Here is a 115,343-nt window from a genome sequence, read left to right as displayed (position 1 = left end):
CGCCGGCCGTCGGCGGTGACGTCCAGGTCGCGTCGTTCAACGTCTACAACTACTTCACCACGCTGAAGAGCGAGAACTCGAACGCGCGCGGCGCGGCGACTGCCGAGCAGTTCGCGATCCAGAAGTCGAAGATCGTGTCGGCCATCAACGGGCTCGACGCCGACATCGTGTCGCTGATGGAGATCGAGAACTCGATCAAGCTCGGCGGCACCGTCGACGAGGCTCTCGCCGATCTGGTCGCCGGTCTCAACGAGGATGCGGGCAGCGAGGTCTGGGCCTACGTGCCGACTCCCGTCGCTCTGCACGACGCGTCCACGACCGACTACATCACCAGCGCGATCATCTACCGGAAGGCGGCCGTCTCGCGCGTGGGCGACAGCATGACCGTCACCGACGAGACCGTCTGGGGCAACGCGCGCGAGCCGATCGCCCAGGCCTTCGACGTCGACGGCCGCGTCGTGACCGTCGTCGCGAACCACTTCAAGTCGAAGTCCGCTCCCGAGGGCGGCGGCACGGAGCCGGCTGACGGCCAGGGCTTCTTCAACGCCGACCGCGTGAAGCAGGCCAACTCGGTTCTGGCGTTCACGCAGACGATCGAGGAGACCACCGGGAGCAGCGACATCCTGCTGATCGGCGACTTCAACGCCTACGCGAAGGAGGACCCGATCGAGGTCTTCACGACCGCGGGCTGGAGCGATGTCGCCCGGGAGAAGGCACCCGAGCAGCACACATACACGTTCGACGGCGAGCTCGGCTCGCTCGACCACGTGATCGCCTCGCCCTCCCTGGCCCCGTCGATCACCGGCGCGGGCGTGTGGAGCATCAACTCCCCGGAGTGGAGCGATCGCGGATTCGCGTTCGGCGCCGCCGAGGCGGGCACCCCGTTCCGCTCCAGCGACCACGACCCGATCATCGTCGGCGTCTCCTCGGAGATCCCGCCCGTGAGCATCGACGTCGTCACGATGAACGACTTCCACGGTCGCATCGAGGCCGACGGCGCCGCCGCCGGCGCTGCGGTGATGGCCGGCGCGGTTCAGCAGTTCCGCGCTGCGAACCCGAACACGATCTTCGCCGCCGCGGGCGACCTGATCGGCGCATCGACGTTCACCTCGTTCATCAACGACGACAACCCCACGATCGACGCGCTCAACGCCGCCGGGCTGGACGTCAGTGCGGCGGGCAACCACGAGTTCGACCAGGGCTGGGCCGACCTCCGAGACCGTGTGCAGGACCGGGCCGACTGGGAGTACATCTCGTCGAACGTGTTCGTCACCGAGTCCGGCGACCCGGCGCTCGCCCCGGCGTGGGTGAAGGAGCTCGACGGGGTGCGCGTCGGCTTCGTCGGCGCCGTCACCGAGGACCTGCCGACGCTGGTCTCGCCTGACGGCATCGCCGAGCTCGAGGTGCGCAGCATCGCCGAGTCCGTGAACGCCGTGGCCGACGACCTGCGTGACGGCGACGCCTCCAACGGCGAGGCGGATGTCGTCATCCTCCTCGTGCACGAGGGCGCGACCACCGTGGACGTCTCCAGCATCACGCCGGACTCGGCGCTCGGCGAGATCGTCTACGGGGTCGACCAGGACGTCGACGCCATCGTCTCCGCGCACACCCACCTCGCGTACAACCACGTCATCGACGGCCGTCCGGTCGTCTCGGCTGGCCAGTACGGCGAGAACCTCGGCCTCATGAACATCCAGGTCGACGCGAAGACGAAGGACCTGATCTCGATCACCAACGAGATCAAGCCGCTCACGTCCGCCGGCAAGCCGCTCTACCCGGCGGTGCAGACGGTCGCCGACATCGTCGCGAAGGCGAAGGCGGATGCCGATGTGCTGGGTGCCGTCAAGGTCGGCGACATCACCGCCGACTTCAACCGCGCTCGCCAGACCAACGGGTCGGAGAACCGCGGCGGGGAGTCCACGATCGGCAACTTCGTCGCCGACGTGCAGAAGTGGGCGACGGATGCGGACATCGCGTTCATGAACCCGGGCGGCATCCGCGCCAACCTGACCCACGCGCCGGGCGCGGCGGGACCGGAAGCCGACCCTGCAGGCAACGTCACCTATCGCGAGGCGGCGACGGTGCAGCCGTTCGCCAACACGCTCGTCACGCTCACCCTCACCGGTGCGCAGCTGAAGGGCGTGCTGGAGGAGCAGTGGCAGCCCGCGGGCGCGGCCCGTCCGTTCCTCAAGCTCGGCGTCTCGAAGGGCCTGGTGTACACCTACGACCCGACGGCGGCGCAGGGCTCCCGGATCACGTCGATCACGCTCGACGGCGTGGCGATCGACCCGGCGGCGAACTACACGGTGGCGGCGAACTCGTTCCTCGCGGCGGGTGGGGACAACTTCTCCACCTTCAAGCAGGGAGCGGGCAAGCGCGACACCGGCAAGATCGACCTGCAGTCGATGGTCGACTGGTTCGACGCCAACAAGACGGCGAGCCCGGACTACGCTCAGCGCGCCGTCGGCGTCGCGGTCAGCGCTCCGGATGCCGACGGCTACAGCGCCGGCGACCAGGTGACGATCTCGCTCTCCTCGCTGGCGTTCAGCGCGGGCGAGCCGGCACCGGGCGAGGTGACGCTCTCGCTGGGCGACGCGCAGCTGGCGGCCGGCGCGATCGACACCGCCATCGTCGACACCACCGACGAGGTCGGCCGCGCTGCGCTCACCTTCACCGTCCCGGACGGGGTGTACGGCGAGCAGTCGCTCACCGTCGCCGTGGCCGGCACGGGGACCACGGTGCAGGTGCCCTTCACCATCGCCGGTGAGGCTCCGTTCGCCGGCAGCATCGAACTGAGCTCCTCGACGGTGACTGCCGGCAAGGCGCTCACCATCACCGGCTCCGGGTACGTGGCGGGCGAGACGGTGACCGTCGAACTCCGCGGCGGCAAGGGCGGGCCGGTCTCGCTCGGCGAAGTCGTCGTGGGTGACGATGGCGGCTTCAGCCAGTCGGTGGTCGTGCCGAAGAGCACGAAGAAGGGCGCCTACACGATCGCCGTCGCTCAGGCCGACGGCGACGAGGCGACCGCCGACGTGACCGTGAAGAGCGGCAACGGCAACGGAGGCGTGAAGGGCATCGTCGACTGGATCTGGGACCTGATCAAGGGATGGTTCTGAGTCCGGCTGACGGATGACGCAGGCGAAGGCCGCCGGGAGTGATCCCGGCGGCCTTCGTCGTCCGCACCTGTTCCGCGTCAGGTGTTCGCGGCGGCGGTGACGGGCTCCCACGCGAAGCCGTCGGCGTCGACGACGGCGCCGATCGCCCCGTGCACGGTGATCCGGTGCGAGCCGCTGCCGTCGGGGGAGACTCCGGCGGACTTCGCGAGGGCTGCGCGCTTGTACAGCCCCAGTCCGATGGAGCCGGCGGGCGTCTCGAAGTCGACGTAGCTGCCGAAGCTCTTCCGCACGCGGAAGCCGCGATCGGCGTAGAACGCGCGGCTCGCACGCACGTCGTCGACGCCGAGGAGCAGCACGACGTGGTCGAAGGCCTTCGCGACAGGGGCCGTGTCCTTCTTCGCGGAGGTGGCGATGTTCCACAGGGCGCCGTCCGGAGCCTGCACGACCCCGCCCACGCCCCACAGCGACTTCGAGACGGGCTTGACGACCGTGGCGCCGGCAGTGACCGCTGCGTCGAACAGGGCCCGCACGTTCCCCGGCTGCGAGGCGACGAGGGAGAGCGTGTACCCGCGGAAGCCGGAGGTGCCGGCATCCGCGAGCCGGAAGCGGAGCCGCTCGCTGAGGCCGAAGGCGGTCTCGTAGAACGTCTGCGCGGCGGCGACGTCCGTGACGTCGAGGGTGAAGGAGTCGATGGTGTTGTTCATGTCCTCGACGCTACGGAGGCCGCCGGAGGCGTGCTTCTCGATTCCTGACCGATGCCTCAGTGTGCCTCAGGGAGTGATTACCTCGACGTCCGCCTGCGTGAGGGCAGCGGCGATGGTGCTCGGTGGTGGTGCATCGGTGACGATGTGGTCGGCTCGATCGAGGGGAGCGACCTGCGCGAAGAGCCGGCGACCGAACTTCGTGGAGTCTGCGAGGATCGCCGTGCGCTCGGCCCGCTGGATCATCTCGGACATCATCGCTGCGTCCCCGAGATTCGATGTCGAGTACCCCGCTTCGTCGACGGCGCCGACGGCGATCAGGGCGAGGTCGCAGCGGATGTCCACCTCGGGACCTCCGGGGGTCATCGTGAAGGCGACAGGACCCGTGGTGGCCTGCGTGATCGCCCGGACCGCCCCGCCGAAGACGTAGAGGTCGCGGAACGCCGAGGGGGAGATCTCCGCAGGGATCCGCAGATTGTTCGTCGCAATCGTGAGGTCGCGGTGATTGCGCAGCGCGCGCGCGAGGGCGAGGGTCGTCGTCCCCGCATTGAGCATCACGACCGCGCCGTCGTCGATCAGCCCCGCGGCGAGCCGGGCGATCTTCTCCTTCTCCTCCGTCTGCATACGGAGCCGGACATCGAGTGCGCGGTCCTTGAGTTGACCGTCCGCCGCGCTCACCGCTCCGCCATGGGTGCGGATCACGACGCCCTCGCGGTCGAGCTGGTCCAGATCGCGGCGGATGGTGTCGATGGAGACGCCGAAGTGCTCCGCGAGGTCGCCGACGGTCACCTCGCCCGCCTGCTCGACGTATGCGGCGAGGTCGGCTTTACGCCCCGCGGGGAGGCGCCGTCTGGGGGAAGGCCCGGTTGCGTCCATGCAGTCATCTTTAGCACATGCATGCAACAAATGCGGCAGACTTCGGCAGAAACCAGCAGGAGGGGTCGGTCCGCGATTGCCCCGGGTCTGCCGCGTGGTGCGCGCCATTCGACCGCGTGTGCACGGGATTCGACTCCTTGTCGCCGGGAATCCGGCCGGCCGGGATTCACTCCATGCTTGACGTTCTTGCAAATAACTGCGTAACATTGCTCAAAACCGCATGAACTAGCACTCGAAGCGCGTATGCGGCACGATCTCGAAGAGGAGAAGTGATGATCACAGTGGGGCGAGGGCGACGCGTTCTGAAGGTCGCCGGCGCAGCGGCAGCAGCCGTGACAGTACTCGGCGCGGCGGGCTGTGCCGCGGGCGACAGCGGAGCCGAGGGAGGCGACGAGGGGGACGTCACCATCGAGTTCGCACAATGGTGGGAGCCGGAGCTCCCCGACGGCGAGTTCCGGGCGCTCATCGACGAGTTCGAGGACGCCAACCCCGGTGTCACCGTCGAACTCGTGAGCGGTCCTTACGCGTCGACCAAGGAACAGCTGTTCGCCGGTGCAGCATCCGGCACGATGCCCGACGTGGTCGGGCTCGACGGCGCCTGGGTCAACGACTTCGCCTCTCAGGGCGTCATCGCCGACCTGAGCGCGTTGATGGAGGAGTTCGGCTACGACGACGGCGAGCTCGCCAGTCAGATCCAGGTCGACGGCAGCACCTACATGATCCCGGTCGTGAACTTCGTCTACCCGATGTTCACGAATGACACGCTCCTCGCCGAGGCCGGCGTCACTGCTCCGCCGGCGACCCGCAGCGAGTTCGCGGATGCGGCCTCGAAGGTCTCCGCCCTGGGCGGCGATGTCTCGGGCTGGGTGCTTCCGCTCTCGCTCGAGGCGCCTAACGGCGTGCAGAACGACGTCATGTCATGGGTGTGGGCGTCGGGCGGATCGATGCTGAAGGACGGTCAGCCGGATCTCACAAACGACGACGTGACGTCGGCGGTCGACTTCATCGGCGGAATGTGGGATGACGGCTCTATCGCCTCCGGTTCCTTCACGATGAAGGAGCAGGACAAGGTCGAGGAGTTCACGAACGGCCGCGTCGGCATGATGATCGACTCACTCGCGCACATCAACCTGATCCGCGAGACCAACCCCGACCTGACGTTCTCGATCTCAGCGCTGCCCGCCGAGGACGGCTACGACGGCGAGCGGGGCATCCCCTACGCGTCGTGGGGCATCGGCGTCGCCGAGAACTCCGAGCACAAGGAAGCCGCCTTCAAGCTCGTCGAGTTCCTCATGAGCCAGGAGACGAACTCCGAGCTGTCGACCATGGCCAAGGCGTTCCCGGGCAACTCGGAGTCCGTTCCGGATTTCGTCAACGACGACGAGCTGTTCAAGAAGGCATTCGAGATCTACCAGGCCGGATACCCGGCGAACGAGTTCACGGGCCTCCCCGTGGCGGAGGATCTGATGCGTCAACTCGGCGAGCAGCTGCAAGCCGCGTTCGACGGGCAGCAGTCGATCGACGAGGCCCTGAAGAAGGCCCAGGAGTCGTGGATGAAAGAGTTCTGAAGCTCCTTCGGCTTCCCACCTGAACGGGGTGCCGCATCGCGGATGCGGTGCGGCACCCGACCAACCTAGGAGCATCGGTTCACATGAGCCTGAAACTGTCCGACGACACCGAGGTGATCGTCACGGGCGTCGCCCCCTCGCGTCGCCGTCGGCAGCTGCGCAAAACGGCCGAGTCGTACGCCTTCCTCTCTCCGACGGTCATCCTGCTGTTCGTCCTGATGATCGTCCCGATCGTGATGGTGATCGGCTACTCGTTCCAGGACAACGTGATCCTGAACAAGTCGCCCGAGTTCGTCGGCATCGGCAACTATGTCCAGATCCTCACTGACCCAGGGTTCTGGAAGGCGACGGGCAATACGGTGCTCTTCACGGTGACGAGCGTCGCGGCGCACCTCGTGCTGGGTCTCGCGTTCGCGATGATGCTCAACAGCCCGTTGCTGGGGCGTTTCTCGCGTTCGATCTTCCGGGCGCTCTACGTACTGCCCTGGCTGTTCACGGTGGCGGTGATCGCGGTCCTGTGGCGCATGCTCCTGGCCCCCAACGGCGTCGTCAACTTCCTGCTCAACACGGACATCGAGTGGCTGGCCTCCCCGCAGCTGGCACTGGGCACGATCATCTTCATCAACATCTGGGCGGGGTACCCGTTCTTCATGGTGAGCCTGCTAGCCGGGCTTCAGGGCGTTCCCGTCGAACTGCACGAGGCGGCGACCGTCGACGGCGCGAACGCCGTGCAGCGTTTCTGGAACGTGACGATCCCGCAGCTGCGGCCGATCATCGTCAGCCTGGTGCTGCTCGACCTGATCTGGACCTCGCAGCAGTTCGCCCTGATCTGGATGACCACGGGCGGCGGTCCGATCGACGTGACCGAGGTGCTCAGCACATTCACCTACAAGCTGGCCTTCGCCAAGTACGACTTCTCCCTCGCCGCGACCTCTGCGGTGCTGGTGCTGCTGATGTCGATGGTGCTCGCCGTCTTCTACGTCCGCCATCAGAAAGCGAGGGACTGATCATGGCTCTCACCGTCGATTCCCGGCGACGCGTCGCGAAGTCCGCCCTCATCGTCGGCCTGATCATCGGCGCGGTGTTCGCCGCAGGCCCCGTGGCCTGGATGCTGTCGAGCTCGTTCAAATCCAACACGCAGATCTTCGAGCTGCCGCCCCGGCTGCTCACCGACACGTTCTCGTTCGACGCGTACACGGCGATCTTCACGAATCCCGAGACGATGCGGTTCTTCCTGAACAGCTACGTCGTCGCCGGCTCCGTGACGATCCTGACGCTGCTCGTCGCGATCCAGGCCGCCTACGCGTTCAGCCGGTTCGACTTCCGCGGCAAGCGCATCCTCAACGTGGTGATCGTGAGCGTGCAGGCCGTGCCTCCGATCACGCTGCTCATCCCGTATTTCGGGCTCATGGTGGCACTCGGCCTCTACAACTCCTATGCGGGGCTGATCCTCACATACATGGTGTTCACGCTGCCCTACGCGATCATCATGATGACCGGCTACTTCAACACCCTGCCGAAAGAGCTGGACGAAGCCGTCCGCGTCGACGGCGCCGGGTCGATGACGGCGCTGTGGCGCATCCTCGTCCCGATCTCGATCCCCGGCATCGTCTCGGTCGGCATCTACACGTTCATGATCGCGTGGAACGAGTACCTGTTCGCGCTCACGCTTACGCGCACCATCGACATGCGCACGGTGCCGATCGGCATCCAGCTCCTCATGGGCCAGCACTCCTACGAATGGAACCAGATCATGGCCATGAGCGTGCTCGGATCCATCCCGGTGCTGATCCTCTTCCTCTTCTTCCAGAGGTACTTCATCAGCGGTCTCACGGCAGGGTCCGTGAAGAGCTGAGCCGTGTCCTCGGAACCACGACCATCACGAAACAGGAGAAACAAGTGCTCTACACCGGCAGATCCATCCTCGATGTCGCCAACGCGAACAACTTCGCCATCCCGGCATTCAACATCAGCGACTGGGCGATGTTCAACGGAATCATGGACATCAGCGAGGAGAAGGCCGCCCCGGTCATCATCGCGATCCACCCTGACGAGGTCTCGCACATCACGACCGACCTGATCCCCGCGATGCACTCGCGCGCCCACCGTTCGAGCGTGCCGGTCGCGATTCACTGGGATCACGGCGGCAGCTATGAGCAGATCATCAGGGCGATCCACTCCGGGTTCACCTCGGTCATGATCGACGCGTCCCTCGAGCCGTTCGAGCAGAACGTCGCACTGACCAGCAAGGTCGTCGAGGCGGCGCACGCTGCGGGGATCCAGGTCGAGGGTGAGCTCGGCACGATCGGCGCGAACGACAGCTACGGCGAGTCCGGCGCGGCCGAGATCATCTACACCAACCCGGCCGACGCCGTGCGCTTCGTGGAGGAGACCGGCGTCGACAGCCTCGCCATCGCGATCGGCACGTCGCACGGCCTGTACCCGAGCGACAAGAACCCTGAACTGCGTCACGACCTTCTCCAGGAGATCAAAGCCGCGATCGGCATCCCGCTCGTGCTGCACGGCGGCTCCTCCAACCCGGATGCCGAGCTGCGCCGCGCGGTCGAGCTCGGCGTCAACAAGATCAACATCTCCAGCGACATCAAGGTCTCGTATCACGACCGCATGCGCGAGGTGCTCGGCACGGATCGCCGCCTGCGCGAGCCGAATGCGATCCAGCCCGAGGCGCTCGCGGCGATGAAGGTCACGGCCGCAGAGAAGATCTCGCTGTTCCAGGCAGACGGCAAGGCGTCGCTGTACTGAGCTGCGGACTCGGAGAATGATCGGCGACGTGGACAGGAAGCTCGTGCTCGGACTCGGCGGCACCGTCGACTACGAGCTGTCATGGGACTCGGCCGTGCTCGATCGTCTCGCGCATGCACACGGAGTGAGACGGCACGAGCTCACCACCACGGCGCCGATCATCGACGAACGGTCGCTGCTCGTCGCGATCGTGTCGTTCCTCGCGTCTGGAGCGGGAGCGGAGCGGTTCGTAGCCTCATCGGCCGTGATCCAGTCGTTCGTGTCGCACTTCGATTACGCGATCACCCTCGGCGGGACGGGCGTTCGGGCGGGGCTCGTCCTGGATGCCCTCGGCATCCCGAGCACCCAGCATCTCGTGAGCATCGACGACAACGTGCGCCGGCTTTTGCCCGACTCGATCTCCTACGTGACAGCGGCGCGCGAGGACACGCTCGATCCGCATCTCATTGTGCAGTATCCGGCGGGCGCGATGGTCCGGCTGACCGACGGCGACGTGCTCGCGCCCGCGCCGAATCGGCTGATCTTCGCGAACGACCCGCCGAACAGATCGATGCCGCTCGCCGCCGACCTCGCCCAGGAGCTCGCCCAGGCTGACGCCTTCCTCGTCTCCGGGTTCAACACCATGCAGGACCATGACCTGCTCGAACGCCGGCTCGTGGAGCTGGCGCGGGCGATGCGAGCGCTGCCCCGCGGTGCACTTGTGTACTACGAGGACGCCGGCTTCTACAGCCTGGAGTTCGCCGAAACCGTGCGGGCGCGACTGCTCGGCCGGATCGACGTGTACGGGATGAACGAGGACGAGCTGCAGGAGTACATCGGTCGGTCGGTGAACCTCCTCGATGCGCACGACGTGCGGCGAGCGCTCAACGAGGTCCGGTCTATCATCCCCGCCGTGGCGCTGGTGGTGCACACGCGCTACTGGGCGATCGCGGTCGGGGAGGGCGCCCGGCGCCACCACGCGGCGATCGAGAGCGCGGTCAGAGTGGCTGCGACGCGTTACCGCGTCGGCGATCGGCTCACGGCAGCCGACGTCGCGGAGACCGACGAGATGCCACGGCACGCAGCGGGCGCGGCGCTGATCGAAGCAGTCGTGGCGGAACTCGGCGATGCGGTGGGGGTGGCGGCGTTCGCGCTCGACGTCGCGCACCCCACCACCGTCGGCCTGGGGGACACCTTCGTCGGCGGCTTCCTCGCCGGATCCTTCGGCGAAGCGGAGAGCGGATGAAGCCGCTGGTCCTGCCGTCGAACCGGCCGCCGGAGCGCTTCTACCGCGGTGGTTCGCGCATCAGCGCGTTCCGCGGCGAGTCCGCAGATGCGCCCCGCGAGCCCGAGGACTGGGTGGGCTCGACCACCACGATCAACGGAGAGGCGGACTCCGGCCTCACCCGGCTGCCGGACGGCCGTCTGCTCCGGGAGGCTGTCGAGGCGGACCCGGTCGCATGGCTGGGCGAGGAGCACGCCGGACGCTGGGGCTCGGATGTGAGGCTTCTCGTGAAGCTCCTCGACGCCGGGCAGCGGCTGCCCGTGCACGCGCATCCGCACGACGACTTCGCAGCGGCCCACCTGAACACCGCGCACGGTAAGGCTGAGGCCTGGTACATCCTGCAGGGCGGCACCGTCCATGTGGGGTTGCGGCGGGACACGGACACTGTCGAGCTGGCTGGCCTCGTCGCGCGGCAGGACGCACCGAGGCTCCTGGGGCTCCTCCACGAGTGCGAGGTGAAGCCCGGGGACGCGGTCTGGGTGCCGCCGGGAGAGCTGCATGCGATCGGGGCGGGCGTTCTGCTCCTCGAGCTCCAGCAACCCGAGGACCTGTCGATCCTGCTGGAGTGGAAGGGGTTCGCGATCGACGGCGCAGCTGTCGGGCACCTGGGCCTCGGCTTCGATGTCGCGCTCGCCGGGGTGAACACGCGTGGACGGGCGGCCGACGAGATGGGGGCGCTGGTGCGCGCGGCACCCGCCTCGGGGTCGGCCTTCCCCGAGGCTGCCGATGAGTACTTCCGGCTCGACCGTTTGCCGGTCGACGGCGAGGCCAGGATCGACGCAGGTTTCGCGATCGTCGTCGTGATTCGCGGCGAGGTGACGATCGGCGGCGAACGCGTCAGCGCGGGGACGACGCTGCTGGTGCCGCACGCGGCGGGGGCACTGTCGGTCAGCGGCGCGGGGGAGGTGCTTGTGGCGAGGCCGCCCGCCCCGTGACGCCGGAGAGGCGCCCGTCCGCCGGCGACTAGACTGGGGACATGCCCGAACCGAAAGTCGCCAGCTTTCCGGCGATCCGCGGTGCGCTGAAGTTCTACCAGGTCGCGTCGATCATCACCGGAGTCATGCTGCTCCTCCTGGTCGCGGAGATGGTGCTGAAGTACACGCCGATCCACCTCGAGCTCTTCGCAGGCGGTTCCGGCGGGCCGCTCTGGTTCGCCCCGGTCGTCGAAGGGCCCGAGGGCCTCGAATCCACCGGTGACGGCATCAACCTGTCGCTCGCGATCCTCGTCGCGCACGGCTGGTTCTACGTCGTCTACCTCTTCGCGTGCTTCCGGATGTGGAGCCTCATGCGCTGGCCGTTCCTGCGCTTCATCCTGCTCGCACTCGGCGGCGTCATCCCGCTGCTGTCGTTCTTCATGGAGGCCGTCGTCGCCCGCGACGTCAAGGCCTACCTCGCCACACGAGAGGCCGCCGAGGTCTCCGCTCCCGCCACGGAAGGTGTCCGTTGACCGAACAAACAGAGACTCAGCAGCGTCCGGCGCTCGTCGTCGACTTCGGCGCGCAGTACGCGCAGCTGATCGCCCGGCGCGTGCGCGAGGCCGGCGTGTACAGCGAGATCGTGCCGCACACCGCCACGGCCGAGGAGATCGCGGCGAAGAACCCGGTGGCGCTGATCCTCTCCGGCGGTCCCTCCTCGGTGTACGAGGACGGCGCCCCGAAGCTGGACCCGGCCGTCTTCGACCTCGGCGTGCCGACCCTCGGCATCTGCTACGGCTTCCAGTACATGGCGCAGACGCTGGGCGGCGAGGTCGCGAACACCGGGCTGCGCGAGTACGGTGCGACCGACGCGCACATCCCCGACAACCAGAGCTCGCTGCTCGCCGGACAGCCGGTGGAGCAGAACGTGTGGATGAGCCACGGCGACCAGGTCGCGAAGGCCCCGGAGGGCTTCGAGGTGCTCGCCACCACCGACGCCACGAAGGTCGCCGCCTTCGCGAACGAGGAGCGCAGGCTCTACGGCGTGCAGTGGCACCCCGAGGTGAAGCACTCCGACCACGGCCAGGCGATCATCGAGAACTTCCTGCACCGCGGTGCAGGCCTCGCCTCCGACTGGAACAGCGGCAACGTGATCGCCGAGCAGATCGAGCGCATCCGCGAGCAGGTCGGCGACGCGCGCGTCATCTCCGCCCTATCCGGCGGCGTCGACTCCGCCGTCTCCACCGCACTCGTGCACCGTGCCATCGGCGATCAGCTCACCGCGGTCTTCGTCGACCACGGACTCCTCCGCAAGGGCGAGCGCGAGCAGGTCGAGAAGGATTACGTCGAGTCCACCGGCGTCCGTCTCATCACGGTCGACGCCGCAGACACGTTCCTCGGGCACCTCAAGGGGGTCACCGACCCTGAGGAGAAGCGCAAGATTATCGGCCGCGAGTTCATCCGCGCGTTCGAGAAGGTGCAGCGCGACCTCGTCGAGGAGGCGAAGGCCACGGGCGGCGCCCCGGTCAAGTTCCTCGTGCAGGGCACCCTGTACCCCGACGTCGTCGAGTCCGGCGGCGGCGCGGGCACCGCGAACATCAAGTCGCACCACAACGTCGGCGGTCTGCCCGACGACCTCGACTTCGAGCTCGTCGAGCCGCTGCGCGCCCTGTTCAAGGACGAGGTCCGTGCGATCGGCCGCGAGCTCGGCATCCCCGAGGCGATCGTCGGCCGCCAGCCGTTCCCCGGCCCCGGCCTCGGCATCCGCATCATCGGAGAGGTGACCCGCGACCGGCTGGAGATCCTCCGCGAAGCCGACGCCATCGCCCGTGAGGAGCTCACCAAGGCCGGCCTCGACCAGGAGATCTGGCAGTGCCCGGTCGTGCTGCTCGCCGATGTCCGCTCGGTCGGCGTCCAGGGCGACGGCCGCACCTACGGCCACCCGATCGTGCTGCGTCCCGTGTCCAGCGAGGACGCGATGACCGCCGACTGGACGCGCCTGCCCTACGACGTGCTCTCGAAGATCTCGAACCGCATCACCAACGGGGTGCGCGACGTCAACCGCGTCGTCCTGGACGTGACCTCCAAGCCGCCGGGGACCATCGAGTGGGAGTGACGCGTCTGACGCGCTGACACCCCGGCTGTCGCCGAGACCCCGTCGTACCTGCGCAGGTACGACGGGGTCTCGACGTCAAGACGGGGTCTCGGCGGGTCAGGAGAGGTGCTTGAGCGCTTCCCGGCGGGAGAGCCCGCTGAGATCGGGGTGCGCGGCGACGAAGGCGCGGACCCATTCGGCATCCGTCTTCGCGTACTCGCGCAGCGCCCAGCCGATCGCCTTGCGGATGAAGAACTCCGTGTCCTCGATGTTCGACTCGATCGCGATCGTCAGCAGCTCGAGATCGGTCGCCTCCTTTTGCTTCAGCTGCGAGATGATGCTCGACCGGCGGATCCAGAGATCATCGTCGGCGGTCCACCTCAGCATCAGCTGCGTGACCTCCACGGGGTGGTTCCGCAGCACCTCGGTGATCCGCGCCGACACCTCGTCGACGTGGTCCCACCAGGCGCCGGTGCGGATGAACTCCTCGTGCAGGTTGAGCAGGTCGAGCCGGCCGCGCAGCGGCTTCAGCGCCAGCAGCGCCGTGGCCGCATAGCGCTCCTCACGGTGCGTCGCCTCCCGCCAGAGCATCGTCGCGGCCTCGCGCAGCACGTCGGCATCCGTCACGCCCCTCGTGAGCGGCCGCAGCGCCGCCCGCAGCACCGGCAGCTTCACGCCGAGGTACGGCATCGTCGACTTCATGTACGTCTGCTGCGCCGGGGCGAGTGACGGATCCGCGATCTCACGGAGGGCCAGGCGGATGCTGTCGGCGAGTTCGGCGGCGGTCACGGAGCGAGTCTAGGGGCGGCTCGCGAAGAATCCTCCGAAGTTTTTTTCTGCGCGCATGTCGATCCCGGACGTTCCCGTTCGACGTCTTCAATGAGAGGGTCGAGAGACGGCCTTCACCACCAAGGAGACACACCATGAAGTACATGCTGATCATGCGCTCGAACGACGAGGCCGTCGAGGCCTACAAGGAGATGCCGTTCGAGGAGGTCATCGCCGCCATGGGCGCGTACAACGAGTCCATGATGAAGGCCGGCGTCCTTCTCGCCGGCGAGGGCCTCACGGATGCCGCCGAGGGCTTCGTCGTCGACTTCAGTGCCGAGAAGCCGCTGATCACCGACGGCCCCTACGGGGAGACCAAGGAGCTGTTCAACGGCTTCTGGATCATCGAGGTGTCCACGCGCGAGGAGGCCGCGGAGTGGGCGAGCCGCGCCCCGCTCGGACCCGGTTCCTACCTCGAGGTCCGCCGAGTGACGGGACCGGAGGACTTCCCGGCCGACAACGAGTGGATCCAGAAGGAAGAGGGCTGGCGCGAGGAGCAGGCGCAGCGCGCCCAGCAGTGAGATGAGCGACATCCTCCCGAGCGAGACGGCGCGCTCCGCCCCCGGCAGGGGAGCGGCGGAGCGCGCCGTCGCCGCCGTGTGGCGCATCGAGTCCGCCAAGATCGTCGCGACGCTCACCCGGATGGTCGGCGACTTCGGACTCGCCGAGGACCTCGCCCAGGAGGCCCTCGTCGACGCCCTCTCCCAGTGGCCGGTGGAGGGCGTGCCGCGCAACGGCGCGGCGTGGCTCACGGCCGTGGCCAAGCGCAAGGCGATCGACGGCTGGCGACGGCGGGAGCGCCTGGACGACCGCATCGCCGTGCTCGCGCACGACCTCGAGCGCGAGCAGGCCGAGCAGGCCGAGGCGACGCCCTGGGACCCGGATGCCGTCGACGACGACGTGCTGCGGCTGATCTTCATCTCCTGCCACCCCGTGCTCTCCAGAGAGGCGCAGGTGGCGCTGACCCTGCGGGTCGTCGGAGGCCTCTCCAGCGAGGAGATCGCCCGCGCCTTCCTCGTGCCGACCGCGACCGTGCAGCAGCGCATCGTGCGCGCCAAGAAGACGCTCGCAGCCGCGAACGTGCCGTTCGAGATGCCTCCGCGCGAGGAGCACGGCGAACGCCTCGGCGCGATCCTCGGCGTGCTCTACCTGATCTTCAACGAGGGGCATGCGGCGTCGAGCGGTCCGGACTGGATGCGCCCGGAACTCAGCCTCGAGGCCATCAGGCTCACGCGCGTGCTGGCGGCGCTCATGCCGCGAGAGCGAGACGTGCACAGCCTGCTCGCTCTCATGGAGCTCACGGCGGCGCGCTTCGCCGCCCGCGTGGACGCGAACGGCGACCCGGTGCTGCTCGGCGATCAGGACCGCCGTCGCTGGGATCGCAGCCGGATCGCGCGCGGGCGCGCCGCCCTCGCCAGGGCGGATGCGCTCGGCACGGGCCGGGGCTCCTACGGGCTCCAGGCGGCGATCGCCGAGTGCCATGCCGTGGCGGCATCCGTGGAGGAGACGGACTGGGAGCGCATCGTCCTGCTCTACGAGGCGCTGGGGCGCATCGCGCCGTCACCGGTGATCGAGCTGAACCGCGCCGTGGCTGTGGCGATGGCGACCGGCCCTGCATCCGCCCTGCGCATCATCGACCGCCTCGCGGAATCCGGGGCGCTCCGCGGTTATCACCTGCTGCCGGCGACCCGCGGAGAGATGCTTCTGCGTCTGGGGCGCACGGAGGAGGCGCGGAGCGAGTTCGCGGCCGCGGCCGCGCTCGCCGGGAACGACCGCGAACGAGCGCTTCTCGAGGCCAAGGCCGCCGGACGCTGAAACGGGCCCGTCCCCTTCGGAACCGGAGGGCGCCGAAGGGGACGGACGTGTGCGGTCTCTGCGCGAGCGGTCAGCTGCGGACCCGGTCGCCACGGCCGACGATCAGGCCGTAGATCAGGAGGACGACGATCGAGCCGCCGATCGCGAGGAGCCAGGTCTGCAGGCTCCAGAACTCCTGGAGGTTCGCGCCGAAGATCACGCTGCCGAGCCAGCCGCCGAGCAGTGCGCCGACGACGCCGAGGAGCAGAGTGACGAACCAGCCTCCGCCCTGGCGTCCCGGGAGGATCAGCTTGGCGATGGCTCCGGCGATGAGGCCGAGCAGAAGGAAGGCGAGGAAACTCATGAGTCAGCTCCTTTGTGTCAGGAGCCCCGCGGTGGCAGGGCTTCGTGTGTGCCACTCTGGCGGTTCCCGTTCCTGAAGCACAGGCCCTTGCGCTGAGGCCCGCGAGTATGGCAAAGGCCCGCCTCCACGAGGGAGGCGGGCCTTGTGCGGTGCTGCTCGGGGTCAGTCGTTGCCGCGGAGGATCGCGATGATCCGCAGGATCTCGACGTACAGCCAGACGACCGTGACCATGATGCCGAAGGCGCCGAGCCAGCCGTAGACGCGGGGAGCGCCGTTGCGCACGCCCTGCTGGACCTGGTCGAAGTCGAGGACCAGCGAGTAGGCGGCCATGAGCACCACGAGGATGCCGATGATCAGGCCGAGCGGGATGCCCATGATCTCCGCGCTGTACAGGCCGAACGCCTGACCCTGCGGCAGGACGCCCGTCCACATCAGGACGAGGTTCAGCAGCGAGAAGACCAGGTAGCCGACCATCGCGATCATGAAGATCTTCGTGGCCTTCGCCGAGGCGCGGATCTTGCCGTTCGCGAAGAGGGCCAGGGTGACGGCCACGACCGAGACGGTGGCCAGCGTCGCCTGGATGACGATGCCGGGCCAGAGCATCTCGAAGAACGCCGAGATCCCGCCGACGAAGAGTCCCTCGAAGGCCGCGTAGGCGAAGATCAGCACCGGGCGCACCTTCTTGCGCGAGGTGAACGAGACGACCATCGCCAGCACGAAGCTGCCGAGGGCGCCGATGATCCACGGCAGCATCGAGACGCCCTGGTACGGGTTCACGCTCAGTCCGCCGAGGGTCCACACCCAGCCGATCGCCGCGGTGACGAGGAGGATGCCGAACAGGCCTGCGGTCTTCCAGACCGTGTCCTCGACCGTCATCCGGTCGGTCTCGATCGCGCCGGCCGGGGGAGCGGCGTACATGCCCTCCAGCTGCGCGTTGACGGCGGCGTCCATGCCCGCGTGCTGGAACGAGGCGGTCTGCGCACCCTGAGCCGCCTGCGGTCCGCCCGGGTAGGTCGCGACGTTGCGCGGGTCCTGCTGCTGGAACGCCGGATTGTTGAATGCGAAGTTGCTCATGGTGGGCCTCACTCCAAAGAGGGTCGAAGTCGCTTTCCTCCACGATACCCGCGCGGTGCGGACGCGGGGGTGTTCTACGCTGTGAGCGTGCCCAGGAAATCCCCGCTCGTGATCGGGCACCGCGGTGCCCCCGGCTATCGGCCGGAGCACAGTCGCTCCTCCTACGAACTCGCGCTCGCGATGGGGGTTGATGCCGTCGAGCCCGATGTCGTGGCGACGAAGGACGGCGTCCTCGTCGTGCGGCACGAGAACGAGATCTCCGGCACGACGGATGTGGCCGAGCATCCGGAGTTCGCCGACCGCAAGACGACCAAGCGGGTCGACGGCCAGGCGCTGACCGGCTGGTTCACCGAGGACTTCACGTGGGCGGAGCTGTCGACCCTGCGCAGCCGCGAGCGGCTGCCGGAGGTGCGCCTCTCCAGCGCGAGCTTCGACGGCGCTCAGGCCATCCTGCGCCTCGTCGACGTCCTCGACATCGTGCGGGCGGGCTCGCACGAGCACGGCAGGGAGATCGGCGTGGTCCTCGAGGTGAAGCATGCGACGTACTTCGCGAGCATCGGCCTGGACCTCGCGCCCCTCATCGAACGGGACCTCCGCGCGGCGGGCTGGGCGGACGGAGAGCTGCCCCTCATCGTCGAGTGCTTCGAGTCGAGCATCCTCGGCGATCTGAAGGCCCGCGGCATCGTCGCGTCGTACATCTACCTCATCGAGGCATCGGGTCGCCCCTACGACCTCCTCGTCGCACAGGGCAAGCAGGCGCTCTCGTACAAGGCGACGGTGACGCCGAAGGGTCTGGACGGCCTCGTCGGCAAGGTCGACGGCATCAGCGTGAACAAGCGGATGCTGCTCGCGAAGGGCAACACGATCGTCGCGGACGCGCACGCCAGGGGGCTCAAGGTGTTCACCTGGACGGCGCGCCCCGAGAACGCCTTCCTCTCCGCGGAGTTCCGCGGGGCCGGGGGCAAGGGCGCCTACGGCGACTACGAGGCCGAGTGGGGCGTGATCGCCCGCACCGGCGTCGACGGCGTCTTCGTCGACCATCCCGATCTCGGCGTCGGGTTCTTCCGCGGCTGACGCGCTTCGATCGCGGTTCCGGTCGCACTTCGTGCGGGTGTTCCGCCGCCGGACCGTGCCGAACTGCGACCGGAGCCGGATCAGAGCGGTCCGAGGGCGTCCTGGACCGCGCCCGCGAGGGTGAGTGCTCGCAGCGGGGCGAGGATCTCGCGCTCCTCGAAGCGGAAATGCGACTCCATGATCGCGCCGACCCCGTCGAGGTGGCGCTCGATCGAGTCCCGGCTCTCGCCGCTCTCCACGGCGTGACGGAGTCCGCCGAGCAGGTGTGAGAGCATCGAGTGATCCTGCATGAGCTTGTCGATCACCCCGCCGAGCTCCGGATGCTCCGTCCGCAGCGCCGGGAAGAGCGCACGGTCCTCGCTGCGGTGATGGCCGTCGAGGGCGGAGCAGAAGCCGATGCAGAACAGCAGCAGGTCCGAGGCGGCCTGCGGTGCGTCCGTGCCGGAGGCGAGCGCCTCACGGGTGGTCTCCAGCGCAGCCCGCAGCCGGGTGTGCGCTCTGCGCAGCTCGTCGTCCCAGGCGATCAGGCGGTCGGCATCCATCCGCGCCAGTCTAGGCGCGGCTCAGAGCGAGCGGTCGAACGCGCCCTCGCGGGTGGACACGATCTCCTTGCCCAGCGGCATCAGCGACACCGGCACGAGCTTGAAGTCGGCGATGCCCATCGGGATGCCGATGATGGTGATGCACAGCGCGATGCCGGAGACGATGTGCCCGATCGCGAGCCACCACCCGGCGAGGATCACCCAGAGCACGTTGCCGAGGAAGGAGCCGACGCCCGCGGTCGGCTTGCTGACGATCTCCCGCCCGAACGGCCAGAGCGAGTAGCGGGCGATCCGGAACGAGGCGATGGCCCAGGGGATGGTCACGATCGGGATGCAGAGCAGGACGCCGGCGAGGACATAGCCGAGGAACAGCCCGAAGCCGGCGAAGATCAGCCAGATGACGTTGAGGATCGTGCGCACGGCTCGATTCTCGCACCTCCGACCTGCGAGCCTGCGTGTCGGCTGAGCATCCGCGTCCGCCTGCGCGGAAACGCGGCGCCCCGGTGCGAGACTGACCGCATGACCGGAATCGTCGTCGAGAACGTCAGCAGGTCCTTCGGGGCCGTCCAGGCCGTGCGCTCGGCGACGCTGCGCGCCGCACCGGGCCGGGTCACGGGCCTGGTCGGGCCGAACGGCGCAGGCAAGACCACGCTGCTGCTGATGCTCGCCTCCCTGCTCGCTCCCGACGAGGGCTCGATCAGCATCGGCGGCGTCGACCCCGTGAACGACCCGCTCTCCGCACGCCGGCTGCTCGGCTGGATGCCGGACGCGCTCGGGGCGTGGCCCTCGCTCACCGCCCGCGAGACCATGGCGACGACGGCACGGCTGTACGGCATCCCGCGGGCGGACGCCGCGGCGCGGGCCGAGGAGCTGCTCCGCGTCGTCGGACTCGCCGAGCTCGCCGACGCGCCGGCAAAGGTCCTCTCCCGCGGTCAGAAGCAGAAGCTGGGTCTCGCCCGGGCGCTCGTGCACGACCCGCAGGTGCTGCTGCTCGACGAGCCGGCCTCCGGCCTCGACCCCGAGGCGCGCATCCAGCTGCGCGTGCTGCTGCGGCGCTTCGCCGCGGAGGGGCGGACGGTGCTCATCTCCAGCCACATCCTCTCCGAGCTCGAGGAGGTCGTCGACGATGCGGTCTTCCTCGTCGCCGGCGCCGTCGTCGACACCGCCCCGGCGCAGGCGATGATGCGCGCATGGCGGATCCGGCTGGTCGGGGCGGATGCCGCGCGGCAGAGCGCGGACGCCTGGCAGGTCGCCTCAGCTCTCGGCGTCCCGCCCGAGGCGCTCGGCGCCGACCGCGGGGCGGTGCTGGTCGGCTTCGAGAGCGAGGCCGCGGCATCCGGGGGACTGCAGGCCCTCGTCGCCGCGGGGCTCGCCGTCTCCGAGTTCGCCCCCGCGCAGAGCGCGCTCGAGCACACGTTCCTCAACCTGCATCCGTCGGCGGTCGCACCGCCGCAGGCGGCGGCCTCCCCGCCACCGCCACCTGAGGCCCCGAGCGGGACGGAGGCCGGAGCATGAGCATCTCCAGCATCGGGATCATCGCCCGCCTCGAGCTGACCCAGCGCCTGCGCAGCGTCGGCTGGTACATCCTGCTCGGCGTCTTCGCCCTGGTGCTGCTCGGCGTCACCGGGCTCGCCTTCGCCGTCTACTCCTGGGGCGAGTTCGTCGGCGCCGGGGTGTTCTCCATCGTCGTGAACATGGTGCTCCTGCTCGTGGTTCTCGTCTCGCCCACGCTCAGCGGCAACGCGATCAACGGCGACCGCGACGCGGCGACCCTCGCGGCCGTGCAGGTCACCGCGGTCTCGACCGGCGACATCATGCTCGGCAAGCTCGTCGCGGCCGTCGCGACCGGCGGCGCCTTCCTCGTCGTGGCGCTGCCGTTCCTCGCGGTGGGACTGCTCGGAGGCGGGGCGAACCCCGTGGTCCTCGCGGTCTCCCTGCTCGTGCTGATGGCGGAGATCGTCATCGTCGCCGCGATCGGGGTGGGACTGAGCGGACTCATCGCCCGTCCCCTCTTCTCGGTCGCCTCGACGTACCTCGTGGTCGCGGCGTTCGTGATCGGCACGCTCATCGTGTTCGCGCTCGGCGGCCTGGCCGTGCGCACCGACGTGACCTCTCAGCAGCGTCCGTTCGATGCGAACGGCCAACCCGTCTGCGACCGCTGGGACACGCAGACGTACGAGGTGCCGCGCTTCGACCTCGTCTGGTGGACGCTGGCCGCCAACCCGTTCGTCGTGCTCGCTGACGCGACTCCGACCGAGTTCTCCCCCGACGGCTATCCGGTCGACATGTTCGGCCAGATCAAGCTCGGCGTGCGCAGCGCCCAGCAGCCGCCGCAGCCGCAGATCTGGGACGCTTGCGACACGACGTCGACGCCGGACGACTACCGCACGCCCCGGGAGATCCTCGACTCCTCGGTGCCGAGCTGGTTCGTCGGACTGGGCGTGCAGGTCGTCGTCGCCGCGGGCCTGTTCGCCGGCGCGTGGGCGCGCACGCGCACGCCGGCGAGACGGCTTCCTCCGGGAACCCGCATCGCCTGAGCGCCCGCTGCCGCGGCGGCAGGGGAGCGCCGTCTGCGGTGTCCCCGGGGCGGCCTAGACTTCTAAGGTCATGACCGAAGCTCCCCTCATCGTCCCCGGATCCGTCGGCCCTCGTTCCACGGGGGGTCAGGGCCAGGACGACCTCCTCGCCGGCCTCAACCCTCAGCAGCTGGAGGCCGTGACCTATCGCGGCCCGGCGCTGCTCATCGTGGCGGGAGCGGGCTCAGGCAAGACCAGCGTGCTCACCCGCCGGATCGCCTCGCTGCTGCGCGCCCGCGAGGCGTGGCCGAGCCAGATCCTCGCGATCACCTTCACCAACAAGGCGGCCGGCGAGATGCGCGAGCGCGTGGAGGCGATCGTCGGCGACGCCGCACGCGGCATGTGGATCTCCACCTTCCACTCCGCCTGCGTGCGCATCCTCCGGCGCGAGGCGGAGCAGTTCGGGTTCACGAAGTCCTTCACCATCTACGACTCCGGCGACTCGCGCGCGCTCATCAAGCGGCTGGTCAAGGAGCACGAGGCCGACGCCTACGGGCTGACCCCGGCATCCGTGCAGTCCCGCATCTCGAAGCTCAAGAACGAGCTGTCGGATGCCGAGGGCTACGCCCGCCAGGCCAACATGTCCGACCCCGCTGAGCGCATCTTCGTCGAGCTGTTCGCCGATTACCAGCGGCAGCTGCAGAAGGCCAACGCCTTCGACTTCGACGACCTCATCGGACAGACCGTGTACCTGTTCCGGGCCTTCCCGCAGGTGGCGGACACCTACCGCCGCCGGTTCCGGCACATCCTCGTCGACGAGTACCAGGACACCAACCACGCTCAGTACGCGCTCATCCATGAGCTGACGCGACCGGTGTCCGCCGACGCCCCGGACCCGTATGCCTCGAACGGAATGATGATCTTCGAGCCGGAGACGGCACCCGCGCTGGAGGCGGCATCGCTCACGGTCGTCGGCGACTCCGACCAGTCCATCTACGCCTTCCGCGGCGCCGACATCCGCAACATCAGCGAGTTCGAGCGCGACTTCCCCGGCGCCAGGGTCGTGCTCCTCGAGCAGAACTACCGGTCGACCCAGAACATCCTCTCGGCGGCGAACGCCGTGATCGGCAACAACTTCGACCGCAAGGACAAGAAGCTCTGGAGCGACAAGGGCGACGGCGACAGGATCGTCGGCTTCACCGGCTACTCGCAGCACGACGAGGCGCAGTTCGTCGCCGACGAGGTCGAGGCGCTGCGCCGCGCCGGCATGCCGTACTCCGAGATGGCGGTCTTCTACCGGACCAACTCGCAGTCCCGCGCGCTGGAGGAGATCTTCATCCGCTCCGCAGTGCCGTACAAGATCATGGGCGGCACGAAGTTCTACGAGCGCGCCGAGATCAAGGACGCCCTCGCCTACCTCGTCGCCGTCGCGAACCCGGCCGACGAGATGGCCGTCCGACGCATCCTCAACAAACCGCGACGCGGGATCGGCGACGTGACCGAGACGGCGATCGCCCGCTTCGCCGAGGAGCACGGGATCACGTTCCGCCAGGCGCTGTCGGTGCCTGCCGAACTCGGGTTCGGTCCGAAGATCCAGGCCGCGATCGCCCAGCTCGACGCCGTGCTCGCCGAGGCGACCGAGATCATGCTGCCCTCCTCCGGCGAGGTGCCGGCGCCGACCACCGTGGCAGACGGCCTGAGCCTGCTGCTGTCGAAGAGCGGCTACCTCGACGCGCTGCGCGCCAGCCGGGACCCGCAGGACGAGGCCCGCGTGGAGAACCTCGACGAGTTCGTCGCCGTGGCCCGCGACTTCGCGCGCAACAACCCCGAGGGCACGATCGTCGACTTCCTCACCGAGGTCGCCCTCGTCTCCGACGCCGACGACCTGGATGACGAGTCCGGCGCGGTCTCCCTGATGACCATGCACACCGCCAAGGGGCTCGAGTACGACGCCGTCTTCGTGACCGGCGTCGAGGAGGACCTCATCCCGCACCGCATCTCGGCGGGGGAGCCCGGCGGTCCTCAGGAGGAGCGCCGGCTGTTCTACGTCGGCATCACCAGGGCGCGCAAGCGCCTGCACCTGTCGCTCGCGATGACCAGGGCGCAGTTCGGCGAGGTCTCCGTCGCGATGCCGAGCCGGTTCCTGCAGGAGATCCCGTCCGGGCTCATCGACTGGCGCCAGTCCCCGGGAGATGTGAACTCCCGCGGCGGCATGCAGTCGCGCGCGCTCAACGCGCGGCGCGCGGGCGGCTTCGGCGGCGGTTCCGGCTCAGGCGACCGGTTCGCGGTCAAGCCGCTGCCCGGGCGTGATCAGCTCAAGCCGCTCTCGACCGCGATGGACAAGATCCCCAACCGCGTCACGGCGAAGATGCGCGACAACGGCGACCTCGAGCTGGCCGCGGGCGACCGCATCCGTCACGTCGACTTCGGCGAGGGACGCGTGGATGCCGTGACCGGCGAGGGCGCCAAGCGCATCGCCCACGTCCGGTTCGACTCGGCCGGGCAGAAGAAGCTCCTCATCAAGGTCGCGCCGATCGAGAAGATCTGACGCCCCGATGCTGTGAGCACTGACGCCGGCGAGGGTTAGGCTGGCTCATATGGCCCTGTTCTCCCGCCGCAAGAAGTCCGCTGACGACGTCGTCACGCCGGCATCCGCCCTCACGGAGCCGGAGAGCGAGACTCCGGTCGCCGCGGAGCCCGAGACGACGGAGCCGGCTCCGGCCGTCAGCATCTCCGTGCAGGCCTTCCGCGGCGTCGGCGCTCAGGCAGGCCCCGCGATCACGCTGCCCGACCCCGACGCGAAGCCGCAGCCCCCCGCGGCGCCGGTGAACGCCGCGGCGCCTGCGCCCGCACCGGCCCAGCCGGAGGAGCGCCGACTCCCGCTCGCCCCCGCCCTGCCCCCCGCGCAGACGGAGACCGTCGCGGGGATGAAGGACAACGTCCTGCTGCGCGAGGCGCTCAAGCAGATCGAACAGGGGGCGTCCAACGAGCAGCTGCTGGGCGTGCTCCGCCAGGCGCTCCAGGGTCACCTGTACATCCGCGTGAACGGCGACGCCCGCGCGCAGATCAGCGAGGGCAAGCCGCTCGCCGTGGCCGTCGTCCGCGACGGCGATCGGCAGTTCATGCTCGCGTTCAGCTCCGCGGGCGCCGTCCGCGACTCGGTGCAGCTCGAGAGCGACCCCACCGCCACCTCGGCGGTCGCGCAGCCGGCGACCTCCGTGTTCCAGCAGGTCGTCGCCGGAGAGTTCGCCGGGCTCATCGTCGACAACGCCTCGGCGCCGCACCGGGTGGTGTTCCCCACGGAGCTGCTGCAGAAGGCGGTCGAGCAGGCCGACGCCGAGATGACGGTCAAGTCGCTCCTCGCTGCCCCGCGCGCGCAGGACACGACCTCGAAGGTCGGCGAGGCTCTCGCGCGCAAGCGCATGTGGGTGGCGGTGAACGACGGATCGGGCACCGGTCAGGTCGGCATCGCCGAGGCGCAGACCCCCGACGGCAAGAGGTTCCTCCAGCTGTTCTCGCACCCGCTCGAGGTGCTCGCACTGGGACGCGGCGACCGCCCGCTGCCCTTCGAGCCCGAGCAGCTCGCGAAGGTGCTCTCCAGTCACACCGAGATGGCCGGCGTCGTCGTCGACCCCGCCGGCCCGACCCTCGTCGTGGAACGCGACGCCCTGGCCCCGGTGCTCGTCCTCGCCGTGCGCCTCGGCGACGGCAGCGACTGACAGCAGCGACCGACCGCAGCGGCGTGGTCGCGGCGCGTCCGGGGTTCCGCGCGGCGAGCACGCGCCCTAGGGTCGGAGCATGGCCTCCGAACGAGTGACCCTGACCGTCGTCGACCCCGACGGAGAGCGCGAGGTCGTGCTCTCCAGCCCGGACAAGGCCGTCTGGCCGGTGCCCGGAATCACCAAGGCCGAGCTCGCGGAGTACTTCCAGCTCGTCAGCGGTCCCTTCCTCGAGGCGAACGGCAACCGGCCGGTGTCGCTCGAGCGCTTCCGCGACGGCATCGCGAAGGGCGGCTTCTTCTCCAAGAACCCGCCCGCCGGCACCCCCGACTACGTCGATGCCGTGATGGTGACGTACAACAGCGGGCGGCAGCATCCGCAGATCGTCCTGAACCGGCCGAGTGCGATCGTGTGGGCCGCGCAGATGAACACGATCGTGTTCCACCCGTGGGCGTCGCTCGCGAGCGACCCCGACAACCCTGTCGAGCTGCGCATCGACCTCGACCCGCAGCCGGGCACCGACTTCGCCGACGCGGTCCCTGCGGCCCACGCCCTGCGCGAGGTGCTGCGGGAGGTCGGTCTCGAGGCGTTCGTGAAGACCAGCGGCAACCGCGGCCTGCACGTCTTCGCGCCGATCGAGCCGACGCACGAGTTCCTCGACGTCCGCCACGCGGTGATCGCCGCCGGCCGCGAGCTGGAGCGCCGGATGCCGGACCGGGTGACGATGAACTGGTGGAAGGAGGAGCGCGGAGAGCGGATCTTCATCGACTTCAACCAGGCCAACCGCGACCGCACCATGGCGGGCGCCTACAGCCCGCGCGCCCTCCCCGCCGCGACCGTGTCGACACCGGTGCACTGGGAGGAGCTCGACGGGCTCGACCCTGCGCAGTTCACGGTGCGCACGGTGCCGAAGCGACTCGCGGACATCGGCGACCCGTGGGCCGGGAAGCAGGACGCCCCGGGCCGGATCGACACGCTGCTGGAGTGGTGGGAGCGCGACAAGGCGAACGGACTGGGGGAGCTGCCGTTCCCCCCGGAGTTCCCGAAGATGCCGGGGGAGCCGCCGCGCGTGCAGCCCAGCAAGAAGGTCGCCGAGAACTGGGACGAGGACGGCAACCCGGTGGCGGGCTGAACGGGCTCAGCTCAGGACGTCTGCGAGGTCGTAGCCGGCCACCGTCTCGAGCTGGTCGTAGGTGCAGGTGCGCGCGTCGCGGTCGGGGCGCCAGCGCTCGAACTGCACGGTGTGCCGGAACCGCATGCCCTCCAGCTGGTCGTAGCGCACCTCGAGCACCCGCTCGGGGCGCAGCCGCACGAACGACACGTCCTTCGCACCCGAGAAGCGCGAGCGCTCGCCCTCGCCGGTGACGGCGGCCCCCGATTCGTCGCGCTCCACCAGCGGTGCGAGCTCCTCGACGAGCTCCTGCCTGCGCGCGTCGCTCCATGCGGCGACGCCGCCGACCTGGCGCAGCACGCCGTCCGAGCCGTACAGGCCCACCAGGAGGGAGCCCACCCCGGAGCCGGACTTGTGGATGCGGTAGCCGAGGGCCACGACGTCGGCGGTGCGCGCGTGCTTGATCTTGAACAGCGTCCGCTTGCCCGGCGCGTACGGCTGATCGAGCGGCTTCGCGACGACCCCGTCCAGTCCCGCCCCCTCGAACTCCTCGAGCCAGCGCACCGCGGCCTCGCGGTCACGAGTGGTCCGGGTGAGATGCAGCGGGTGCCCGACGCCGGACAGCAGCGCCTCCAGGCGCTCGCGGCGCGCGGCGAAAGGGGCGGCCTGCAGATCCTCGTCGCCCGCGGCGAGCAGGTCGAACGCGATGAACATCGCGGGCGTCTCGACCGCGAGCTTCGCGACGCGGGAGGCGGCGGGGTGGATGCGCTGGCTCAGCGCTTCCCAGTCCAGCCGCTGCGCGCCCGCGGGTCCTGTCGCGACGACGATCTCACCGTCGAGGAGGCAGGGACCGGGGAGGAGCGCGGGGATCGCCTCCACGAGCTCGGGGAAGTACCGCGTCAGCGGCTTCGCCCCGCGCGAGCCGATCTCGACCGTCTCGCCGTCCCAGGCGATCAGACCGCGGAAGCCGTCCCACTTCGGTTCATACAGCAGGCCGCCCGATGTCTTCGACGGATCGGGGACGGATGCCGCGGCCTTGGCCAGCATGGGCGCGGGGATGTCGTAGCGCATGGTCCCATCCTGGCGGCGCCGAGTGGAGGAGGGAAGGCGGCCTCATGTCGTCGAGACCCCGTCCTGTCGTCGAGACCCCGTCCTGCCGACGTCGATACGCCGGGGTCTCGGCGGGAGCCCGGGGTCTCGAGGACCAGGGAAGGGGGCGGGTCAGAACAGCTCGTCGAGCGACGCCCGGATGCCGGCGTCCTTCAGCGCCGTCCGCGCGGCATGCCAGCCGGCCATGCCGTTGACGCCGGGTCCGGGAGGGGTCGACGCGGAGGCGAGGTACACCCCGCGCATGGGCGTGCGCCAGGGGGCGGGGCCGAGGGTCGGCCTGCGGAGCGCCTGCCTGATCGTGAAGGAGCCGCCGAGCACGTCTCCGCCGATCTCGGAGGGGTTGATCGCCTCGCGGGCGGATGCCGGCACGGCGTGGTGCGCGAGGATCCGGTCGCGGAACCCGGGCGCGAACCGCTCGACCTGCCGGGTGACGAGATCGGTCGGGTCGAGATCGGAACCCGGCGGCACGTGGATGTACGCCCACAGCACCGCCTTGCCCTCCGGCGCGCGGCTCGGGTCGAACACCGACGGCTGCACGGCGAGCACGTAGGGGCGGTCGGTCACGCGTCCGCGGGCGACGGCGTTCTCGCTCGCCCAGACCTCCTCACGCGTGCCGCCGAGGTGCACCGTCGGCGCCTCGGCGACGTCGGCGTTCGCCCAGGGCACCGGGCCGTCGAGTGCGAAGTCGACCTTCGCGGCCGCGGGGCCGTAGCGGTACGACCGGAGGGCGCGGGCGTAGCCGGCCGGGATGTCCGGGTGGGTGAGGGCGAGCCTCGGCGACGTGTTCAGCAGCAGCAGATCGCCGCGGGCGGGGTCGCCCCAGTCGAGGGCGGAGAGGTCGGCGACGCCGGCATCCGTCACCGCGACGCCCCCGTGGGCCTCCAGATCGGCGAGGAGGGCGTCGGCGATGCGCTGCGCGCCTCCGCGCGGATACATCCAGCCGCCGGCGTGCCCGAGCGCGGCGAGCAGCAGGCCGGCGGCCGCACCGGCGAGCGAGGGGAGCGGGGTGTTCGCGTGCGCGAGCACCCCGGAGAGCAGGGCCGCGCCCTCCTCGGTGCGGAAGGCGCGGCGCGCGAGCGGGGTGCCCTGCTCCAGCATCCGGAGGGCGTACCGGATGGCCGTGACGGGTTCGCGGGGGAGGCGCAGCAGCTGATTCCCGGTGAAGTCGACCACTCCGTCGATGTGCGCGCTCAGGGGGCGGAGCAGGGCGAGCCAGGCGCGCTCGTCGTCGCCGAGGCTCGCGGCGGTGCGGTCGATGTCCCGCCAGGCGATGCCCGCCCTGCCGCCGTCGAGAGGATGCGCGTAGGAGATCTCGGGACGGATCCACTCGATCAGGCTTCCGAGTCCGAACGCCTGGAAGAACGGCGAGGCGAGGGCGGCGGGATGCACCGCGGAGCAGACGTCGTGCCGGAAGCCGGGGAGCGTGGACTCGGCCGTGCGGACGCCGCCGCCGATCGTGTCCGCGGCTTCGAGCACCCGGACCTCGTAGCCGGCCCTCGCGAGCGCGACCGCGGACGTCAGGCCGTTCGGGCCGGAGCCGATGATCGTCGCGCGAGCCATGCGGCCAGTCTTCCACGCCCGGCCGGGGATGAGATCATGGAAGGGATGAACGAAGTCCAGGGCCCGACCCCCACCGGCACCTCCCGTCCGTACCGATCCCTCGCAGAGGCTCTGCGCGCGCACCGCATCAACGAATCGAACCATGAGTTCATCGCCGCGATCATGGATGCCGTCGGCATCTCCTCCTACATCGACCGCGGCCGGTACATCGAGGCCATCCGCCGCGGCGAAGGCGCATCCCTGCACATCGGCCGCACCTACACGAACGGCTTCACCGAGGACGAGCTCGTCGTCGTCGGCTCCCGTCCGCAGCGGCTGAAGCCCAGCGAGGGGCGTCCGCCGTACTTCTACGTGACGCACCCCAGCGAGTTCCTCCCGGAGACTCCGGCTCGCGCCAAGCGTCCGTCCGCCCCGCGCACGGCGGCGCCTCGGGCGGCGGCCGCCCCCCGCGCCCCGAAGCCGGAGGAGCGCGACTACGGCGTCTGCGACGTGTGCTTCATGGTGAAGACCCCGGCCGGCGGCTGCGGCTGCGACTAGGACGGCGCGACATCGTCGGGAAGCCGTCCGTGGCGATCAGACGGCGACCCGGGCGCCGGTGAGCTGTTCCGACAGCCGCCACACCCTCGCTGCGGCATCCGCATCCCGCAGCGGCCGGTAGAGCCTCTGCGGTCCCGGCCTGCCGCCGAGGCGACCGGGCCCGCTCGGGCCGTAGAAGCCGCCGCCGCGGGCATCCGGAGAGGTCGCCGCGTACACGGCGGGAAGGCCTGCGCTCTCGGCGGTGCCGAAGAGGATGCCGCGCCGGGACAGCGCCCCGATCACCCTCCTGCTGCGCGTCTGGGTCTCCCGCCCGAGCTCGGGTCGAGCGGCCAGCAGGCTCGTGGGAGCGACTCCGGGGTGGGAGAGGGTGCTGGTGATGCCCCACCCCTCCGCGCGGCTGCGCCGGTCGAGCTCCAGGCCGAAGAGTCCTAGGGCGATCTTCGACTGCCGATACGCGCGCATCCCGTCGTAGGAGCGCTCGCTGTTCGGATCGTCCTCGTCCACGGTCCCCGTGCGAGCCGCGACGCTGATCTGCGAGGTCACGCGTGCCCGGCCGTCGATCAGCAGCGGGAGGAGCTGCCCGACGAGGGCGAAATGGCCGAGGTGGTTGGCGCCGAGCTGCAGCTCGAAGCCGTCGATCGTGGTCTGCCGCTCCGGCGGCGTCATCACGCCCGCGTTCGCGATGAGGATGCCGATCGGGTCGCCCTCGGCGCGCAGCGCGGAGCCCAGGTCCGCGACGGAGTCCAGCGAGGACAGGTCCAGGTCGCGCAGCGAGAGCGCGGCCGCCGGCACCGTCCGGCGGATGCGGGCGATCGCCGCCTCGCCCTTGTCCCGGTTGCGCACCGGCATGATCACCTCCGCCCCCGCGGCGGCGAGGCGCGCGGCGATGCCCGTGCCGATGCCGTCGCTCGCGCCGGTGATGACCGCTCTGGTGCCCGTCAGGGATGGGACGGTGATGTCGATGTCCGTGCGTGCCATGATGCTCTCCTCTGATCTCCCTTCCACGCTCCCGCAGCGCCGTCGGCGCATCCAGGGACTACCGATCCGTGGATGCGCTCGCGGCTGGCTGGTAGAACGGAACGAGGGGAGGAGGCGCTGATGGTGATCGACCGGGCCGGTCTGGCCGCGTTCCTCCGGCGGCGTCGCGAGGCGCTGCAGCCGGAGGATGTGGGGCTCCCGCGCGGTCGGCGCCGCCGGACGACGGGACTGCGCCGCGAGGAGGCGGCTGCCCTATGCCACATGTCGACGGACTACTACGCGCGGCTCGAGCAGGAGCGCGGCCCGCAGCCGTCCGAGCAGATGGTCGCGGCGATCGCACAGGGGCTGCACCTCTCCCTGAGCGAGCGCGACCACCTGTTCCGGCTGGCCGGGCATGCGGCGCCCGCGAAGGGCGCCGGGGGCGATCACATCAGCCCTGGCATGCTCCGCATCCTCGACCGCCTGCAGGACACCCCGGCGGAGATCATCACCGAGCTGGGCGAGACGCTGCGGCAGACGGCGCCCGGCTCGGCGCTCCTCGGCGACCTCACGCGCTTCAGCGGGCCGGCGCGGAGCATCGGCTACCGGTGGTTCACCGACCCGTCCGCGCGCCTGCTCTACGAGCCGGAGGACCATGCCTACCTCAGCCGCCTCTGGGCGTCCGGCCTCCGCGAGGTGCTCGCGCTCCGCGGACCGGGCTCGAGAGCGGCCCGCTACGCCGAGCTGCTGCTCGCGCAGAGCGAGGAGTTCCGGGCGCTCTGGGCCGAGCACGAGGTCGGCCTCCGCCCGCGCGAGGTCAAGCGGTTCCGGCATCCGGAGCTCGGCTCTCTGGAGCTCAGCTGCCAGACCCTGGTCGATCCGGTGCAGGCGCACTCTCTGCTGGTGTACACGGCCGCCCCCGGGAGCGAGAGCGATGAGAAGCTGCGGCTGCTGTCCGTGCTCGGCGCGCAGTCGTTCAGCGGAGCGCCGGTGCCGGATGCCCCCTAGACGAAGGCGCTCATCCCGGTGATGTCGCGGCCGAGCAGCAGCGCCTGCACGCTCTCGGTGCCCTCGTAGGTGTGGATCGCCTCGATGTCGGCCATGTGCTGCATCACGCCGTTCTCCAGCAGGATGCCGTTGCCGCCGAGGAGGTCGCGAGCGGTGGCCGCGACCCGGCGCGCGGCGCGGGTGTTGTGGAACTTCGCCAGCGAGGCCTGCGTCGGACGCAGCTCGCCCGCGGTCTCCAGGTCGGCGAGGCGGCGGCAGTACAGCTGCATCGCGGTGAGGTCCTCGAGCATGTGGGTGAGCCGCTCCTGCACCATCTGGAACTTCGCCAGCGGCTTTCCGAACTGGATGCGCTGCGCCGCGTACGCGAGGGCGGCCTCGTAACAGGCGGTCGCATGTCCGAGCGCCGACCAGGCCACCCCGGAGCGGGTGGCGTAGAGCACGGTGGAGGCGTCCTTGAAGCTCTTCGTCCCGGGGAGCACCGCGTCCAGCGGGACCCGCACGTCGTCGAGCAGGATGTGCGCCTGGTGGATCGCGCGCAGCGAGGCCTTGCCGCGGATCGGCGTGCCCGTGTACCCCGGCGTCTCCTGCTCGACGAGGAAGCAGCGCACGGCACCGTGCTCGTCGGCATCCGGGTCGTCGACGCGCGCCCACACGAAGGTGATGCCGCCGGAGGCGCCGTTGCCGATCCACTTCTTCGCGCCGCGGATCACCCACTCGGCGCCGTCGCGGCGGGCGACGGTCTCCAGGGAGACGGAGTCGGAGCCGTGGTCGGGCTCGGTGAGCGCGAAGGAGCCGAACACCGAGCCGTCGGCGAGGGCGGTGAGCCACCTCTCCTGCTGAGCCTCCGACCCGAACAGCGCGAGCGTGCGCAGGGCGAGTCCGCCCTGCACGGCGAGCACGGTCCCGAGCGATCCGTCGCCGCGCGAGATCTCCATGTTCACCAGCCCGGCGGCGAGCGGGGAGAGCCGCGTCAGGAGCGGATGCTCGATGCCGTCGACCACCAGGTCCATCTCGCCCATCCGGCGGGTGGCGTCGAGCGGGTACTCTGCGCGGTCCCACGCATCCGCCATCTGCGGCCCGACCTCGTCGATGTACGCCTTCGCGCGGTCCCACGCGGAGCGGTCCTCCGCCGGGATGTCGGCGAACACCGCGTAGTAGTCGCTGTCCTGACGTCCGGTGATGTCGTACGACGAGACGCGCTCGCCGGGGAAGGGGGTGGCTTCGGTGCTCATGGTGCTCCTTCGTGGCACCAAGTATCGTACTCGCCGAAACTGAGTTTCACGACCCCGGGGAGGGGGAGCCCGTCAGTCGAGCTGGGTGCGCAGCCGCCGCGTGACCTCCGCGATCGGCATGGAGCGGGGGAAGACGGCCACGACGACGTCGTCCGGGGCCTCCGCCGGAGCCTCGGCCGGCACGCCGTAGCGGCGGCGGACGTCGGCGAGCGCCGACTGCAGCGTCGACAGCGGCACCTTCTTCTTGCCGCGCAGCAGCTGGCGCAGGACGTGGTTGTGCACGGCGGTGACGAGGGCGGCGAAGCCGACGGCGTCCAGCGGGTCGATGCCGGGGAGCGAGCTGCGCAGGTACTCGTCGAACAGCCGCTCGTAGCGGAACACGGTGATGATCTCGCGTTCGCGCAGCACCGGCACCTGGCGCACGATCTGGTAGCGACGGCGGGCGAGGTCGGGGTCGTGCGCGAAGTGCGCGTAGACGGACTCGGATGCCGCGCACACGGCGCCCCACGGGTCGTCGTGGCCCTCGGCGAGGAACTCGCGCAACTGCTCGAGGAGCACCTCATGGTCGGCGAAGACGACGTCCTCCTTGCCGCCGAACTGGCGGAAGAAGGTCGACCGCGAGACCCCCGCCGCCTTGGCGATCTGCTCGACGGAGGTCTGGTCGAATCCCTGCGCCTGGAAGAGTTCGAGCGCGGCGGCGACGACGGCGGCGCGCGGTTCGGGGAAGTCTCGCATGGCAGAAGCCTAGACCGGCGTCGCGCGCCCGCCGTGGCTTGTGACTCGCGGGGACGCTCAGGGCGAGGTAGTAAGCTGGGGGACTGGTCGATGTCTCGACATCGAGAGAATTACCAGGCCGCATCCCAGTGAAGGAACCACAGTGGATCTGTACGAGTACCAGGCACGAGACGTTTTCGAGAAGTACGGAGTGCCGGTCCTCGCCGGCATCGTCGCCGACACCCCCGAGGAGGTGAAGGCAGCCGCGGAGAAGATCGGCGGCGTCGTGGTCGTCAAGGCCCAGGTCAAGACCGGTGGTCGCGGCAAGGCCGGCGGCGTCAAGGTCGCGAAGACCGCTGACGAGGCGTACGAGGCCGCGAAGGCGATCCTCGGCCTCGACATCAAGGGCCACGTCGTCAAGCGCGTCATGGTCGCTCAGGGCGCGCGCATCGCCGAGGAGTTCTACTTCTCCGTGCTGCTCGACCGCGCCAACCGGTCCTACCTCTCGCTGTGCTCCGTCGAGGGCGGCATGGAGATCGAGCAGCTCGCCGTCGAGAAGCCCGAGGCCCTGGCCCGCGTCGAGGTGAACCCGCTGACCGGCATCGACAAGGCGAAGGCCGTCGAGATCGCCCGTGCCGCGAACTTCCCGGAGGACCTCGTCGAGAAGGTCTCCGATGTGTTCGTCAAGCTCTACGAGGTCTACAAGGGCGAGGACGCCACCCTCGTCGAGGTGAACCCGCTGGTCCGCACCGAGGACGGCGACATCATCGCCCTCGACGGCAAGGTCACCCTCGACGACAACGCCTCCGAGATCCGCCACCCCGAGCACGAGGAGCTCGAGGACAAGGACGCAGCCGACCCGCTTGAGGCCAAGGCCAAGGCGAGCGGCCTGAACTACGTGAAGCTCGACGGCGAGGTCGGCATCATCGGCAACGGCGCAGGCCTTGTCATGTCGACCCTCGACGTGGTCGCGTACGCCGGTGAGAACCACGGCGGTGTGAAGCCCGCGAACTTCCTCGACATCGGCGGCGGCGCCAACGCGCAGATCATGGCGGCCGGCCTCGACGTCATCCTCGGCGACGAGCAGGTCAAGAGCGTGTTCGTGAACGTGTTCGGCGGGATCACCTCGTGCGTCGCCGTCGCCGACGGCATCGTGAAGGCGCTGGAGATCCTCGGCGACGCCGCCACCAAGCCGCTGGTCGTCCGCCTGGACGGCAACCAGGTCGAGGAGGGGCGCGCCATCCTCGCGGAGGCGAACCACCCGCTCGTGACCCTGGCCGCCACGATGGACGAGGGCGCCGACAAGGCCGCCGAGCTCGCCAACGCCTGATCGCCGACGAGACACAAGGACAGAAGAAATGTCGATCTACCTCAACAAGGACTCCAAGGTCATCGTCCAGGGCATCACCGGCGGCGAGGGCACCAAGCACACCGCCCTGATGCTCAAGGCGGGCACCAACATCGTCGGCGGCGTGAACGCCCGCAAGGCCGGCACCACGGTCACTCACGAGAAGCCGCACGAGGGCGAGGTCGAGATCCCCGTCTTCGGCACTGTCGCCGAGGCCATGAAGGAGACCGGCGCGGACGTGTCGATCGCCTTCGTCCCCGGCGCCTTCACGAAGGACGCGATGATCGAGGCCATCGACGCCGAGATCCCGCTGCTCGTCGTCATCACCGAGGGCGTGCCCGTGGGCGACTCGGCCGAGGCGTGGGCCTACGCGAAGAGCAAGGGCAACAAGACCCGCATCATCGGCCCGAACTGCCCCGGCATCATCACCCCCGGTGAGGCGCTCGTCGGCATCACCCCGGCGAACATCACCGGCAAGGGCCCGATCGGTCTCGTCTCGAAGTCGGGCACCCTGACCTACCAGATGATGTTCGAGCTGCGCGACCTCGGCTTCTCCACGGCCATCGGCATCGGCGGCGACCCGATCATCGGCACCACGCACATCGACGCCCTCGAGGCGTTCGAGGCGGACCCCGAGACCAAGGCGATCGTCATGATCGGCGAGATCGGCGGCGACGCCGAGGAGCGCGCGGCCGACTACATCAAGGCGCACGTCACCAAGCCGGTCGTCGGCTACGTCGCGGGCTTCACCGCGCCGGAGGGCAAGACCATGGGCCACGCCGGCGCCATCGTCTCGGGCTCCGCCGGCACCGCGCAGGCGAAGAAGGAGGCCCTCGAGGCCGCCGGCGTCAAGGTCGGCAAGACGCCGTCCGAGACGGCCGACCTCATGCGCGCGATTGTTGAATCGCTCTAGTCGCGAAGCGACTGCAGACTGGTCACTGAGCGAGGAGCGCAGCGACGAGTCGAAGAGCGAAGCGCTCTGACCTGAGCTAGACTCGTAGAGAAGGCCCCGGGCTCCACCCCGGGGCCTTCTTGCGTGCCCGGGATCGGGTGCTCGACAGGCCGACCGGTGTTCTCCTCTGTGCAGATGTGAGCATTCCGTTGACCAGGCCACCCATCTTCTGATGGAATGTGATCGTTTTGATGGAGTAACAATCACAGCTCATCAGAAAGGGCCAGCAATGAAGCTGAACAGGGACAGACGGCACGTCCGATGCCTGATCGCCGGCGGGGTCGCGTCAATCCTCGCCGTCACGGGGATGCTGGGAGGGGCCGGCAGCGTGGCTTCGGCATCCTCGATCGCGACCGAGGCGGCCGCGCAGGCCGCGACCACGCCGATCTCGCCGAAGCCGGTGGCGCCGATCGTGCCGGCGGACGCCGCAGGCGAGACGCTCGGCCGGATCCTCGACGTGGCGCAGGACGGAGCGGCCGTCACCCTCACGGCCGAGCGTGGCGCGATGCGCGTCACGTTCCTCGAGGCGGGCACGTTCCGCGTCGAGGCCGACCCGAGCGGGAGGTTCTCCGACCCGGCGAACACCCCGCAGGGCGATCCGACCCGCACGGCGGACATCGTCGTCGGCGCAGGCAGCTTCACGGCGCCCGTCGTGGACGTCGCCGAGGGCGACGTCATCCGCATCGGCTCGGCCGATGCGACCGTCACCGTGGACCGGGAGACGAGCCTCATCAGCGCCGAGGATGCGGCAGGACGGGTCATCTTCGCCGAGTCTTCGCCGTTGAGCTTCGGCGCGGACTCCGCGACCCAGCATCTCGCTCCCCGCGACGGCGAGCAGTTCCTCGGCGGCGGCATGCAGAATGGGCGCTCGATCCACACCGGCGCGGTGATCAACATCGCCTCGAACTTCGACTGGGACGACGACGGCTACCCCAACGCGGTGCCCTACTACATGACGTCGAACGGGTACGGGGTGCTGCGCAACACCTTCGCCAGCGGCTCCTACGACTTCGCCGCCCACACCACCACGCACCGGGAGCGGCGCTTCGACGCCTACTACTTCGTCGGCGACTTCAAGAAGTCCCTCGAGTCGTACACGCAGCTCACCGGACGCCCGATGATGCCGCCGAGCTATGCGCTGGAGTACGGAGACGCGGACTGCTACAACCGCTCCAACCCCAGCTATCAGGGTTCCGATCACCCTGACAAGATGACGACGCCCCAGGCCCTCGAGATCGCGAAGGACTTCGTCGAGCACGACATGCCCGGCGGATGGATGCTCGTCAACGACGGCTACGGCTGCGAGTACGTGGACCTCCCGGAGACGGTGGCGGCGATCGAGGAGCAGACCGGGCTGAAGACGGGTCTGTGGACGCAGCGGTCGCTGACCGAGCAGGAGTACGAGGTCGGCGAGGCCGGCATCCGTCTCCGCAAGCTCGACGTCGCCTGGGTCGGCGCGGGATACCGGATGGCGCTCACCGGCTGCGAGGCGGCGCACAGCGGCATCGAGGAGCACTCCGACGCGCGGGGCACCTCGTTGATGGTGGAGGGATGGGCCGGTTCCCAGCGCTGCGGCATGCAGTGGACGGGGGACCACACGGGGAACCTCGACGCCGTGCGGTGGCAGGTCTCGGCGCTGACGGGCGCGGGGAACTCGGGTCTCGCCTTCACCACGGGTGATGTCGACGGCATCTTCGGAGGCTCCGCGAAGAGCTACGTGCGCGATCTGCAGTGGAAGGCGTTCGCTCCCGCTCTGTATTCGATGAGCGGGTGGGCGCCGACCGACAAGCGGCCGTGGCTGTACGGCGAGCAGGCGACCGCCATCAACCGCTCCTACCTGCAGCTGCGCCAGCGCCTGATGCCCTACATCTACACGCTCGCGGCCGAGTCGCATCGGACCGGCATCCCGATGATGCGGTCGATCGCGCTGGAGTACCCGGGCGATCCGGGGGCCTACAGCGTCGAGGCGAACAACGAGTTCCTCCTCGGCGAGGACTACCTGGTGGCCCCGGTGTTCACCGACAGCGACGTCCGCAACGGGATCTACCTGCCGGCCGGCGACACCTGGGTGGACTACTGGAGCGGTGAGCTGCACAAGGGCGGGACGGTCCTGAACGGCTACGCCGCGCCGCTGGAGAAGCTGCCGATCTTCGTCCGCGCCGGAGCTGTCGTCCCCCAGGGGATCGTGGCCCGCAACTCGGCTCTGACACCGGAGGACTCCCCGATCACGCTGTCCGTGTATCCGCAAGGCTCCTCCGAGTTCACGCTGTACGAGGACGATGAGGTCACCCGCGGCTATGCCGACGGGCAGAGCAGCCGCCAGGAGTTCTCGGTCGAGGCTCCGAAGCCGATGCACACCGGCAACGTCGAGGTCACGATCGGAAAGCGGGACGGCGACTACGAAGGCAAGGCCGCGGCGCGCCCGTACCGGCTGGAGGTGCACACCGGGTCCGAACCCGTGAAGGTCGTGCTCGGGAACCGGGCGCTCTCCGAACAGGACGAGCTCGCGGCGCTCGACGCCGGACCCGGCTGGTTCTACGACCCCGAGACCGGCATCGTCCACGTCGCGACCGGCGAGATCGCCTCCGGGGAATCCGCGAAGGTCCGCCTGACGAAGACCACCGGCGTGGGCGGCGAGGATGCCGATGCCGCGGCCGCGTCGGTGGCCGTGACTCCCGCCTCACGGGTTTTCCAGGGTGAGCGCACCACGGTCACGGCGACGTTCACGAACGACGGCAAGCGCACGAAGAGCGATGTGACGCTGACCCCTGTCGTGCCCGATGGGTGGACCCTCGTCGAGTCGAACGGCGCCGAGGCGGCTTCGATCCGCAAGGGCGAGTCCGTGTCCGCGAAGTTCGTCTTCGAGGTCACGGATGCCGCGGCATCCGGTCCCCAGCTGCTCACCGTGAACGCGGCGTATCTCGCCGGTACGGGCACGGAGTACGTGAAGTCGGGCGGCAACGAGATCTACGTCGCGTTCGGGTCGCTCGCGGGAGCGTACAACTCCGTGTCGATCACAGACCGCGCGACCGCGAAGGACGGGAACTTCGACGGCTCCGGAAACACCTTCTCCGCCGAGGCGATCGCCGCGGCCGGCGTGCAGCCGGGCGGGACGGTGACCGTCGGCACCGGCGATGCGGCGATCGTCTACGACTGGCCGTCCGGCGTCGGCACCGCGAATGCCGTCTCGCCCGCCGGTCAGACCATCGCCGTCAAGGGCTCCGGGACGCACCTCGCCGTGCTCGGGTCCGCGGCATCCGGCGGCGGCGTCACGGCGACGCTGAAGATCGAGTACACGGACGGAACCAGCGCGTCGCAGCCGCTGTTCTTCCCGAACTGGCTGCCGCAGGCGTCCGGGCTCGGGGGCGCGCAGGTCGCGATCAGATCGCTCGGGCGCAACAGCGCGACGAACCCCGCCGTGTACGAGTACCCGACCTATCCCTACCAGGTGTACTCGAACCTGGTGCGCCTGAACCCCGACAAGGAGGTCGCGTCCGTCGTCCTGCCGACGGAGTCGCGGATGCGCATCTTCGACTGGAAGGTCGTCACGCAGCCGCTGCCGCCGAAGCCGCAGGGCACCGCCTACGCGTCGGATCTCGACTGGATCTCCGCCACCAACGGGTGGGGAGTGATCGGGAAGGATGTCGCGAACAAGGACTCCGCGTCGTCCCCTGACGTGCCCCTGCGGATCAACTACACCGATCCGGCGACGGGGGAGGCGCCCGCCTACGACAAGGGGCTGGGAGTCCACGCGCAGTCGAAGATCACGTACTACACGGGCGGTGCCTGCAGCGCGTTCACCGCACAGGTCGGCCTGGAAGCCGGGTTCGCCGGGAACGTCATCTTCAAGGTCGACGTCGACGGCGCGAACAGGTATCAGTCGCGGACCTTCACCCCCGGTTTCGCACCGGAGGCCGTGGAGGTCGACCTGAGCGGGGCGCAGTACGTCGACCTGATCGTCGAGGCGCCGGGCAGCATCAACGGCGCTCACGGCGTGTGGGGAGACGCGCTTTTCACCTGCGAGTAGCCGCCAGAGGGCGCGAACGGGGCGGATGCCGCAGCATCCGCCCCGTTCTGCGTGCGGTGGGTCAGGCGACGCCGAAGAGCGCCTCGATCGGGCCGCGCGCGAAGAACAGCACGAAGCCGGCGCCCACCGCCCACAGGAGGGGGTGGATGGTCTTCGCCCGGCCGGAGAGCGCGTTCACGACGATCCAGCTGACGAAGCCCGCGCCGATGCCGTTGGCGATCGAGTAGGTCATCGGCATCACCGTCGCCGTGAGGAACACCGGCAGCAGCACCCGGAAGTCTCCGAGATCGATGTTCTTGATCTGGGCCAGCATCATCGCGCCGACGAGCACGAGCGCTGCCGCGGCGACTGCGCCCGGCACCAGCGAGGTGAGCGGGGTGAAGAACATCGCGAGCAGGAACATCGCACCGGTCACGACGTTCGCGAAGCCGGTGCGGGCTCCCTCGCCGATGCCGGAGCCGGACTCGACGAACACGGTGGCGGAGGACGAGGAGGTGCCGCCGCCGACGATCGCGCCGACGCCCTCGACGACCAGTGCCGACTTGATCCGGGGGAAGTCGCCCTTGCCGTCGGCGAGGTCGGCCTCCTTGGCGAGGCCGGTCATCGTGCCCATGGCGTCGAAGAAGTTCGAGAACAGCAGCGTGAACACGAACATCACCAGGGCGACCACGCTGACCTTGCTCAGGTCGAAGGAGAAGTCGACCTTGCCGATGAGGCTCAGGTCGGGCAGGCTCACGATGCTCCCGGAGAACCCGAAGTCCAGGCCGAACGGCCAGACGAGGTTCAGGATGCCGCCGAGCACAGTGCCGCCGACGAGGGCGATGAGGATCGCGCCCTTCAGGCGCAGCGCGATGAGCACCCCGCCGAGAAGCAGCGTGATCACGAAGAGCAGGGTCGGGATCGAGGCGACCGAGCCGCCGATGCCGAGGTCCACCGGGGGAGAGGGGTTGCCCGTTGCCGAGACGAAGCCGGCGTTGACGAAGCCGATGAAGGCGATGAACAGGCCGATGCCGACCGTGATCGCGAGCTTGAGCTGCACCGGGACGGCATCGAAGATGAGCTTCCGCAGGCCGGTCGCCGCGAGCAGCACGATGATCGCTCCGTTGATCATGACGAGCGCCATCGCCTCGGCCCAGGTCACCGACCCGACGACCGTGAAGGCGAGGAACGCGTTGATGCCGAGGCCGGCGGCGAAGGCGAACGGAAGCCGCGTGATCACGCCGAACAGGAGGGTCATCACCCCTGCGGTGAGCGCGGTCGCGGCGGCGACGGCCGTGGTGGGCAGGGTCGTGCCGTCGACGTCCGGCGTCGACAGGATGATCGGGTTGAGGATCACGATGTAGGCCATGGTGACGAAGGTCACCAGGCCTCCGCGGATCTCGGTGCCGATCGTGGATCCGCGCTTCGTGATCTCGAAGAAGCGATCCAGAGCGTTCGTGGGCTCTGCGGTCGTGGCGGGCGGGGCAGTTGTCATCGGGGAACCTCCGCAGGAGACGATATCGTGTCGCCCGAGCCGCGCGAGTCCCCAGGCGGGGCGCGGGTTCTCGTCGTAGTCTCGAATCGCTATGCAACGCCTCCTCGTCGCGCTCCTCGCCGCCTTCGACGCAGCCATCGCGGCAGCGGTCGGACTCGCGGTGCTGCTGGCCCCGCTCACCGTGCTCTGGACCCTGGCGTTCGGCGTCGGCGCGGACTGGGGCGCGCTCTGGCCGCTGACGGGGACGCTGTGGCAGTTCGGGCACGGAGTGCCGGTGGAGGTCGTCGTGCCGGACGAGGTGCTCGTCGCGACGGGGATCGCCCCGGATGCCGCCCGGTTCACGCTGTCCATCGCCCCGCTCGCCTTCCTGCTGTTCACCCTGCTCTTCGCAGCCCGTTCCGGGGCGCGCGCCGCGCACGCGGGCGCCTGGCTGCTCGGGTCGGCGGCGGGCGTGGGCGCCTTCGGGCTCATCGGCGCGGGCGTCGCGCTCACCTCCCGGCTGGCCGCAGCCGAGACCTCGCTGCTCCTCGCGATCGTCGTGCCGACGGCGGTGTACCTCGTCGGCGCTCTGTGCGGCGCACTGCGCGTGGTCTGGGAGGACGGGGACGGCGGCCTCGTCGACCGCGTGCACGACGCGGTCGACGCCTGGGGCGAGTGGGGCGCGGTGCCCGCAGCCGCCGTCCGCGGCGCCGCCTTCGCGGTCGTGAGCATGGTCGGCGCCTCCGCACTCGCGGTCGCCCTGATGACCGTGCTGCGCAGCGGCGAGGCCGTCGCGCTGTTCGAGGCGGCGCGGGTGGACGTGCTCGGCGCCGTCGTGCTCACGCTCGCGCACCTCGCGTACCTGCCGACCCTGATCGTGTGGGCGGCATCCTGGCTCGCCGGCCCCGGGTTCGCCGTCGGGGCGGGCACCGCCGTGTCACCGGCCGGCACCCAGCTGGGCGTCGTGCCCGGCATCCCGCTGCTCGGGCTGCTGCCGGAGAACGGCTCGATCTGGATGCTCGTCGTCGTGCTGGTGCCGGTCGCAGCCGGCGCCTTCGCAGGCTGGGCGGTGCGCTCGCGGCTGGTCTGGGAGGACACCCCGCTGGCGTTCGGACCGCGGGCCGTGATCGCCGTCGGCATCGCCGTCGCGACCGCAGCGGTCGCCGCCGTCGCCGGCGTGCTGACGAGCGGCTCGATGGGACCGGGCCGGCTGGCCGAGGCGGGACCGGCCCCGCTGCCGTTCGCCCTCGCGCTCGGGGGCGAGGTGCTGCTCGGTGCGGCGATCCTGCTCCTCTCGCCGCGTCACCGCGACGAGCTCGCCGAGGAGCGCACGGACCGCTGGCTGGCGCAGATGGCGGCATCCGATCCGTCGGACGCGGAGACCACGGATGCCGGCGCCCCCGCACCCGCCCCGTACGAGGCGTCGGCGGCGGACACGGCGCCGCTGGACGGGCTCGAAGGGTTCCGGATCCCGCGGCGCGATCCCGGCGATCCCGTCGGCTGACATCGGGTCGGGCAGGGCCGTGCCGCCCCGGTAGACTGGGCCGGTGCTCACGGTCGCCGTTCTCATCTCGGGCACCGGCTCGAATCTTCGTGCCCTCCTCGAGGCCGCCCGCCACCCGGACTTCCCCGCGCGGGTCGTCGTCGTCGGCGCCGACCGCCAGGCCGACGGCCTCGTTCACGCCGAGGAGTTCGGCATCCCCAGCTTCACCGTGCCGTGGCACGAGCACGAGAGCCGCGAGGCGTGGGGGGAGGAGCTCGGACGCCAGCTCGCGATCTGGAACCCCGACCTCGTCGTCCTCAGCGGTCTCATGCGGCTGCTGCCGCCTTCCCTCGTCGCGGAGTACTCGCCGCGGCTGATCAACACGCACCCGGCCTACCTGCCGGAGTTCCCCGGGGCGCACGGCGTCCGCGACGCGCTCGCCGCGGGCGTCTCGCAGACCGGCGCCAGCGTCATCGTGGTCGACGACGGGGTCGACAGCGGTCTCATCCTCGCGCAGGAGCGCGTGCCGGTCGTCGAGGGCGACACCGAGCACTCGCTGCACGAGCGCATCAAGCCCGTCGAACGCCGGCTGCTCATCGATGTGGTGCGCCGCATCGCCACCGGCGAGCTGACGCTGTCCGCCGCATCCTGACCCGACCCCTCGCAACGAAGGAGCCCCCCATGGCAGGCCCCCGCCACGACGCCGCCCTGTACCGCGACCGCGACACCGTGCCGATCCGCCGCGCGCTCGTCTCGGTGAGCGACAAGACCGACCTGCTCGAGCTCGCCGCGGCCCTCGCCGAGGGCGGGGTCGAGATCGTCTCCACCGGCTCGACCGCGGCCACGATCCGCGAGGCCGGCTTCGAGGTCACCGACGTCGCCGCCGTCACCGGCGTCGCCGAGATGCTCGACGGCCGGGTGAAGACGCTGCACCCGAACATCCACGGCGGCCTGCTCGCCGACCTGCGCCTCGAGGACCACGAGGGGCAGCTCGAGCACCTCGGCATCGAGCCCTTCGAGCTCGTCGTGGTGAACCTGTACCCGTTCGTCGAGACCGTGGCCTCGGGTGCCGTCGGCGACGACGTCGTCGAGCAGATCGACATCGGCGGCCCCGCCATGGTGCGCGCCGCCGCGAAGAACCACGCCAACGTCGCCATCGTCGTCTCGCCCGACTCCTATCCCGCGGTGATCGCGGCCATCGGCTCCGGCGGCACCTCGCTCTCCCAGCGCCGCGAGCTCGCCGCCCGCGCGTTCGCGCACACCGCGGCCTACGACACGGCCGTCGCGTCGTGGTTCGCCGAGGGCACCCTCGCCGACGAGGGCGACCTCCCCACGCACCTCACGATCCAGGCCGAGCGCCTGGCCACGCTGCGCTACGGCGAGAACTCGCACCAGCGCGGCGCCATCTACACCCGCGCCGGCGGCCACGGCATCGCCCAGGCCACGCAGCTGCAGGGCAAGGAGATGTCGTACAACAACTACGTCGACGCGGATGCCGCGCTGCGCGCCGCGTACGACATGGTGCTCCCGGCCGTCGCGATCATCAAGCACGCCAACCCGTGCGGCATCGCGACGACCGCGCCGAACGCCCTCGACCCGATCGCCAGCGCGCACCTGCGCGCCCACGAGTGCGACCCGGTCTCGGCCTACGGCGGCGTGATCGCCGCGAACGGCACCGTGACGCTGAAGATGGCGGAGAACCTCAAGGACATCTTCACCGAGGTCATCGTGGCGCCGTCCTTCGAGCCGGCCGCCCTGGAGGTCTTCAAGGCGAAGAAGAACCTGCGTCTGCTGCAGCTGCCGGAGGACTGGCGCCAGGAGCGCATGGACGTCCGCCTCGTCTCGGGCGGACTGCTGCTGCAGGACGCCGACCGCTTCCCCGACGACATCTGGTCCGTCGCGAAGGACTGGGAGCTGGTCTCCGGCGAGCGCCCGGACGACGAGGAGCTGGAGAACCTCATCTTCGCGTGGAAGGCGTGCCGCGCCGTCAAGTCGAACGCGATCGTGCTCGCCAAGGACAACGCCACGGTCGGCGTCGGCATGGGCCAGGTCAACAGGGTCGACTCGTGCCGTCTCGCCGTCGAGCGGGCCGGCGCCCGGGCGGCCGGCTCGGTGGCGGCATCCGACGCGTTCTTCCCGTTCGCCGACGGCGCGCAGGTCCTCATCGACGCCGGCATCAAGGCGATCGTCCAGCCCGGCGGCTCCGTGCGCGACGAGGAGGTCGTGGATGCCGCGCGCAAGGCCGGCGTGACCATGTTCTTCACCGGGGAGCGCCACTTCTTCCACTGAGCGCTCGCGCCTGAAGCCGCCTCTCCGACGCACGTCGTCGGAGAGGCGGCTTCGCGTCCGGAGCGGTCCCTGTGGTTAGATCGGCCGCATGCGAGAGCCCCGGCGTCCCCGATCGACCGTCAGCACGCGAGCCCGGACGACCGCCCCGTGACCGCGCCCCTCGACGGCGTCGTCGTCGCCGACTTCTCCCGCGTGCTCGCCGGGCCGCTCGCCACGATGACCCTCGCCGATCTCGGTGCGCGCGTGATCAAGATCGAACGGCCGGGAGGCGGCGACGACACGCGCTCATGGGGTCCGCCGTACGCCGGTTCTGGCGAGACGACGTACTTCGAATCGGCGAACCGCGGCAAGGAGTCGATCGCGCTCGACCTCCGCGATGAGGGCGATCGCGCCACCGCGCATGACATCATCGCGCGCAGCGACGTCGTGATCGAGAACTTCCGCCCCGGGCTGTTCGCGGAGATGGGCTTCGGCTGGGACGAGCTGTCCGCACGGCATCCGGATCTCGTCTACGCGTCCATCAGCGGTTTCGGGTCCGCTGGAGGGGCGGCGCTGCCCGGCTATGACTTCGTCGCCCAGGCCGTCGGCGGGCTCATGCACATCACGGGGGAACGGGACGGCGAGGCGATGAAGGCCGGGGTCGCGCTGGTCGACGTGCTCACCGGCAAGGACGCCGTGATCGGCATCCTGGCCGCGCTCCGCCGGCGCGAGCGCACCGGACGCGGCTCGCGCGTCGAGGTGAACCTGCTCTCCAGCCTGCAGGCCTCGCTGGTGAACCAGGTCTCGGCGCATCTCGGCGCCGGGGTCGAACCCGGGCGCCTGGGCAACCGGCATCCCTCGATCGCGCCCTACGAGGTTCTGCGCTGCGCGGACGGACCCCTGGCGGTGGCGTGCGGCAACGACGCGCAGTTCGCGAGGATGACCGCGGAACTCGGGCGACCCGAGCTGGCCGGCGATCCGCGCTTCGCCCGCAACCCCGACCGGGTCGCCCACCGCGACGCCCTGGCCGGGCTGCTGGAGGAGGCGCTCGCCGCCGGCACTGCGGCCGTGTGGGCCGCGCGCCTGAACGCGGCGGGCGTGGCGGCGGGGGAGGTCAACGGCATCGGCGGCGGCATCGCCCTGGCCGAGCGGCTGGGGCTGGATCCGGTGCTCGAGACCACGGGCGCCGACGGGCGGGTGTCCCGGCAGATCCGCCCGCCGATCGCCTGGACACCCGGCATCCCGGCCCCGTCCGTCGCCCCTCCTCGTCTCGGCGAGCAGGACGAGGCGATCCGCGCCTGGCTCTCGGAGCAGGACTAGCCTGCTGCCCTGAGGGCGATCCACAGCTCGGCGGAGGCGTCGGGGTCGTCGAGCGACGCGCCGAGCACGGCCTCGGCCGCCGCGATCCGCGGGCGCACCGTGTTGCGATGCACGCCGAGCTCGCGTGCGGTGCGCTCGGCGCTGCGACCGTGCCGGAGGTAGGCCCGCACCGTGTCGAGCAGGGCGGGGTCGGCCTCGCGCAGCGCCCGCACGCCGTCGTCTCCTCGGGTCGCACTCTCGACCACGAGCGCCGGCGCGCCGGGGGTGCGCCGCAGGGTCAGGAGCCGCGAGAGCGCGGCCGGCACCGCCTCGAGCGCGACGGGGATCCCGATCGCGCCTCTCGCGAGCGCGGCCTCGGCGCCGGAGGGCGCCAGCCGGACAGGCTCTCCGTCGTACGGCGCGGCGAGGGCGGATGCCGCCCGTCCCGCTCCCTCCGGATCCAGCAGCACGCGCACCGTCCCCGGAACGGCGACGCCCGCGCTGCGACCGAGAGCCCTGGCCGCGTCGGCGCGTCCCTCCAGGATCAGGGTCGCGATCCAACGCGACGGATCGCCCGCGGAATCGGAGGGAAGGCAGAGCCGCAGCAGCGCCGTGGCGGTGAGTGCCAGCTGCCGGTCCGCGCGCGTCAGCGGGCGACCGGCGCCGAGCGCGAGCGCGCCGACGGCGTCCTGCCCGCGGGTGACGGCGTGCGCGATGACGGTCGACCCGTGTGAGACGAAAGAGGCAGCGGCCACGCCGGAGCGGGCGAGCGAGTGCCGCGCATCGGAGGTCACGACCGGCAGCAGCCCGGCGAGAGACGGCGGATGCAGCACCGCGCCAGGGGCCGCGGCGTCGAAGGGGATCCACGCGGCCCAGCCGCCGATCTCCTGCGCGATGAGGCGCGTGACGGCGGCGATCGGATCGGAGCCGCCCGCGGCCTCGGCGAGGCGCGTGTGGGCGTGCCCCGTGCGCAGGGCCGTGTCGTGCTCGCTCCGGCCCTCGGCGGACCAGAACGCGCGGGAGACGTCGAGGAAGCGGGCGCCGTCCGGCACGGAGAAGAGCGGGAGCCCCGCGGCCTCGCACCGGCCGGCGAGGCCGGGCGGGACGTCGGTCCAGCCCTCGCCGAGGCCGATGCCGAGCGCTCCCGCTCCCTGCGCGGCGAGGCGCGAGACGTACGCCGTGTCGGCCTCCGATCCGCTCAGCGGCAGACCGGTGCTGAGGAGGAGCTCCCCGCCGTCGAGGTACCGGCCGGGGTCGGCGAGCTCGGAGACGTGCACGCCGCTGACCTCCCGTGCGGGGTCGAACGGGAGCAGGGGACGGAGGGAGGACCCGGCCGCGCGCACGAGATCGCCGAGGGACACCATCCCGCCAGTGTGCAGGATGCACAGTCTTCAGGCAAGTCTGTGCGAACTGTTGCCGCTCGGCGGCATCCGGGGTGTCTAACCTCGTGTTCATGCACACCGTTCCCGACCTGCTCGACTTCGACGACCTGCTCAGCGACGAGGAGCGCTCCGCGCGCGACCGGGTGCGCGCGTTCGTCGACTCGCGCATCCGCCCGAACATCGCCGACTGGTTCGACCGCGCCGTGTTCCCGGCCGAGATCGTGCCCGAGCTCGGGGAGCTCGGCGTCCTCGGCATGCACCTGACCGGCTATGGCTGCGCGGGCCGGAGCGCCGTGGAGTACGGGCTGGCGGCGCTCGAGCTGGAGGCGGGGGACTCCGGGCTGCGCACCTTCGTGTCGGTGCAGGGATCGCTCGCCATGAGCGCGATCCACAAGCACGGCAGCGAGGAGCAGAAGCAGCAGTGGCTGCCGCGGATGGCGACCGGCGAGGTCATCGGATGCTTCGGGCTCACCGAGCCGAACTCCGGATCCGACCCCTCCAGCATGACGACGTTCGCACGGCGCGACGGCGAGGACTGGGTGCTCAACGGCGCGAAGCGGTGGATCGGACTCGCCTCGATCGCGCACATCGCGATCATCTGGGCGCAGACCGACGACGGCGTGCGGGGCTTCATCGTGCCGACCGACACGCCGGGCTTCGAGGCGACGCCGATCGCGCCGAAGCTGTCGATGCGCGCGTCGATCCAGTGCGACATCGCGCTCACCGACGTGCGGCTCCCCGCGAGCGCCCAGCTGCCGGAGGCGCGCGGGCTGCGCGCGCCGTTCTCCTGCCTCAACGAGGCGCGCTACGGCATCGGCTGGGGCGTCATCGGCGCCGCCCGCGACAGCTACGCGACGGCCCTCGAGTACGCGAAGACGCGGGTGCAGTTCAACCAGCCGATCGCCGGCTTCCAGCTCACCCAGCAGAAGCTCGTCGACATGGCCGTGGAGATCGAGAAGGCGCAGCTCGTCGCCCTGCGGCTCGGACGGCTGAAGGACGCCGGCCGGCTCACTCCCGAGCAGATCTCCGTCGCGAAGCTCGGCAACACCCGTGCGGCGATCGCGATCGCCCGCGAAGCCCGTACCGTGCTCGGCGGCAACGGCGTGTCGGGGGAGTACTCGCCGCTCCGTCACGCCGCGAACCTGGAGTCCGTGCGCACCTACGAGGGCACCGACGAGGTGCACACGCTCGTGCTGGGCGCGCACATCACCGGCATCCAGGCGTTCCGCCCGAATGCGGGCTGAACCGCTCAGGTCTCGAGGAACCGCTTCGAGCGCTCGATGATGTTGAGCGCCGCATCCTGTGCGGCCTCGCCGTCGCCGGCGCGGATCGCCTGGAAGAGCGCGTCGTGCTTGTCCCCGGGCGTCTCGGCCAGTGCCATCGAGCCCACGACGTTCTGGGTGACGGCGTTGCGCAGCGACGAGACGAAGCTCGTGTAGATCCCGCCGAGCAGCGCGTTGCGCGAGGCCTGGACGACGTAGAGGTGGAAGGCGACGTCGTGGTCGATGAAGGCCTGCGCGTCGTCGCGGTTCGCGGCCTCCTGCCGGGCGATCAGCTCGGCCTCGATGAGCGCGAGGATCTCGTCATCTCGGTTCTCCGCAGCCTCGGTCGCTGCGAGGGCGTCGAGGGCGCGGCGCACCCGGAACACCTCCCGCGGGTCGGCGTTGCGCAGGGCTCGCCGGAGTGCGACCTCGGTCGGGTCGTTCGCGATCACGTAGGTGCCGTCGCCCTGCCGGGTCTCCAGCAGCCCCAGCTGCGCCAGGGCCCGCACCCCCTCGCGCACGGACGGGCGGCTGACACCCAGGCGCGCCACCAGCTCGGCTTCGGTCGGGATGCGCGTGCCGACGTCCCACGCCCCCGAGGTGATCTCTGACTGGAGGCGCTCGACGACGGTGTCCACCAGTGAGCGGCGCTGAATCGGTTCCACGCACACATTGTCTCGCAAAGGGGGTGACAGCTGTGCAAAATTCATCATACAATCCGATGATCAGCTAAACAGCTGATCAATAAGGCGAGGATGCCGAAGGAGCGCGGAGCACGTGGCAGCACTGATCGAACCGACACCCCTCGTGGCGGCCGGGCTCGTGGACGCCCATATCCACCCGGACAAGACCAGCTGGGGCGACCGGTGGATGGCGCGCAGGCCCGCGCGCACCCTCGACGAGCTCATCGAGAACAACATCCTCGCCCTCACCGAGTACGGTCGCAGCGTCGAGGACCGCGCGTATGCGCTGCTCAGCCACGCGCTGCGCAACGGCACGCTCGCGATGCGCGCCCACGTCGACGTCGGCACCGAGGTCGGCCTCGCCCATGTCGAGGGTGTGCGGGCGGCCGCTGAGCGGATCGGACCCGACCTCACGGTGCAGATCGTTTGCTTCCCGCAGTTCGGCCTGCTCACCAACCCGGGCACGCTCGACCTGATGGCCGCGTCCCTCGACGCCGGCGCGGACATCGTCGGCGGCATCGATCCCCTCGGCCGAGACGGCGACGTCGCCCGGCACCTGGATGCCGTGTTCGGCCTCTCCGTGCGCAGCGGCCGGGACCTCGACATCCACCTCCACGACGGGGGAGAGGAGGGGCTCGCGCAGATCCGTGAGATCGCCGAACGCACCCGCGCCGCCGGCATGCAGGGCCGGGTCGCCGTGAGCCACGCCTTCGCCCTCTGCGACGCGTCGCTGCCCTCCCTCCGCGAGACCCTCGATGCGGTGGCCGAGGCGCGGCTCTGGATCACCACGTGCGCTCTCGGCCCCGACCCGGTCCCCGACCTCGACCTGTTCGAGTCCCACGGCGTCCAGCTCGCGGCAGGCTCCGACGGGGTCCGCGACAGCTGGTCGCCGTTCGGCACCGGCAGCATGGTCGACCGGGCGCACCTGCTCGGCTATCGCACCGGCGCGGTCACCGACGCCGATCTGGAGCGCTGCTACCGCATCGCCTCACGCGAGGGCGGCCGCATGCTCGGCATCCCCGATCTGGACGTCGAGGTGGACGCCACGAGCGCCACCCGCCTCGAGTTCGACTCCCCCTCGATCGCGCAGCTCGTCGTCGATCGTCCCGCCCCCGCGCGCGTGATCCGTCACGGCCGCGTGCTCTGAACGAATCCCCCACCCCCCTCATATCGAAATCCCGACCCGGAAACACAGGAGTTCTCGTGGTATACCGAAAGACAGCACTCGGCGCCGCCGCCACCCTCGCGGCCGCATCCCTCGCCCTCGCCGGCTGCGCCGGCCCGGCCGACAAGGGTGGCGACTCCGGTCCCGCCTCGCTCGACCTGGATCTCAGCAATCTGGCCACCACCACCCCGGCCGGGACGAAGCCGGTGGACGAGGTGAAATGGAACCTCCCGTACGAGCCCTCGTCGATCGACCCGATCTTCACCTGGAACTACGCGGAGAACACGGCGACGGCGAACCTCTGCGAGAGCCTGCTGCGCATGAAGCCCGACCTGTCGCTCGAGCCGGGGCTCGCCTCGAAGGTCGATCAGCCGAACGACACGACCTACGTGTACACGATCCGCGAGGGCGTCACCTTCTGGGACGGCAACCCGCTCACCGCGGAGGACGTCGCCTTCTCGCTGCAGCGTCAGATCGGACCCGAGTCCAGCACCTACTGGTCCGACTACTTCAGCAACGTGGCGTCGGCCGAGGTCACCGGCCCGATGGAGGTCACCGTCACCCTGTCGCAGCCCGACGTGCTGTTCGGGCAGGCCATGGGATCCGCCGCGGGCGCGATCGTCGAGAAGGCCGCAGCGGAGGCCGACGGCGAGGCCTTCGGAACGCCGAAGGGCAACCTGCAGTGCACCGGCCCGTACAAGGTCGCGAAGTGGGATTCGGGCAAGAGCCTCGTGATCGAGCGCAACGACGCCTACTGGGATGCCGAGGTCAAGCCGCTCGCCGAGCAGATCTCGTTCAGCTTCATCGCCGACGAGTCCACCGCGATCAACGCGCTGAGCACGGGCGACGTCGACGGCCAGTTCTTCTACCTTCCGCCCGCGGGCCTCTCGCAGCTGCAGAAGAGCGAGAACGTCACCACGACGTTCGGCGAGTCTTTCGTGTTCTGGACGCTCGCCCCGATCGGCAAGGACGGCGGGCTCGGCGACGAGAAGATCCGCCAGGCGCTGTCGCTCGCGATCGACCGCACGCAGCTGACCGAGGTCGTCTTCCAGGGTGCCGCGATCCCCGCGCCGACCATCGCCGGTCCCGCCACCTGGGGCTACGAGGAGGACGCCTTCGCCGACGCCTTCACGGAGTTCGACGTGAAGTCCGACCTCGAGGCCGCCAAGAAGCTGGTGGAGGAGGCCGGTGCTCCGAAGGAGCCCATCGTCCTCGCCGTCCAGGGAAGCTCGGCGGTGCACGAGCAGACCGCCAGCGTCATCCAGGCCGCCGGCCAGTCGATCGGCCTGAACGTGGAGACCAAGGTCATCCCCGTCGAGCAGTTCGGCAACCTGTACTTCGACCCGGCGGCCCGGGAGGGCCTCGACGGGTTCTTCACCACGAACTACGCCGACTTCGCCGACCCGCTCGGCGTGTACAGCTTCTTCGAGTCCACGAACTCGCACGACTACATCGGCTGGGACGGTGCGGATGCCGAGATCCGCGAGGCGCTGCAGACCACGGACGAGGAGAAGCGCGCCGAGCTCGTGATCGACATCCAGAAGAAGGTCACCGAGGCGCTGCCGTGGATCCCCCTCGCGTACGAGCCGACGACGATGATCCAGAGCACGCGGATCTCCGGCGCCGTCCCGTCGTTCGCGTACCTCTACGCGCCGTGGGCGGTCTCGATCGGCGGGACCGAGTAAGAGTCCATGTCCTTCGCGTCCTTCCTTCTGAGGCGCTTCGGGGGGCTGCTGCTGGTGCTTCTGGTGACCTCGTTCCTCGTGTTCGGGTTGCTGTACCTCGCACCGGGCAGCCCCCTTGCCTTCATCCTCGGTCCGCGCGGCGGCACGCCGGAGCAGATCGCTGCCGTCACCGAGCAGTACCACCTGAACGACCCGTTCCTCGTGCGCTACGTCGCCTGGCTCGGCGACCTGGTGCAGGGCGACCTCGGTCGCTCCCTGGTGTACCGTCAGCCGGTCGCCGACCTGCTGATCTCCCGTGCGGGGACGACGGCGGCGCTCGTCTCCCTGGCTGCGGTGATCATCGCGGTGGTCGGCGTCCTCGCCGGCACCTGGGCCGCGCTGCGCGGTCGCTGGGTCGACCAGGTCGTGTCGACGCTCGCGGCGGTCGGCCTGTCCACGCCGGTGTTCGTGGTCGGCGTCGCGCTGATCAGCCTGTTCGCCGTCGGTCTCGGCTGGTTCCCGACGTTCGGCGTCGGCTCCGGCGGGCTCGACACGCTCTGGCACCTGCTCCTGCCCGCCGTCGCGCTCAGCGTCGCGAGCGCCGCGTACCTCGCCCGCATCACGAAGACCGCGGTGAACGAGGAGCGCACGCGCGAGCACGTGCAGACGGCCACCGTGCGCGGCCTGTCCCCGAGCATCATCGTGCGCCGGCACGTGCTGCGCAACGCGCTCATCCCGATCACCACGGTGCTCGGACTCACGATCGCCACGCTCATCGCAGGGGCCGTCGTCGTCGAGAACGTGTTCGCCCTGGACGGCCTCGGCTCGCTCCTGGTGAAGGCGATCCTCCAGCGCGACTTCGCGGTCGTGCAGGCGGTCGTCCTCGTGCTCGTCGTCGCCTTCGTCGTGGTCAACGCGATCGTCGACGTGCTGTACACGTTCATCGATCCCCGGATCAAGCTCGGGAGCAAGCAATGAGCCTGAAGACGACGACCCTCGCGGTCGCCAAGGACGACGCGCTGCGGGGCAGGGAGACGGTCGTGCGCCGCCTCCTCGACCGGCTCGGCGTGATCGGCGTGATCGCCACCGTGCTGCTCGCCCTCATCGTGATCGCCGCGGTGTCCGCACCGTGGCTCGCGCCGTCGGACCCGAACACGCCCGACCTGTTCGCGGCGCTGAGCGGGCCGTCCGCGGCCCATCCGCTCGGCGCGGACGCCCTCGGCCGCGACATCCTGTCGCGTCTGATGCACGGTGCGCAGGTGACGCTCGCGGGCCCGGGCCTGGTGATCCTGCTCTCCACGATCGTCGGCACGGCGCTCGCCCTCGTGGCGGCGTGGTGCGGAGGGCGCGTGGACGCCGTGATCGTCTGGGTGCTCGACATCCTGTTCGCCGTCCCCGGTATCGTGTTCGCGCTCATCTCGGTCGCCATCTGGGGCCCGAGCCTGTTCACGGTGGTCTGCGGCCTCGCCGTCGCATACATCCCGTACGTGGCCCGGGTCGTCCGCGGAGCGGCGCTGCGCGAGCGGAACCTCCCGTACGTGTCGGCCGCCTGGCTGCAGGGGCACTCCGGGTTCGGCATCACGACGACGCAGATCCTCCGCAACGTGCAGCCCATCGTGATCGCGCAGGCGGTGTCGTCGCTCGGCTTCGCCGTGATCGACCTCGCCGCGGTCTCGTTCCTCGGGCTCGGCGTGCAGCCGCCGACGGCCGATCTCGGCCTCATGGTGAAGAGCGGGTTCGACTCGACACTGCGCGGTTACCCGGGCGAGGCCATCGCGGCCGGAACCCTGATCATCCTGATCGTGTGGTGCGTCACCGTCCTCGGCGACCGCCTCACCTCGAACGCGAGGAGCATGTGATGACCGGACCGCTTCTGCGCGTCGACGACGTGCACGCCACCGTGCACCTGCGGCGCAGCAGCCAGACCCTGCTGAACGGCGTCACCTTCGAGATCGGCGAGGGCGAGGCCCTCGGCCTCGTCGGCGAATCCGGCTCCGGCAAGTCCCTCACCACCAGGGCGATCACCCGGATGCTGGACCCGAACTTCACGGTCACCGGATCGATCGAGTTCGACGGCACCTCGGTGCTGGACATGTCGCCCGCGGCGCTGCGCCGCTACCGGCAGACCGACGTCGGCATGATCTTCCAGGATCCGCGTGCGCACGTGAACCCCGTGCACACGGTCGGGGACTTCCTCACCGAGGTGCTCGTCCGCGACCGCGGCATGGACCAGAGGGAGGCCGACCGGCGTGCGATCGTCCTCCTGGACGAGGTGGGCGTGCGCAACCCGGAGTCGCGGCTGCGCCAGTATCCGCACGAGCTCTCCGGCGGCCTGCTGCAGCGCGTGATGATCGCGAGCGTGCTGCTCGCGGAGCCGAAGCTGATCCTCGCCGACGAGCCGACCACGGCGCTGGACGTCACCGCCCAGTCCGACGTGATGGCCATCATCGACGAGCAGCGCAAGGCCCGCGGGCTCTCGCTGCTGTTCATCACTCATGACCTCGAACTCGCCGCTGCCTGCTGCGACCGGATCGCGGTCATGTACGCCGGTGAGATCGTCGAACAGGGACCCCACGTGTACGAGTCGCCGCGGCATCCGTACACGATCGAGCTGCTGGGCGCCCGCCCGAGCATCGAGGAGCGGGTCGAGCGCCTGCCCGTCCTCACCTACAACCGAGAGATCCACGAGCAGCTGAAGGCGGACGCATGAGCGGTAACGGTGACGCGATCATCGTCGCGCAGAATCTCAGGAAGGTGTTCCCCGCGCCGCGGGGATCGCACGGACAGCCCATCGTGGCGGTCGACGACGTGTCGTTCGAGCTCTTCGAGGACGAGTGCCTCGCGATCGTCGGCGAGTCGGGCTCCGGCAAGACCACGGTCGCCCGGATGCTCGTCGGCCTCGAGACCGTCACAGGAGGGGAGCTCGCCGTCCGCGGCGAATCGCGGGCGAAGGGCGTCCGTCGCCTCGCCGACCGTCGCCGGTGGGCGCGAGAGGTGCAGTACGTGTTCCAGGACCCGTACTCCTCGCTGAACGGGCGCCAGCGCATCGTCGACATCATCGGGTCGTCGGTCGCGCTGCACGCCAGGCGGACCGACAGCGCGCGGACCAGCCGGACCGCCGCGCAGGGGATCCTGGAGAGCGTCGGGCTGGGGGAGCGCTTCTGGCAGAAGTTCCCGCACCAGCTCTCCGGCGGCCAGCGGCAGCGCGTCGCGATCGCCCGCGCGCTCGCGGCGAACCCCGGCGTGATCGTCCTCGACGAGGCGGTCGCCGCGCTGGACGTCTCGATCCAGGCGCAGATCCTCAACCTGCTCAGCGACATCAAGGCCGAGCGCAAGGTGAGCTACCTGTTCATCTCGCACGACCTGGCCGTCGTGAACCAGATCTCGGACCGCATGATCGTGATGGAGCAGGGGAAGGTGGTGGATGCCGGCGTGACCGCCGAGATCCTCGCGAACCCGGTGCAGCCGTACACGCGCGCGCTGCGGGCCGCCGTGCCGCGCGCGGGCTGGAAGCCGGTCCGCCGCGAGCGGCTGGCCGGCTGAGGATCGCGATGCGGACGCTGCTCACCGCCGACCACGTCCTCGCCTGCGAGGACGGCAGGTTCCGCGAGCTGCGTGATGCCGCGGTGCTCGTCGACGGGGATTCGATCCGATGGGTCGGTCCCGTCGGCAGGGCCGCGGCGCACGAATTCGACGAGCGCATCGACCTCGGCCAGGCGCTGCTGATGCCGGGGCTCATCGACCTCGAGGGCCTCGCCGACATCGATCACCTCCAGCTCGACTCCTGGCGGGACGACGACGGCTGGGCGGAGCTGCGATGGTCACGGGCGTACGCCGAGAGTGGTCCGGCCGGCGCGCTGAGCCCGGAGGATCGTCGCCTCATGCGCCGCTACGCGGTCGCGCAGCTCGCGCTGCACGGCATCACGACGTTCATGCCGATCGCCGCCGAGGTGCACACCGCCTGGGCGGAGACCCATGACGATCTCGTCGACGTCGCCCGTGCGGCGCAGGAGCTCGGGTTGCGCGCCTGGCTCGGCCCCTCGTACCGATCCGGTGTGCCGGTGACCGAGCCGGACGGCGCCGAGGGCGTCGCCTGGGACGAGGCCAGGGGAGAGGCGGGTCTCGCCGAGGCGGTGCGCTTCCTCGACACGATCGCCGGCTGGGGCGACCCGCTGCTCACCGGCGTGCTCGCGCCGTGCCGCATCGAGCATGTCACCGAGGAGCTCCTCCGCGAGACCGCCAGGGTGTCGGCGGATCGCGACGTCCTCGTGCGCGTGCACGCGCTGCAGGAGCTGGGCGAGCGCGAGCATTTCGCGCGCACCGCCGGCACCACGCAGCTCGGGCTGCTCGAGCGCACGGGCCTCCTGGGGCCGCGGCTCCTCGTCGCGCACGGCGTCTACCTCGACGTCCATCCCGACGTGCACGGGGAGGACCGCGGCGAGCTCGCGGCGCTCGCCGCGGCGGGAGCATCCGTCGTGCACTGCCCGCTGACCAATGCCCGGTACGCCTTCCTGCTCGAGGATCTCTCGCAGTACCTCGAGGCCGGCGTGAACATCGCGATGGGGACCGACTCGTTCCCGCCCGACCTCATCCGCGCCATCGACCACGGCGTGCAGCTGTCGAAGGCGCAGCACGGCGATCTGTCCCGCGGGATGCTCGCCGAGTACGTGCAGGCGGCGACCCTCGGCGGAGCCACGGCGCTGCGCCGCCCGGATCTCGGCCGCATCGAGGCGGGCGCCGCCGCCGATGTCGTCGCGTTCGCGCTCGACGACATCCGCATCGGCGCCGTGGAGGACCCGCTGCGCACGCTCGTGCTCGCCGGCACCGCGCGCGACGCGCGCTTCAGCATGGTGGCGGGGCGCGTGGTGCTCCGCGACGGCGTTCTCCCTGGCGTCGACATGGAGGAGCTGCGCCGCGAGGGGCAGCGCATCTTCGGCATCCTCCGCGACTCGTACGCCGACCGCAGCGCGCGCACGGCGACAGTCGACGAGATCTTCCCCGCGGTGTTCCCCGTGCGCCGCTGACCCCCATTCGCCGAGACCCCTGGTTGTCGTCCACACCCCCAGCTGTCGGCGTCGGCAGCGAGGGGTCTCGACGAGAGGACGGGGTCTCGGCGGGCGCCCAGACAGCGATGTCCGATTTCCGCCAGTCAACGTCCTCGACGGGTGGCAGAGTGGAGGCATGAGCACAGCACAGGTCGTCACCGGAGGCGTGACCGACTTCGACGAGCGGTACCGCGCGATCAGCGCCCGCGACACCCGCTTCGACGGGCAGTTCGTGACGGCCGTGCGCTCGACCGGGATCTACTGCCGCCCCAGCTGCCCTGCGCGCACCCCGAAGCCCGAGAACGTCACCTTCTACCCGACCAGCGCCGCCGCCCACGAGGCGGGCTTCCGCGCCTGCAAGCGCTGCCTTCCCGAGGCCGCACCCGGGTCGCCCGCCTGGGACCTCCGCGGCGACACGGCCGCCAGGGCGATGCGCCTCATCGCCTCGGGCGTCATCGAGCGCGAGGGCGTGCCGGGGCTCGCCAGGCGGCTGGGCTACTCCAGCCGGCACCTCACTCGACTGCTCACCGCCGAACTCGGCGCCGGCCCGCTCGCGCTCGCCAGGGCGCATCGCGCCCACACCGCCCGCATGCTCCTCGTCGGCACCGACATGCCGATCTCCGACATCGCGTTCTCGGCCGGCTTCGCGAGCATCCGCCAGTGCAACGACACGATCCGCGAGGTGTTCGGCCTCACGCCGGGGGAGCTGCGCGCGCGCCGCAGACGCGACAGCACCACGGCCGGGCAGACGCCGGGCGTGATCGACCTGGTGCTGCCGTACCGCGGGCCGCTCGATGCTGCGGGGATCTTCGCATGGATGGCGGCGCGAGCCGTGCCCGGCATCGAGGAGGCGACCGAGAGCTCCTTCGCCCGGCACCTGCGCATGCCAGGCGGTCCCGCCTGGTTCGAGGTGAGGCAGGATGCCGCCGAACGTCTGCACCTCCGGGCGAGCGTCACCCAGCTCGGCGACCTCGCGCCCCTCGTGGCCACGGTGCGCCGCATCTTCGACCTCGACGCCGACCCGCTCGCCGTCGATGAGGCGCTCGCCGCCCACCCGGAGATCGCGCCGCTCGTGGCCCGTACCCCCGGCATCCGCGTGCCCGGTTCCGCCGATCCGCACGAGATGCTGATCCGGGCCATGGTGGGGCAGCAGATCACCGTCGTCGCGGCGCGCACGGCGCTGACTGCCCTCTCCGACGCGCTCGGGGAGCGCACCGAGCGGGGCCTGCTCTTCCCGACCATGGCGGCCATCGCCGAGCACGGTGCGGAGGTGCTCCGCGGCCCGGCGGCCCGCATCCGCGCGATCACGGGCGCCGCCGCGGCGCTGGCCGACGGCTCGCTGACGCTGACGGTGGGCGACGACAGTCCCGCTCAGCGCGCCGCGCTCCTCGCGATGCCGGGCATCGGGCCGTGGACGGCGGACTACGTGCGGATGCGCGTGCTCGGCGACCCCGACATCCTGCTCCCCGGCGACGTCGCCCTGCGCGCCGGCGCCGCGGCCTCCGGACTGCCCGGCGACCCGAAGGGACTCACCGCCTGGGCGGAGCGCGCAGCCCCGTGGCGGAGCTACCTCAGCGCGCACCTCTGGCGGGCGGCGCCGATCCGGCCCGCCCGCACCACGACCACGGCCCCCGCGCCGACCGAGACCGAGGAGATCTCATGACCGCTCTCATCCAGACCGTCGACACCGCCGACGGCGCCTTCACGATCCTCGCCGACGAGCGCCAGCGGGTGCTCGCCTCCGGCTGGACCGCCGACCCCGCGGCGATCGTCGCCCGGCTCGCCGTCGCCCACCGCCCGCAGCGGATCGTGGAGGGGGAGACGGATGCCGCCGCCGCCGCGCTCGCCTACTACGGCGGCGACCTCACCGCGATCGACGCCGTCGCCGTGAAGCAGACCGGCACCGCGCTCCAGCTCGCGGGCTGGGAGATGCTGCGGCGGATCGAGCCCGGGGCGCCGCTGACCTACACGGGCTTCGCCGCGCGCCTGGACAACCCTCGCGCCGTGCGTGCCGCGGCCTCGATCTGCGCCCGCAACGCGCCGGCGCTCTTCGTGCCGTGCCATCGCGTGCTCCGCACCGACGGCAGCCTCGGTGGATTCGCCTGGGGTCTCGACGTCAAGGAGAGCCTGCTCGCCCGCGAGTCCGCGTCGCGTTGAGTGGGGCCGACGACCGGACGTCGATCCGGTCGTCGGCTCCGACGAACCGCGCCGCCCCGGACCTTTCTAAGCTCGGGGCGTTCGCGGACGTCGAGGAGGGGCCATGTCGCAGCTCGCAGAGATCGGGGACTGGGTCGATCAGCACCTTCCCGGGCTGCTGGCGGAGCACGGGGTGCCGGCCCTGTCGCTGGCGGTCACGGTCGGCGACGACCGGCTGGAGCGGGCGCGCGGGGTGCTCAGCCTCGGCACCGGAGTGGCTGCGGACACCGACTCCGTGTTCCAGATCGGCTCCGTGACGAAGGTCTTCACGGCGACCCTCGTCCTGCAGCTCGCGGATGAGGGGATGCTCGATCTCGACACCGTCGTGCAGGACGTCCTCCCCGGCTTCCGGGTGGCCGACCCCGCGGCATCCGCCCGGATCACCGTGCGCCAGCTCCTCAGCCACACCGCCGGCTTCGAGGGCGACGTGTTCGTCGACACCGGAGCCGGCGACGACAATCTCGAGCGATACGTCGAGATCCTCGCGACCACCCCTCAGCTCTTCGCGCCGGGAGAGATGTTCTCGTACAACAACGCGGGATTCTCGACCCTGGGACGCATCGTGGAGGTGCTGCGCGGTGCGCCCTTCGACAGGGTGCTCCGCGAGCGCCTGCTCGACCCGCTCGGGCTCCGGCACGCCGCGACGGATGCCGAGGAGGCGATCCTGCATCGTGCGGCGGTCGGACATCTGCGCGGCGCGGACGGGCGGATCGAGCCGACGACCGTGTGGTCGATGGAGCGCTCGGGGAGCCCGGCAGGGTCGCGGCTCGCGATGACCGCCCGCGACCTGCTCGCCTTCGCACGCCTGCACCTCGCCGGCGGCGTCGCGGCCGACGGCACCCGCCTTCTCTCCGATGCCGCCGTCGCGGAGATGCGCGTCCCCCAGGTGCGCCTCCCGGACATCGCCCAGGGGTCGTCCTGGGGCCTCGGCTGGGAGCTGTTCGATCGCGGCGGACGCACCGTCGTCGGGCACGACGGCAACACGATCGGCCAGTCCGCGTGCCTGCGGCTGCTCCCCGAGGAGCGCGTCGCGGTCGCCGTGCTGGCCAACGGCGGCGCGCCGCATCCGGTCTTCGCCCGCATCGTCGACGAGGTGCTGCGGGTGGTCGCCGGTCTCCCGCACACCCAGGCACCCGCACCGTCGGGTCCGGCGCCCGCCGACGCCCGGCGCTTCCTCGGAGCCTACGAGTCGAGCACCGCGCGCACGACGATCAGCCGCACCGCCGACGGCCGCCTCTGGCTGGACAGGGCGCCCCGCGGCGTCGTCGCGGATCTCGGCGACCTCCCGTTCCGCAGCGAGCTCGTCACGTGGCGCGGAGAGGTGCTGCTGCCGGTCGAGGAGGAGGGCGGTGCCCGGCAGCCGATCGCCTTCCTCGGCGACGACGGCAGCGGTCGTGCACTGCACCTGCACACCGGTCGCGCACAGAGGAGGATGGACGGATGAGCACCGAGCTGCACAGCCGAGCCGTCGTCGCCGACGCGCACAACGATCTGCTCTGCGCGGTCGCCGGCCGGCCGCCCGAGCAGTGGGCCGTCTTCTTCCGCGAGCGCTGGCTCCCGCAGCTGCGGGCCGGCGGCGTCGACCTGCAGATCCTGCCCGTGTTCATCGACGACCCGTACCGCCCGGAGGGAGCCCTGCGCCGCACGCTCCGCATGATCGAGGCGGCGCACCGGCTCGCCGAGGGGAACGCGGACGCCGTCGGCCTGTGCCTCGACGGCGCGGACGTCGAGCGCGTGATCGGCGAGGGGCGCATCGCCCTGGTGCTCGCGCTCGAGGGGATGCCCGGCATCGGCGAGGACGTAGAGCTGCTGGAGACGGTGCACCGGCTCGGGGTGCGGGTCGGCTCGATCGCCCATTTCGGCCGCAGCGCCTTCGGAGACGGCAGCGGTGAGGACGCGGCGGGCAGCCGGCTGACCCGATCCGGCGTCCGGGCGGTCGCCGAGATGGAGCGCCTCGGGATGCTCTTCGACGTGAGCCACCTCGGCGTCGGCGGGGTCGACCACGTGCTCGAGCTCGCCACGCGTCCGGTGCTGGCGACGCACTCGTCCTCCCGCGCGCTGTTCGACCACCACCGCAACCTCGCCGACGCGCAGGTGCGCGGCATCGCGGCGACCGGCGGCGTCGTGTGCGTGAACTTCTTCGCACCCTTCCTGCACGCGAGCGCGTACACGCTCGACGTCCTCGTCGACCACTTCGAGCACCTCGTCGCGGTCGCAGGGATCGAGCACGTGGGCATGGGGCCGGACTTCGTCCGCGAGGTCATCGCCGACACGGTCGCGCCCTGCTGCACGCAGGACACCGTCGAGGGCGTGCCCGCCGACGAGTACCTGCCGGGGCTCGAGGGGCCGGCCGGGCTGCCGCTCGTCACCGAGGCGCTGCAGCGCCGCGGGTGGAGCGAGGCTGATATCCTCGCGGTGCTCGGCGGGAACGTGCTGCGGCTGCTCCACGCCGAGCTCGGCATCCCGATCGCCCATCGCCCCTCCTGATTCGTCGACCTCGACGAACGGGTCGGGTCCCGTTCGAAACCCGCGACGAACGGACCAGGTGCCTTCTGGCGCATCATCGAAGAGGAGCGGGACCCGGCCCGGGCCCGCGGGCACGCCCATGAAGTCGCAAGGGAGCGCGGCATGCTGACGATTCGAGACCTGACGGTGGAGATCCGCCGCGGCGATCGCACCGTGCGCCCGGTGGCCGGCGTCGACCTGGACCTGCGCCGCGGCGAGACCCTCGGCATCGTCGGGGAGACCGGCTCGGGGAAGTCGATGACCGGACTCGCCGTGATGGGGATGCTCCCCGGCGGCGGCGCCATCACCGGAGGCTCGATCGAGTTCGACGGCACCGAGCTCACCACCCTCGACGCGGCGGCGTACCGCGCGATCCGCGGCAACGACATCTCCATGGTGTTCCAGGACTCGATGACCTCGCTGAACCCCACCCGCAGCATCGGCGACCAGGTCGCCGAGCCGCTCCGGCTGCACCGGGGGACGACTCGCCGGGCCGCCCGGGCCCGCGCCGCCGAGATGCTCGCCCTCGTCGGCATCCCTCGCCCCTCCGAGCGCATGGACGACTTCCCGCACCAGCTCTCCGGCGGCATGCGGCAGCGCGTGATGATCGCCATGGCCCTCATCTGCGAACCGCGCCTGCTCATCGCCGACGAGCCCACGACCGCGCTCGACGTCACCATCCAGGCGGAGATCCTCGAGCTGCTCGGCGATCTCAAGAGCCGGCTCGGCATGGCCATGATCCTCGTCACCCACGACATGGGCGTCGTCGCCCGTCACGCCGATCGCGTCGGGGTCATGTACGGCGGACGTCTCGTCGAGACCGGCGACACGGCGGACATCTTCCGGCACACCCGGCACCGCTACACCGAGGCGCTGCTGTCCTCGATCCCGTCGCTCGGACAGGACAAGGACCTCGAGCTGTTCAGCATCCCCGGATCCCCGCCCGATCCGGCGGACCCGCAGATCGGATGCCGGTTCGCGGCGCGCTGCGCGGCGGCGACCGAACGCTGCCGCACCGAGACCCCCGTATCCGTGGCGGGCCCGGGGGGCGGGCATGTGTTCTCCTGCTGGAACCCCGTCACCGAGGCCGGCGCCGCGTCCGCGCCACGGCGCTTCCCGGCATCGGCACCGGAGGCGCCGTCCTCCGTGCCGAGGCTGCAGGTGATCGGCCTGCGCAAGGAGCATCCGGTCGCGGCGAGGGGGCTGTTCGGACGGCGCCGGTCGGTGAAGGCCGTCGCCGGCGTGAGCTTCGAGGTCCGTGCCGGGGAGGCGTTCGGCCTGGTCGGCGAGTCCGGCTGCGGCAAGTCCTCCCTGGGCCGGATGATCGTCGCGCTCGACCGCCCGACCGCCGGGGAGGTGCGGCTCGACGGCGAGCGCGTCTCGGGCGTCCGGCTCGGCGCCCGCCGCGCGAAGCTGCAGATGATGTTCCAGGACTCGCACGCCTCCCTCGACCCGAAGATGCGCGTCGACGACATCCTCCGCGAGCCCCTGGTGATCCAGGGCATCGGCACGGCGGCCGAGCGCACCGAGCGGGCGAAGGCGCTGCTCGCGAGCGTGGGCCTCGGCGCGTCGATCCTGGAGCGCTACCCGCACGAGCTCTCCGGAGGGCAGCGCCAGCGCATCGGCCTCGCGCGCGCCCTCGCCCTGGACCCGGAGGTGCTCGTCGCGGATGAGCCGGTGAGCGCTCTCGACGTGTCCATCCGCTCGCAGGTCCTGAACCTGATGCGCACGATCCAGCTCGAGCGCGGCCTGTCCAGCGTGGTCATCTCGCACGACCTGGCGGTGGTGCGCTACCTCGTCGACCGCGTCGGCGTGATGTATCTCGGCGCCCTCGTCGAGGTGGGGGAGACCGAGGCGGTCTACGCCCGGCCTGCACACCCGTACACCGCCGGCCTCCTCGCCGCCGTGCCGGTCGCCGACCCGGACCTCACCGACGCCCCGGTCGACCGGGTGCGCGGAGAGCTGCCGAGCCCTCTCGACCCGCCCAGCGGATGCCGGTTCCGCACCCGCTGCCCGCTCGCCACCGAGCTGTGCGCAGCGGTCGAGCCCGGCCTCGAAGCCGTCGGCGCCGACCATGCGGTCGCCTGCCACTACCCGCTGCAGCCCAAGATCGCACCACCCGCGGACACCTCGCCGGCCGCCGCCGGGGCCGCGAGCGAGGAGGTCGTCTCATGATCTGGTTCGTCATCCGCCGCGTGCTCGTGTCGCTCGCGGTGCTGCTGGGGATCTCCCTCGTCGTGTTCCTCCTCCTGCACCTCATCTCCGACAGCCCCGGTCGCGCCGTGCTCGGTCAGCAGGCGACGCAGGCGGCCGTCGACGCGTTCAACCGCGAGCACGGCTATGACCGGCCGGTGCTCGCGCAGTACCTCGACTACCTCCTGCAGCTGCTGCGCGGAGACCTTGGCCGCTCCTACAAGCTCAACGAGGACGTCGGCACCCTGCTCCTCCAGAACGCGCCGCGCAGCGCCATGCTGTCACTCGCCGGGCTGGTCCTGGCACTGGTGATCGCGATCCCGCTCGGCATCCTGCAGGCGGTGCGGCGCGGGCGGTTCGTCGATCGCGCGGCCACCTCGGTGTCTTACCTCCTGTACGCCACCCCGTCGTTCCTCATCGCCCTGGTGCTCATCGGCCTGTTCAGCCAGACCGTCCCGCTGTTCCCCGCGGAGGCCTCGCAGTCGACCTCGCCGTGGGTCGTGTTCACCGACACCCGCGCGATGGCGCTGCCGCTGATCACCCTCGCGGTCACCAACGTCGTCGTGTTCGCGCAGTACCAGCGCTCGTCGGCGCTGGAGCAGCTCGGCATGGACTACATCAAGGTGGCCAGGGCGAAGGGCGCCTCCGAGCGGATCGTGCTCACCCGGCATCTGCTGCGCAACGCCGTCACCCCGATCATCACGCTCGTCGGCGTGCTGATCCCCACCCTCCTCGCCGGGAACCTCATCGTCGAGGCGGTGTTCAACTATCCCGGTCTCGGGCTGCTGTTCCTCAACAGCCTCCATCGAGAGGACTATCCCGTGCTGCTCGCCTACACCCTCATCGGCGGTGCGCTGACGGTCGCCGGCAACTTCATCGCCGACCTCGTCGTCGCCCGCGCCGACCGGCGGATCGAGCTGGGCGCATGAGCTCCGCACGCGCGGAGATCGCGGCGGAGGAGCTCCCCGCGATCGCGACCCGCAGCCCCGTCTCGCGCTCGGCCGTGCTGAGGGCGCTCTGGCGCAGCCGGTCCGGCAGGGCGGGCGTCGTCATCCTCACCGTGCTCGTGCTGTTCTGCTATCTGGGCCCGGTCCTGCATCCGACGAACCAGACCGACGTCGACCTGCTGAACGCGGCGCTCCCGCCCGGCGACGGCTTCCTGCTCGGGACCGACAGCAACGGCTTCGACGTGCTCGGCCGGCTCATGCAGGGCGGCCAGGTCTCCCTGCAGATCGGCCTGCTCGCCGCGCTCTTCGCCACCACGCTCGGCACGATCTACGGGGCCGTCGCCGGACTCGTCGGCGGTGTGCTCGACGGGTTCATGATGCGCGTGGTCGACGTGCTCCTCTCGATCCCGTTCCTGTTCTTCGTGCTCATCATCGCCGCGCGGTTCAGCGCGACCCCGCTCACCCTGGCGCTCGTCATCGGCGGATTCTCGTGGCTCGTCGCCGCGCGCCTCATCCGCGGCGAGGTCCTCTCGCTGCGAGTGCGCGAGTTCGTCTCCGCGGCGCGGCTGATGGGCGCGAGCAACAGCCGTCTCATCCTCCGTCACCTCATCCCGAACACCTTCGGCGTCATCGTCGTGAACCTCACGTTCCAGGTCGCCGACTCGATCCTCGTGCTCGCCGCGCTCGGCTATCTGGGGTTCGGGCTCAGCTATCCGGTGACCGACTGGGGCAGTCAGCTCTCCAGCGGGGTGTCGTTCCTCGCGGCGGACTACTGGTGGCTGATCTACCCCGTCGGCGCGTGCATCGTCCTCACGGTGCTGGCCCTGAACCTCCTCGGGGACGCCCTGCGCGACGCCATCGAGCACCGGTCGCTGTGATGCCGGCGTCCCTGTGTCGGCCTCGACGGATGCGACCCGGCGATTATGTCGGGATCCCTGAACGGCGGCGGAGCGGCATCCTGCACTCTCGGAGCATCGGACATCCGCACCACCCGAACCGTCCGAGCCCCACCTGAACCCGAAGAAGGAGCACAGCACATGTCGCAGGTTGCGCGGAGGCGAGGACGCCTCCTGATCGCCCTGGCCACGGCCGGGATGCTGATCATGACCGGCTGCACGGCGACGAGCTCGCAGGTCGACTCGTCGTCGTACGACACCATCCCCGAGGAGAGCGGCACGCCCGTCGACGGCGGCACCGTCACGATCGCCCTCACCCCGGGACTCACCCCGAACTACATCTACCCCTACCCGCCCGCCGAGGCCGGCGGCACGGTGATCGGCTACGACCTCATGTGGCGGGCCCTGTACCGCACGAGCCTCGAGGGCGAGCCCTTCGACGAGGCCACCAGCCTCGCCGAGGCGCCTGTCATCAGCGACGACGGTCACACTGCGACCATCACCATGAAGGACTACACCTGGTCCAACGGCAAGCCGGTCACCGCCGGCGACGCCGTGTTCTCCTTCGACCTGCTCAAGGCCGCCATCGCGGAGAGCCCGGCGAACTGGAGCTTCTACACCCCGGGGCAGTTCCCTGACGGCGTCACCGCCACGGCCACCGACGAGCACACTCTCACGCTCACGTTCGAGACGCCCTACAACCCCTCCTACCTGGTGTCGCTGCTGCAGCTGCTCTACGTGATGCCGGCGGACGACTGGAGCATCGCCGAGACGGGCGGTCCGCTCCTCGACCATCGCGACCCGGCGAACGCCGCCGCGATCTACCGCTACCTGACCGAGCAGTCCTCCGATCAGTCGACCTTCGCGACGAATCCGCTGTGGCAGGTCGTGAACGGGCCGTACCGGCTGTCGGCCTTCGAGCCGTCGACCGGCTCCTTCTCGCTCGTGCCGAACCCGGAGTACTCCGGTCCCGGTGACGCGCGCATCGAGCAGGTCGACTTCAAGGCCTTCACCTCCGCGGCGGCGATCTTCAACCAGTACCAGGCCGGCACGCTCACCGTCGGCCGTCTGGATGCCAGCTACGCCTCGAAGATCGACGAGCTGCGGGAGAAGGGGTACAACGTCTACGGCGCCCCCTCGCCGGCCCGCTTCGACGGACTCGTGATCAACTTCGCCAACACCGTCGACGGCTTCGACAAGGTCATCGGACAGCTCTACATCCGTCAGGCGCTGCAGCACCTCATCGATCAGCCCGGGTACATCAAGTCCCGCGGCATCCACAGCGGCACCGCCAGCGAGAACTACAGCACCGGCGGCTTGAACTCGCCGTACCCGCCCGACTTCGGCGACGAGGCCCCGTACCCGTTCGATCCGGAGGCCGCAGAGAAGCTGCTCGCCGACCACGGCTGGAAGGTGGATGCCGAGAACGGCACGACCTGCGTCAGGCCGGGCACCGGCGACGACGAATGCGGCGAGGGGATCGAGGACGGGCAGAAGATCACGTTCACGATCGCCTCCGCGAACGAGCCGGCTTACGTCGGCGCTCGCGACCTCGCCTTCGTCTCGCAGGCGAAGAAGCTCGGCATCGAGGCGAAGATCGTCACGAAGTCGCTGAACTACATGTACGAGAACTACGGCAACAGCTACGCGCCGGACAACGCCGACGAGTGGGGGATGCAGGACTTCGGCGCCTTCGTGCAGACCGCGTACCCGACCAGCAACAACGCGTTCAACACCGGCGGCAGCTTCAACCTCGGCAGCTACAGCGACCCCGAGGCGGACGAGCTCATCATGGCGAGCACCTTCGGCAGCGACCCCGACGCACTGAGCGCCGAGGTGAGCATGCTCTCGAAGGACCTGCCCGTGCTGTTCTTCCCGACACCTGACAACCTCATCGTGTGGAAGGACACGCTCTCCGGCCCGCCGTCGACCTTCCGGTCGCTGCTGAAGTTCGTGTACTCGCCGGAGCAGTGGTACTTCACGGAAGAGCAGTAGGAGCGGGAGCACATCGATGAGCGCGCAGATCGCACCCTCCGTGCGGCCGATCGACCGGATCGACCTCGCACGGCCGGAGTTCCCCGACCCGGGAGCGATCGGCGCGCTCATCGGCGACGCGCGCGTCATCGCCCTCGGCGAAGGGGCGCACAGCATCACCGAGTTCACTGCCCTCGGCGATGCGCTGCTGCGCGCACTGGTCCGCGACCACGGCGTCACCGCCTTCGTGATGGAGTCGGGCTTCGCCGAGGGGCTCCTCGTCGACGACTGGATCCACGGCGGACCCGGGGCCGTGGACGACATCGCCAGGGATGGCATCACCTACCGATTCGGGGAGACGGACGGCATCCGCCGCCAGCTCGCCTGGATGCGCGAGTGGAACTCCGCGGGCGGGAGTATCCGCTTCCACGGCATGGACCTGCCGGGCTCGTCCACCTCGCCGGGACCTGCCGTGCGCGCCTGCCTCGCGCGGATCCCCGCCCGCCGCGGCGACGAAGAGCTCCTGCGGCTCGCCGACCTCGGCGGCCGCACCGAGGCGGCCGTCGCCTACGCCGCGATGAGCGAGGGCGAGCGCACGGGCCTGGCCCTCGCGCTCCGAGCGCTGATCGCCCGCGTGCGGGAGGCCGGGGACGAGATCGCGGTGCGGTGCGCGGCGTCGATCGACGCGTTCCTCGGGGAGCTGGCGTGGGACGGAGAGCCGGGGCCCTATCCGCGGGAGCGGTTCATGGCGGACACGGTCGAGTGGATCGCGGCGCGTGAGGAGCGGGTGCTCGTGTACGCGCACAACGGACACGTCCGCCGGACGCCGCTGGACGGCCGCCCCATGATGGGCGCACTGCTCGCGGAGCGGCTCGGCGCCGACCTCCGTGCGCTCGGGATGACCTACGGGTCAGGGCCCGTGGTGACCTTCGCGCAGCGCTCGCCGCGGCCCTTCGACTGCGACGTGTCCCTCAGCGTTCGCGGCACCGTGGCAGGGAGCATCGAGGAGCGGATCGAGCAGCGTCTCGGCGATGCCTCCGCGGAAGCGGCGCTCGTCGACCTGCGCGCCGCCGACGACGCTCTCCTCGACGGCGTCACCGGGATGATCGCCAGCGGATCCCTCGAGACCGTCGACGACTTCCCCGCCAGCTTCGACGCCCTGCTGCACCTGCGGCGAGCCACGCCCGTCCCCGGCGCCTTCGAACGGCTCCGCGACGAGTTCGACGCACCAGGACGTGAAGCCCTGTGAGCCTCTCGTACCCGCCGTCGCGCACGGTCGACGTCATCGAGGACGTCGCCGGCATCCCGGTCCCCGACCCCTACCGCTGGCTGGAGGACGACGCCTCCGCGGAAGTGCGGGACTGGCAGCGCGCGCAGGCCGCGCTCGCGTCGGCGACCGTCGCCGCCACCGGCGCGACGGAAGCGGCCCTGACCCTCATCGAGGCGCACGAGGCGGGTGCGCGCCCCGAACTGCCCCGGCATGGCGGAGGGCGCTGGTTCCGCGTCGACGACGACGCGATCGTCGTCAGCGCCGAGCCGTACGGCCCCGGAACCCCGCTCGTCGCCCTCTCCGCCTTCGACGAGCCGGGCCACGCCGCGGTGCTCTCCTGGCTGGCGCCCTCTCCCGACGGCGAGGTGCTCGCTCTCGGAGTGTGCACCGACGGCAGCGAGCACAACACGATCCGCCTCATCGACGTCTCCTCCGGCGCGCTCCGCGCGGATGCTCCGCCCGAGGTGCTGCACAGCGCCTGGGGCGGAGGGGTCTCCTGGTTCCCGGACGCCTCGGGCTTCCTGTTCCTCGCCCTCGACGGGGCAGCCGCCGACTTCCGTCAGGTCGTCTACCGCCACCTGCTCGGCGAGGGCGGGCCGTCGGCGGTCGAGGAGATCCCGGTCCCCGCCGGGTCGCTCGAGTACACCCGCGTGCAGTTCTCCGCCGACGGGCGGTGGGCCGTCGCGAGCCACCGTGTCGGCCGCCCCATCCCGGTGGCGGTCCGCGACCTCCGGGCGGGCACGCCGTGGCGGCCGTTCGTCACGGACTGCGCAGGCATGATCGCGGGTCACGTGGTCGGCGACGACTACGTGGCGGTCACCGATCACGGCGCAGCCCGCGGACGCGTCGTGGCCATCGCCCTCGACGAGCCGCATCCTGAGGACGACCGCACCTGGCGGGTGCTCGTGCCCGAGGGGGAGGACGTCCTCCGCGCGCTGACACCGGCCGGCGAGCACCTGTACCTCACCGCCTTCCGCGACACCGCCGCGCGGGTGCGGGTGCTCCGGCGCGACGGCTCGGACGCCGGATCCGTCGCGCTCCCGGGTGAGGGGGCGCTCGGCGGAGCGTTCTTCCCGCTCACCGGCCTCGACCCTGACGACGGCAGCGGCGGGTTCCTGTTCACCTTCTCCACCCTCACCACCTCGTGGGGTGCGTACCGGCACCGCCCCGGCGGCGAGACGGAGGAGCTGCTCGCGCCGCGGGTCCGATTGGACGCCGCGGTCGAGTACCGTCGGGCGATCGCCGCCGACGGCACTCCGATCCCGTATCACGCGGTCCGTCCGGCGGGTGCGGCCCGAGGTCCCGGGCCCGCCCTCATCTCCGCGTACGGCGCTGCCGGCGTGCCCACGCTGCCCCGCTACCAGCCCGACCTCGCCGCGTTCGTCGCGGCCGGCGGCACCCTCGTGCAGGCCTACCTCCGGGGCGGAGGGGAGTTCGGCCGGGACTGGTTCCTCGGCGCGGACCGCGAACGCCGCCGGGTCCGCGACGGCGATCTCGTCGCCGTCGCCGAGGACCTCATCGCCCGGAGCATCACGGCCCCGCAGCTGCTCGCGCTCACCGGCGGCTCCGACGGCGGCCTCATGTGCGGCGTCGCGGTCACCGAGCATCCGCAGCTGTGGCGGGCGGTGCTGCCGCGCGCGCCTCTTCTGGACCTCATCGGCGGCATCCGCGTGCCCTACCTCGAGTTCGTGATCCGCAAGGCCTGGGGCGACCCGGACGATCCCGACGACGTGCGGCGGCTGCTCCGCTCCTCGCCGTACGAGCTCGTCGTCGCCGGTGAGTTCCCCCTCGTCTACGTGCAGGCCGGAGACACCGATCCGCGGTGTCCGCCCGCTCAGGCGCGCAAGTTCGTCGCCCGGATGCAGGCGGCCCAGCGGGGCGATCAGCCGATCCTGCTGCACGTGTTCGAGAACGCGGGGCACGGGGCCGGCACCAGTCCCGCGGTGCTCAGGGCGCAGGACGCGGAATGGCTCTCGTGTCTGATGGGCGCGCTGGGCCTCGGCCGCGGCTAGCGCCGGTCAGCGGTCGGGGGCGATCGCGAGCAGCCGGAGCTGCAGCTGCACCGCGAAGCGCGCGCTCGGGTCGTCCAGGTCGATCCGGCCGACCTCGGCGACGCGGCGCAGGCGGTACCGGAACGTGTTCTGATGCACGTACATCGCCTGCGAGGCGAGCGTCACGTCGCCCATGGCATCGAGCCAGGCGCGCAGTGTGTCGACGAGGCTCGCCTGGTGCGCGGCGTCGTAGTCCATGAGCCGGGCGAGCGGTCCGGACGGCACGTCCCGCGCCGGCACGGAGAGCTCGAGCAGCAGCGCCTCGGCGTGTACGTCCTCGAGGCGCGCGACCTGCCGGTCGACGACGTCCGCCCGCAGCACCCGGAGCGCCCGGTCGGCGCTGGAGCGCGAGCGCGGGAGCTGCGCGGTCTCCTGCACGACGCTGCCGATGCCGATGAACGGCGTCTGCGAGGAGCGCACCCGGGTGAGGAACTCTTTCGCCAGGCGCACCGCGCTCTCCTCGGCCTCGTCCACGGCGGCGGAGACCGGGAGAACGCCGTACGCGACCTCGCCGATGAGCCCGACCGTCGACCGGGGATGCGCGAACAGCAGGTGCACCGAGAAGGCGTCGGCGATCCGCTTGCGCTCGGCGGCCAGCGCCGCATGCGGGAGCTGGTCGGTCGCCGGGGCGTGGAGGGAGAGCGCCAGCACCACCGAGGGCTCCTCGCGCAGGCCGAGCCGGTGCACCGCCTCGGCTGCGGCCGGCCCGCCGTCGAGCGCGGTGCGGAGGAGGTCGGCCCGCAGCCGTCGCTCCACGTCGGCATCCGTGCGCTGCCAGACCATGTGCATGGCGACGAGCCGGGCGGAGTCGCGCAGCACGCGCAGGTGCTCTTCGCTGAGCGGGGCGGGGGACGTGACCCAGATCGTGCCGAGGACCTCGTCACCGGCGCGCACGGCCATCACGGTGCGCTGGTCCTCCAGGGCGGCGAGGTCGTCGGCCGGAGCGGACACCACCACGGGGCTCTCGCTGCGGGTGATCTCCTGGAACACCCCGGCCTCTTCGAGCAGGCGCGTGTAATGCGGGGGCAGCTGCCGTCCCCGTGAAGCGGCGGGGGAACGGGGCTCCTGCGTGCTCGAGAAGGCGAGCATCTGCGAGTTGCGGTCCTCGATCGTCACGGGAGCCTCGACGAGGGCCGCGATCGCGTTCGCCATCGCGAACAGGTCGCCGGCGAGGATGCCGCCGAAGGTCACCGGCCGGGCGTCATCGGGCCCGCCCGGCGTCATCAGCGAGCGGAACATGCCGGCCAGGTGCGCCCAGGCCGTGCCGCGGGTGAGCGAGAGCAGCACGACACCGGAGCTCTCCGCTGCGGCCCGCACCTCCTCGTCGACGGCGAACGGCGCGCGCACCACGAGGCCGACGGTGCCGGTGAGCCCGAGACGGGAGAGGATGCGTGCGGCCTCCGCGGGCTCCTGGATGCCGACGCCGAGGACGATCCCGCCGCGCGGAGCGTCCGGCTCGTCGAGCGGGTCGTGGATGACGATCGCCTCGACGCTGCGGTCGGGGTCGATCTCGCCGGCGATCACGTCGAGGAGGGTGCTGCCGAGCTCCTCCATGATGCGGACGAGGCTCGTCTGTGGCCGATGGCTCATCGGGACTCCTCGCATTCCTGTGAGGCTAGCACCGGGGCCGCACCAGGGAGCGGCCGGGCGATGCCCCGGCCTGCGCGATGCGGCACGGTGATCATCGGACCGGAACCCATTCCCTGGCCACGGTGACCTCGGCGAGGCGATCGGGGTCGGGAGTCACGCCGATGCCGGGACCCGTCGGAACCTCGAGGTGCCCGTTCACGAGGAGGAACGGCTCGGTGAGGTCCTCGCGGAAGTACCGCGCCGAGGCGGAGGTGTCGCCGGGGAGCGTGAAGCCGGGCAGTGCGGCGAGCGCCACGTTCGCGGCCCTGCCGATGCCGGTCTCCAGCATCCCGCCGCACCACACCGGCACGCCGTGAGCGACGCACAGGTCGTGGATGCGCCGGGCCTCCAGGTACCCGCCGACGCGGGCCGGCTTGATGTTCACGATCCGGCACGCGCCGAGCTCGATCGCGGCGGCCGCCGACCGGGCGGAGAGGATCGACTCGTCGAGGCAGATCGGGGTGGCCAGACGGCGGCCGAGCATCGCATGCCCGAGGAGATCGTCTGCGGGGAGCGGCTGCTCCACGAGCGACAGGCCGAAGGCGTCGAGAGCGAGGAGGTCGTCGATGTCGCCGCGCTCATAGGCGGCGTTCGCGTCGACCTGCAGCATGATGTCGCCGAAGCGCTCCCGCACCGCGCGCACCGGCTCGACGTCCCAGCCCGGCTCGATCTTCAGCTTGATCCGCAGGTAGCCCTCGGCGAGGTGCTGCCCGACCGTGTCCAGCAGCTCGGGCACCGAGTCGGCGATCCCGATGGAGACGCCGCTCGGCACCGAGCGCCGCACCGCGCCCAGCGCATAGGAGAGCGGGATGCCGCGCGCCCTGAGGTCGGCGTCGAGGATCGCGGTCTCCAGCACGGCTTTCGCGAGCCGGTTCTCCTTGAACGCGGAGAGAGCCGGGGTCACGCTGTGCGCGTCGAGGTCCGCGACGCCGGCGAGCGCCGGGATCAGATGCCGGCGGAGCACATCGGCGGCGCCGTCCGTGTGTTCCCCGGAGTACAGCGGCGCCTCGCCGGCCCCGCACTCGCCCCAGCCCTCGGCCTCGTCGGTGACGGCCCGCAGCAGGATCGTCTCCCGCACGGCCTCGGTGCCGAAGGAGGTGCGGAAGGCCCCGACCAGCGGCATCGCGATGCGGACGATCTCCACGCCCTCGAGCTTCATGGCTTCTCCGTTCTGTCGATGATGTACCAGCCGTCGCGGTCGAAGCCGCGCACGACGGCGCCCTCGGCGAGCAGGACGCCGAGGGTCTGCCGGATCGCGAGACGCCAGGCCGCGGATGCCGCGGGGTCGGTCTCGCGGAGGGATTCGATGTCGGCCGGTACCCCCACGAGCACCGTCGGCGCGTCGGTCGTGCCGAGGACCGGCCTGCCGTCGGCGCCCTCGCTGACGGCGATGACGGCGTCGGGCAGGTCGGAGATGCGGAGGACACTCGGCCGGCCTGCGGCCGCCGCGGTGACGGCCGGATCCGTCAGGGGCCAGCGGGCCAGCACGCGGTCGGTGATGTCGTCTCGGTTGATCGCGTCGTCCATCGTGCCGTACAGGTCGGGCAGGTACCCGCCGACCCCGGCGGCGAGCTTGCCCAGGTTGAACCAGGCGTTGCGGCGGATGAGCGGATCGAACGTCCAGGTGATGGTCCTCGCGCCCTGGTGCAGGGCCCACGCCCGCTGATGCAGCTTCAGCGCGGTGCCGATGCCGCTGCCGCGCGTGCGCGGGTGGGCGACGGCGATGTGACTGTGCAGGCGGCGCCCTGCCGGCGGGCCGAAGAACCCCAGGCAGGCCGCTGCGAGCCCGCGATCGTCGAACGCGCCGCTTACGTAGCCGCCGGCGGTGCGGATCGCGCTGAGCATGTCCGCAGTCACCGGAGGATTGCGCTCACCGGTGCGCCACACCTCCTCGATGAGCGCACGCACCTCGGCGTGATCCTCGATGCGATCGAGCAGCCGGATGCCCAGCCCCGATCGGGAGGCCGCGGCTTCGGCGTCGCGGTCGGCCTGCCTGTGTGCATCCGCCGTCATCGCACGGCCGCCTTCCCCGCACGGGGCGAAGGCGGCGTGGGCTCCTCCTCCTCGAGGAGCTCGGCGACGAGCGCGCTGAGCAGGCGTGCCCGGTCGGGGAGCTCGCCGACCACGACATGCTCGTCGTCGGCGTGCGCCCCGCCGCCGACCGCTCCGAGGCCGTCGAGAGTCGGCGTGCCGACCCCCGCCGTGAAGTTGCCGTCGGAGGCGCCGCCCACCGCCATCTCCTGCAGCGGACGGATGCCGAGGCGCTCGGCGATCCGCGCGGCGCGGGCGAACAGGGCGGCCGACGACTCCGGTGCGAGCGGCGGGCGGTTGATCCCGCCGTGGACGGTCACCGCGGCCCCGTCGATGCGGGGGGTCAGGCCGAGGATCGCCTCATGTGTGCGGTGCTGCTCCGCCGCGGTCCTGGCGCGGACGTCGACGGTGAACGAGGCGTGCGCGGGGACCGTGTTGGAGGTGGTGCCGGCCCGGGTGCGCGTCGGCGTGACCGTGGTGCCGCGAGCGGGGTCGGCGAGATCGGCGACCGCCTGGATCTGATGGGAGAGCTCGATCGTCGCGTTCACCCCCTGCTCGGGCTCGAGGCCGGCGTGCGCCGCGCGGCCGCGCACACGGATCTCGTAACGGGAGACGCCCTTGCGCGCGGTCTTGAGTGCTCCGCCGGGGCCGGCGGCCTCGAGCACGAGGGCGGCTGCGCAGCGCCGCGCCTCCTCCTCGATGAGCCCGCGGGACGTCTGCGAGCCCGGTTCCTCGTCGCCGGTGATGAGCAGCGTCACCCCGTCGAGCCGGGGGAGGGCCGCGAGCGCGTGGAAGGCGATCACCAGCCCGGCCTTCATGTCGAAGGAGCCGGGGCCGCGCAGCCTTCCGTCGACGACATCCGCGGGGTGGCTGTCGATCGTGGAGAGCGGCCAGACGGTGTCATGGTGTCCGAGCAGCAGCACCTTCGAGCCCTCGCCGAAGCGCCAGCGCAGGTGGGTGCACCCGTCGAGGACGATGCGCTCCGGGGCGGTGCCGAGCAGCCGGGCACCCATCGCGGCGACCGCATCGGCGCTGCGGGCGACGGCCTCCAGGTCGTCGGACGGGGATTCGCAGCGCACCAGGTGCTGGATGTCCGCGACCATGGCGGCGACGCGTTCCGGCATCGGTGCTCCTTCGCTGTGGCATGCCCGTGGAACCGGCGCGGTCCCGCGGATCAATACTGAGTCGTGCCCTCGGCCACCGGGCTGTCGGGATCGCCGAACCGCGCTGTCGTTCTTGGTCGGATCCGATGGACGGAGCGCCGATGACGGGGTTCCGGTCGCAGTTGGCGCCGGTGCGGGGCCGCGGCACTGTGCCGAACTGCGACCGCAGCGGGGATGTGGCAGAAGCGCATCGGATGCGGCCACGCAGACGCGCCGGGAATCACTCTTGCGCCCAGCTTGTTCACAGGAATAGGCTGGTGGGCTGTCGCGCCGACCGGTCCGACATCGCCCGAGCCTGAGGAGGACATCATGACCACGATCGCCGACGCGCAGATCGCAGCTCTCGGCTCGACCCCGGCGCGCCCGCTCTCCGCGTAGAGCCGCCCCGCCCCATCCGCATCGGATGCCGGACTCGACGAGTCCCTCTCGCATCCGCACCTCGTTCAGCAACCGCTTTCCATACGAACTCATCTGAGAGACATGTCTTCCTCGCCTTCATCGCAGAACACGTCCCCGTCCTCCGCTCTCTCCACGCCGGCCGCCCTGTGGCGCCTCAAGCCCTTCGTCAGGCCGGTCGTCTGGCGCCTCGCCGGCGGTGCCGCCAGCGCGCTCGCGGCCGCCGTCATCGCGCTGATGATCCCCATCGTGCTCGAGCAGATCATCCGCGGGCCCGTGCAGTCCGGTGAGATCGGCGCGATCGCCTGGGGCGCCGCCGCCGTGTTCGGACTCGCCGTCGGCGAAGCCGTGATGGTGTGGCTGCGCCGCCAGTTCGTGCTCAACCCGGCCACCGAGGTGGAGTACCAGATGCGCACGCAGCTCTACTCGCGTCTGCAGACGCTGCCCGTGGCCTTCCACGACCGCTGGCAGTCCGGTCAGCTGCTGAGCCGCATGATGCAGGACATCGGCCTGATCCGCCGCTGGCTCGCGTTCGGCCTCGTGCTGCTCGTCGTCAACGTCCTCACGATCATCATCGGCTCGGTGCTCCTGTTCCGCTGGCACTGGCTGCTGGGCACGATCTTCCTCGTCACGGCGATCCCGCTGTGGATCCGCGGCTACCTCTTCGAGAAGCGCTACGGCGCGCTCACCCGGCGCAGCCAGGACCAGGCCGGCGATCTCGCCACCAGCGTCGAGGAGAGCGTGCACGGCATCCGCGTGCTGAAGGCGTTCGGACGCGGCAAGCACGCGCTCAGCCGCTTCAGCCGTCAGGCCGAGACGCTGCGGGAGACCGAGATGAGCAAGGCCGGCGCGATCGCCTCGATCTGGTTCTGGCTCGACCTCATGCCGCAGATCGCCTTCGGCCTCAGCCTGATGTCCGGCATCTGGCTGATCGCCCAGGGGGCGATCGAGCTGCCCGAGCTGTTCGCGTTCTTCGCGATGGCGACGGTGCTGCGCTGGCCGATCGAGTCCATCGGCTTCCTGTTCTCGTTCATGCTCGACGCCCGCACGGCCACGGACCGCGTCTTCGAGATCTTCTCGGAGACGAACACGATCACCGATCCGGAACACCCCCTGCACATCACCGAGCCCCGCGGCGAGCTCGCCTTCGAGAACGCGCACTTCCGGTATCAGGACGCAGGGGCCCAGGAGCGCGACCTGCTCGACGGCATCGATCTCGTGCTGCGGCCGGGGGAGACGATGGCGCTCGTGGGTCTCACCGGCAGCGGGAAGACCACGCTCACCACCCTGCCGACGCGCCTGTACGACGTGACCGGCGGTCGCGTGACGCTCGACGGCGTCGACGTGCGCGACCTGCCCCTGGCAGAGCTGCGCCAGCACATCGCGATGGCGTTCGAGGACGCGACCCTGTTCTCGGCATCCGTGCGGGAGAACGTGCTGCTCGGCCGCGCGGATCTCGACATCTACAGCGAGGAGGGCGAGCGCGTGCTCCGGGAGGCGCTGGGCGTGGCCCAGGCCGGCTTCGTCGACGCGCTGCCCGACGGGGTCGAGACGATCATCGGCGAAGAGGGCCTGAGCCTCTCCGGCGGACAGCGCCAGCGGCTCGCCCTCGCCAGGGCCGTCGCTGCGAAGCCGAGGGTGCTCGTGCTCGACGACCCGCTGTCGGCCCTCGACGTCGACACCGAGGCGCTCGTGGAGGAGGCGCTGCGGCACGTCCTCGCCGACACCACCGCCATGATCGTCGCGCACCGTCCCTCGACGGTCGCGCTCGCCGACCGGGTGGCGCTGCTCGAGGCCGGCCGCATCACCGCTGTCGGCACGCACGCCGAGCTGCTGAAGACCAGCCGCCACTACCGGCACGTCATCTCCAGCCTCGAGGCGGAGGAGGCGGCGAGGACCGGCGCGATCCCGATCATCAGAGACGCGGATGCCGAGCTCGAGGAGATCGATGCCGCCGACGAAGAACGACTCACCGAAGAGGAGGTGCAGGCATGAGCTCCGCGATCACCGGAACCCGTGACGAGGACCGCTCCCGCTACACCCGCGAGGAGAGCAGGGCGATCCGCCGCCGCTCGCTGCGGCTGCTGGGCTCCCTCGTGCGCCCGCTGCGGCCGCAGGTCATCCTCGCCGCCGTCGTGCTCGTGGTCTCCACCGCGCTGCAGGTGACCGGGCCGATCCTGATCAGCATCGGACTGGACCGCGCCCTGCCCGCCGTGCTGGAGCGCGCCGACTGGATGCCGACGCTGATGGTCGGCTTCGTCTACCTGTTCGCGGGGGCCGCGGCCGCCGTGCTCATCGCCTGGTACGTGATGATCGCGGCGCGCATCACCCAGGCGGTGCTGCTGGACCTGCGCAAGCGGATCTTCCTGCACACGCAGCGGCTGAGCCTCGAGTTCCACGAGTCGTACACGTCCGGCCGCATCATCTCGCGTCAGACGAGCGACCTGGACTCGATCCGGGAACTGCTCGACGGCGGTCTGAACAATCTCGTCTCCGGCGTGCTGTTCGGGGCCTTCACGTTCATCGCGCTCGTCATCTGGGACTGGCAGTCCGGCGTGATCCTCACGCTCGCCGGCGTCCCGCTGTTCCTGCTGATGCGCTGGTTCTACACCCGCTCGCAGCTCGTGTACCGCGAGTCGCGGGTGATCAGCGCGAAGGTCATCGTGCAGTTCGTCGAGACCATGACCGGCATCCGCGCTGTCAAGGCGTTCCGCAAGGAGCCCCGCAACGACGTGACCTTCCAGAAGGTCGCCGGTGACTACCGCGACATCAACCGGCGCTCGATGCTGCTCTTCGGAACCTTCGAGCCCGGGCTGATGGGGGTCGCCGCGCTCACCCTCGGGCTCGTCGTGCTCTGGGGCGGGATCCGGGTCTCCACCGGCACGCTCACCGTCGGCGTGCTGCTGTCGGCCGTGCTGTACGTGCGGAACTTCTTCGCGCCGATGCAGGAGATCGCGATGTTCCTGAACTCCTACCAGTCGGCCACCGCCGCGCTGGAGAAGGTGTCGGGAGTCCTCGAGGAGGTGCCGACGGTGCCCGACCCGGAGAAGCCGGTGGACCTGTGGGAGTCGCGCGGGCACATCGAGTTCGACGGGGTCACCTTCGGGTACAACGGCGAGAAGACGATCCTGCCGGACTTCTCGCTGGACATCCCCGCGGGGCAGACCGTCGCCCTGGTCGGCACGACCGGTGCGGGCAAGTCGACGCTGGCCAAGCTCATCTCGCGGTTCTACGACCCGACGAAGGGCCGGGTGACCCTCGACGGCATCGACCTGCGCACGCTGCACCCGAAGGACCTGCGCCGGGCGATCGTGATGGTCACCCAGGAGGCGTACCTGTTCAGCGGGACCGTCGCCGACAACATCGCGCTCGGCAAGCCGGACGCGACGCTCGACGAGATCCGGGCGGCCGCCCGGGCGGTGGGAGCGGACGAGTTCATCTCCTCGCTGCCCGACGGCTACAGCACCGACGTGAACAAGCGCGGCGGCAGGGTCTCGGCGGGTCAGCGCCAGCTGATCTCGTTCGCGCGCGCCTTCCTGGCCGACCCCGCGGTGCTGATCCTCGACGAGGCGACCGCCTCCCTGGACATCCCGTCGGAGCGCCTGATCCAGGATGCTCTGCAGACGCTGCTCAAGGACCGCACGGCGATCATCATCGCGCATCGCCTGTCGACGGTCGCGATCGCGGATCGCGTGCTCGTGATGGAGCACGGCCGGATCATCGAGGACGACACGCCCGACGCCCTCATCGGCGGCACGGGCAAGTTCGCCCAGCTGCACGCGGCCTGGCAGGAGACCCTCGTCTAGCATCGAGTCCATGGACCCCGTGCTGCTCCTCGCCGAGTGGTGGTGGATCGCGCCCGTCGCTGCCGGTGCCGGTACGGCGGGCGCGATCGGCGTGCGGCGGCGGAGCAGGGCGGGCGGACGCCGGCTCGCCTACGACGCCGCCCGTCACGACCTGCGGGCCGCACGGCAGGCCGCGGCAGAGCGCCGCGTGGCCGTGAAGGTCGCCCGTGCCGACTACGCGCGGGTGGCGGCCGAACGCGGCGCGCGTCGCGCCACCGCAGAGCAGGTGGCCGGCGCCAAGCGGATGCTGCGCGAGAAGGAGCGCGATGCGAAGGCGGCGGCCGCCGACGTCCGCGCACGCCAGGTGCGGCTGAACGCGGCGCGAGCGGCCATACCCGGGGCCTCCGCCCCCCGGCCGCTGGAGCGCCTTCACGCGGAGCACGACGGAATCACGGCACGCTGGATGCGCTACGAGACCGACCCGGCGCTGCAGATCGCCTATCCGGGGATGACCGACGTGCGGCATCCGGCCACGGCCGCGTACCTGCGCGCGGCCGGGCACGCGACCGAACTGCGGCGCACCACGACCGGCCGCGTCACGCCCGCCGAGTTCGCCGCCTACCGGGATGCGGTCGCCGAGCTCGAGCGCGCCTTCGAGGCCGCCGAGCACGCCGCACGGGTGCAGGCCGGGGAGGCCCCGCCGGCGCCCGCCTGGCAGGATGCCGCGCAGGATGCGCTCGGCCGCTCGGCCGAGGCGATCGGCCGGGCGGCCGAGGCGGCGGCATCCGTCATCGACGCCTGGACCAACCGGAAGCGCCCCGGCCGCTGAGCGACCGTGGCCCCTGCCACCGGACCGGACAGACGACGGCCGTCGTCGTCGCCGACGAGAAGGCCCCGGGCATGCGCAGCATGCTCGGGGCCGGGTCAAGGCGACGGAGTCTCGATGGGGGAGGGGATTCGAGACCCCGCCGCCGGCTCAAGGGGCGACGCGGATCTCCGCGATGACCTCGCCGTAGGCTGTCTCGCCGACCGGCTTGAAGCCGACGCGATGGAAGAACGCCTCCGGTCCGCCCTCGCCCGCCTCGTAGATCACGTTGACGTGGTCCACGCCGCGGCGACGCGCCTCTTCGACGAGGTTCTCGACCGCGAAGCGGCCGACGCCGCGGCCCTGGTCGTCGGCGTCGACGTTGATCCGCCAGAGGACGGAGCGGAAGTGCTCCTCTGGCGCCTCCTCGTCGAAGTTCGCGCTGACGAAGCCGACGACCTCGTTGCGGTCGAGGATGACGCGCTGCCAGGAGGTCGCCGGGTTGATCACGGTGGCCGCGATGCCATAGGAGACGGGTGCGAGGAACTGCTCCTGTCCGGGCTTGAGCGACAGGTTGTTCACCGCGACGATCGTCGCAGCGGAGAGTTCGACCATGCGCAGTTCGGACATGCTCCCAGGCTAGCCCCTCACCGGCCACTGCACACGCAATGCCCGCATATTTCGCCGCCGGGGAACGCGGATCCCACGGCTGCCGGACGCAGGGAGACTGCAGGACCCGCACGCGGAGAGCCGCTCAGGTATCTTGGTATCGAGACAAATAGCCACGTGAACGGAGAACCTCCCGGTGACTGACGACGCCATCATCTACACCTATACGGACGAGGCTCCGGCGCTCGCCACCGCCTCCTTCCTCCCGATCATCCAGGCCTACACGGGCCAGGCGGGAATCGAGGTCGAGACCCGAGACATCTCCCTCGCCGGCCGCATCCTCGCGGCGTTCCCGCAGAAGCTCGCTCCCGAGCAGCAGGTGGGCGACGCGCTGGCCGAGCTCGGCGGACTCGCCACGCTCCCCGAGGCGAACATCATCAAGCTGCCGAACATCTCGGCATCCATCCCGCAGCTGAAGGCGGCCATCGCCGAACTGCAGGCGCAGGGCTACGACATCCCCGAGTTCCCGGATGAGCCGTCCTCGCTCGAGGAGAAGGACGTCCGCGCGCGCTACGACCGCATCAAGGGCTCCGCCGTCAACCCGGTGCTGCGCGAGGGGAACAGCGACCGTCGCGCTCCGCTGGCAGTGAAGAACTACGCGAAGAAGCATCCGCACCGCAACAAGCCGTTCGCGGAGGGCTCCAAGACCCGCGTCGCCACCCTCGGGCACGACGACTTCAAGCACAACGAGCGCTCCTGGGTCGCCGCCCACGACGACGTCCTCAGCTTCCGGCACACCGCCGCCGACGGCACCGTCACGGTCCTCAAGGAGGGCCTGAAGGTCCTGCCGCGCGAGATCATCGACGCCACCTTCCTCTCCGCGAAGGAGCTCGACGCGTTCCTCGCCGAGACGCTGGAGACGGCGAAGAGCGAGGACGTGCTGTACTCGGTGCACCTCAAGGCCACGATGATGAAGGTCAGCGACCCCATCATCTTCGGTCACGTCGTCAAGGCGTTCTTCAAGGACGTCTTCGCGCAGTACGGCGAGCAGCTGGCGGAGGCCGGCCTGAACGCCAACGACGGCCTCGGCTCGATCCTCACCGGTCTCGGCGAGATCGCCGGCGGCGACGAGATCGCCGCCGCGTTCGAGAAGGCCATCGCAGAGGGCCCGCGCCTGTCCTACGTGAACTCCGACAAGGGCATCACGAACCTGCACGTCCCGAGCGACGTGATCGTCGACGCCTCGATGCCCGCTCTCGTCCGCAACGGCGGAAAGCTCTGGGGCAAGGAGGGCGAGGAGGCCGACACCCTGGCCGTCATCCCCGACTCGTCCTACGCCGGCGTCTACCAGGCCGTGATCGACGACGTCATCGCCAACGGCCCGCTCGACCCCGCCACCATCGGCACCGTGCCGAACGTGGGCCTCATGGCGCAGGCCGCCGAGGAGTACGGCAGCCACGACAAGACCTTCGAGATCGCCGCCGACGGCGTCGTCCAGGTGCTCGACAGCGAGGGCACGGTGCTCATCGAGCACGAGGTCTCGAAGGGCGACATCTGGCGCGCGACGCAGACCAAGCACATCCCGGTCATGGACTGGGTGAAGCTCGCGGTCGGGCGCGCCCGCGCCACCGGCGCCCCCGCCGTGTTCTGGCTCGACGCGAACCGCTCGCACGACGCCCAGATCATCGCGAAGGTGCACCAGGGTCTCGCGACGCTCGACACCAAGGGCCTCACCATCACGATCCTCGCCCCCGAGGAGGCCACCCGCTACACGCTCGCGCGCATGCGCCACGGCCTCGACACGATCTCGGTCACGGGCAACGTGCTCCGCGACTACCTCACCGACCTGTTCCCGATCCTCGAGGTCGGCACGTCGGCGAAGATGCTCTCGATCGTCCCGCTGCTCGCCGGCGGCGGCCTGTTCGAGACCGGCGCGGGCGGCTCCGCGCCGAAGCACGTGCAGCAGCTCGTCGAGGAGAACTACCTGCGCTGGGACTCGCTGGGTGAGTTCTTCGCCCTTGCCGCCTCCCTCGAGCACTTCGCCGACCGCACCGGCAACGAGAAGGCCCGGGTCCTCGCGGAGACCCTCGACGCCGCCACCGGCACCTTCCTCGAGGAGGACCGCTCGCCGGGCCGGGCCCTCGGCACGATCGACAACCGCGGCAGCCACTTCTACCTGAGCCTGTACTGGGCGCAGGAGCTGGCGAAGCAGACGAAGGACGCCGAGCTCGCCGCATCCTTCGCGCCCGTCGCCGCCGCGCTGTCCGAGAACGAGGAGAAGATCGTCTCCGAGCTCAACGAGGTGCAGGGCAAGCCGGTCGAGATCGGCGGATACTACCGTCCGGACGACGCGCTCGTCGCCGCGGTGATGCGCCCGTCGGCCACGCTGAACGGCATCGTCGACGCGCTGCGCTGAGACGCCGACGCGAAGAGGCCGGATGCTGCGGAGCATCCGGCCTCTTCGCGTCCTGGGCGGTTACTGGTGCACGCCGTGCTCGGTCTCGTCGGCGCCGGGGTCGTGCACGCCGGCGAAGGAGTGCTCCGTGCGGCCGGTGGCGGCGTCGCGCTTCTTCAGGTTGCGCGAGACCAGGGGCCAGAACACCGCGAGAACGGCCACCGAGACCAGGCTCGTCCACACCTGCGTGCGACTCGAGTCGCTGCTGACGAGCATCACCACGACGATGCCGGCGATGCCCGCCAGCACGAGGATCGCGAGCCACGGATGCAGCCACATCCTGATCTTGAGCGCATCGCGCTCGGCGGGGGTCATCCGGGAGCGGGTGCGGATCTGGGTGAGCGCGATGAACGCGTAGACGAAGAGCGCGACCAGGCCCGCCGAGTTCATGATGAAGTCGAAGATGCCGGACTCGGGAGCGGCGAAGTTCACGATCACCGCGGCGTAGCCGCCGAGGGTGGACGCGATCACCGCGATCACCGGCACGCCGGACTTCGCCCGCTTCGCGACGAATCCCGGGGCGAGTCCCTCGTCCGCGATCGCGGCGAACATCCGGGCGGCGGAATACAGGCCGGAGTTCAGCACCGAGCAGACCGCCGTGAGGATGACGGCGCTCATCACGACTGAAGCGCCCGGCAGGCCGAACAGGCCGAAGATGTAGGCGAACGGAGCGCTCTCCGCCGGGTCCGGCAGCTCGTCCCACGGGACGATGGTGACGATCAGCAGCACGCCGCCGACGAAGAACAGCAGGATGCGCCAGATCACGGTCGTCGTGGACTGCCGGATGCCCTTGGACGGGTTCTCCGACTCTGCGGCCGCCATGACCGCGATCTCCGTGCCGAAGTAGGAGAAGATCACGATCGCCACCCCGCCGATCACCGGCCAGTAGCCGTAGGGGGCGAAGCCCCCGTGCTCCCACAGGTTGCCGACGGCGAACGTGGCGCCGGGCCAGAGCCCGAGCGCGAACAGGGTGCCGACGAGGAGGAAGACCACGATCGCGATGACCTTGACGCTCGCCAGCCAGAACTCGACCTCGCCGAACGACCGGGCCGAGATCAGGTTGGTCGCCGTGAAGATCAGCAGCAGGATGACGGAGAACAGCCACTGCGGCACCCCGGGCATCCACCCGTTCAGGATCGCGCCGCCGACGACCGCCTCGAACGCGATGACGCCGACCCAGAAGTACCAGTACAGCCAGCCCACGAAGTAGCCGGCCCAGTCGCCGAGCCCGGTGCGGGCGTACTCCATGAAGGACCCGATCGCCGGGCGTGCGGCGGCGAGCTCGCCCAGCATCCGCATGGTGAGGAAGACGAGCACCCCGCCGATGAGGTACGACAGCACGGCGGCGGGGCCCACGGCGCGGACGATGTTGCCGGAGCCGACGAAGAGGCTCGCGCCGATGATCCCGCCGAGCGTGATCATCGTGATGTGTCTGGAGCGCAGCTTCTTGCTGTGGATGCTCACTCCGGCTGAGGTCTCCGGAGAGACCGGCCCCTCGAACGACGACTGATTCGGATCCATCGCATGCCCCGCCTTCTCAGGTGCGGATCACCTGTCCTGCGGGGAACATATACCCGCGGCGGTGCGGATCGCAGTGTCGCCGCGGTGCGTGTCTCAGTAGTGGACGGAGATCTCCACGCCCTGCGGCGCCCAGTCGAAGACCTTCTTGGCCTGCCATTCGGGCATGCCGACGCAGCCGTGGCTCATCCGGCGGCCGAAGTTGCTGTGCCAGTACACGCCGTGCAGGGCCTGGTCGCCGTTGAAGTACATGACCCATTTCACGTTCGGCTGGTAGTAGCCGGGCGCTTTCGTGAGGTCCTGGTTGCCCATGTTCTGGCTGTTGAGCTTCCAGTTGATCGTGTAGTTCCCGGTCTCGGTCTCCCACCCGTCGACGCCCGAGGAGATCCTCCACGAGTCGATGACGTTGCCGTTCTCGAGGAGCGAGAGGGTCTGGCTGCCCAGGTCGACGTCGATCGTGCGGACGATCGCGACGCTGGCGAAGGGCACCTCCTCGACCTCGAGCGCGAACGCACCCTCACCCTTCTCGAGCTGGGCGGCGAAGTCCGCGGCGACGTCGGAGGTGTCGCCCAGTGCGCGGCCGACCTGGCCGGCGGCCTCGTCGCGGAGCACGGCGCCGGAGGAGTTGACGATGGTCGCGGCATCGACCGGAGCCCGGTTCACGGCCGCGGGGAGCGCGTCGACGGTCGCCTGGATGGCCGTCTCGTCGGCCTCGATCCGGAGCTGCCCGTCCTCGTCGACGATCGTGAGCCACGACGCGGCCGTCGCCGGATCGATGGGCACCGTGCGCTCCTCGCCCACGTAGAAGCCGATGGAGCCGAGCAGCGTGTTCAGGGACGCGGCGGTGGTCGCGGCATCCTCGTCGCTGATCGCGGGCTGGGCCTCCGCCGGCCCGCCGGGGAACTCGAGGGTCCTGCCGCCGTCCGCGACCGTGTCGGCGATCGCCGCGGTGAGGTCGTCGATGTCGATGCCGGTGCCCGTCTCCGACGGGGTGGTCACGTAGGCGCCCGTGGCGGCGTCGAACACCACGCCGGCGTCCACGGGGTCGGCGTAGCTGGACGGCACAGCCTTGCGCAGCGCGCTGTCGGCCGTCTCCGGATCCAGGACGATCTCGCCGGCGATCGGCTCGCCCATCCACGCGCCGATGTTCCACAGTGGCCGGGAGGCGAACGCCTCGTCGGCGAGGCCGCGGGCGTCCATGGCCGCGCCCAGGTCGGCACCGGTGAGGACGATGTCCTCGCCCGCTCCGGTCAGCGTGATCTCGGTCTCGGCGAGGTGCGTGCTGATCGCCTCAGCGGCGGCGCCGGGGGTCATGAACCCCACCGGGATGCCGGCGACGGTGGTTCCCGGGGCGATGAGGATCAGCGAGGCCGCTCCGGCTCCGAGCGCGAGGGCTCCGACGCCGATTCCGACCCACAGGCCGACGCGCTTCCGCTTCGGGCGCGGCTCGACCGGCGCCCAGGCCAGCGGCTGGTCGCCGTCGGACGGCGGCGCGACGTCCTCCGACGCAACGCCGTCGGCGGGCGTGAGAACGGCCGTCGCCGTCTCGTCGGCGGCGGAGGGCGACTCCGGCAGCTTCGAGGTTCCTGCGTCCGGCGCAGAAATGAGATCGGTCACGAACTTCACCCCCCGGCAATCAACGTGCACCTGGGACCAATCGTACGGGATCGCAGGTAACGAGGAGGCAACGGTCCGCGGCCCCTTCCGCAGCCTCCGCGGGGTCAGTCGACGACGGCGAGAGCGTCGATCTCGACGAGCATCTCCTCGCGCGGCAGGCCGGTGAACACCGTGGTGCGCGCCGGCAGCACGTCTCCCGAGGTGTGCGCGGTGACGAAGGCGCCGTACGCCTCGTTCATGATCGGGAAGTCCTCGCGCTTGGTGAGATAGACGCGGAGCATCACGACGTCGTCGAAGGTCGCGCCGGAGGCCTCGACGATCGCCTTCACGTTCTCCAGGGTGCGGGTGGTCTGGGCCGCGACGTCGCCGGGGAACAGGTACTCGCTCGTCGCGGGGTCGACAGGGCCCTGCCCGGAGACCTGGACGATCGGCCCCTTGCGGACGCCCTGGGAGAAGGTGTGCGCGGGAGCGGGGGCGGCGTCGGTCGAGACACGGATCTTCGCAGTCATACCGCCAGCCTAGTAGCGTTGTTAGATGCCTGTACAAAACACGGATCACCCCGTCGACGTGGTGCTCAGCTCCGAGAAGCCGGTGCGCGTGTACCGTGGCGCGACGGTGGTCGACGGCACCGGCGACGCCCGCTACATCGCGGACGTGGCCGTCGAGGGGGCGCGGGTCGTGGCGATCGTCCGCGAGGGCGACGCCACCGGCCTCGCGCTGCCGCAGCACGCGGTGGAGGTGGAGGCGACGGGACTCGTGCTCGCTCCCGGCTTCATCGACATGCACGCGCACAGCGACCTCGCCGTCCTCGACGGGGCGGCGCACACCGCGAAGATCAGGCAGGGCGTGACCTGCGAGGTGCTCGGTCAGGACGGCCTCGGTTACGCGCCCCTCGACGAGGCCGCGGCATCCGTGATCCCGGCTCAGATCGCCGGCTGGAACGGGACGCCGGCCTCGATGCCCTGGCGCTCCATCGCCGACCAGCTGGCGGCCGTCGACGCCGCGGCCGTCGCGAACGCCGCCGTGCTGGTCCCGCAGGGGAACCTGCGCATGATCGTGGTCGGCCACGAGAACCGCCCGGCCACGGCCGACGAGATCGCGACCATGCAGCGGATGCTCGGGGAGGCGCTCGACGAGGGCGCCTTCGGGATGTCCAGCGGGCTCACGTACACGCCCGGGATGTATGCGGACACCGCCGAGCTGGAGGCGCTGTGCCGCATCGTCGCCGAGCGCGGCGGCTACTGGGCGCCGCACACGCGCAGCTACGGCGGCGGGGCTCTGGACGCCTATCGGGAGGTGCTCGACATCGGGCGCCGCACCGGGTGCCCGATCCACCTCACCCACGCCACGATGAACTTCGCACCGAACCGCGGACGCGCGGCCGAACTGCTCGCGCTCGTCGACGAGGCCATCGCCGACGGCGTCGACGTCACGCTCGACACTTACCCCTATCTCCCCGGGGCGACCACGCTCGCCGCGCTGCTGCCCAGCCGGCTCTCGGAGAGCGGCGACCTGCTCGGCACGATCGCGGCCCTGGATGCTGCAGGCCGCGAGGCCGTGCGGGTGGAACTGGAGGAGGTCGGCTGCGACGGCTTCCACGGGGAGCGCGCGGACTGGACGGCGATCCAGATCGCCGGGACGGGGAACCCCGCGCTCGCAGGGCTGGTCGGGCGCACGATCGCCGAGATCGCCGGCGACGAGGGCCGTCGCGCCGTGGACGTGGTGCTGGACACGATCGTGGAGGACGGCGGTGCGACCGGCATCCTGATGCACGTCGGCGACGAGGACAACGTCCGCGCCATCATGCGCCACCCGCGGCACAGCGCAGGCAGCGACGGCATCCTGATCGGGGCGCGTCCGCACCCACGTGGCCGCGGCACCTTCGCGCGCTACCTCGGCCACTACGTGCGCGAGCTCGGCATCCTCACGCTGGAGGAGGCGGTGCGGCACCTCTCCGGAACCCCGGCCGCCCGTCTCGGACTCCACCGCGGCGACGCCCCGCGCGGCGTCATCCGCCCCGGGGCGACCGCGGACCTCGTCCTGTTCGACCCGGACACCGTCGCCGCCGGCGCCACGTTCGAGGAGCCCTTCGAGAACCCCGTCGGCGTGATCGAGGTGCTCGTCGGCGGCATCCCCGTCGTCCGCGACGGCCAGGTCACCGGCGCCACGCCGGGTGGCGCGCTGCGGATGCCGCCGCCGCCGCACCGCGCGACCGTGCCGAGAATCGAGGGCGTCGTCGATCCGGAGGACGCGCCGTTCGCGTGGACGCCGCAGACCCCCGTGACCGGAGCGGACGAACTCGCCGGCAGCCGGGCGCGGCTCGCCGGGGAGGGGCGGGCGGATGCCTCGGCACCGGCCATCGCGCTGGTCGTCGACCCCGCGCTCGCCGCCGACGACGCGTTCCGCGGCAGGATCGGCGCCGAGGCGTTCCGGATCACGGTCGCCGCGGACGGCGTGGAGATCCGCGGAGCGACGGCCTCCGGGGTGTTCCGCGGCGCCACCACGCTCCGTCAGCTGCGGGCGCCCGAGGGCCTGCCGGCGCGCATCCCGGCCGGCGTCTGGCAGGGCGCTCCCGCGTACCGGTGGCGCGGCGCCATGCTCGACGTCGCCAGGCACTTCCGTCCGGCGGAGGACCTGCGCCGTCTCGTCGACCTGCTCGCCGAGCATCACCTCAACGTGCTGCACCTGCATCTCACAGACGACCAGGGCTGGCGGTTCGCGGTGCCCGGCTACCCTCGCGTCACCGAGGTGGGGGCCCGCCGCGAGGCCACGCAGCGGGGCCACGGCCCGCTCGCGACGGTGGAACCCGGTGTCCACGAGGGGTTCTACTCGGATGCCGAGCTCCGCGATCTCGTGGCGTACGCTGCCGAGCGCTGTGTGACCGTCGTGCCGGAGGTGGAGCTGCCGGGGCACATCCAGGCCGCCCTCGCCGCCTATCCGGAGCTCGGCAACGGGGATGCGGGGGAGCCGGTGACCTCGCCGTGGGAGCGCTTCGGCGTCAATCCCCGGACGCTCGCGCCCACGGAGGCGTCGCTCGCATTCGGGCGAGCGGCGATCGATGCGCTGTGCGAGCTCTTCGACTCCCCGTGGATCGGGATCGGCGGCGACGAGGTGCCGGTCGCGGAGTGGGAGGCGAGCGCGGCCGCACGGGAGCGGATGCGCGAGCTCGGCCTCGAGACGCCGCATGACGTGCAGCCCTGGTTCACCGCGCAGTTCGCGGCTCACGTCCGCAGTCGGGGCCGCATCGCCCTCGCCTGGGACGAGGTGCTGGAGGGCGACGTCCCCGAGGGTGTGCAGGTGCTCGCCTGGCGCGGACCGGTCGCGATGCGCGAGGCTCTGCGCCGCGGCATCCCGGTCATCGCCTGCCCGGACCTGGAGGTCTATCTCGACTATCCGCAGTCGGACTCCGCGGAGGAGCCGATCCGCGTCGGGCCGCCGCTGACGATCGAGCGCGCCTACTCGCTCCGGGTCGAGGCGGGTGCGGCCGGCGGCCAGGCGAACGTGTGGACCGAGCATCTGCCGACGCGCGACCGCGTCGACTTCGCGATGTTCCCGCGGCTCTCCGCGATCGCCGAGCGCCTCTGGGACGGGGGAGACCCGCGCCCGTACGCGGAGTTCGCGCGGCGGCTGCCCGTGCAGCTGCGCAGACTCGGGGCCGCCGGGGTGCGTTACCGTCCCCTGGACGGGCCGGAGCCTGCGCAGCGGCGCCCGGGAGTGCCGGGGAAGCCGCTCACCGTCGCCGCGAGGGAGGACATCGTGGCGGGACTCGTGGCCCGGCTCGTCGAGCGGGAGGGCTCTTCGGTGACGACGCCCTCCTCCGCCGGCCATCCGGGGATCCTCGCCACGCCGAACGCAGCCAGGGCTTGCGAAAATCCTGTTCGTAAGGTCTACTAACAAATATGTCCGTATCCGATGACACGCGTCCGACGGCGCCGAGCGACTACACCGGCGCCAGCTCCCACGTCTTCGGGCCGGGGCGGCATCTGCGCTCCCGCTCCAAGGTGCTTCCGGAGCACGCCCGCGGGCACAACCGGGCCCTCGTGCTGCAGACGCTGTACCACTCGGGTGCCATGAGCCGTGCCGACCTGTCCCGCGAGACCGGGCTCACCCGCGTCACGATCTCCGACCTCGTCGCCGAGTTCATCGCCGACGGCATCGTGGTCGAGATCGGCATCCGGGAGACTGTGGGCCCCGGCAAGCCGCCGATCCTCATCGACATCGATCGCGCAGGCCACCAGATCATCGGGATCGACCTCTCCGGCCCCAGCGCCTTCGTCGGCGCCGTGCTCAGCCTCGACGGCGACGTCCTGGAGCGCCGGGAAGTGGCGCGACCGGAGCAGCCGGACGGCGAGGTCGTCTATGCGGCCACCCTCGAGCTCGCCCGCTCCCTCGTCGCCGCGGCGGCCAAGCCGATCCTCGGCGTCGGCATCGGCACCCCCGGCGTCGTCCGCCCAGACGGCGTCGTGCTGAGCTCGCCGAACCTCGGCTGGACGAATCTCCCGCTCGAGGCGAAGCTCGGCGTCGACCTCGACCTGCCCGTGCTGGTGCGCAACGACGCGAACGCGGCCGTGCTCGCCGAGTACACCTTCGGCGAGGCGAAGACCGACTTCATGCTCATCAAGATCGGGCGCGGTGTCGGCGCCGGCCTGATCACCGGCAGCCAGCCGCTGCTCGGCAGCCGATTCGCCGCGGGGGAGATCGGCCACGTCGTCGTCGGCACCGACGGCGGCCCGCGCTGCGCGTGCGGCAAGGACGGCTGCCTGGAGGCCTGGCTCAGCGTCAGCCGCCTGCGCGGCGCGATCGACGCCGACCCGGATGCCCGCGAGGAGATCCTCCGCGATGCCGGCACCCGCATGGCGATCGGCACCGCGCCCATCGTCGCCGCCCTCGACCTCTCCGAGGTGGTGCTCTCCGGTCCGGCCGACCTGCTCGACGGCACTCTCGTCGAGGCCGCCGTCGAGACGCTGCACGCACGCACGCTCGAGGGCGTCTTCGAGGACGTGGCGATCCGCCTGACGCAGCAGGACGACATCGTGCTGCGCGGCGCCGCGGTGATGGTCCTCTCCGGGCAGCTGGGAGTCTCGTGACCCGTATCAGGGTCGGCCTCGACGTCGGCGGCACGAAGATCGACGCGGTCGCCGTCTCTCCGGAAGGGGAGATCGCCGGGCGCCTCCGCCGGCCCACCGGCTGGGGCGAGGCCGCGGTGGTCTCATCGATCGTCGACGCCGTCTCCGCGCTCGCCGAGGAGACCGGGTTCGACCTCTCCGACGTCGCCTCCGCAGGCGTCGGCATCCCGGGACTCGTCGATGCCGACAGCGGCCGGGTGCTGCACGCCGTGAACCTCGGGGTCGAGTCGCTCGACCTCGCAGCGCGCGCGGGCGAGCGACTCGGCGTGCCGTTCCGGGTGGAGAACGACGTCAAGGCCGCGGCCCTGGGCGCGGCGGCGCTCAGCGGCGCCGAGGGGGCGATGGCCTACCTGAACCTGGGCACGGGCGTCGCCGCCGGGATCGTCGTGGACGGGCGCATCTGGCGCGGCTCCCGAGGCATCGCCGGTGAGGTCGGGCACCTCTCCGTCGACCCGAACGGACGTCTCTGCGGCTGCGGACAGCGCGGCTGCATCGAGACGTTCTGCGGCGGGGGAGCGCTGGCGAGGGCCTGGGGTCGCCCCGGCGACCTCCCGGTGCGCGACCTGCTCGTCGCCGCCGACGCCGGAGACCCTGACGCGCTCCTGCTGGAGGCGGGCCTCTACCAGGGCGCCGCCGCCGGCGTCCGCGTCCTCGTGCTCTCCGCGGACGTGGAGCGCGTCATCATCGGCGGCGGCCTGACTGCCCTCGGCGCCCGCCTGGAGGACGGCATCCGCGCCGCCCTGCTGGCAGGGGCCGAGGCTTCGCCGTTCATGCGCTCACTGCACCTGGATGAGAGAATCGAGCTGCTCCCCGCGGGGTCCCCTGCGGCGGCATTCGGTGCGGCCATGGTGGGCGCATCCATACCTTCGAAGGAGATCGTGTCCCATGGCTGAAGTCGTCATCGTCGAGAACGCCGAAGCGGCGGGCGCGCTCGTCGCAGAGGAGATCGTCGAGCTCATCGAAGGGCGACCGGATGCCGTGCTCGGCCTCGCGACCGGGTCCACGCCGCTCCCCGTGTACCAGGCGCTGCGCGCGCAGCTCGCCGGCCGTGACGTCTCGCAGGTGCGCGGCTTCGCCCTTGACGAGTACGTCGGCCTGGACCCGGCCCACCCGGAGAGCTACCGCTCCGTGATCACCCGCGAGGTCGTGGAGCCGCTCGGTCTGGATCCGCGCCGCATCCACGTCCCGAACGGGGCGGAGGCGACCATCCAGCGCGCCGGCGACGACTACGAGGCCGCGATCGAGGCGGCCGGAGGCGTCGACATCCAGATCCTCGGCATCGGCACCGACGGTCACATCGGCTTCAACGAGCCCGGCTCGTCGTTCGCGTCCCGCACGCGGGTGAAGACGCTCACCGAGCAGACCCGCGAGGACAACGCGCGGTTCTTCGACTCCGTCGACGACGTGCCGCGGCACTGCATCACCCAGGGACTCGGCACCATCCTCCGGGCGCGGCACCTCGTGCTGCTCGCCTTCGGCGCTGGCAAGGCGCAGGCGGTCGCGGACGCCGTCGAGGGCCCGCTCACTGCGTTCCTGCCCGGCTCCGCGATCCAGCTGCACCCGCATGCGACGGTCGTCGTGGACGAGGCGGCGGCGTCGAAGCTGAAGCTCGCTGACTACTACCGCTACACGTTCGCGAACAAGCCGGCCTGGCAGGGCATCTGATCCGCCGGGCTCCGCGGGGGCGTGAGGCCCGCGCGGTGCTCAGTCGCGCAGCGACGGCCAGGCGATCGGGAGCAGGTGCTCCGTGCTCAGCGGGGCGAGCGGCAGCGTCTCGACGTCCCCGGCGGTGATCCAGCGGAGCTCGGCGAGCTCGGCCTGGACAGCGACCGACGCCGGGTCGATCGAGGTGGCGAACGCCTCGGCGACGACCCGGTGACCCGGCTCGTTCGCCGCCTCGGAGACGAACGTTCCGAGCGGTTCGAGATCGCCCTCGTCGAGCAGCAGCCCGAGCTCCTCGTGGAGCTCCCGGATGAGAGTCTGCGCGGGGGTCTCACCCGGCTCCGGCTTGCCGCCGGGCTGCATGAACCGCACAGTGCCCTGCTTGCGGACGACGAGCACGCGCCCGTCGTCGTCGGTGATCACGGCGGCGCTGACGAGGATGTCAGGCACGCGCGAACACCTTTCCCGGGTTCAGGATGCCGAGCGGATCGAAGACCCGGGTGATCTGCCGCTGCAGCTCCCACTGCTCCTCGCCGAGCTCGTCGGCGAGCCAGCGGCTCTTCAGGACTCCGATGCCGTGCTCACCGGTGAGGGTGCCGCCGAGCGCGATCGCGGCGCGGAAGAGCTCGTCAGCGGCCGCCCAGATGTGCGCGGGGGGCTCGGCGCCCTCGAAGATGAAGTTGGGGTGCAGGTTGCCGTCGCCGGCGTGCGCGACCGTCGGGATGGTCAGGCCGAAGTCCCGTTCGATGCGGGCGATCTCGTCGAACATCGCGGGCATCGCGCTGCGCGGCACCGAGACGTCCTCGATGAGGTTCGTGCCGAGCGCGGCCATCGCGGGGTGCATCGCGCGGCGGACGGCGAGGAGCCGTTCGCCCTCCTCGCGATCGTGGGACACCTGGGTGTCGCCGCCGTGGGCGCGGAGGACCGCGGCGATCGTGTCGGCCTCGGATGCTGCGGCGGGGCCGTCGGTCTGGATCGTCAGCTGCGCGCTGCCCGCGGGGAAGGGAGGGAGCTCGAGCAGCGAGGCGACGGCGGCCAGGCTCGCGGCATCCATCAGCTCCATGATCGCCGGCTGCACGCCCGCGGCGGTGACGGCGGCGGATGCTGCGGCGGCGGTGCGCACGTCGGGGAACGTCGCGGCGATCGTGCAGGTGCCGCCCTCGATGAGCCGGCGGAGCTTCAATGTGGCGCCCACGACGACCCCGAGGGTGCCCTCGGAGCCGATCACGAGTGAGGTCAGGTCGAGCCCGGTGACGCCCTTCACGCTGCGGTGCCCGAGATGGAGGAGGCGCCCGTCGGAGAGCACGAGATCCACGCCGAGGACCGCATCGCGCACCACCCCGTACTTCGCGCAGAGCAGCCCGCCGGCGCCGGTGGCGATGTTGCCGCCGACCGTGGAGATCGCGCGGCTGGCGGGATCGGGCGCCCACCACAGGCCGTGCGCGGCGAGGATGTCGTTGAGATCGGCGTTGAGGATGCCCGGCTCCACCACGGCGAGCAGGTCGTCGGCGCGGATCTCGCGCACCGCCGTCATCCGCAGCGTGGAGAGGACGATCTCGCCGGCGCCGCCGTTCGCCGCCCCGGCGAGACCGGTGCCCGCGCCGCGGACGACGACGGGGGTGCGGGTCTCGGTCGCGATGCGCAGGACCTGCTGGACGTGTTCGACGGTCTCCGCGTGCACGACCGCGAGGGGCCGGCCCGGTGAGGAGTGACCGGAGTGATCGGCACGCGCGGCCTCGAGAGCGGCCGGGGAGACGTCGACGAGATCGCCGAGGGCGGCAGTGAGCAGCTCGAGGGCGCTCATGAGAGGCTGCGTCGCCCGCTCACCACGCCGACGCCGACGGCGACCACCGCGAAGGCGACGCCGATGACGGGCTGGTCCATCAGCCACCAGGCGATCGTCACGCCGACGTAGATGAGCAGCTCGACCGCCGCGCGCAGGAACGGATGCAGGCGCAGCACCGGCTTCGGAGAGAGGAACAGCGCCCAGACGAGCAGCACCACGAGCGGTGCGCCGATCCCGAGGATGATGTTCCACGGCAGCGGCCAGGTGGCGAAGCCCCAGAGGGCGAGCGTGCCGATCGCGATGATCAGGACGACGGCCCGGACGACGTCCAGCGCGGAGATGTTCGGGCGTTCGACGCCGGGGACGGAGCTGGATTCCTGGGGCATGCTCCCAGTCTATTCGGGGTGCGCGGGCCGCCCGGCTGCGCGATCGTGGTGCACGCTCAGAGGGAGGTCTGCACGCTCAGAAGGAGTTCTGGCAGAGTCCCGGGAGCTGCGGGAGGTCGGCGATGGTCTGGATGCTCGTCGTGACGACGTCTCCGATCGTCTCTCCGGAGACATAGGAGTAGGTCACAGGGGCGTCCTCGCAGACCTGCTGCCAGGTGGGGTGCAGCTCCAGGAGCGCGGCGCCGTCGTCGCCGAGGGGGAGATCCTGGACGGCCTCGTCGAGGGTGGTGCGGACGATCGCATCGGGCTCGCCGCTCACGGGGATCTCGAAGAAGAGGGTGAGCGTCTGGACATCGAGGTACGTGGTGCTCTCGCCGAACGTGGGCGATCCTTCGGGGACCGTGGACTCGGGCGGGTCGGTGGGCTCGGTCGGATCGGTCGGCTCGGTGGGATCCGTCGGCTCCGCCGGCTCGGTCGGCTCGGGTTCGGGCTCCGGGTCGACCGGAGCGGGCTCCACGGGGGCGGTCGGCTGGCTCACCACAGGTGCGGACTCGGGGGCGGGCGCAGGATCGGGCGCGACCGGATCCACGATCGGCGCCGGATCGGGTGTCGGCGCCGGCTCCTCGATCACCACAGGCTCCTCGACCGTCATCGACTCGTCGGGGCCGACGTCCGCCGTGATCGAGCTCGATTCGCCGTCGCCCGCGTTCGGCAGCGAGGTGGCCGGGTTCGCTCCGGCCAGGCCGGGGACGATCGCGACGGCGGCGACGACGCCCGCGACGACGAGCGCGGCGGATCCGGCGCCGACGAGGGCGCCCATCCCGGTGAGGAGGCCGCCGGAGGACGCGCCACCGGCGCTGCCGCCCGAGGTTGAGCCGCTCGCGGCGCCGATCCCCGCAACGCCCGCTCCGCTGACGGTGACGCCGCCCTCGATCACGCCCGACGGCATCGCCGCGAGCGCCACGATCGGGGCGCCGCCGCCCTGGAGCGTGGCGAGGTAGCCGGCGGACCCGCTGACCCCGAGCACGAGCGGGAGCAGCACGAGGACGAGGCGGCTGGAGACGTCCTTGGCCTCCGCCGCGACGATCATGCAGCGCGCGCACTCGTCGAGATGCTTCTCCAGCCGGGTGTGATCGCGGGTGCTGAGGTTGCCGCGCGAGTAGGCGCCGAGGTGCTCGATCGTCCACTGGCACTCGGATCCGGGGGCGGCGCTGCGCAGGTGCGCCTGGATCCACGCTTCGCGAAGCCCCTCGCGGGCGCGGAAGGCGAGCTGCGACACGGCCCCGGCCTTCATGCCGAGCAGGGGAGCCACCTCCTGCGGCTTCATCTGCTCGATCTCGGTGTACCAGAGCACCTCCTGCCAGCGCGACGGGAGGCTGCGGAACGCCTGGGCGGTGAGGCTGCGGTCGAGCGCCTCGTTCGCCGCCTGGTCGGTGCTGTGCGGGTCGGCGACGGCGTCGAGTTCGTCGACGTTCGTCTCGCGGCGCGAACGGCCCCAGGCCGCTGCGGTGTTGCGGATGCTCGTGAAGAGATAGGCGCGGAACGAGCCGTTCGGGCCGCCGCCCTTGACGATGGCCTGGTAGATGCGCGTGTACGACTCCTGGACGAGATCGTCCGGGTCGATGGAGGAGGTGATGGAGCGGGCGACCGCCATGCCGGACGGGTAATGCCGACGCCAGAGTTCGCCGAACGCCTCCGCGTCACCCGAACGGGTGCGCAGGACGAGGTCGGAGTCGGCGATCGTTCCGTCGGGCAGGGTGTTCTCGTGGTCCACAGTCATCCATCTGTCGTGGGGCGCAGGTGTGCCTCCACAGGGAGAGACGCATGACGGGGTTGTTCATCACGCGCGTCGTCCATTCTCTCTCGAATCTCCCGCTCTGACCACCCCGGGACGAGATCCATGGAGAAATCTCACATCGGAGAATCCCAGATCCGGGGCCTCTTCTGTCGAATCGCTCGAAGAACCTCGAAGAAATCCTGCGAAGTCGCGTAATGAACGGCGGCCTCCTCCGTCTCACCTCGTAGAGACATCCGAGGGCGCCACCGGGGGGCGGCGCCCGAGGTGCCGGTGCGAGGGGGGCAACAGCACCGGTCGGGTGGCCCGGGAGCACGCAGGGGAGGAGCGACCGGGCCCCCGCTCTGCTCTGGGGATGAGGCCGCCGATCTGGGGACCGGCGGCCTCCCCCTCGAGGGGACTCAGCGCGCGCCGACCCGTACGTCCACGACGTGCAGCTCCGCATCCAGGAGCACCGCGTCGCCGGGGAATCCCGCACTCAATCCGCCGACCGAGGCCCCGAGGCCGATCGCGGCCGCCGGGGTCCTGGTCAGCGCACGCACGGCGTCCGCGAGCGGGACCCCTGCTGCCACCGCACGGCGCAGCGCGACATCCTGCGTGAGGGTCGAGCCGGCGATCGACCCGGTGTCGTCGGCGCGGGCGATCCCGTCCTTCACGGTCACGCTGACCGCGCCGAGGTCGTAGTGGCCGTCGGCGCTGCCCGCCGCGGCCATCGCGTCGGTGATCAGCGCGACCCGGCCGGGAGCCGAGTCGAACAGCAGCCTGATCACCAGCGGGTCGAGGTGCACGTTGTCGGCGATCGCCTCCAGCACCACGCGGTGATCGGATGCCGCGGCGAGCACCGGCCCCGGGGCGCGGTGGTGGATGCCGTTCATGCCGTTGAACGCATGCGTGAGGATCGAGGCGCCCGCTTCGAAGGCCGCGACGGCGACCGCGGCATCCGCGTCGGTGTGGCCGACCGCGGCGGCCGCGCCCGCCTGCACGATCAGCCGGACGGCGTCGAACCCGCCGGGAAGCTCAGGCGCGATCGTGACCTGCCGCACGGTGCCGCGGCCGGCCTCCAGCAGCCGCTCCACGTCGGCGGCCACGGGAGCGCGGAGCAGTGAGGGCTCGTGCGCACCGTGGTGGCCGGGGTCGAGGAACGGCCCCTCGAGGTGGGAGCCGAGGATGTCGGCATCCGTCCGCATCAGCTCCGCGATGTCGGCCACGCTCCGGGCCAGCGCGTCCAGCGGAGCGGTGACCAGGGAGATCACGGCGCGGGTCGTGCCGTGTTCCCGGTGCAGGGCGCGCCCGGTGCGGATCGCCTCCACGCCGTCGTCGAACGCCGCGCCGGCGCCGCCGTGACCGTGGATGTCGATGAAGCCCGGGGTGAGGATCGCGCCGGGGCCGGCCGTCGCGACCGCGTCGACGACCTCGTCGGCGGGCGCCCAGTCCGAGCCCGTGCCGGTGGCGGCGACGCGGCCGTCCTCGACGCGGACCCAGGCGTCTTCGACGACGGCGCCCGCGTCGACCAGTCGGGCGGAATGGATGACGAGCGAGCCCGTCGTCGCGGTGTGCACGGTCATCGGTCGCTCCAGGTGATCTCGGCGGACGGGTGGAAGTCGATTCCCTCAGCCTTCCACAGCGGGGCCATGGCCCCGAGGCGCGCACGGAAGGACTCCCAGGTGCGCTCCGGGGACTCCCGCGGCGACCAGGCGATCTCCGCCTGCGCGGCGGCGCGCGGGAAGGCGAGGCGCTCGACCTCGGCGAGGGTGCGGGTCGTCTCGCTCCACAGCGGCGCCTCGACGCCGAGGATGGCGGCATCCGGAACGTCGAGCACCGCGGTCGGCTCCCACTCGTAGGCCGTGCGCACGTCGATGACGCCAGCCCAGGCGAGTCCGAGCGGGAAGTCCTCCGCGTACTTCATGTCGAGGTAGGCGGTGTTCGAGGGGGACAGGATGAGGGCCCCGCCGCGCTCGACGAAGCGCGCGGCCTCCTCGGCGTGCGTGCCCTCCGGGGTGGTCCTGCCCCAGTACTGGCCCACGGTGCCCTCGGCGATGCCTGGCGCCGAGCCCATCTCGTGCCACGCGACGGGCGTCTTGCCCGCCTCGACCACGATGGCCGTCACCCGTTCGGCGAACAGGTCGAAGTCGGCCTGCGGGGTGCCCAACGACTCGTCGCCGCCGACGTGGAGGTACGGGCCCGGGGTCAGCTTCGCGAGCTCGCGGACGACGTCGCGGACGAAGTCGTAGGCGCGGGCCTCGTGGATGCGGACACTCGAATGACCGACGCCCCAGCCGAGGTAGGGCTCACCGGCCACCGGCAGCGGCTGACCGAGCCGCGCGGACTCGGCGATGAGCTCGTCGTTGAGCACGGGGGCCTCGACGAGCTCCGGATAGGCGACGCCGATCGCATGGGTGTGGCCGGGCAGGTCGATCTCGGGGATCACGATCATGTGGCGGGATGCCGCGTAGGCGACGATCTCGCGGTAGTCGTCCTTCGTGTAGAAGCCGCCCGGATCGCCGCCGGCCGCGGTCGCCCCGGCGCGCTCGGTGAGCAGCGGCCAGGAGGCGATCTCGATCCGCCAGCCCTGGTCGTCGCTGAGGTGCAGGTGCAGGTGGTTGAGCTTCAGCGCGCTCGCCGCGTCGATGAACCTCTTCACGTCGTCGACGCCGAAGAAGTGCCTGGCGACGTCGAGCATCACGCCCCGGCGCGGGAAGCGGGGGGCGTCGGAGACGTCAGCCTGTCGCAGGCTCCAGCTGCCGTCCTCGTCCTCGCGCAGGAGCTGCAGCAGCGTCTGCACGCCGTAGAACAGTCCGGCCTCGTCGGCGCCGACGATCTCGGCGGTCTCCCCGACGGAGAGGGTGTAGCCCTCGGATGCAGCGACTGCCGGGTCGATGCGCAGGGTGATCTCGGCAGGCGCTTCCGCCTGTGCGAGGCGGATGCCGGTGCGCCGCTCGACCGCGTCGATCAGTTGTGGCACCGCCGGGGAGTCACCCGCCACGCGGATCGCCGCGGTGACCGGCATCCGTCCTTCCCCTGCGGTGGCGGACACGGGCGCGGGCACGAGCGGCAGGGGATGAGGAAGGACCATGAACAAAACCTACCGTGCGAGGTGGGGCGGGTAACAGAGGGGAAGTGCTCCCCGCAGCATCCGCTATGCTCGTAACCGTCGCGACTGGCGTCTGGGTGGACTACCACCGGGGAGCGACTGACCACGGAATTCGACCGCGCGCCTGGGCCGATGGAAGCATCCCTTTCGAATCCGTTGTCAGAGGAGCACGTCACATGACCGACCGTTACTTCAACGCCCCGCTCGCCGAGGTCGACCCCGAGATCGCCGAGGTCCTCGACCGCGAGCTCAAGCGCCAGCAGACGTTCCTCGAGATGATCGCATCCGAGAACTTCGTGCCCGTCTCCGTGCTGCAGTCGCAGGGCTCGGTGCTCACCAACAAGTACGCCGAGGGCTACCCCGGCCGCCGCTACTACGGCGGCTGCGAGGAGGTCGACGTCGCCGAGGAGCTCGCGATCCAGCGCGCGAAGGACCTCTTCGGCTCGGAGTTCGCGAACGTCCAGCCGCACTCCGGCGCCTCCGCGAACGCGGCCGTGCTGCACGCGATCGCCCGCCCCGGCGACACGCTGCTCGGCCTCTCGCTCGACCAGGGCGGCCACCTCACCCACGGCATGAAGATCAACTTCTCCGGCCGTCTCTACGACATCGTCGCCTACGGCGTGAACCCCGAGACCTCCACCATCGACATGGACGAGGTGCGACGCCTCGCCATCGAGCACAAGCCGAAGGTCATCATCGCCGGCTGGTCGGCCTACCCGCGCACGCTCGACTTCGCCGCGTTCCGCGCGATCGCCGACGAGGTCGGCGCTCTCCTCTGGGTCGACATGGCGCACTTCGCCGGCCTCGTCGCCGCGGGCCTGCACCCGAACCCGGTGCCGCACGCCCACGTCGTCTCCTCGACCGTGCACAAGACCATCGGCGGCCCGCGCTCGGGCTTCATCCTCACCAACGACGCCGAGATCGCGAAGAAGATCAACTCCGCCGTCTTCCCGGGCCAGCAGGGCGGACCGCTCATGCACGTCATCGCGGCCAAGGCCACGGCCTTCAAGCTCGCGGCGACCCCCGAGTTCAAGGAGCGCCAGGAGCGCGTCCTGCGCGGTGCGGCCATCCTCGCCGAGCGCCTCTCGCAGCAGGACGTGAAGGATGCCGGCATCGGCGTGCGCTCCGGCGGCACCGACGTGCACCTGGTCCTCGTCGACCTGCGCGACGCGGCGATCGACGGCAAGCAGGCGGAGGACCTCCTGCACGAGATCCACATCACCGTGAACCGCAACGCCGTGCCGAACGACCCGCGCCCGCCGATGGTCACCTCCGGCCTGCGCATCGGCACCCCGGCACTCGCCACCCGCGGGTTCGGCGACGCCGAGTTCACCGAGGTCGCCGACATCATCGCCCTCGCGCTGCTCCCCGGCGCCGATGTCGAGGCGCTCCGTGCCCGCGTCGACGCCCTCGCCGCCGCGTTCCCGCTGTACCCCGACCTGCAGCAGTAACGGCGTTTCGTCTCTGCGTTTCGACTCGCTTCGCTCGCTCGACGACCGTCTTCTCGCTCAACGACCGGGTCCCTCCCGGTCGTTGAGCGAGGAGCGGAGCGACGAGACGAAACGCTCCCGGTATCCGGCATCCGACTCCCGCCTCGAAAGGGCTCCTGACATGACCGCGAAGATCCTCGACGGCAAGGCCGCAGCCGCATCCATCAAGGCCGAGCTCACGGAGCGCGTCGCCGCTCTCAAGGAGAAGGGCATCGTCCCCGGCATCGCGACCGTGCTCGTCGGCGCCGACCCGGCATCCCAGCTGTACGTGGGCATGAAGCACCGCCAGTCCGAGGCGATCGGCATGAACTCGATCCAGCGCGAGCTCCCCGCCGACGCCACGCAGGAGGATGTGGAGGCGCTGATCGACGAGCTCAACGCCGACCCCGCGTGCCACGGCTACATCGTGCAGCTGCCGCTGCCGAAGCACCTCGACACCGATGCGATCCTCGAGCGGATCGACCCGGCGAAGGATGCCGACGGCCTGCACCCGACCAACCTCGGCCGGCTCGTGCTGAACGTGAACAGCCCGATCACGACGCCGCTGCCGTGCACGCCCCGTGGCGTGATCGAGCTGCTGCTGCGCAACGACTACGACCTCAAGGGCAAGCACGTGGTGGTCGTCGGGCGCGGCGTCACCATCGGCCGCCCGATGGGACTGCTGCTGACCCGGCGTGACATCAACGCGACCGTCACCCAGGTGCACACCGGCACGCCAGACATGTCGCCGTACCTCCGCCAGGCCGACGTGATCGTCGCCGGCGCAGGCGTGAAGCACCTCATCAAGGCCGAGGACGTGAAGCCGGGCGCCGCCGTGCTCGACGTGGGCGTCACGCGCGAGACGGATGCCGAGACCGGCAAGAGCCTCGTCTTCGGCGACGTGCACCCGGACGTGGCCGAGGTCGCCGGCTGGATCTCCCCGAACCCGGGCGGCGTCGGCCCGATGACCGTCGCCCTCCTGATGACGAACGTGGTCGAGGCCGCCGAGCGCCTGGTCTGAGGCCTGTCCGTATCGCTCCGGTCGCACTTGAGCACAGTCTCGCGCCTGCGCACTGTGCTCGACTGCGACCGGAAGCGGGCTGAGCGACCCGAAGCGGGCTGAGCGACCGGAACCCGACCCGGGGGCGGCGCGTCAGCGCGGCGGGAAGGCGCGCTCCACGGCATCCAGTGCCGCGGCGTAGACGACGTCCCAGTCCGTCACCTCGGGGGCGACCGCGGCGAGCTCCAGGGCCACCGAGCCGTGAACCTGCGCCCACACGGTCACCGCGGCGGTCATCACCTCGTCCTCGGGCACGCGCGCCGCGAGCGTCCGGACCAGCGGTGCCATCGCAGAGCTCATGACCTCGGCGTCCGGAGCGCAGCCCGCGGCGTCGGTGATCGCCCCGCCGAACATCAGCCGGTACAGCGCGGGGTTGGCCTTCGCCCAGTCGCGATACGCCAGACCGAGAGCGCGGAGGCCCGCGCCCTCGGTCGAGGCCTGCGCGGTGCCGAAGGACGTGAAGCCGTGCTCGATCACCGCCACCAGCAGCTCGGCCTTGCCGCCGAACAGGGCGTAGATCGCCGAGGTCGACGTTCCGGCCCGCTGGGCGATGTCGCGCAGGCTGATCCGTTCCGGGCCCTCCCTGTCCACCGTCTCGGCGGTGATGTCGAGGAGGCGGTCGCGGAGGGCTTCGTCGTAGGTCGCGGGTCTTGCCATGGGATGGATCGTATCGTAACGTTGTTGCATAACAGCGTTACATAACAATGTCCCCAAGGAGGGTCCGATGGTCCAGCATGTCTTCCCCGGTCGCTTCACCGCCACCCCGGAGCGATCCGACATCACCGTCTTCCTCATCGGGATGCGCGCCAACCGCTGGTGGCAGGTCGCCAAGGTCGCGCGCGTCGCCGGCAAGATGGGGCCGATGCTGCGGCATCTCGCCCAGCATCCGGATGCCGGAATGCTCGGCGCCCACAACTGGTTCGGCCGCACGACGCTGCTGCTGTCGTACTGGGAGAGTCCCGAGCACCTGCAGCGCTTCGCCGCCGATCGCGATGCTCCGCACCTGCAGCCGTGGCGCGACTTCATGCGCACGCTGCAGGGCTCCGGCAGCGTGGGCGTCTGGCACGAGACCTATCAGGTGCCCGTCGCCGACCTCGAGGCCGTGTATGTCGACATGCCCGCGTTCGGCCTGGCCGCGGCGACCACGCACGCCCCGATCGGCCCGGGCATGAAGACCGCGCGTCAGCGGCTCGGACGCTGATCGCCTCGCACGGATGCCGCGGCAACCCCGTCGTTCCGGTCGCAGAAGAGCACGGTGCTCGAGCGTGGGACTGTGCTCTTCTGCGACCGGAGCCGTGGGAGAGCGTGTGGACCTCAGGCCTGCGGGGTCAGGGAACCCTCGATGCCGGTGATCCGGGCCTGCTCGTCGAAGCGGAAGGCGGCCTGACCGCCGGCGTCGGCGACGATCGCACCGGTGTAGGCCTCGTCGGTCCAGGTGAGATTCCACCCGGCGAGCCGGGCGAGGTCCCACACGGAGGTGCGGGCGTCGGGGAGATCGAGTCCGGCGAGGATGCGGGGGAGCGAGGCCACCGATCCGGACACGGTCAGCGGCGGGAGCGGGGCGTCGAGCAGGAACACCGCCCTGGTCCCTCCGCCGACCGGCGCCGAGTAGTACGGCGAGCCGCCGGTGATCTCGACCGCCGCCCCGCCGACCTGATGGGCGGCCGCCGCGATCCAGTCCTCGTCGCCCGCGGCGTCGGCCGGGAACGGGAGCTCGCCGACGGTCAGCTCGGCGATGCCGTGCGCGGCGCCGTAGTCGCGCAGCCGCGTGGCGATGCCGCTCCGGTCGCCGTGGGGGTGCGCCCAGGCCCACAGCAGCGAGCGGGGCGCCGGGGCGATCGTCGCGATCAGGTGCGCTCGTGCGACCAGCCGGCGCGATGCGTCGGCATTCGCCGAGAAGATGATCGTGCCGTCCGTCATGTCGGCATCCCAACGGTGCTCGCCCAGCGCCTCCGCAGCGGTGAGCAGCTGGTCCTGGCGGAGGGCGGTGAACAGGGCGGCACGGTCGGCGAGAGGCTGAAGCGCGGCGAAGGTCATGAGGACAGTCTCACCCCGATTGCTATGAATCCACCGACGCGGTGACCTCGGCGAGGGCCCCCTCGGCACGGCCCATGCGCCACACGCTCGGGATGAGCATCGTGCCGAGGGCGACGACGGCGTACACGATCGCCGAGCCGACGAGCAGTGCCGACACGTCGACGTGCCCGATGAGCCAGCCGAACGCGAGGGTGCCGACCGGCATCGCGACGAAGCTGGCGAGCATGTCGTAGCTGGCCACGCGCGACAGCTTGTCGCCCGGGATCTGCTCCATCTCGGTGACGTTCCAGCCGGTGTTGAAGATCTCCACCCCGGCGCCCGCGACGAAGGCGGCGATCGCGACGAGGAGGGCGTGCGGGTACAGGCCGAGCATCGCCAGCGGGATCGCGAGCGCGCTCACGGCGAGCATGCCCCAGCGCAGCGGGCGGCGCAGCGGCAACCACATGAGGATGAGCGTCATCACGAGGATGCCGGCGCCCTCGGCGCTGACCACCCAGCCCCAGCCGGTGATGCCCAGGCGCGGGTCGTTCTTCGCGAGGTACGGCCCCGCGACACCCCACGCGCCGATGTGGATCGCGTTGAGCAGCATGAAGGCGAGGCAGATCGTCCACATCCAGGTGCGCGACCAGAACTCGTGCCAGCCGGTGCGCAGGTCTCGGAAGAAGCTGGACCCGGACGGCGACGGCGCAGGGAGCCGCACCATCGCGAGCAGGACGATCGCGATCGCCCAGCCCGCGCCCTGGATCACCATCACCCAGGCGGGTCCCGCCGTCGCCACGATGACGCCGGCGATGATCGGGCCGCCGATGGTCGTCGCCGAGCGCACGAACGAGAGCATCGCGTTCGCCTGCTGCAGGTGCTCGGGGGTCGTCAGCTGCGGGATGATGCCCTGCATCGCCGGCATCACGAACGCCGACGACGCGCCGTTCACCGCGGCCAGGAGCGCCAGCATCGGCACCGTCGCCGTACCGGTGAAGAGGAGGGCGGCGGTCGTTCCGATCGAGAGGATGTCGACCACGTAACAGGTCTGGATGACGAGGGCGCGGGGCAGCCGGTCGGCCACGACGCCGCCGAAGATGAGGAACACGACGTTGGCGAGCGTGTGGATGGTCAGCACGATCGCCAGCGAATCCGGGGCGTTGTCGATGCCGAGCACGGCGAAGGCGAGCGCGATCGACGACATCGACCCGGCGATCATCGTGATCGCGCGGGCGAGGAAGAACCAGCGGAAGCCGCGGTCCTGCATCGCGGCCAGGCCTCGCATCACCGGTGGGCCCGTTGTCTGCGCATCCGCCCATCCTGCCACGGCCGGAATGCGACGAGTCCCGGTGCGCTCGCGGAGCGCACCGGGACTCGATTCAGGGTGTCAGGGGCGAGGGGCGTCGTGCTCGACGAACTTCTCGACCTGCGCGAGCTCCTGCTGCCCGCCCATCTTGTAGCCGAAGGTGCGGTCCCAGCTGATCGGCGTCACCGAGATCGTGCTGTTGAACCAGGACGCGGTGACGTCCGCATCCGACCGCTCCTCCTCGCACGAGGCCTGGTCCTCACCCGCCACGTCGGCGCACAGTCCGAGCACGATCCGGTACGAGCCGTTCGGCTGGACGGCGTAGCTGTGGTAGGCCAGCGTCTGCGAGCCGACGGACGACCACACGGCGGGCTGGGCCTCGGCGCCCTGCGAGACGTTCGGGTAGTTCACGTTGAGCCCGAACTCGCTCTGCATGAGCAGGCCCTCGGCGCGGAGACCGATGAGGAACTGCGCACCCCACTCGGCGGTCGAGCGGTAGTTCACCAGCGGGAAGCTGGAGAGGTCGTTCGTGCCCGCGGTGCTGAAGGCGACGGCCGGGATGTCGTGCTCGATGGCCGCGAGGGCGGCGCCCACCGTGCCGGAGTCGCTCACGGAACTCGCCACGTTGAGGCCGGAGTTGATGCCGGAGACGACCAGGTCGGGGTGCTCCCAGCCCACCGTCGCGTGCAGGCCGCCGCGGGTGGCGAACTTCACGGTGTCGGCGGGAGTCGCGCTGGGGCTCGTGGGCTGGCACGGGCCGTCCTGCACGCACAGGCCGAAGACAGCGCCGCCCGAGGGCGCGTCGGCGCAGTCGTCCGCGTACTCCGCGCTGACGTCCTCGCCGGCGTTGGTGATCACGGGGTCTTCGCCGAGCGTCAGCACGCCGCTGTTGGTGACCGCGGAGCCGCGGCCGCTCTGCACCTGCCACGGGGCGATGACGACGACGTCGGCGCCGGCGTTGCAGAGGGCGCGGCGGATCTCGTACAGGCCGAGGCCGTCGGAGTTGTTCGGCCGGTCGGCGCGCATCGAGTCGTCGTTCGTGACGAGGATCCTGAGGCCCTCCAGCGACGTGGCTGCGACGGGTCTGCCCTGCGATGCGCCGGGCGAAGCGGAGGCGAGGCCGGCGCCGGCCAGCAGTGAGACGGACATCAGCGCAGCAGCCGCGATTGCGCAGGCGCGCGCCAGGGGACGGAACGAAGCCATGAGTGCTCCCTCGGGTAGGGGCCGACGACGGTGTCGGGTATGGCGAAGATACCGGCCTCAGGCAAATCCCGTCAACGTTAAGGTTTTTGATCCGGCGGTGACGAACGGACGACTCACGCCAGGCGGGCGCGCAGCGACCGCGCCACCGCTTCCGTGTCGGCCGCCTCGGTCACCGCCCGGACCACCACCACACGCGAGGCGCCGGTGGCGAGCACGTCGTCGAGGCGCTCCCCGGCGGAGACCCCGCCGATCGCGAACCACGGCTTCGCGGTGCCGGTCGCCGCGACGGCACGGAGCGGTCCGAGTCCGACCGCGGCGCGACCGGGCTTGGTCGGCGTCTCCCACACCGGGCCGACGCAGAAGTAGTCCAGCCCAGGATCGGCATCCGCCTCGAGAGCCTGCGTCACCGAGTGCGTCGACCTGCCGAGGATGACGTCGTCGCCGAGGAGCTCCCTGGCCTGCGCGGTCGTGAGATCTCCCTGTCCGACGTGGAACACGTCGGCGCCGACGAGCGCCGCGACGTCCGCGCGGTCGTTGACGGAGAACAGCTTGCCGTGACGGCGGGCGACGGCGGCGAGCACCTCGAGCGCCTCGATCTCGGCGCGCGCCTCGAGCCCCTTGTCGCGCAGCTGCACGATGTCGACGCCTCCGGAGTACGCCGCCTCCAGGAAGTCCGCCAGGTCCCCCTCGGCGGTGCGGGCGGTGGTGCAGACGTACAGTTTCGCGGCGGCGAGCAGCTCCCGGCGGCGGGCGCGGAGACCGGCGGCGTCGGCGACGGAGGGGAGGAGTGCGGGCATAGCCCTAGAGTAGAGGTGTCCGCGGGAGCCCAGAGGGGCTGAGAGGGCCACGTGCCGACCGCTGAACCTGATACGGGTCATACCGTCGTAGGAAAGGGCACGCAATGCGCATCGCTGTGATCGGCGCCGGGATCATCGGCCTGGCGACCGCCGACGAGCTGGTCCGTCGAGGACACGACGTCGCCGTCTGCGATCCGCGGCCGGCCGGCGGAGCGAGCCACGCCGCCGCGGGGATGCTCGCCCACGCTGCCGAGGCCGCCTGGGGGCAGGAGGCGCTGATGTCGCTCATGGCGGCGTCGGCCGCGCGCTACCCGGGATTCGTGGCGCGGCTCGCCGCCTCCGCCGGGCACGCCGTCGGCCACCGCGTCGACGGGACGCTCTCGGTCGGCGTCGACGCAGCCGATCGCGAGGCGCTCGCCGCGCTGGCGGAGCTGCAGCGCGCGCACGGCCTGCCGGCGGAACGGATGACGGGTTCCGCGGCGCGCGAGCGGGAACCGGCGCTCGGCCCGGCGGTCACCTCCGCCGTGCTCACCGTCGACGACCACCAGGTCGACCCGCGGCAGGTCACCGCCGCCCTGCTCACGGTGCTCGGCGACCGCGTCCGGCCCGAGAGCGTCGATGCGGTGATCCGCACGGCCGGTGCGGCGACCGGCATCCGCCTCGCGTCGGGCACGGAGATCGAGGCGGATGCGGTCGTGGTCGCCGCCGGCCTCGGCAGCGCGGCGATCGAGGGCGTCCCGTCGCTCCCGCTGCGGCCCGTCTGGGGCGACATCCTCCGGCTGCGGATTCCGGAGGGGCTGCGCCCGCTCCTGACGCTCACGGTCCGTGCACAGGTGCGCGGACGGTCGGTGTATCTCGTGCCGCGGGACGACGGCACCGTCGTCCTCGGGGCGTCGGTGCGCGAGGGCAGCGTCGAGGGGGTGCAGGCCGGATCCGTGCTCGCGCTGCTCCGCGATGCGGACACGGTCGTCCCCGGCATCGGCGAGTGCGAGATCGTCGAGATGCTCGCCCGCCCCCGCCCCGGCAGCCCCGATGCCGTACCGCTGCTGGGCCGGGTCTCACCGGGCCTCGTCGTGTCGACCGGCTTCGACCGGCACGGCGTGCTGCTCACCCCGCTCGCTGCGGAGGTGGGGGCCGACCTCGCCGAGGGGCGAGACGTCGACGCCGCGCTGCTCTCCGCCATGGATCACCGACGGTTCACCGCGGCCGGCGACCGCGAGGCGGCCGGCTCGCGGACCGCGCCCGCCCTCGCCGACCTGGTCGGCGCCCTACCGGAAGGCTCGCGATGACGACCCTGCACACCGTCCGCCTCAACGGCGCCGACCACGAGGTCCCCGCCGGCTCCACCCTCCTCGGCGTCGTCGCCGATCTCACCGGCCATGCGCTGCGCGCCGACGGCTCGCGCGCCGACGGCGGTCGTCTCGGGGTCGCCGCGGCGGTGGGCGGGACCGTTGTCCCGCGAGGGCGCTGGGTCGCCCGGGACATCGCCCCGGGCGACGAGATCGAGATCGTCACCGCCGTCCAGGGCGGCTGAGCACCCTTCCCCTCACACGAGACGAGCACCTATGAGCCTCACCGTCACCGCCACCGATCCGTTCACCGTCGCGGGGGAGACGTTCTCCTCGCGCCTGATCATGGGCACCGGGGGCGCCTCCAGCCTGTCGCTGCTCGAGGACGCGCTCGTCGCCTCCGGCACCGAGATCACCACGGTCGCGATCCGCCGCTTCTCGCCTGCGGGGCGGGACTCGGTCTTCGCGATGCTCGAGCGCCTCGGCGTGCGGGCGCTGCCCAACACGGCCGGCTGCTACACCGCCCGCGATGCGATCCTCACGGCGCAGCTCGCCAGGGATGCGCTGGAGACCGACTGGATCAAGCTCGAGGTGATCGCCGACGAGGAGACTCTGCTGCCCGATCCTGTGGAGCTGTTCCGCGCCGCCGAGGAGCTCGCGGCCTCCGGCTTCCGGGTCTTCGCCTACACCAACGACGACCCTGCCCTCGCGCGACGACTGGAGGACGTCGGCGTCAGCGCCGTCATGCCGGCCGGTTCGCCCATCGGCAGCGGCCTCGGCATCCTCAACCCGCACAACATCGAGACGATCGTGTCGCGCGCGTCGGTGCCGGTCGTGCTCGACGCGGGCGTGGGGACGGCATCCGATGCCGCGCTGGCGATGGAGCTGGGCGTCGACGCGGTGCTGCTGGCGAGCGCCGTCACGCGGGCTCAGGACCCGGCCGGCATGGCCAGGGCGATGCGGTCCGCCGTGGAAGCCGGCCGGCTGGCCAGGGCCGCGGGCCGCATCCCGAAGCGCCCGCTCGCGTTCGCCTCGTCGGCCGCCGAGGGACTGATCGCCGCGCGACCGTCGGAGGACGACCTGTGAGCCTGCCCGCTCTCGTCGAGCCCGGCCCGCCCCTCTCTCCGTCGCGCGCCGCGCGGTTCGCCCGGCACCTCACGCTCCCGGGGGTCGGCGCGCTCGGCCAGCGGCGCCTCGCCGCCTCGCGCGTGCTCGCGATCGGGGCGGGCGGCCTCGGCGCGCCTGTGATCCAGTACCTCGCCGCGGCCGGCGTCGGCCGGATCACCGTGATCGACGACGACCGGGTCGAGCGCACGAACCTGCAGCGCCAGGTGCTGCACACCGAGGGCGACGTCGGCAGGCCCAAGGCGGAGTCCGCCCGCGACGCGGTCGCGCTGCGCGACTCCGCCGTCGACGTCACCGCCCTGGTCGAACGGCTCGGCCCGGACAACGCGCTCGCGCTGTTCCGCGACCACGATCTGGTGCTCGACGGCAGCGACAACTTCGCCACCCGCTACCTGGTGAACGACGCCGCGGAGCTCACCGGCACACCCGTGGTGTGGGGGAGCATCCACCGCTTCGCCGGCCAGGTCAGCGTCTTCCACCCCGGCCACGGCCCGATGCTCCGCGACCTCTTCCCCGACATCCCGGATGCCGGGTCGATCGAGTCGTGCGCGACGGGCGGCGTGTTCGGCGTGCTCTGCGGGGCCGTCGGGTCGGCCATGGCCGCCGAGGCGCTGAAGCTCCTCTGCGGGATCGGGGAGCCGCTGATCGGGCGGCTCGCCCGCTACGACGCGCTGTCCGCCCGCTGGGACGAGCTGCGCTTCACCGCCGACCCCGAACGGCCGCCGGTCGCGGACCTCGAGGAGGTGGCGGTCGCCTGCCGGGCGCTGTCGCAGCAGGGGAGAGACGACGACATCACGGCCGGCGAGGTCGCCGCGCGTCTCGAGCACGGCGGGCAGGGGATCGCCGTGGTCGACGTGCGCACGCGCGCCGAGAGGTCCGTTCACGCCATCGAGGGCTCGGTGCCTGTGCCGCTGGACCGGATCCTCGCCGAGGGCTGGCCGGCGGTCGCCGAGGCGCTCGGGGCGGGCGCGGCGGACGGGCGCGACATCGTCGTCACCTGCCAGGCCGGCATCCGCTCGGCGCGTGCGATCGACGCGCTCGCCGCATCCGCGCCGGCCGGGACCCCGTTGCGGAACCTGGCCGGCGGGATGGACGCCTACGCGGCCCTGACTCAGTAGCTCGCGCGGGTGACCCCGTCGGATGCCGGGATGAACCGGGCCGCGAGCGACTCGGACGCACGGGCGAGCAGCGCCACGTCCGCGCCCACCGCGACGAAGTCCGCACCGGCCGCGATGTAGGCGTCGGCCGCGGCGGGGTCGAAGGCGTTGACGCCGACCGGCTTGCCGGCGCCCTGCACGGCGGCGAAGACCTTCTCGACGGCAGCCACGACCTCAGGGTGCGTCTGCTGACCGAGCAGTCCCATGGAGGCGGAGAGGTCGGACGGGCCGACGAACACCGCATCCACGCCGTCGACGGCCGCGATCTCGGCGGCGGCATCCACTCCGGCTGCCGTCTCGATCTGCACGGTCAGCGAGGTGTGCTGCGCCGACTCGTTCAGGTACCGCTCCACGCGGTTCCAGCGCGCGCTGCGGGCGAGGGCGCTGCCCACGCCGCGCACGCCCTCCGGCGGGTAGCGGGTCGCCGACACGGCGGCACGCGCCTCTTCCGCCGACGAGACCATCGGCACGATGATGTTCTGCGCGCCGAGGTCGAGCACCTGCTTGATCGCGACGGGGTCGCTCCACGGCACCCGCACCACCGGCGCGATCGGGTAGGCGGCGGCGACCTGCAGCTGCACCAGCACGCTCTCCAGCGTGTTGGCGGAGTGCTCCATGTCGATGAGGAGCCAGTCCAGGCCGGAGCCCGCGGCCACCTCGGTCACCAGGGGGCTGCCGGAACAGGCCCACATGCCGATGAGCGCGCGGTCGGAGCCGGCGATCCGCTCGCGGAAGGAGGGGTCTAGACGAAGCGGCATGAGATGGTTCCCATCGGTCCGTAGTCGCACAGCACCTCGTCGCCGCGCGACACCCACATCGGGCGCGTGAACGATCCTGCCAGGATGATCTCCCCGGCTTCCAGGCGCGCGCCGTGCTGGTGGAACTTGTTCGCGAGCCATGCGACGCCGGTGGCGGGATGACCGAGGACGCCGGCGGCGACCCCGGTCTCCTCGATCTCGCCGTTGCGCGACAGCACGCCGGGCACCCAGCGCAGGTCGATCTCGTCCGGCCGCTTGTGCACGTCACCGAGCACCATCGCGCCGTAGGCCGCGTTGTCGCTGATCGTGTCGACGATCGTGCGGCCCTCGAGCTCGATGTGCGAGTTCAGCACCTCGAGCGCCGGCACGGCGTAGTCGATCGCTGCGAGCGCGTCGTCGAGGGTGCAGTCGGGACCCTCGAGCGGATGCTTCAGCACGAACGCGAGCTCGACCTCGATGCGGACGTTCGAGAAGTGGTCGACCGGGATCTCCGAGCCGGACTCGTAGACGGTGTCGTCGAACATGACGCCGTAGTCGGGCTCGGTGATCCCCGTCGCCTGCTGCATCGCCTTCGACGTGAGGCCGATCTTGCGGCCCACCAGCTTCCGTCCGTCCGCGATCTGAGAGTCGCGCCAGACGCCCTGGATCGCGTACGAGTCCTCCACCGTCGCCTCCGGGTAGCGGGCGGTGATCCGCGGGATCACGCCGTGCGTCCGGTCGGCCTCGGCCAGCTCAGCGGCGATCTCCGCGATGGTCTCCGCGGGGAGGGTCACAGCTGGTGGCCCAGCTTGTACTCGCCCTGCTTCCACTCCGGCATCGACTCCTCGCCCTCGTCCGGGCGGGTGTACGAGAAGCCGTCGGCGCCGATGGTCACCGCCATCTCCGAGGAGTCCGTGCGGGCGACGACCGGCTGCGGGTTGCCGTCCAGATCGAGCACCAGAGAGGCGTCGGTATACCAGGAGGGCACGACCGGGTTGCCCCACCAGTCGCGGCGCTGGTTGTCGTGCACGTCCCACGTGATGACGGGGTTGTCCGGGTCGCCCGTGTAGTAGTCCTGCGTGTACACCTCGACGCGGTGGCCGTCGGGGTCGCGCAGGTACAGGTAGAAGGCGTTGGACACGCCGTGCCGGCCGGGACCGCGCTCGATCGCGTCGGAGCGGCGCAGTGCGCCGAGCTTGTCGCAGATCGCGAGGATGTTGTGCTTCTCGTGGGTCGCGAAGCACACGTGGTGCATGCGCGGCCCGTCGCCGCCGGTCATGGCGGTGTCGTGCACGGTGGGCTTGCGGCGCATCCACGCGGCGTAGACGGTGCCCTCCTCGTCCTGGATGTCCTCGGTGACGCGGAAGCCGAGGTCCTGCATGAACTTCACGGCGCGCGGCACGTCGGGGGTGACCTGGTTGAAGTGGTCCAGGCGCACGAGCTCGCCGGGGATGTGCAGGTCGTAGCGCCACGACATCCGCTCCACGTGGTCGGTCTGGTGGAAGAACTCGTAGGGGAAGCCGAGCGGGTCGACCACGCGCACCGAGTCGCCGATGCCCTTGACGAAGCCGTCGGGGTTGCGGCGCACGTCGCAGCCCAGCTCGGTGTAGAACTCGACGGCGCGGTCGAGGTCCTCCGGGGTGCGCACACGGTACGAGAACGCGGCGACGGCGGCGATCGGTCCCTTTCGCAGCACCAGGTTGTGGTGGATGAACTCCTCGGTGGAGCGGAGGTAGATCACCTCGTCGTCCTCGCTGGTGACGTACAGGCCGAGGATGTCGACGTAGAACTGGCGGGAGGCGGCGAGGTCGGTGACCACGAGCTCCATGT

General features: G+C 71.0%; 96 protein-coding genes and 2 riboswitches (2 of these 98 cut by a window edge). Of the genes, 59 read left to right on the top strand and 37 right to left on the bottom strand.

What is annotated here, in order from left to right; all coding sequences use genetic code 11:
- Nucleotides 1-3,116, top strand: partial view of an ExeM/NucH family extracellular endonuclease gene (locus G6G98_RS06620; RefSeq protein WP_243842023.1) — the 3' portion only. 1,474 nt of this gene lie to the left of the window's left edge; the window shows 3,116 of its 4,590 coding nt (coding positions 1,475-4,590); its start codon lies beyond the left edge, outside the window; the stop codon is at nucleotides 3,114-3,116.
- 77 nt (nucleotides 3,117-3,193) lie between these two features.
- On the opposite strand, the gene G6G98_RS06615 is transcribed toward G6G98_RS06620, so the two are convergent.
- Nucleotides 3,194-3,820: a glyoxalase gene (locus G6G98_RS06615; RefSeq protein WP_164233056.1), complete on the bottom strand. Its 627-nt coding sequence runs from the start codon at nucleotides 3,818-3,820 to the stop codon at nucleotides 3,194-3,196.
- A 66-nt stretch (nucleotides 3,821-3,886) separates the two neighbouring features.
- Nucleotides 3,887-4,693: a DeoR/GlpR family DNA-binding transcription regulator gene (locus G6G98_RS06610; RefSeq protein ID WP_067349564.1), complete on the bottom strand. Its 807-nt coding sequence runs from the start codon at nucleotides 4,691-4,693 to the stop codon at nucleotides 3,887-3,889.
- Nucleotides 4,694-4,965: 272 nt separating this feature from the next.
- Between G6G98_RS06610 and G6G98_RS06605 the strand changes: the two genes are divergently transcribed.
- The 8 genes from G6G98_RS06605 (at nucleotide 4,966) to guaA (ending at nucleotide 13,318) form a co-directional block, all read left to right on the top strand.
- Nucleotides 4,966-6,261, top strand: coding sequence for an ABC transporter substrate-binding protein (locus G6G98_RS06605; RefSeq protein ID WP_067349569.1), 1,296 nt, complete (start codon nucleotides 4,966-4,968; stop codon nucleotides 6,259-6,261).
- Nucleotides 6,262-6,344: 83 nt separating this feature from the next.
- Entirely contained in the window at nucleotides 6,345-7,268 is a 924-nt protein-coding gene (locus G6G98_RS06600; protein WP_067349572.1) for a carbohydrate ABC transporter permease, read from the top strand.
- Nucleotides 7,269-7,270: 2 nt separating this feature from the next.
- Nucleotides 7,271-8,116 carry a carbohydrate ABC transporter permease gene (locus tag G6G98_RS06595; protein WP_067349575.1) on the top strand — a complete coding sequence of 282 codons (846 nt, stop codon included), beginning with the start codon at nucleotides 7,271-7,273 and terminating at the stop codon, nucleotides 8,114-8,116.
- Between the two features lie 44 nt (nucleotides 8,117-8,160).
- A complete protein-coding gene (locus G6G98_RS06590) occupies nucleotides 8,161-9,024 on the top strand; it encodes a ketose-bisphosphate aldolase (protein ID WP_067349579.1) in 864 nt (287 codons plus the stop codon).
- 28 nt (nucleotides 9,025-9,052) lie between these two features.
- Nucleotides 9,053-10,249: an ADP-dependent glucokinase/phosphofructokinase gene (locus G6G98_RS06585; RefSeq protein ID WP_164233058.1), complete on the top strand. Its 1,197-nt coding sequence runs from the start codon at nucleotides 9,053-9,055 to the stop codon at nucleotides 10,247-10,249.
- Nucleotides 10,246-11,223, top strand: coding sequence for a class I mannose-6-phosphate isomerase (locus G6G98_RS06580; protein WP_067349585.1), 978 nt, complete (start codon nucleotides 10,246-10,248; stop codon nucleotides 11,221-11,223). The genes G6G98_RS06585 and G6G98_RS06580 overlap by 4 nt, the downstream gene beginning before the upstream one ends.
- Nucleotides 11,224-11,264: 41 nt before the next feature.
- Entirely contained in the window at nucleotides 11,265-11,735 is a 471-nt protein-coding gene (locus G6G98_RS06575; RefSeq protein WP_164233060.1) for a DUF3817 domain-containing protein, read from the top strand.
- Complete coding sequence (guaA, locus tag G6G98_RS06570; protein ID WP_067349592.1) at nucleotides 11,732-13,318, top strand: glutamine-hydrolyzing GMP synthase; 1,587 nt, start codon at nucleotides 11,732-11,734, stop codon at nucleotides 13,316-13,318. Before G6G98_RS06575 ends, guaA begins: the two co-directional genes overlap by 4 nt.
- A gap of 96 nt (nucleotides 13,319-13,414) precedes the next feature.
- Here the strand turns inward: guaA and G6G98_RS06565 are convergent, their stop codons facing one another.
- Nucleotides 13,415-14,086, bottom strand: a complete 672-nt coding sequence (locus tag G6G98_RS06565) for a DNA alkylation repair protein (RefSeq protein ID WP_164233062.1) — start codon at nucleotides 14,084-14,086, stop codon at nucleotides 13,415-13,417.
- Nucleotides 14,087-14,220: 134 nt separating this feature from the next.
- On the opposite strand from G6G98_RS06565, the gene G6G98_RS06560 reads away from it, so the two are divergent.
- Together G6G98_RS06560 and G6G98_RS06555 are read left to right on the top strand one after the other, a co-directional pair.
- On the top strand, nucleotides 14,221-14,646 hold the full coding sequence (locus tag G6G98_RS06560) for a YciI family protein (protein WP_067349600.1): 426 nt from the start codon (nucleotides 14,221-14,223) through the stop codon (nucleotides 14,644-14,646).
- 1 nt (nucleotide 14,647) lies between these two features.
- Entirely contained in the window at nucleotides 14,648-15,940 is a 1,293-nt protein-coding gene (locus G6G98_RS06555; RefSeq protein WP_164233064.1) for an RNA polymerase sigma factor, read from the top strand.
- A 70-nt stretch (nucleotides 15,941-16,010) separates the two neighbouring features.
- Here G6G98_RS06555 and G6G98_RS06550 read toward each other — a convergent pair whose 3' ends face one another.
- Both G6G98_RS06550 and G6G98_RS06545 read right to left on the bottom strand, forming a co-directional pair.
- Nucleotides 16,011-16,283, bottom strand: coding sequence for a GlsB/YeaQ/YmgE family stress response membrane protein (locus G6G98_RS06550; protein WP_067349605.1), 273 nt, complete (start codon nucleotides 16,281-16,283; stop codon nucleotides 16,011-16,013).
- Between the two features lie 162 nt (nucleotides 16,284-16,445).
- On the bottom strand, nucleotides 16,446-17,357 hold the full coding sequence (locus G6G98_RS06545; RefSeq protein WP_164233066.1) for a Bax inhibitor-1/YccA family protein: 912 nt from the start codon (nucleotides 17,355-17,357) through the stop codon (nucleotides 16,446-16,448).
- Nucleotides 17,358-17,444: 87 nt separating this feature from the next.
- On the opposite strand from G6G98_RS06545, the gene G6G98_RS06540 reads away from it, so the two are divergent.
- Complete coding sequence (locus G6G98_RS06540) at nucleotides 17,445-18,431, top strand: glycerophosphodiester phosphodiesterase family protein (RefSeq protein WP_164233068.1); 987 nt, start codon at nucleotides 17,445-17,447, stop codon at nucleotides 18,429-18,431.
- Between the two features lie 80 nt (nucleotides 18,432-18,511).
- Here the strand turns inward: G6G98_RS06540 and G6G98_RS06535 are convergent, their stop codons facing one another.
- Nucleotides 18,512-18,973 carry a hemerythrin domain-containing protein gene (locus G6G98_RS06535; RefSeq protein WP_164233070.1) on the bottom strand — a complete coding sequence of 154 codons (462 nt, stop codon included), beginning with the start codon at nucleotides 18,971-18,973 and terminating at the stop codon, nucleotides 18,512-18,514.
- A gap of 21 nt (nucleotides 18,974-18,994) precedes the next feature.
- Nucleotides 18,995-19,393, bottom strand: coding sequence for a YccF domain-containing protein (locus G6G98_RS06530; protein WP_067349616.1), 399 nt, complete (start codon nucleotides 19,391-19,393; stop codon nucleotides 18,995-18,997).
- 99 nt (nucleotides 19,394-19,492) lie between these two features.
- Here G6G98_RS06530 and G6G98_RS06525 point away from each other — a divergent pair, with 99 nt between their 5' ends.
- From G6G98_RS06525 to ligD, 5 genes are all read left to right on the top strand, one after another.
- The gene (locus tag G6G98_RS06525; RefSeq protein ID WP_164233072.1) at nucleotides 19,493-20,488 is read left to right on the top strand and encodes an ABC transporter ATP-binding protein; all 996 of its coding nucleotides are present in this window, start codon (nucleotides 19,493-19,495) and stop codon (nucleotides 20,486-20,488) included.
- Nucleotides 20,485-21,510, top strand: coding sequence for an ABC transporter permease (locus G6G98_RS06520; protein WP_067349619.1), 1,026 nt, complete (start codon nucleotides 20,485-20,487; stop codon nucleotides 21,508-21,510). The genes G6G98_RS06525 and G6G98_RS06520 overlap by 4 nt, the downstream gene beginning before the upstream one ends.
- Before the next feature lie 70 nt (nucleotides 21,511-21,580).
- Entirely contained in the window at nucleotides 21,581-24,037 is a 2,457-nt protein-coding gene (locus G6G98_RS06515) for an ATP-dependent helicase (protein ID WP_164233074.1), read from the top strand.
- 49 nt (nucleotides 24,038-24,086) lie between these two features.
- Nucleotides 24,087-25,208, top strand: a complete 1,122-nt coding sequence (locus G6G98_RS06510; RefSeq protein ID WP_164233076.1) for an SseB family protein — start codon at nucleotides 24,087-24,089, stop codon at nucleotides 25,206-25,208.
- Nucleotides 25,209-25,287: 79 nt separating this feature from the next.
- Nucleotides 25,288-26,340, top strand: coding sequence for a non-homologous end-joining DNA ligase (gene ligD / locus G6G98_RS06505; RefSeq protein WP_067349627.1), 1,053 nt, complete (start codon nucleotides 25,288-25,290; stop codon nucleotides 26,338-26,340).
- A gap of 6 nt (nucleotides 26,341-26,346) precedes the next feature.
- Here ligD and G6G98_RS06500 read toward each other — a convergent pair whose 3' ends face one another.
- Nucleotides 26,347-27,390, bottom strand: a complete 1,044-nt coding sequence (locus G6G98_RS06500; RefSeq protein WP_067349630.1) for an ATP-dependent DNA ligase — start codon at nucleotides 27,388-27,390, stop codon at nucleotides 26,347-26,349.
- A gap of 150 nt (nucleotides 27,391-27,540) precedes the next feature.
- Nucleotides 27,541-28,989 carry a phytoene desaturase family protein gene (locus G6G98_RS06495; protein ID WP_164233078.1) on the bottom strand — a complete coding sequence of 483 codons (1,449 nt, stop codon included), beginning with the start codon at nucleotides 28,987-28,989 and terminating at the stop codon, nucleotides 27,541-27,543.
- Between the two features lie 45 nt (nucleotides 28,990-29,034).
- On the opposite strand from G6G98_RS06495, the gene G6G98_RS06490 reads away from it, so the two are divergent.
- Nucleotides 29,035-29,526: a hypothetical protein gene (locus G6G98_RS06490; RefSeq protein ID WP_067349636.1), complete on the top strand. Its 492-nt coding sequence runs from the start codon at nucleotides 29,035-29,037 to the stop codon at nucleotides 29,524-29,526.
- A gap of 36 nt (nucleotides 29,527-29,562) precedes the next feature.
- Here the strand turns inward: G6G98_RS06490 and G6G98_RS06485 are convergent, their stop codons facing one another.
- Nucleotides 29,563-30,504 carry an SDR family oxidoreductase gene (locus tag G6G98_RS06485; protein ID WP_164233080.1) on the bottom strand — a complete coding sequence of 314 codons (942 nt, stop codon included), beginning with the start codon at nucleotides 30,502-30,504 and terminating at the stop codon, nucleotides 29,563-29,565.
- Nucleotides 30,505-30,627: 123 nt separating this feature from the next.
- Between G6G98_RS06485 and G6G98_RS06480 the strand changes: the two genes are divergently transcribed.
- Nucleotides 30,628-31,491 (top strand): helix-turn-helix transcriptional regulator, encoded by an 864-nt coding sequence (locus tag G6G98_RS06480; RefSeq protein WP_164233173.1) that lies wholly within the window; start codon nucleotides 30,628-30,630, stop codon nucleotides 31,489-31,491.
- Here G6G98_RS06480 and G6G98_RS06475 read toward each other — a convergent pair.
- Both G6G98_RS06475 and G6G98_RS06470 read right to left on the bottom strand, forming a co-directional pair.
- Nucleotides 31,488-32,723, bottom strand: coding sequence for an acyl-CoA dehydrogenase family protein (locus G6G98_RS06475; RefSeq protein ID WP_164233082.1), 1,236 nt, complete (start codon nucleotides 32,721-32,723; stop codon nucleotides 31,488-31,490). The genes G6G98_RS06480 and G6G98_RS06475 overlap by 4 nt on opposite strands.
- A gap of 72 nt (nucleotides 32,724-32,795) precedes the next feature.
- Nucleotides 32,796-33,458: a TetR/AcrR family transcriptional regulator gene (locus G6G98_RS06470; protein ID WP_067349646.1), complete on the bottom strand. Its 663-nt coding sequence runs from the start codon at nucleotides 33,456-33,458 to the stop codon at nucleotides 32,796-32,798.
- A 142-nt stretch (nucleotides 33,459-33,600) separates the two neighbouring features.
- Here G6G98_RS06470 and sucC point away from each other — a divergent pair, with 142 nt between their 5' ends.
- From sucC to G6G98_RS06455, 3 genes are all read left to right on the top strand, one after another.
- The gene (gene sucC, locus G6G98_RS06465) at nucleotides 33,601-34,767 is read left to right on the top strand and encodes an ADP-forming succinate--CoA ligase subunit beta (RefSeq protein WP_067349649.1); all 1,167 of its coding nucleotides are present in this window, start codon (nucleotides 33,601-33,603) and stop codon (nucleotides 34,765-34,767) included.
- 28 nt (nucleotides 34,768-34,795) lie between these two features.
- Entirely contained in the window at nucleotides 34,796-35,698 is a 903-nt protein-coding gene (gene sucD, locus G6G98_RS06460; RefSeq protein WP_067349652.1) for a succinate--CoA ligase subunit alpha, read from the top strand.
- Nucleotides 35,699-36,065: 367 nt separating this feature from the next.
- Nucleotides 36,066-39,764, top strand: coding sequence for an NPCBM/NEW2 domain-containing protein (locus G6G98_RS06455; RefSeq protein WP_243842022.1), 3,699 nt, complete (start codon nucleotides 36,066-36,068; stop codon nucleotides 39,762-39,764).
- 61 nt (nucleotides 39,765-39,825) lie between these two features.
- Here the strand turns inward: G6G98_RS06455 and G6G98_RS06450 are convergent, their stop codons facing one another.
- Nucleotides 39,826-41,238 (bottom strand): NCS2 family permease, encoded by a 1,413-nt coding sequence (locus G6G98_RS06450; protein WP_164233085.1) that lies wholly within the window; start codon nucleotides 41,236-41,238, stop codon nucleotides 39,826-39,828.
- Between the two features lie 91 nt (nucleotides 41,239-41,329).
- On the opposite strand from G6G98_RS06450, the gene G6G98_RS06445 reads away from it, so the two are divergent.
- The 4 genes from G6G98_RS06445 (at nucleotide 41,330) to G6G98_RS06430 (ending at nucleotide 46,288) form a co-directional block, all read left to right on the top strand.
- Complete coding sequence (locus G6G98_RS06445; protein ID WP_164233087.1) at nucleotides 41,330-42,721, top strand: cell division protein PerM; 1,392 nt, start codon at nucleotides 41,330-41,332, stop codon at nucleotides 42,719-42,721.
- A gap of 43 nt (nucleotides 42,722-42,764) precedes the next feature.
- A complete protein-coding gene (purN, locus tag G6G98_RS06440) occupies nucleotides 42,765-43,352 on the top strand; it encodes a phosphoribosylglycinamide formyltransferase (protein ID WP_164233089.1) in 588 nt (195 codons plus the stop codon).
- Nucleotides 43,353-43,381: 29 nt separating this feature from the next.
- Nucleotides 43,382-44,989 (top strand): bifunctional phosphoribosylaminoimidazolecarboxamide formyltransferase/IMP cyclohydrolase, encoded by a 1,608-nt coding sequence (purH, locus tag G6G98_RS06435; protein ID WP_067349664.1) that lies wholly within the window; start codon nucleotides 43,382-43,384, stop codon nucleotides 44,987-44,989.
- A 147-nt stretch (nucleotides 44,990-45,136) separates the two neighbouring features.
- Nucleotides 45,137-46,288, top strand: a complete 1,152-nt coding sequence (locus tag G6G98_RS06430) for a CaiB/BaiF CoA transferase family protein (RefSeq protein WP_164233091.1) — start codon at nucleotides 45,137-45,139, stop codon at nucleotides 46,286-46,288.
- Here G6G98_RS06430 and G6G98_RS06425 read toward each other — a convergent pair.
- Entirely contained in the window at nucleotides 46,285-47,631 is a 1,347-nt protein-coding gene (locus tag G6G98_RS06425) for a PucR family transcriptional regulator (protein WP_164233093.1), read from the bottom strand. The two genes, G6G98_RS06430 and G6G98_RS06425, sit on opposite strands and share 4 nt — an antisense overlap.
- Before the next feature lie 89 nt (nucleotides 47,632-47,720).
- Between G6G98_RS06425 and G6G98_RS06420 the strand changes: the two genes are divergently transcribed.
- Nucleotides 47,721-48,893, top strand: coding sequence for an acyl-CoA dehydrogenase family protein (locus G6G98_RS06420; RefSeq protein ID WP_164233095.1), 1,173 nt, complete (start codon nucleotides 47,721-47,723; stop codon nucleotides 48,891-48,893).
- 5 nt (nucleotides 48,894-48,898) lie between these two features.
- On the opposite strand, the gene G6G98_RS06415 is transcribed toward G6G98_RS06420, so the two are convergent.
- Nucleotides 48,899-49,576 carry a FadR/GntR family transcriptional regulator gene (locus G6G98_RS06415; protein ID WP_164233097.1) on the bottom strand — a complete coding sequence of 226 codons (678 nt, stop codon included), beginning with the start codon at nucleotides 49,574-49,576 and terminating at the stop codon, nucleotides 48,899-48,901.
- Between the two features lie 112 nt (nucleotides 49,577-49,688).
- On the opposite strand from G6G98_RS06415, the gene G6G98_RS06410 reads away from it, so the two are divergent.
- From G6G98_RS06410 to G6G98_RS06330, 17 genes are all read left to right on the top strand, one after another.
- Nucleotides 49,689-50,741 carry an amidohydrolase family protein gene (locus G6G98_RS06410; RefSeq protein ID WP_067349676.1) on the top strand — a complete coding sequence of 351 codons (1,053 nt, stop codon included), beginning with the start codon at nucleotides 49,689-49,691 and terminating at the stop codon, nucleotides 50,739-50,741.
- A gap of 56 nt (nucleotides 50,742-50,797) precedes the next feature.
- A complete protein-coding gene (locus tag G6G98_RS06405; RefSeq protein WP_164233099.1) occupies nucleotides 50,798-52,444 on the top strand; it encodes an ABC transporter substrate-binding protein in 1,647 nt (548 codons plus the stop codon).
- A 6-nt stretch (nucleotides 52,445-52,450) separates the two neighbouring features.
- A complete protein-coding gene (locus G6G98_RS06400) occupies nucleotides 52,451-53,401 on the top strand; it encodes an ABC transporter permease (RefSeq protein WP_067349682.1) in 951 nt (316 codons plus the stop codon).
- Complete coding sequence (locus G6G98_RS06395; protein ID WP_084788202.1) at nucleotides 53,398-54,282, top strand: ABC transporter permease; 885 nt, start codon at nucleotides 53,398-53,400, stop codon at nucleotides 54,280-54,282. The genes G6G98_RS06400 and G6G98_RS06395 overlap by 4 nt, the downstream gene beginning before the upstream one ends.
- Nucleotides 54,282-55,133: an ABC transporter ATP-binding protein gene (locus tag G6G98_RS06390; RefSeq protein ID WP_164233101.1), complete on the top strand. Its 852-nt coding sequence runs from the start codon at nucleotides 54,282-54,284 to the stop codon at nucleotides 55,131-55,133. The genes G6G98_RS06395 and G6G98_RS06390 overlap by 1 nt, the downstream gene beginning before the upstream one ends.
- Entirely contained in the window at nucleotides 55,130-55,966 is an 837-nt protein-coding gene (locus G6G98_RS06385) for an ATP-binding cassette domain-containing protein (protein WP_164233103.1), read from the top strand. Before G6G98_RS06390 ends, G6G98_RS06385 begins: the two co-directional genes overlap by 4 nt.
- A gap of 8 nt (nucleotides 55,967-55,974) precedes the next feature.
- Entirely contained in the window at nucleotides 55,975-57,447 is a 1,473-nt protein-coding gene (locus G6G98_RS06380) for a chlorohydrolase family protein (RefSeq protein ID WP_164233105.1), read from the top strand.
- Between the two features lie 157 nt (nucleotides 57,448-57,604).
- Nucleotides 57,605-59,131: a DNA-3-methyladenine glycosylase 2 family protein gene (locus G6G98_RS06375; protein ID WP_164233107.1), complete on the top strand. Its 1,527-nt coding sequence runs from the start codon at nucleotides 57,605-57,607 to the stop codon at nucleotides 59,129-59,131.
- Entirely contained in the window at nucleotides 59,128-59,625 is a 498-nt protein-coding gene (locus tag G6G98_RS06370) for a methylated-DNA--[protein]-cysteine S-methyltransferase (protein WP_164233108.1), read from the top strand. Before G6G98_RS06375 ends, G6G98_RS06370 begins: the two co-directional genes overlap by 4 nt.
- 103 nt (nucleotides 59,626-59,728) lie before the next feature.
- Nucleotides 59,729-61,108: a serine hydrolase domain-containing protein gene (locus G6G98_RS06365; protein ID WP_164233110.1), complete on the top strand. Its 1,380-nt coding sequence runs from the start codon at nucleotides 59,729-59,731 to the stop codon at nucleotides 61,106-61,108.
- The gene (locus G6G98_RS06360) at nucleotides 61,105-62,151 is read left to right on the top strand and encodes a dipeptidase (RefSeq protein WP_164233112.1); all 1,047 of its coding nucleotides are present in this window, start codon (nucleotides 61,105-61,107) and stop codon (nucleotides 62,149-62,151) included. The genes G6G98_RS06365 and G6G98_RS06360 overlap by 4 nt, the downstream gene beginning before the upstream one ends.
- 141 nt (nucleotides 62,152-62,292) lie before the next feature.
- On the top strand, nucleotides 62,293-64,344 hold the full coding sequence (locus G6G98_RS06355) for a dipeptide ABC transporter ATP-binding protein (protein ID WP_164233114.1): 2,052 nt from the start codon (nucleotides 62,293-62,295) through the stop codon (nucleotides 64,342-64,344).
- Complete coding sequence (locus G6G98_RS06350) at nucleotides 64,341-65,291, top strand: ABC transporter permease (protein ID WP_164233116.1); 951 nt, start codon at nucleotides 64,341-64,343, stop codon at nucleotides 65,289-65,291. Before G6G98_RS06355 ends, G6G98_RS06350 begins: the two co-directional genes overlap by 4 nt.
- Nucleotides 65,288-66,187, top strand: coding sequence for an ABC transporter permease (locus G6G98_RS06345; RefSeq protein ID WP_084788204.1), 900 nt, complete (start codon nucleotides 65,288-65,290; stop codon nucleotides 66,185-66,187). Before G6G98_RS06350 ends, G6G98_RS06345 begins: the two co-directional genes overlap by 4 nt.
- Before the next feature lie 159 nt (nucleotides 66,188-66,346).
- Complete coding sequence (locus tag G6G98_RS06340; protein ID WP_164233118.1) at nucleotides 66,347-68,200, top strand: ABC transporter substrate-binding protein; 1,854 nt, start codon at nucleotides 66,347-66,349, stop codon at nucleotides 68,198-68,200.
- 16 nt (nucleotides 68,201-68,216) lie between these two features.
- A complete protein-coding gene (locus G6G98_RS06335) occupies nucleotides 68,217-69,428 on the top strand; it encodes an erythromycin esterase family protein (protein ID WP_164233120.1) in 1,212 nt (403 codons plus the stop codon).
- Complete coding sequence (locus G6G98_RS06330) at nucleotides 69,425-71,461, top strand: prolyl oligopeptidase family serine peptidase (RefSeq protein ID WP_164233122.1); 2,037 nt, start codon at nucleotides 69,425-69,427, stop codon at nucleotides 71,459-71,461. The genes G6G98_RS06335 and G6G98_RS06330 overlap by 4 nt, the downstream gene beginning before the upstream one ends.
- A gap of 6 nt (nucleotides 71,462-71,467) precedes the next feature.
- Here G6G98_RS06330 and G6G98_RS06325 read toward each other — a convergent pair whose 3' ends face one another.
- The 4 genes from G6G98_RS06325 to G6G98_RS06310 form a co-directional block, all read right to left on the bottom strand.
- Nucleotides 71,468-73,090: a PucR family transcriptional regulator gene (locus G6G98_RS06325; RefSeq protein ID WP_164233124.1), complete on the bottom strand. Its 1,623-nt coding sequence runs from the start codon at nucleotides 73,088-73,090 to the stop codon at nucleotides 71,468-71,470.
- 91 nt (nucleotides 73,091-73,181) lie between these two features.
- Complete coding sequence (gene menC / locus G6G98_RS06320) at nucleotides 73,182-74,288, bottom strand: o-succinylbenzoate synthase (protein ID WP_164233126.1); 1,107 nt, start codon at nucleotides 74,286-74,288, stop codon at nucleotides 73,182-73,184.
- Nucleotides 74,285-75,142 (bottom strand): GNAT family N-acetyltransferase, encoded by an 858-nt coding sequence (locus G6G98_RS06315; protein ID WP_164233128.1) that lies wholly within the window; start codon nucleotides 75,140-75,142, stop codon nucleotides 74,285-74,287. The genes menC and G6G98_RS06315 overlap by 4 nt, the downstream gene beginning before the upstream one ends.
- Nucleotides 75,139-76,284, bottom strand: coding sequence for a M20 family metallopeptidase (locus G6G98_RS06310; RefSeq protein WP_067349727.1), 1,146 nt, complete (start codon nucleotides 76,282-76,284; stop codon nucleotides 75,139-75,141). Before G6G98_RS06310 ends, G6G98_RS06315 begins: the two co-directional genes overlap by 4 nt.
- 519 nt (nucleotides 76,285-76,803) lie before the next feature.
- Between G6G98_RS06310 and G6G98_RS06305 the strand changes: the two genes are divergently transcribed.
- From G6G98_RS06305 to G6G98_RS06295, 3 genes are read left to right on the top strand one after another with little or no spacing between them, the layout of a single operon-like run.
- Nucleotides 76,804-78,714, top strand: a complete 1,911-nt coding sequence (locus tag G6G98_RS06305) for an ABC transporter ATP-binding protein (protein ID WP_067349730.1) — start codon at nucleotides 76,804-76,806, stop codon at nucleotides 78,712-78,714.
- Nucleotides 78,711-80,525, top strand: a complete 1,815-nt coding sequence (locus G6G98_RS06300; RefSeq protein WP_067349733.1) for an ABC transporter ATP-binding protein — start codon at nucleotides 78,711-78,713, stop codon at nucleotides 80,523-80,525. Before G6G98_RS06305 ends, G6G98_RS06300 begins: the two co-directional genes overlap by 4 nt.
- Nucleotides 80,526-80,535: 10 nt before the next feature.
- Nucleotides 80,536-81,333: a hypothetical protein gene (locus G6G98_RS06295; protein ID WP_067349736.1), complete on the top strand. Its 798-nt coding sequence runs from the start codon at nucleotides 80,536-80,538 to the stop codon at nucleotides 81,331-81,333.
- A gap of 147 nt (nucleotides 81,334-81,480) precedes the next feature.
- On the opposite strand, the gene G6G98_RS06290 is transcribed toward G6G98_RS06295, so the two are convergent.
- Nucleotides 81,481-81,939, bottom strand: coding sequence for a GNAT family N-acetyltransferase (locus G6G98_RS06290; protein ID WP_067349738.1), 459 nt, complete (start codon nucleotides 81,937-81,939; stop codon nucleotides 81,481-81,483).
- 175 nt (nucleotides 81,940-82,114) lie between these two features.
- On the opposite strand from G6G98_RS06290, the gene G6G98_RS06285 reads away from it, so the two are divergent.
- Nucleotides 82,115-84,334: an NADP-dependent isocitrate dehydrogenase gene (locus G6G98_RS06285; RefSeq protein ID WP_164233130.1), complete on the top strand. Its 2,220-nt coding sequence runs from the start codon at nucleotides 82,115-82,117 to the stop codon at nucleotides 84,332-84,334.
- A 60-nt stretch (nucleotides 84,335-84,394) separates the two neighbouring features.
- Here the strand turns inward: G6G98_RS06285 and G6G98_RS06280 are convergent, their stop codons facing one another.
- The 3 genes from G6G98_RS06280 to G6G98_RS06270 all read right to left on the bottom strand — a co-directional run bounded on the left by G6G98_RS06280 (nucleotide 84,395) and on the right by G6G98_RS06270 (nucleotide 88,017).
- On the bottom strand, nucleotides 84,395-85,894 hold the full coding sequence (locus G6G98_RS06280; protein ID WP_084788206.1) for an amino acid permease: 1,500 nt from the start codon (nucleotides 85,892-85,894) through the stop codon (nucleotides 84,395-84,397).
- 93 nt (nucleotides 85,895-85,987) lie between these two features.
- Nucleotides 85,988-87,508 carry a L,D-transpeptidase family protein gene (locus G6G98_RS06275; RefSeq protein WP_243842021.1) on the bottom strand — a complete coding sequence of 507 codons (1,521 nt, stop codon included), beginning with the start codon at nucleotides 87,506-87,508 and terminating at the stop codon, nucleotides 85,988-85,990.
- Between the two features lie 104 nt (nucleotides 87,509-87,612).
- Entirely contained in the window at nucleotides 87,613-88,017 is a 405-nt protein-coding gene (locus G6G98_RS06270; RefSeq protein ID WP_164233131.1) for a RidA family protein, read from the bottom strand.
- Between the two features lie 25 nt (nucleotides 88,018-88,042).
- Between G6G98_RS06270 and G6G98_RS06265 the strand changes: the two genes are divergently transcribed.
- The 4 genes from G6G98_RS06265 to nagB are packed head-to-tail and all read left to right on the top strand — an operon-like array spanning nucleotide 88,043 to nucleotide 94,299.
- Complete coding sequence (locus G6G98_RS06265; protein WP_164233133.1) at nucleotides 88,043-91,402, top strand: family 20 glycosylhydrolase; 3,360 nt, start codon at nucleotides 88,043-88,045, stop codon at nucleotides 91,400-91,402.
- A 5-nt stretch (nucleotides 91,403-91,407) separates the two neighbouring features.
- Nucleotides 91,408-92,595 (top strand): ROK family transcriptional regulator, encoded by a 1,188-nt coding sequence (locus G6G98_RS06260; protein ID WP_164233135.1) that lies wholly within the window; start codon nucleotides 91,408-91,410, stop codon nucleotides 92,593-92,595.
- A 5-nt stretch (nucleotides 92,596-92,600) separates the two neighbouring features.
- Entirely contained in the window at nucleotides 92,601-93,527 is a 927-nt protein-coding gene (locus G6G98_RS06255; protein WP_164233177.1) for an ROK family protein, read from the top strand.
- Entirely contained in the window at nucleotides 93,520-94,299 is a 780-nt protein-coding gene (gene nagB, locus G6G98_RS06250) for a glucosamine-6-phosphate deaminase (protein WP_067349753.1), read from the top strand. The genes G6G98_RS06255 and nagB overlap by 8 nt, the downstream gene beginning before the upstream one ends.
- Nucleotides 94,300-94,338: 39 nt before the next feature.
- Here nagB and G6G98_RS06245 read toward each other — a convergent pair whose 3' ends face one another.
- The 6 genes from G6G98_RS06245 to G6G98_RS06220 form a co-directional block, all read right to left on the bottom strand.
- Nucleotides 94,339-94,746 carry an NUDIX hydrolase gene (locus G6G98_RS06245; protein WP_067349756.1) on the bottom strand — a complete coding sequence of 136 codons (408 nt, stop codon included), beginning with the start codon at nucleotides 94,744-94,746 and terminating at the stop codon, nucleotides 94,339-94,341.
- Nucleotides 94,739-96,100: an FAD-binding oxidoreductase gene (locus G6G98_RS06240; RefSeq protein WP_166706066.1), complete on the bottom strand. Its 1,362-nt coding sequence runs from the start codon at nucleotides 96,098-96,100 to the stop codon at nucleotides 94,739-94,741. The genes G6G98_RS06245 and G6G98_RS06240 overlap by 8 nt, the downstream gene beginning before the upstream one ends.
- On the bottom strand, nucleotides 96,097-96,468 hold the full coding sequence (locus tag G6G98_RS06235; protein WP_067349761.1) for a YrdB family protein: 372 nt from the start codon (nucleotides 96,466-96,468) through the stop codon (nucleotides 96,097-96,099). The genes G6G98_RS06240 and G6G98_RS06235 overlap by 4 nt, the downstream gene beginning before the upstream one ends.
- A gap of 76 nt (nucleotides 96,469-96,544) precedes the next feature.
- Nucleotides 96,545-98,248 (bottom strand): sigma-70 family RNA polymerase sigma factor, encoded by a 1,704-nt coding sequence (locus G6G98_RS06230; RefSeq protein ID WP_164233187.1) that lies wholly within the window; start codon nucleotides 98,246-98,248, stop codon nucleotides 96,545-96,547.
- Nucleotides 98,249-98,664: 416 nt separating this feature from the next.
- Complete coding sequence (locus G6G98_RS06225) at nucleotides 98,665-99,828, bottom strand: N-acetylglucosamine-6-phosphate deacetylase (RefSeq protein ID WP_164233189.1); 1,164 nt, start codon at nucleotides 99,826-99,828, stop codon at nucleotides 98,665-98,667.
- On the bottom strand, nucleotides 99,825-101,336 hold the full coding sequence (locus tag G6G98_RS06220) for a family 20 glycosylhydrolase (protein WP_164233192.1): 1,512 nt from the start codon (nucleotides 101,334-101,336) through the stop codon (nucleotides 99,825-99,827). The genes G6G98_RS06225 and G6G98_RS06220 overlap by 4 nt, the downstream gene beginning before the upstream one ends.
- 70 nt (nucleotides 101,337-101,406) lie before the next feature.
- Nucleotides 101,407-101,491, top strand: a riboswitch (ZMP/ZTP riboswitch).
- 39 nt (nucleotides 101,492-101,530) lie between these two features.
- Here G6G98_RS06220 and glyA point away from each other — a divergent pair.
- Nucleotides 101,531-102,805, top strand: a complete 1,275-nt coding sequence (gene glyA, locus G6G98_RS06215) for a serine hydroxymethyltransferase (protein ID WP_164233194.1) — start codon at nucleotides 101,531-101,533, stop codon at nucleotides 102,803-102,805.
- A 160-nt stretch (nucleotides 102,806-102,965) separates the two neighbouring features.
- Nucleotides 102,966-103,844 (top strand): bifunctional methylenetetrahydrofolate dehydrogenase/methenyltetrahydrofolate cyclohydrolase, encoded by an 879-nt coding sequence (locus G6G98_RS06210; protein WP_067349776.1) that lies wholly within the window; start codon nucleotides 102,966-102,968, stop codon nucleotides 103,842-103,844.
- 132 nt (nucleotides 103,845-103,976) lie between these two features.
- On the opposite strand, the gene G6G98_RS06205 is transcribed toward G6G98_RS06210, so the two are convergent.
- The gene (locus tag G6G98_RS06205) at nucleotides 103,977-104,540 is read right to left on the bottom strand and encodes a TetR/AcrR family transcriptional regulator (RefSeq protein WP_243842020.1); all 564 of its coding nucleotides are present in this window, start codon (nucleotides 104,538-104,540) and stop codon (nucleotides 103,977-103,979) included.
- 67 nt (nucleotides 104,541-104,607) lie between these two features.
- On the opposite strand from G6G98_RS06205, the gene G6G98_RS06200 reads away from it, so the two are divergent.
- A complete protein-coding gene (locus G6G98_RS06200) occupies nucleotides 104,608-105,084 on the top strand; it encodes a DUF4188 domain-containing protein (protein ID WP_164233198.1) in 477 nt (158 codons plus the stop codon).
- 113 nt (nucleotides 105,085-105,197) lie between these two features.
- On the opposite strand, the gene G6G98_RS06195 is transcribed toward G6G98_RS06200, so the two are convergent.
- From G6G98_RS06195 to thiE, 4 genes are all read right to left on the bottom strand, one after another.
- Nucleotides 105,198-105,920 carry a DUF6882 domain-containing protein gene (locus G6G98_RS06195; RefSeq protein WP_164233200.1) on the bottom strand — a complete coding sequence of 241 codons (723 nt, stop codon included), beginning with the start codon at nucleotides 105,918-105,920 and terminating at the stop codon, nucleotides 105,198-105,200.
- A gap of 22 nt (nucleotides 105,921-105,942) precedes the next feature.
- Entirely contained in the window at nucleotides 105,943-107,184 is a 1,242-nt protein-coding gene (locus G6G98_RS06190) for an MFS transporter (RefSeq protein ID WP_067349788.1), read from the bottom strand.
- 102 nt (nucleotides 107,185-107,286) lie between these two features.
- A complete protein-coding gene (gene surE, locus G6G98_RS06185) occupies nucleotides 107,287-108,408 on the bottom strand; it encodes a 5'/3'-nucleotidase SurE (protein WP_067349791.1) in 1,122 nt (373 codons plus the stop codon).
- Nucleotides 108,409-108,521: 113 nt separating this feature from the next.
- A complete protein-coding gene (thiE, locus tag G6G98_RS06180) occupies nucleotides 108,522-109,205 on the bottom strand; it encodes a thiamine phosphate synthase (RefSeq protein WP_164233204.1) in 684 nt (227 codons plus the stop codon).
- 11 nt (nucleotides 109,206-109,216) lie between these two features.
- Nucleotides 109,217-109,317: riboswitch (TPP riboswitch) on the top strand.
- On the opposite strand from thiE, the gene thiO reads away from it, so the two are divergent.
- The 4 genes from thiO to G6G98_RS06160 all read left to right on the top strand — a co-directional run bounded on the left by thiO (nucleotide 109,310) and on the right by G6G98_RS06160 (nucleotide 112,737).
- A complete protein-coding gene (gene thiO / locus G6G98_RS06175) occupies nucleotides 109,310-110,494 on the top strand; it encodes a glycine oxidase ThiO (protein ID WP_164233206.1) in 1,185 nt (394 codons plus the stop codon). Its footprint overlaps the riboswitch before it by 8 nt.
- A complete protein-coding gene (gene thiS / locus G6G98_RS06170) occupies nucleotides 110,491-110,739 on the top strand; it encodes a sulfur carrier protein ThiS (RefSeq protein WP_164233208.1) in 249 nt (82 codons plus the stop codon). Before thiO ends, thiS begins: the two co-directional genes overlap by 4 nt.
- 31 nt (nucleotides 110,740-110,770) lie before the next feature.
- On the top strand, nucleotides 110,771-111,580 hold the full coding sequence (locus G6G98_RS06165; RefSeq protein ID WP_067349802.1) for a thiazole synthase: 810 nt from the start codon (nucleotides 110,771-110,773) through the stop codon (nucleotides 111,578-111,580).
- Nucleotides 111,577-112,737, top strand: coding sequence for a ThiF family adenylyltransferase (locus G6G98_RS06160; RefSeq protein WP_208321431.1), 1,161 nt, complete (start codon nucleotides 111,577-111,579; stop codon nucleotides 112,735-112,737). Before G6G98_RS06165 ends, G6G98_RS06160 begins: the two co-directional genes overlap by 4 nt.
- Here G6G98_RS06160 and G6G98_RS06155 read toward each other — a convergent pair.
- The 3 genes in view from G6G98_RS06155 to hpaD are tightly spaced (each overlapping or abutting the next) and all read right to left on the bottom strand, a layout consistent with a single transcriptional unit that may run on beyond the window.
- Nucleotides 112,731-113,534 carry an HpcH/HpaI aldolase family protein gene (locus tag G6G98_RS06155; protein WP_067349807.1) on the bottom strand — a complete coding sequence of 268 codons (804 nt, stop codon included), beginning with the start codon at nucleotides 113,532-113,534 and terminating at the stop codon, nucleotides 112,731-112,733. The two genes, G6G98_RS06160 and G6G98_RS06155, sit on opposite strands and share 7 nt — an antisense overlap.
- Complete coding sequence (locus tag G6G98_RS06150; RefSeq protein WP_067349809.1) at nucleotides 113,519-114,307, bottom strand: 2-keto-4-pentenoate hydratase; 789 nt, start codon at nucleotides 114,305-114,307, stop codon at nucleotides 113,519-113,521. Before G6G98_RS06150 ends, G6G98_RS06155 begins: the two co-directional genes overlap by 16 nt.
- Nucleotides 114,304-115,343: the 3' portion of a 3,4-dihydroxyphenylacetate 2,3-dioxygenase gene (gene hpaD, locus G6G98_RS06145; protein WP_067349811.1), read on the bottom strand. Its footprint extends 127 nt past the window's final position; the window shows 1,040 of its 1,167 coding nt (coding positions 128-1,167); its start codon lies off the right edge, out of view; it ends in the stop codon at nucleotides 114,304-114,306. Before hpaD ends, G6G98_RS06150 begins: the two co-directional genes overlap by 4 nt.

Source organism: Microbacterium hydrocarbonoxydans (assembly GCF_011752045.1).
Taxonomy (GTDB): Bacteria; Actinomycetota; Actinomycetes; order Actinomycetales; family Microbacteriaceae; genus Microbacterium.
This window is presented reverse-complemented; position numbering and strand designations above follow the sequence as displayed.

Coding starts and splice junctions, on each gene's coding strand:
- G6G98_RS06615 (WP_164233056.1), bottom strand. CDS start 3,820: ATGAACAACACCATCGACTCCTTCACCCTCGACGTCACGGACGTCGCC.
- G6G98_RS06610 (WP_067349564.1), bottom strand. CDS start 4,693: ATGGACGCAACCGGGCCTTCCCCCAGACGGCGCCTCCCCGCGGGGCGT.
- G6G98_RS06605 (WP_067349569.1), top strand. CDS start 4,966: ATGATCACAGTGGGGCGAGGGCGACGCGTTCTGAAGGTCGCCGGCGCA.
- G6G98_RS06600 (WP_067349572.1), top strand. CDS start 6,345: ATGAGCCTGAAACTGTCCGACGACACCGAGGTGATCGTCACGGGCGTC.
- G6G98_RS06595 (WP_067349575.1), top strand. CDS start 7,271: ATGGCTCTCACCGTCGATTCCCGGCGACGCGTCGCGAAGTCCGCCCTC.
- G6G98_RS06580 (WP_067349585.1), top strand. CDS start 10,246: ATGAAGCCGCTGGTCCTGCCGTCGAACCGGCCGCCGGAGCGCTTCTAC.
- G6G98_RS06575 (WP_164233060.1), top strand. CDS start 11,265: ATGCCCGAACCGAAAGTCGCCAGCTTTCCGGCGATCCGCGGTGCGCTG.
- G6G98_RS06560 (WP_067349600.1), top strand. CDS start 14,221: ATGAAGTACATGCTGATCATGCGCTCGAACGACGAGGCCGTCGAGGCC.
- G6G98_RS06555 (WP_164233064.1), top strand. CDS start 14,648: ATGAGCGACATCCTCCCGAGCGAGACGGCGCGCTCCGCCCCCGGCAGG.
- G6G98_RS06550 (WP_067349605.1), bottom strand. CDS start 16,283: ATGAGTTTCCTCGCCTTCCTTCTGCTCGGCCTCATCGCCGGAGCCATC.
- G6G98_RS06545 (WP_164233066.1), bottom strand. CDS start 17,357: ATGAGCAACTTCGCATTCAACAATCCGGCGTTCCAGCAGCAGGACCCG.
- G6G98_RS06535 (WP_164233070.1), bottom strand. CDS start 18,973: ATGGATGCCGACCGCCTGATCGCCTGGGACGACGAGCTGCGCAGAGCG.
- G6G98_RS06525 (WP_164233072.1), top strand. CDS start 19,493: ATGACCGGAATCGTCGTCGAGAACGTCAGCAGGTCCTTCGGGGCCGTC.
- G6G98_RS06520 (WP_067349619.1), top strand. CDS start 20,485: ATGAGCATCTCCAGCATCGGGATCATCGCCCGCCTCGAGCTGACCCAG.
- G6G98_RS06515 (WP_164233074.1), top strand. CDS start 21,581: ATGACCGAAGCTCCCCTCATCGTCCCCGGATCCGTCGGCCCTCGTTCC.
- G6G98_RS06510 (WP_164233076.1), top strand. CDS start 24,087: ATGGCCCTGTTCTCCCGCCGCAAGAAGTCCGCTGACGACGTCGTCACG.
- ligD (WP_067349627.1), top strand. CDS start 25,288: ATGGCCTCCGAACGAGTGACCCTGACCGTCGTCGACCCCGACGGAGAG.
- G6G98_RS06500 (WP_067349630.1), bottom strand. CDS start 27,390: ATGCGCTACGACATCCCCGCGCCCATGCTGGCCAAGGCCGCGGCATCC.
- G6G98_RS06495 (WP_164233078.1), bottom strand. CDS start 28,989: ATGGCTCGCGCGACGATCATCGGCTCCGGCCCGAACGGCCTGACGTCC.
- G6G98_RS06490 (WP_067349636.1), top strand. CDS start 29,035: ATGAACGAAGTCCAGGGCCCGACCCCCACCGGCACCTCCCGTCCGTAC.
- G6G98_RS06485 (WP_164233080.1), bottom strand. CDS start 30,504: ATGGCACGCACGGACATCGACATCACCGTCCCATCCCTGACGGGCACC.
- G6G98_RS06475 (WP_164233082.1), bottom strand. CDS start 32,723: ATGAGCACCGAAGCCACCCCCTTCCCCGGCGAGCGCGTCTCGTCGTAC.
- G6G98_RS06470 (WP_067349646.1), bottom strand. CDS start 33,458: ATGCGAGACTTCCCCGAACCGCGCGCCGCCGTCGTCGCCGCCGCGCTC.
- sucD (WP_067349652.1), top strand. CDS start 34,796: ATGTCGATCTACCTCAACAAGGACTCCAAGGTCATCGTCCAGGGCATC.
- G6G98_RS06450 (WP_164233085.1), bottom strand. CDS start 41,238: ATGACAACTGCCCCGCCCGCCACGACCGCAGAGCCCACGAACGCTCTG.
- G6G98_RS06445 (WP_164233087.1), top strand. CDS start 41,330: ATGCAACGCCTCCTCGTCGCGCTCCTCGCCGCCTTCGACGCAGCCATC.
- purH (WP_067349664.1), top strand. CDS start 43,382: ATGGCAGGCCCCCGCCACGACGCCGCCCTGTACCGCGACCGCGACACC.
- G6G98_RS06425 (WP_164233093.1), bottom strand. CDS start 47,631: ATGGTGTCCCTCGGCGATCTCGTGCGCGCGGCCGGGTCCTCCCTCCGT.
- G6G98_RS06420 (WP_164233095.1), top strand. CDS start 47,721: ATGCACACCGTTCCCGACCTGCTCGACTTCGACGACCTGCTCAGCGAC.
- G6G98_RS06400 (WP_067349682.1), top strand. CDS start 52,451: ATGTCCTTCGCGTCCTTCCTTCTGAGGCGCTTCGGGGGGCTGCTGCTG.
- G6G98_RS06395 (WP_084788202.1), top strand. CDS start 53,398: ATGAGCCTGAAGACGACGACCCTCGCGGTCGCCAAGGACGACGCGCTG.
- G6G98_RS06390 (WP_164233101.1), top strand. CDS start 54,282: ATGACCGGACCGCTTCTGCGCGTCGACGACGTGCACGCCACCGTGCAC.
- G6G98_RS06385 (WP_164233103.1), top strand. CDS start 55,130: ATGAGCGGTAACGGTGACGCGATCATCGTCGCGCAGAATCTCAGGAAG.
- G6G98_RS06380 (WP_164233105.1), top strand. CDS start 55,975: ATGCGGACGCTGCTCACCGCCGACCACGTCCTCGCCTGCGAGGACGGC.
- G6G98_RS06375 (WP_164233107.1), top strand. CDS start 57,605: ATGAGCACAGCACAGGTCGTCACCGGAGGCGTGACCGACTTCGACGAG.
- G6G98_RS06370 (WP_164233108.1), top strand. CDS start 59,128: ATGACCGCTCTCATCCAGACCGTCGACACCGCCGACGGCGCCTTCACG.
- G6G98_RS06365 (WP_164233110.1), top strand. CDS start 59,729: ATGTCGCAGCTCGCAGAGATCGGGGACTGGGTCGATCAGCACCTTCCC.
- G6G98_RS06360 (WP_164233112.1), top strand. CDS start 61,105: ATGAGCACCGAGCTGCACAGCCGAGCCGTCGTCGCCGACGCGCACAAC.
- G6G98_RS06355 (WP_164233114.1), top strand. CDS start 62,293: ATGCTGACGATTCGAGACCTGACGGTGGAGATCCGCCGCGGCGATCGC.
- G6G98_RS06350 (WP_164233116.1), top strand. CDS start 64,341: ATGATCTGGTTCGTCATCCGCCGCGTGCTCGTGTCGCTCGCGGTGCTG.
- G6G98_RS06345 (WP_084788204.1), top strand. CDS start 65,288: ATGAGCTCCGCACGCGCGGAGATCGCGGCGGAGGAGCTCCCCGCGATC.
- G6G98_RS06340 (WP_164233118.1), top strand. CDS start 66,347: ATGTCGCAGGTTGCGCGGAGGCGAGGACGCCTCCTGATCGCCCTGGCC.
- G6G98_RS06335 (WP_164233120.1), top strand. CDS start 68,217: ATGAGCGCGCAGATCGCACCCTCCGTGCGGCCGATCGACCGGATCGAC.
- G6G98_RS06325 (WP_164233124.1), bottom strand. CDS start 73,090: ATGAGCCATCGGCCACAGACGAGCCTCGTCCGCATCATGGAGGAGCTC.
- menC (WP_164233126.1), bottom strand. CDS start 74,288: ATGAAGCTCGAGGGCGTGGAGATCGTCCGCATCGCGATGCCGCTGGTC.
- G6G98_RS06315 (WP_164233128.1), bottom strand. CDS start 75,142: ATGACGGCGGATGCACACAGGCAGGCCGACCGCGACGCCGAAGCCGCG.
- G6G98_RS06310 (WP_067349727.1), bottom strand. CDS start 76,284: ATGCCGGAACGCGTCGCCGCCATGGTCGCGGACATCCAGCACCTGGTG.
- G6G98_RS06305 (WP_067349730.1), top strand. CDS start 76,804: ATGTCTTCCTCGCCTTCATCGCAGAACACGTCCCCGTCCTCCGCTCTC.
- G6G98_RS06300 (WP_067349733.1), top strand. CDS start 78,711: ATGAGCTCCGCGATCACCGGAACCCGTGACGAGGACCGCTCCCGCTAC.
- G6G98_RS06295 (WP_067349736.1), top strand. CDS start 80,536: ATGGACCCCGTGCTGCTCCTCGCCGAGTGGTGGTGGATCGCGCCCGTC.
- G6G98_RS06290 (WP_067349738.1), bottom strand. CDS start 81,939: ATGTCCGAACTGCGCATGGTCGAACTCTCCGCTGCGACGATCGTCGCG.
- G6G98_RS06280 (WP_084788206.1), bottom strand. CDS start 85,894: ATGGATCCGAATCAGTCGTCGTTCGAGGGGCCGGTCTCTCCGGAGACC.
- G6G98_RS06270 (WP_164233131.1), bottom strand. CDS start 88,017: ATGACTGCGAAGATCCGTGTCTCGACCGACGCCGCCCCCGCTCCCGCG.
- G6G98_RS06265 (WP_164233133.1), top strand. CDS start 88,043: ATGCCTGTACAAAACACGGATCACCCCGTCGACGTGGTGCTCAGCTCC.
- G6G98_RS06260 (WP_164233135.1), top strand. CDS start 91,408: ATGTCCGTATCCGATGACACGCGTCCGACGGCGCCGAGCGACTACACC.
- nagB (WP_067349753.1), top strand. CDS start 93,520: ATGGCTGAAGTCGTCATCGTCGAGAACGCCGAAGCGGCGGGCGCGCTC.
- G6G98_RS06240 (WP_166706066.1), bottom strand. CDS start 96,100: ATGAGCGCCCTCGAGCTGCTCACTGCCGCCCTCGGCGATCTCGTCGAC.
- G6G98_RS06235 (WP_067349761.1), bottom strand. CDS start 96,468: ATGCCCCAGGAATCCAGCTCCGTCCCCGGCGTCGAACGCCCGAACATC.
- G6G98_RS06230 (WP_164233187.1), bottom strand. CDS start 98,248: ATGACTGTGGACCACGAGAACACCCTGCCCGACGGAACGATCGCCGAC.
- G6G98_RS06225 (WP_164233189.1), bottom strand. CDS start 99,828: ATGACCGTGCACACCGCGACGACGGGCTCGCTCGTCATCCATTCCGCC.
- G6G98_RS06220 (WP_164233192.1), bottom strand. CDS start 101,336: ATGGTCCTTCCTCATCCCCTGCCGCTCGTGCCCGCGCCCGTGTCCGCC.
- glyA (WP_164233194.1), top strand. CDS start 101,531: ATGACCGACCGTTACTTCAACGCCCCGCTCGCCGAGGTCGACCCCGAG.
- G6G98_RS06210 (WP_067349776.1), top strand. CDS start 102,966: ATGACCGCGAAGATCCTCGACGGCAAGGCCGCAGCCGCATCCATCAAG.
- G6G98_RS06205 (WP_243842020.1), bottom strand. CDS start 104,540: ATGGCAAGACCCGCGACCTACGACGAAGCCCTCCGCGACCGCCTCCTC.
- G6G98_RS06200 (WP_164233198.1), top strand. CDS start 104,608: ATGGTCCAGCATGTCTTCCCCGGTCGCTTCACCGCCACCCCGGAGCGA.
- G6G98_RS06195 (WP_164233200.1), bottom strand. CDS start 105,920: ATGACCTTCGCCGCGCTTCAGCCTCTCGCCGACCGTGCCGCCCTGTTC.
- G6G98_RS06190 (WP_067349788.1), bottom strand. CDS start 107,184: ATGCGAGGCCTGGCCGCGATGCAGGACCGCGGCTTCCGCTGGTTCTTC.
- surE (WP_067349791.1), bottom strand. CDS start 108,408: ATGGCTTCGTTCCGTCCCCTGGCGCGCGCCTGCGCAATCGCGGCTGCT.
- thiE (WP_164233204.1), bottom strand. CDS start 109,205: ATGCCCGCACTCCTCCCCTCCGTCGCCGACGCCGCCGGTCTCCGCGCC.
- thiO (WP_164233206.1), top strand. CDS start 109,310: ATGCGCATCGCTGTGATCGGCGCCGGGATCATCGGCCTGGCGACCGCC.
- thiS (WP_164233208.1), top strand. CDS start 110,491: ATGACGACCCTGCACACCGTCCGCCTCAACGGCGCCGACCACGAGGTC.
- G6G98_RS06165 (WP_067349802.1), top strand. CDS start 110,771: ATGAGCCTCACCGTCACCGCCACCGATCCGTTCACCGTCGCGGGGGAG.
- G6G98_RS06155 (WP_067349807.1), bottom strand. CDS start 113,534: ATGCCGCTTCGTCTAGACCCCTCCTTCCGCGAGCGGATCGCCGGCTCC.